The following is a 111,828-nucleotide window of genomic DNA, read 5'->3' as shown; positions in this document are numbered from 1 at the left end:
GCAGATTAAGCAGCTCAGTGTTCAGCTCTTCAACGCTTTTTTCACGCAGCTCAGTTGCTTTCATTACATCACCGTCTTAGTTACAAAGGTGGTTTTGATAGGCAGTTTTGCTGCTGCCAGCTTGAATGCTTCACGGGCCAGCTCTTCTGGTACGCCGTCCATTTCATACAGGACTTTACCAGGCTGGATCAGGGCAACCCAATACTCTACGTTACCCTTACCTTTACCCATACGCACTTCCAGCGGCTTCTCGGTGATCGGTTTGTCCGGGAATACTCGGATCCAGATCTTACCTTGACGCTTAACTGCACGGGTCATAGCACGACGTGCTGCTTCGATCTGACGAGCAGTCAGACGACCACGGCCAACAGCTTTCAGACCGAAAGTACCGAAGCTGACATCCGTACCCGCAGCCAGACCGCGGTTACGGCCTTTGTGCACTTTACGGAATTTCGTACGCTTTGGTTGTAACATCAGCGACTCTCCTTACTTACGGCCTTTACGCTGCTGCTTTTTAGGTTGAGCAGCCGGTTCCGGTTGTTCAACAGCAGCCATACCACCCAGGATCTCACCTTTGAAGATCCATACCTTAACGCCGATTACACCATAAGTGGTGTGCGCTTCAGAGGTGTTGTAGTCAATGTCAGCACGCAGTGTGTGCAATGGCACGCGACCTTCACGATACCATTCGGTACGTGCGATCTCGGCGCCACCCAGACGGCCGCTAACTTCGACTTTAATACCCTTCGCGCCAAGACGCATGGCGTTCTGAACTGCACGCTTCATAGCACGACGGAACATCACACGACGCTCCAGCTGTGAAGTGATGCTGTCAGCTACCAGTTTCGCGTCCAGTTCCGGCTTGCGGACTTCGGCGATATTAATCTGTGCAGGAACGCCAGCGATATTCGCGACGACCGTGCGCAGTTTTTCTACATCTTCGCCTTTCTTACCGATAACGATGCCCGGACGAGCGGTGTGAATAGTCACACGGATGCTCTTCGCTGGACGCTCGATAACGATACGAGAGACAGATGCTTTAGCCAGTTCTTTAGTCAAAAACTGACGTACTTTAAAATCGCTGTCCAGGTTGTCAGCGAATTCTTTGGTGTTCGCAAACCAGGTAGAGTTCCATGGTTTTACAATACCCAGGCGAATACCATTAGGATGTACTTTCTGACCCATTGCTAGTCTCCAGAGTCTCAGCGATCGGACACAACCACAGTAATGTGGCTGGTGCGCTTCAGGATGCGATCTGCACGACCTTTGGCACGCGGCATAATGCGTTTCATGGTCGGACCTTCATCAACGAAAATTTTCGTGATTTTCAGATCGTCGATATCAGCGCCATCGTTGTGTTCGGCGTTAGCAATGGCAGATTCCAGAACTTTTTTGACCAGTACAGCCGCTTTCTTATTGGTGTAGGTCAAAATGTCCAGTGCCTGCGACACTTTCTTACCGCGAATCAGGTCAGCAACAAGGCGAACCTTCTGAGCAGAAGAACGAGCGTGGCGATGTTGAGCTAAAGTTTCCATCTCTTCCTCCTACTTATTTCTTCTTGGCTTTTTTATCAGCCGCGTGACCGCGATAAGTACGTGTCGGCGCGAATTCACCCAGTTTGTGACCAACCATTTCGTCGGAAACAAAGACAGGAACGTGCTGACGACCATTATGGACAGCGATGGTCAAACCGATCATGTTAGGAAAGATCGTTGAACGACGGGACCAAGTGCGCAAAGGCTTCTTGTCACCGCTTTCCACCGCTTTCTCTACCTTCTTCAGCAAGTGCAGGTCAATAAAAGGACCTTTCTTGAGAGAACGTGGCATGGCTTATCCTCTAATATTATTTGCTACGGCGACGTACGATAAACTTATCGGTACGCTTGTTGCTACGGGTCTTCTTACCTTTGGTCTGAACGCCCCACGGAGTTACCGGGTGCTTACCAAAGTTACGACCTTCACCACCACCGTGCGGGTGATCAACTGGGTTCATCGCGGTACCACGAACGGTAGGACGAACACCACGCCAACGGGCTGCACCAGCTTTACCCAGAACGCGCAGCATATGCTCAGCGTTGCCGACTTCGCCCAGTGTTGCGCGGCAGTCAGACTCGACTTTACGCATTTCACCTGAACGCAGACGCAGGGTAACGTAAGAACCTTCACGCGCAACGATCTGCACGTAAGCACCGGCTGAGCGAGCAATCTGACCGCCTTTGCCTGGTTTCATTTCTACGTTATGCACGGTTGAACCCACCGGGATGTTACGCATCGGCAGAGTGTTACCTGCTTTAATCGCAGCATCAACGCCAGATTGGATCTGGTCGCCGGCTTTCAGGCCTTTAGGGGCCAGGATGTAACGGCGCTCGCCGTCTTTGTACAGAACCAGTGCGATGTTCGCAGAGCGGTTCGGATCGTACTCAAGACGTTCAACAACTGCCGGGATACCGTCTTTGTTGCGTTTGAAGTCAACAATACGATAAGCCTGCTTGTGACCACCACCGATATGACGGGTAGTGATACGACCATTGTTGTTACGGCCACCGGATTTGCTGTTTTTTTCTACCAGCGGGGCAAATGGTTTGCCCTTGTGCAGCTCCGCGTTTACCACTTTAACTACATGGCGACGACCCGGAGATGTCGGTTTACATTTAACAACTGCCATTGTCTTTCTCCTCCGACTTACTCAGCGCCGCCAGCGAAGTCCAGATTCTGGCCTTCTTTCAGGGTGACGTAAGCTTTTTTCCAGTCGCTACGACGACCGATACGCTGTCCTTGACGCTTAACTTTGCCCTTAACTACCAGGGTGTTTACGTCTTTAACTTCTACTTCGAACAGTTTCTCAACAGCAGCAACGATCTCTGCTTTGGTCGCGTCATTAGCAACTTTGAGAACGATGGTATTGGTTTTTTCCATCGCGCTAGATGCTTTTTCAGATACGTGCGGCGCGCGCAGTACTTTCAGCAGACGTTCTTCACGGATCATGCCAGCATCTCCTCAACTTGCTTAACTGCATCAGCAGTCATAACGACTTTGTCGAAGGCGATCAGGCTAACTGGGTCGATACCGGATGCATCACGTACGTCAACCTTGTACAGGTTGCGCGCAGCCAGGAACAGATTCTCATCCAGTTCACCGGTGATGATCAGCACGTCTTCCAGAGCCATGTCTTTCAGTTTCTGTACCAGCAGCTTGGTTTTCGGTGCTTCTACAGCAAATGATTCGACAACGATCAGACGATCTTGACGTACCAGTTCGGACAGGATGCTTTTCAGCGCGCCGCGGTACATCTTTTTGTTAACTTTTTGACTGTGGTCCTGCGGCTTCGCAGCAAAGGTCACACCACCTGAACGCCAGATTGGGCTCTTTACAGAACCTGCACGCGCACGGCCGGTGCCTTTTTGACGCCATGGCTTTTTGCCTGAACCGGTTACTTCGGCGCGAGTTTTCTGCGCGCGAGTACCCTGGCGGGCGCCAGATGCGTAAGCAACAACAACCTGGTGAACCAGCGCTTCGTTGAAATCACGACCGAAGGTAGTTTCGGAAACAGTCAGCGCGCTCTGCGCGTCTTTCAATACTAATTCCATTGCTATCCCCTTACGCCTTCACAGCTGGTTTAACGATCAGGTCGCTACCGGTAGCACCGGGAACTGCACCTTTAACCAGCAGCAGGTTGCGCTCAGCGTCAACACGTACTACGTCCAGACTCTGAACGGTTACGCGCTCATTACCCAGCTGACCTGCCATTTTCTTGCCTTTGAACACTTTGCCCGGAGTCTGGTTCTGACCGATAGAACCCGGAACGCGGTGAGACAAGGAGTTACCGTGAGTAGCGTCCTGGGTACGGAAGTTCCAGCGCTTAACGGTACCGGCGAAACCTTTACCTTTAGAGGTACCGGTTACGTCAACTTTCTTAACTTCAGCGAAAATCTCAACGCTGATGCTCTGACCTACAGAGTATTCTTCACCTTCAGCGGTGCGGAATTCCCACAGGCCACGGCCAGCTTCAACGCCAGCTTTAGCAAAATGACCAGCTTCAGGTTTGGTCACACGGTTTGCTTTTTTAGCACCGGTGGTAACCTGAATTGCCTGGTAACCATCGTTTTCCAGGCCTTTGACCTGAGTAACGCGGTTCGCTTCAACTTCGATTACGGTGACGGGGATAGAAACGCCATCTTCAGTGAAGATGCGGGTCATGCCCACTTTTTTACCGACTAAACCAATCATTGTTTCAACCTCTCAATCGCTCGATGACCTGATTAACCCAGGCTGATCTGCACGTCAACACCGGCAGCCAGATCCAGACGCATCAGAGCATCAACGGTTTTTTCAGTTGGCTCAACGATGTCTACCAGACGCTTGTGAGTGCGGATTTCGTACTGATCACGCGCATCTTTGTTAACGTGCGGAGAGATCAGAACAGTAAAACGCTCTTTGCGGGTTGGCAGCGGGATTGGACCACGAACCTGCGCACCAGTGCGCTTGGCGGTCTCAACGATTTCCGCGGTTGATTGATCGATCAGACGATGATCAAACGCTTTAAGACGGATACGGATTCTTTGGTTCTGCATGAGACCAGAGCTCCAAACTTTTTATAGACGAAAAAAATTACTACTCGAGCCCATTACGATTGATGGGAGAGTGTAATCGTTCAGCATATAACTCCACAATTGGGAGTATTGTCAGGCGGCCTAAATTTCAGCCGTCTGCGATTCTGCTCGAATCGCGCCTGCAATATCTGCAGGCCCGCGCATTATACGTAAATCTGTTCAGGAAGCAACCCGTGTTGAGGTTTTACCCATTAAATTGTGGCCGGTTCGTGAAGCGTGCGTCGCATTGCACTGCCGTAACGCTGATAAATCAGTTATTCAGTTGTGAGTCTGTTTCCGCCCTTCTTCATTCATAGGTGACACAGAACCCGTTGCCCACGAGAGTGCATCTAACCTTTCGTCCGGAGCATAATCATGTCGCCCACTCTGATAACTCACATTGCTGCACTCGCAGGCGGAGGTGCATTGGGAAGCTTTCTTTCGCTGACCAGCCAGCGCTTCACCCCCGCCCTCTCACCCGCTCAATGGTTTGCCCTACTCTGCTTTCCGGGTTCGCACTGTAATCATTGCCAGCAGCGCCTGCTGTGGCGAGATGCGCTGCCGTTAATAAGCTGGCCTGGCTTAAAAGGGCGGTGTCGCTTCTGTCATCGCGCGTTCGGCGCAGAAAGCGTTGTCATTGAATGGCTGTTTGCCCTTCTGTGCCTGCTGGTGCTGCAGAGTTTTGACCACTCTGCGGAGGCTATTTTTATTATTACTGCCTCCGGCCTCTTGCTGCTCGTGGCTGCCATCGATCGTCGCCACTTCTGTATACCTGACCCGCTCAATTATCTGCTGATCTGGTCTGGATTATTCCATGCCACGCTGTCCGGAACCGAAACAACGGCGATATGGGGTGCTGTGGCGGGCTACTGTGCGTTGTGGCTGCTCGCCTGGAGCTATCGGCAGATGCGGGGGTACGAGGGATTAGGTTATGGCGATATCAAGCTCTTCGCAGCGTTAGGTGCCTGCTGTGGCTGGCAGGCATTACCCTGGATTGCGTTGGGTGCCACCGTTATGGCGCTGACGTCGATCGTGATGCTGCAACTGCGGGGTTTTATTCAGGGGGACAGCCCGCTGCCGTTTGGCCCTTTCCTGGCCATTGCGGGCTGGGTAGCGATAGTACTGCAGACCCGATTCACTCTTGTTTGATTTGAGCCTGCAGATAGTTCTGGATGCCCATCTTCTGGATTAACTCAAGTTCCGTCTCAATCCAGTCGATGTGATGTTCCTCATCAGCCAGGATTTCAATCATCATGTCACGGCTGACATAGTCATGCACTTTGTCAGCATAGGAGATAGCTTCACGAAGGTCTTTCGCGCCCTCCAGCTCCAGATTCAGGTCTGAACTCAGCATCTCTTCAACATCTTCACCGATACGGAGCCGTCCCAGATCCTGAAGATTTGGGATCCCTTCAAGGAAAAGAATACGCTCAATATATTTATCGGCATGTTTCATCTCATCGATTGATTCATGGTATTCCACATCATTGAGGCGCGTCAGACCCCAGTTTTTGAACATGCGCGCATGAAGAAAGTACTGATTGATAGCAACCAGTTCATTTCCAAGCAGTTTGTTGAGATGACTGATAACTTTGATATCGCCCTTCATTGTTAACCCTCCGCGTCTGGTTTATTAGAGCGTAGATGCGGTTAAAAAGAAGTCAAAAAAACGCGACAGATATTGTGGGTATTCACGCACCGATCGTCGGTCAGGCTATCTCTTTGTAGAGTGGTGCATGCTGCATCTCTTCATCCATAATTTCACGCGCAGCACGAATACATTTGCCGCATTGCTTGCCGACCGGCACAAGCTGGCGCAGTTGCTGAATAGATTTGGGCTGATAGCGACGCACGACTTCACGAAGGGTTTTATCACTGATGGCATTACACAGGCAGACGTACATTGATTCATCACTCGGGTACATTTTCTGTACACAGTGTAAATGCGAATAGTTTTTATTTCAAACCCACCCTTTGCAGGGTTATGGCGTTTTCAGAGCAAAAAAAAGAGCACCGAAGTGCTCTTTTTACTGTGTTGCAGTGGCCATTTACACAGCCACAGCAGATATCACAATTAAGCGATAACTTTAGCAACAACACCCGCGCCAACGGTACGGCCGCCTTCGCGGATTGCGAAGCGCAGACCTTCGTCCATTGCGATTGGGTGGATCAGGGTAACAACCATTTTGATGTTGTCGCCTGGCATTACCATTTCAACGCCTTCTGGCAGCTCTACTGAGCCGGTTACGTCAGTTGTACGGAAGTAGAACTGTGGACGATAGCCTTTGAAGAACGGAGTATGGCGACCACCTTCGTCTTTAGACAGAACGTAAACTTCTGACTCGAACTGGGTGTGCGGCTTGATTGAGCCTGGCTTAGCCAGAACCTGGCCACGCTGGATGTCTTCACGCTTGATACCGCGCAGCAGAACACCACAGTTTTCGCCTGCCTGACCCTGGTCCAGCAGCTTACGGAACATCTCAACACCGGTACAGGTTGATTTCACAGTATCTTTGATACCCACGATTTCAACTTCGTCGCCGACTTTAACGATGCCGCGCTCAACACGACCGGTAACAACGGTACCACGGCCAGAGATTGAGAATACGTCTTCGATTGGCAGCAGGAACGGCATGTCGATCGCACGCTGTGGCTCTGGGATGTAGTTGTCCAGATGCTCAGCCAGTTCGATGATTTTCGCTTCCCACTCTGGGTTGCCTTCCAGCGCTTTCAGAGCAGAACCACGAACGATTGGAGTGTCGTCGCCTGGGAAGTCATATGCTGACAGCAGGTCACGAACTTCCATCTCTACCAGTTCCAGCAGCTCTTCATCATCAACCATGTCACACTTGTTCAGGAACACGATGATGTAAGGAACGCCAACCTGACGACCCAGCAGGATGTGCTCACGGGTCTGTGGCATTGGGCCATCAGTCGCAGCAACAACCAGGATCGCGCCGTCCATCTGCGCAGCACCGGTGATCATGTTTTTCACATAGTCGGCGTGGCCTGGGCAGTCAACGTGCGCATAGTGGCGAGTCGGGGTTTCATACTCAACGTGTGAAGTGTTGATGGTGATACCACGTGCTTTCTCTTCTGGTGCGTTATCGATCTGATCGAATGCACGAGCCTGGCCGCCGTAAGTTTTAGACAGTACGGTGGTGATAGCTGCAGTCAGGGTGGTTTTACCGTGGTCGACGTGACCGATGGTACCCACGTTTACGTGCAGTTTGTTACGCTGAAATTGCTCTTTCGCCATGGCGATAATTCCTTACGTTGTGCCTTCACCATCTGGGTGAAGGCATCAGTTCAAATTTAAACCGTAGCTTATTTGCTACGAGCTTCAATAACGGCCTGCGCTACGTTGTTTGGCGCATCGTCATACTTCAGGAACTCCATGGAGTAAGAAGCACGACCTTTGGTCAGAGAACGCAGCTGAGTTGCGTATCCGAACATCTCAGACAACGGAACTTCAGCGTGAATCTGAACGCCAGTAGCGTTAGATTCCTGCCCTTTGAGCATACCACGACGACGGCTAAGGTCACCGATGACATCACCCGTGTTCTCTTCTGGCGTTTCAACTTCAACCTTCATGATAGGCTCAAGCAGAACAGGTGTCGCTTGTTTAAAGCCTTGTTTGAAGGCAAGAGACGCGGCCAGTTTAAACGCCAGTTCTGAGGAGTCGACATCGTGGTAAGAACCGAAGTGCAGACGCACGCCCAGATCCACAACCGGGTAACCAGCCAGAGGGCCTGATTTCAGCTGCTCCTGGATACCTTTGTCAACCGCAGGGATGTATTCACCAGGAATCACACCACCTTTGATGTCGTTGACAAATTCGTAGCCTTTCGGGTTCGAACCTGGCTCCAGTGGGTACATGTCGATAACAACATGGCCATACTGACCACGACCACCAGACTGCTTGGCGTGTTTACCTTCAACATCGGTAACTTTGTTGCGAATCGCTTCACGGTAAGCAACCTGTGGTTTACCCACGTTTGCTTCAACGTTGAACTCACGCTTCATACGGTCAACGATGATGTCGAGGTGCAATTCACCCATACCGGCGATGATGGTCTGGTTAGATTCTTCATCAGTCCATACGCGGAATGATGGGTCTTCTTTTGCCAGACGGCCCAGAGCCAGACCCATTTTTTCCTGGTCAGCTTTGGTTTTTGGCTCAACGGCGATAGAGATTACCGGCTCCGGGAACTCCATGCGCTCAAGGATGATGACGTTATCTGGGTCACACAGGGTGTCACCAGTGGTCACATCTTTCAGGCCGATCGCAGCTGCGATATCACCCGCACGAACTTCTTTAATCTCTTCACGCTTGTTAGCGTGCATCTGAACGATACGGCCCAGACGCTCACGGTTTGACTTAACCGGGTTGAACACGGTGTCACCCGTGTTAACAACACCAGAGTAAACGCGGAAGAAGGTTAAGTTACCCACGAACGGGTCGGTAGCGATTTTGAACGCCAGTGCAGCAAACGGCTCGTTGTCATCAGAGTGACGAACAGCCGGCGTGTCTTTACCGTCGTCCAGCATACCGTTGATCGCGGTAACGTCAGTCGGTGCTGGCAGATATTCAACAACTGCATCCAGCATCGCCTGAACACCTTTGTTCTTAAATGCAGAACCACAGGTTACCAGGATAATTTCGTTGTTCAGAACACGCTTACGCAGAGATGTTTTGATCTCTTCTTCAGTCAGTTCTTCACCACCGAAGAATTTCTCCATCAGCTCATCAGAGCCTTCAGCAGCGGCTTCAACCAGCTTCGCATGCCATTCTTCAGCCAGTTCCTGCATATCAGCTGGAATATCTTCGTAGACGAAGGTTACACCCTGGTCTGCGTCGTTCCAGTTGATTGCTTTCATTTTCACCAGGTCAACAACACCGGTGAATTTCTCTTCTGCGCCGATAGCCAGTTGCAGAGGAACTGGAGTTGCGCCCAGACGAACTTCCATCTGTTTAACAACTTTCAGGAAGTTAGCACCCATGCGGTCCATTTTGTTAACGAACGCAATGCGTGGAACTTTATATTTGTTAGCCTGACGCCATACGGTCTCAGACTGTGGCTGAACGCCACCAACTGCACAGTAAACCATTACCGCGCCATCAAGCACACGCATAGAACGTTCAACTTCGATGGTGAAGTCAACGTGTCCTGGGGTGTCGATAATGTTTACGTGGTGTGGTTCAAACTGCTTGGCCATACCAGACCAGTAACAGGTGGTCGCAGCGGAGGTGATGGTAATACCACGTTCCTGTTCCTGCTCCATCCAGTCCATGGTTGCTGCGCCGTCATGTACTTCACCGATTTTGTGGTTTACACCGGTGTAGAACAGAACGCGTTCGGTAGTGGTAGTCTTACCGGCGTCGATGTGCGCACTGATACCGATATTACGGTAGCGGGCAATGGGTGTTTTACGAGCCATTTGATTCCTCTGATTCTCGGACGTTCAAGGTAAGTCGACCCCAGCGGGTTGGCTGATTGAGCGCCCGCTGGTTTAACAACTACGTGGTGATTACCAACGGTAGTGTGCGAACGCCTTGTTGGCTTCTGCCATGCGGTGAACGTCTTCACGTTTCTTAACTGCTGTACCTTTGTTCTCTGCAGCATCAGAAAGTTCGTTCGCCAGGCGAAGAGCCATTGATTTATCACCGCGTTTACGAGCAGCATCTACGATCCAGCGCATTGCCAGAGCATTACGACGAACCGGACGGACTTCTACTGGTACCTGATAAGTAGAACCACCAACGCGACGTGACTTAACTTCGACAGTCGGACGCACGTTTTCCAGGGCTACTTCAAAAGATTCCAGCGCGTTTTTACCTGAACGCTGAGCCAGGGTCTCAAGCGCGGTATAAACGATTGATTCTGCGGTAGATTTTTTACCATCTACCATCAGGATATTTACAAATTTGGCCAGCAGCTCTGATCCGAACTTAGGATCTGGCAGAATTTTACGCTGACCAATGACGCGACGACGTGGCATGGAAATACTCCGTTGTTAATTCAGGATTGTCCAAAACTCGATGAGTTTATTTTGACATTTAATTTAAAACGTTTGGCCTTACTTAACGGAGAACCATTAAGCCTTTGGCTTCTTCACGCCGTACTTGGAGCGAGCCTGCTTACGGTCTTTAACACCTGAGCAGTCAAGCGCGCCACGAACGGTGTGGTAACGCACACCTGGCAGGTCTTTTACACGACCGCCACGGATCAGGATCACGGAGTGTTCCTGCAGGTTATGACCTTCACCACCAATGTAGGAGGTAACTTCAAAACCGTTGGTCAAACGCACACGGCAGACTTTACGCAGTGCGGAGTTTGGTTTCTTAGGAGTGGTGGTGTACACACGAGTACAAACGCCACGTTTTTGCGGGCAAGCTTCCAGCGCCGGCACGTTGCTCTTTGCAACTTTGCGGACGCGTGGTTTGCGAACCAGCTGGTTAACTGTTGCCATTAAATAGCTCCTGGATTTGCTTTTGCTTCGTAAACACGTAATAAATCGCCTCGTAGAATTACGAGGAGGCAGAATTTTAGGGCTGAGTCAAAGGGGTGTCAAGAAATAACCAGGTTTTAGCCGATTACCAGACCATTTGTTGCTGATGCCTGATCGTTAGCGTGACAAACCCAGTATAGTCTACTGACTGCACACGGGTCGAAATTTGTCCAGCGAGACCGCGAGCCTGGACATCTTCGTCCAGCACCCAGAGCGTCGCTTCGCTCTCTGACAGTCGCATCAATGCGTGGCTGCCAGCTAAAGCGGCCAGCACGCCATCCTGCAACAGCAGCAGGTCATCACCCGCACCCGCCATTAAAAGCAGGCTCTCAAGGTCACAGTGTGCCGGTGAGTGCAGTAACGTATGCAGCATTAACGTCTCTTAAAAAGTAAGAATGCGATCGTAGCTGGCCAGCGTCTGTCGCAGCGCCGGCGCGTCCAGTAGCGTAACATCCAGCAACCGGTCAGCGTCAACCTCTAATCCACGCGCTATCAGCGATGTCCGGCAGAGATAGCAGTGTTCAATCTCATACAGTGCCAGCACGCCAAAGGTCGCGGCATAGTGACGGCTCTTAATCGTCTCAGGTTGCTGGTGCAGATTAAGCTGCAGCACGCCATCACCGATAAAAAACAGGCCGATATCCTCACTGAGCGCGCCCGTGGCCAGCGCGGCATCCAGCCCCTCACGTCCTGCGCTGCTGCCGTGCGGCGCCCGGGTAAAGACAAATGCGACCCGATTCATCAGAACTGCACCATGCGTTCACAGCTCAGCGCCGCTTCTGCCAGCGCGCCCAGCCCACTCAGGGTAAAGCCCGGCTGCAGGTTACTGCCCGCCAGCTGGAGTCGTGCCGCTTCCTGCTGGTCGCTGACGCCACGACGCAGCGCGGCCGCCACACAAATATTCAGTGCCACACCCTGCTCCTGATGCAATGTCTGCCACGCGCGCACCAGATCAAACTCATCACTGGCGGGCGACGTCAGTTGGTTAGCGTTCAGCACCCCTTCGCGATAGAAGAAAACGCTGTCAAGCTGATGGCCTGCCGTCAGCAGTGCGCGGGCAAACAGCCAGGCACTGGTCGCCTGTTGCGTACCGTAAGCCGGGCCGGTGACCAGCAGGGTGTAACGCATTACCGCTCCTGCCCCTGGAAGTCGCCATTTTTAAACTGACGGATATAGAGATAGACGGTGTGTTTGGAAATATTCAGCCGATCGGCCACCTGGTTGATGGCATCCTTGATGTCGAAGATCCCCTTCTCATACAGGTTCAGCACAATCTGACGATTCTTGGCGTTGTTCGATACATTACGGTCAGCACTCACCTCTTCAATGGTGAACTCCAGCGTCTGCATCACCAGATCGTCTACCGAACTGGCGAAGTTGACGTTGGAGTCAACCTGCTGCATCTCGGGCGGCATAAAGGTCGACATGATCTGTGAGAACGGCACATCAAGGTTCATGTTGATGCAGAGCAAGCCAATGACCCGTTGCTGACGGTTACGAATTGCAATCGTGACCGATTTCATCAGCACGCCGCTTTTGGCACGTGTGAAGTAAGCACGGGAGACATTACTGTCCGCGCCATGCATATCATGCAGCATACGCAGGGCTAAATCGGTAATAGGCGAACCGACTTTACGTCCAGTGTGTTCACCATTAGCGATACGCACGGCCGAACACTTAAGATCTTCAAGCGAATGCAGGACAATTTCACAATGCGAACCGATCAACATCGCCAGGCCATCCACGACAGCCTCGTACGATTTCAGAATATCGTAATCACTTTGTTCGAACGGGCGCTGCTCCAGAAGATCGAAGTCGCTCAGTTCACCCGGATTGAATGGATTAGACATTGAAGAGTATCACCCTGAATGGCTGGAGCCTGTCACAGCGGCTTATGGGCAGACTCGATATTGGGATAATTAGGCAGGCATTAGTCTGGCAAATGTCGTCGGCTTATGCCAGAGGTTTGTCGTGAAGCCGAAATGAAACCGCCGCCCGGAGGCGGCGGTCAGCAGATTACTGCGCTTTTTCTGCAGCAGCAGGCGCTGGAGCCTGTGCTTTTTCATCTGCCTTTGGCGCGGGTTTGATATCAAGCAGCTCGACATCAAACACCAGGGTGGAGTTAGCCGGGATGCCCGGAACGCCATTTTTGCCGTAAGCCAGATTTGGTGGGATAACCAGCTTGATCTTGCCGCCTTTCTTCACGTGCTTCAGACCTTCAGTCCAGCCAGGGATGACACCATCCAGACGGAATGAAAGTGGCTCGCCACGGGTATAAGAGTTGTCGAATTCAGTACCGTCAATCAGCGTACCTTTGTAGTTTACCACTACAGTGTCGCTGTCTTTAGGTGCGTCGCCGGTACCCTCTTTCTCAACTTTATACAGCAGGCCGCTTTCGGTTTTCTTCACGCCGCTCTCTTTAGCAAATTTGGTTGCGTAAGCTTCGCCCTTTTCAGAGTTCTCTTTCGCATCTTTTTCCATTTTCGCTGAGGCTGCGCCTTTCACGCGGCCTTCAAAGGATTGCAGCGTCTGCTCAATCTCTTCATCAGAGAGTTTGCTCTTGCCACCAAATGCATCCTGAACACCAGCGATCAGCTGCTGCTTATCCAGTTTGATGCCCAGTTTTTCCTGCTCCTTCAGGGAGTTGTCCATGTAGCGACCCAGTGAAGCACCCAGCGCGTAGGCAGACTGCTGGTCTTCATCTTTGAAGGCAGCATTTTTCGGTGCCTGAGGCGCAGACTGTGGCGCGGCGGCTGGTGCAGCCTGTGGCGCCGCAGCGGTATCTGCCGCCATTGCCAGCGGAGCATTCAGCGCAACAGCCATGGTGGTAGCTAACAATGTGACTTTAAACAGTGATTTCATCCATTCTCCAAAACCGAAGCGTCTAACCTCGGGAAACATTGCGGACTTCAGGGTCCACACTATAACTTTACGTGGCAGTGTCGAACACTCCCACAATGTAATTACCCGGTTAACCTCCGACCTTTATAACATCGGGAAGTTTCATCAGAGATGATGCCGCGCTGCCTTTTTTCAAGCGCAACGCCTCCGGGCGTGAAAAAAACAGGTGATTCCTGGCATTCAGATCGTAGAATCACGCCCCGAGTCGCACCTTAACAGAGGAACAGGTCATGCAACAATTTGAGTGGGAACAGCGTCTGGAGACGCTGGAGAGCAAACTGGCCTTTCAGGAGATGACTATCGATCAGCTGAACAGCGCGGTCGTTCAGCACGAGCTGGAGATGAATAAGATGCGTGAGCAGATGCGCATTTTAACCGACAAGCTCAAAGCGAATGCGCCATCGATCGTCGCCTCACAATCTGAAGAGACGCCACCACCGCACTACTGATCGCGGGCTATCTGGCCCCGGCTTACCCGGGCAGAACCAGAATACGCGCCAAAAGAAAGGCCACCCGAGGGTGGCCTTGAAAGGTCTGTTGAGACTTAGTGGCTGCAGCCGCAGCCGCCAGTGCCACAACCGCCTTTACCCTGATCGTGGTCGTGGTCGTGGTCGTGGTCATGGCCGTGATCGTGGTCATGATGATGGCCATCTGCACCGTGAACGTGGCCATGAGCCAGTTCTTCCGGCGTGGCTTCGCGGATAGCAACCACTTCAACGTTGAAGTTCAGGTTCTGACCCGCCAGCATGTGGTTACCATCAACCACGACGTGATCATCTTCCACTTCGGTGATTTCTACCGGTACCGGGCCCTGATCGGTTTCTGCCAGGAAGCGCATGCCAACCTGCAGTTCGTCAACGCCCATGAAGACGTCTTTAGGAACGCGCTGCACCAGGTTATCGTCATACTGACCGTAGGCATCGTTTGCCGGGATATGCACGTCAAACTTGTCGCCGGCAATGTGGTTTTCCAGCGCATTTTCCAGACCAGAAATCAGGGAACCATGACCGTGCAGGTAGTCTAACGGTGCACTCACCGGTGACTCGTCAACTAACACGCCGTCTTCTGTACGTACCTGATAGGCCAGGCTTACCACCAGGTCTTTTGCTACTTTCATGATATCTCCTAACCGTTGAGAGCTGAGATCCCGTCTCATTGGTCTATTCTTTCGTGCAATAACACCAACCAGAAAGGTTCGGGGCTGAGTACAAGAGGGTTTTCACTTTCTCTTGCGACTACAGCGTTAATGGCGACAATTGTAACGGAATTCAATCCCGCTGTAAGTCCAGGCGTAAAAAAAGCTGCGCCATTCCGCTACTCAGGATGAAAAATACCGATAACCTGCTCATTAGTGCGAACCTGATCGCGCGCCTGCTTATCGGCCTCACGCATCTGGTGACCACACTTCACGCACTCCACCACATCGACATTATTTTCACGCCACATTGCCAGCGTGTCCTTCTCCTGGCAGTGCGGGCATGTCGCACCAGCAATAAAACGTTTACGCATTAGCTTCTGCCTGTTTAAAGAGGTTATTCATCATCGTCCCAGCCGTCGATCTGCCGCTTTTCGCGCTGCATTTCGCGCTGGAAGATATCTTCCAGTTCACGCCGCGCTTCACGGACGCGCGAAGCCTGCGCGCTTTCAGAGAGATTGGGCATCAGCTCGCGCAGCATCCGCATATCAAGATGGCGGAAATACTGCTGGGCGCGGTGCGCCTGATGCGGATGCATCCCCAGCGTCATCAGCGTTTTACGTCCCAGCTCCAGCGCACTGGAGAAGGTCTCACGCGAGAACTGCGTGACGCCCGCCTGAAGCAGTTCATGCGCTTCTACACGGCCCCGGGCGCGCGCCTGAATCTGCAACTGCGGAAAATGCTGCTGGCACAGATGTACAATCGTCATCACATCTTCGGGCTCGTTACAGGTGATCACAATCGCCTGAGCGCTGGCCGCACCGGCTGCCCGCAGCAACTCCAGTTCAGTAGCATCGCCGTAATAGACCTTATAGCCATATTTCCGCATCAGACTGACTGCACTGATGTCGCGCTCAAGCACGGTGATGCGTTTGTTATTCGCCATCAGCAAACGCCCCACGACCTGCCCGAAGCGACCAAAGCCCACCACAATCACCTGCGGCTGATCGTCTTCGACAAAGTGTTTCTCTGCCTCGTCATCCGGCTCATTGAAGCGGCGTGCCAGCAGACGATCGATTCCCTTCATCAACAGCGGCGTGGTCATCATCGACAGGGTTACCGTCACCAGCAGCATCGGCAGTTGATCGCCAGAGAACAGCTTTGCCGAGGAGGCCGCGGAAAAGAGCACAAAGGCGAACTCGCCCCCCTGACTCAGTACGCCAGCGAACTGCTGCCGCTCAGAGCTGCGCAAGCCATAAATGCGCGCCAGCAGATAGAGCACCAGCGTTTTCACCGCCACCAGCGTCACGACACCCAGCAGGATGGTCACAATATGGGTATAGAGCACACCGAGGTTGAGCGCCATGCCAACCGAAATAAAGAACAGGCCCAGCAGTAAACCTTTAAACGGGTCGATGGCGACTTCCAGCTCATGCCGGTACTCGCTCTCCGCCAGCAGGATCCCGGCAATAAAGGTCCCCAGCGCCATCGACAGACCCAGCGCATCCATAAACAGCGCGGAGCCCAGCACCAGCAGCAGCGAAGCGGCGGTAAAGACTTCGCGCACGCCCGACGCAGCGATGTAACGGAAGATAGGCCGCAGCAGATAGCGTCCGCCTACCAGCATGCCGGCAAACGCCAGTACTTTCATGCCGACCTTCATCCAGTCGATATGACCGCTGTCGGTTCCGGCCAGCAGCGGGATCAGCGCCAGGGCTGGGATCACCGCGATATCCTGAAACAGCAACACCGAAAAGCCCAGTTGCCCCGCTTCGCTGCGGTTCATGCCTTTATCCATCATCAGCTGCAGGGCCATAGCGGTCGAGGACATCGCCAGACCAATCCCGCCAATGATCGCCGCCTGCCAGCTAAAGTTGGTCAGCCATAATAAGCCGCCCAGAATCGCCGCTGAGAAGATCACCTGCGCCGCGCCGACGCCAAAAATGGAGCGGCGCAGCGCCCACAGCTTTGCCGGGTTCAGCTCCAGCCCGATAATAAACATCAGGAACACCACGCCGAGCTCAGAGAAGTGCAGAATCTCGTCGACGTCGCTGATAAAGCCTAATCCCCACGGGCCGATAGCGATACCCGCCACCAGATAGCCCAGAACTGCACCAATACCGAGGCGAGCCGCCACCGGTACAATCAATACCGCCGCGACCAGATAAATCACCCCGGCGGTCAGCAGCGTTTGCCCTTCCATCTATACCCCTCCATTCGGCAGCGGTGCCGCCAGCCAGTCGCCATAGGCGCGGGCGTAATTTTTCATTAATTCAGGACTCTGACGACGCGCCCAGTAGACGATCATCGGCGGCATCCAGTGCATACGGCACATCTGCGCGGTCAGCTCAAAAGGACGCATAATGTCATTGAGCGAATAGCGGTTCAGACCCTGATGTCTGAAGGCACTTTCCGGTTCTCCGGTGGTGACGACGCTGCGCCAGTACTTTCCTTCCAGCGCATTGCCATCCACGCCATTGGCGAAACCGCGCGACAGAACTCTGTCCAGCCACTCTTTCAGCAGCGCCGGACAGCTATAGGTATAGAGCGGATGCTGAAAAATGATGACATCATGTTCACGCAGCAGCTGTTGTTCATGGTGAATATCGATAAAAAAATCCGGATAGGTTGCGTACAGATCGTGCACGGTAACGTGTTCCAGTGCCTGAGCCGGCTGCAGCAGAATCCGATTGGCGATCGAATCCTGTGATTCCGGATGAGCATAAAGCAGCAAAACCCTGGGTGGCTGCGACATCCTTTCCCTCCAAAGCGTCGTCATTGGTGCGGTTTTCCGCTACCATGCACGACGCAGCAAAATCTCATTATGTTGCCAGTAAATTAACATATTCTGACGATACGGCGCTTACATGATTGTCTTCTCAGCCTTACAAATTCGCCGCGGCATCCGCGTCCTGCTCGACAATGCCACCGCCACCATTAATCCCGGCCAGAAGGTCGGGCTGGTGGGTAAAAACGGCTGTGGAAAATCCACGCTGCTGTCGCTGTTAAAAGGTGAAATCACCAGCGATGCCGGTACCGTCACTTTCCCCACTCACTGGGCGCTGGCCTGGGTGAATCAGGAAACCCCTGCGCTGGATAAAGCCGCGCTGGAGTACGTGATTGATGGCGATCGCCAGTTTCGCCAGCTTGAAGCAGAACTGGCGGACGCCAATCTGCGTGACGATGGCAATGCCATCGCGCTGCTGCATGGCAAGCTGGACGCGGTGCAGGCGTGGAGCATCCATGCGCGCGCCTCAAGCCTGCTGCATGGTCTGGGCTTCAGTCAGGAACAGCTGCAACGCCCGGTCAGCGACTTCTCGGGTGGCTGGCGCATGCGCCTCAACCTGGCACAGGCGCTGATTTGCCGTTCCGATCTGCTGCTGCTGGATGAACCGACCAACCACCTCGATCTCGATGCGGTGATCTGGCTGGAGCGCTGGCTGAAGAGTTATGAAGGCACGCTGATTCTGATTTCGCACGATCGTGACTTCCTCGATCCCGTCATCGACAAAATTATTCATATCGAACAGGAGTCGATGTTCGAATATACCGGCAACTACAGCTCCTTTGAGCGGCAGCGCGTCGCCAAACTGGCTCAGCAGCAGTCGCTGTATGAGAGCCAGCAGGAGAAAGTGGCGCACCTGCACAGCTACATTGATCGCTTCCGTGCCCAGGCCACCAAGGCGAAGCAGGCGCAGAGCCGCATCAAGATGCTGGAGCGCATGGAGATGATTGCGCCCGCCCATGTCGATAATCCATTCAGCTTCACTTTCCGCAAGCCGGAGAACCTGCCTAATCCACTGATGAAGATGGAGAAGGTCACCGCGGGTTATGGCGATCGTATTATTCTCGACGCCATCAAGCTCAACCTGGTCCCCGGCTCGCGCATCGGCCTGCTGGGACGTAACGGTGCCGGTAAATCGACCCTGATTAAGCTGCTGGCGGGTGAGCTGGAGGCGATGGACGGCAAGATGGGTCTGGCGAAAGGGATCAAGCTCGGTTACTTCGCCCAGCATCAGCTGGAGTACCTGCGGGCCGATGAGTCACCGTTGCAGCATCTGTCGCGTATTGCGCCTGAGGTGCTGGAACAGCAGCTGCGCGACTATCTGGGCGGCTTCGATTTCCGCGGCGATAAAGTCACTGAAATCACTGAGCGCTTCTCCGGCGGAGAGAAAGCGCGACTGGTGCTGGCGCTGATTGTCTGGCAGCGCCCTAACCTGCTGCTGCTGGATGAACCCACCAACCACCTCGATCTCGATATGCGCCAGGCGCTGACCGAAGCGTTGATCGACTTCGAAGGTGCGCTGGTCGTGGTATCGCACGACCGACATCTGCTGCGCGCGACCACCGACGATCTCTATCTGGTGCATGATGGCAAAGTGGATGTGTTTGAAGGCGATCTCGAAGATTATCAGAAGTGGCTGAGCGATCTGCAGAAGCAGCAGGCGCAACAGGATGCCGCGCCGAAGCAGGATAACGGCAACAGTGCCCAGGCGCGTAAAGACCAGAAGCGTCGTGATGCTGAACTGCGCACCCAGACGCAGCCGCTGCGCAAAGAGATAGAGAAGCTGGAAAAGCAGATGAGCAAATGGCAGAGCCAGCTGGCCGAAGCCGAAGCTCAGCTCTCAGACAGCGCTATCTATGAACAGAGCCGTAAAGCGGACCTGACCACCGCGCTGCAGCGTCAGGCGGAGAGCAAATCTGCGCTGGAAGAGGTGGAGATGGCGTGGCTGGAAGCGCAGGAACAGCTCGAACAGATTATGGCCTCATAAAAAAATCTCCCCGCGAGCGGGGAGATTCTCTTTTAACGGGGTTTATCGCCCAGCACCGTTGCCCGCTGCATGATGCGCCGGGCAGGATAGTAATCAGCATTGGCATAATGCTGCGTGACCCGATTATCCCAGATAGCCAGATCGTCTGGCTGCCAGCGCCAGCGCACCTGAAACTCCGGTTTGGTGGCGTGCGCAAACAGAAAGCCCAGCACCGCATCACTCTCTTTCTCGCTTAAATCGACGATCCGCGAGGTAAAGCCCTCATTCACAAACAGCGCTTTTTTGCCGCTGACCGGATGGGTGCGGATGACCGGATGCTGCACCGGCGGATGTTTTGCTACCGCCTGCTGCCAGCGCTGATGCTCCTCCTCGGTTTTGCGGTACTTATACTCCTGGAATGACTTTTTGAAATCATGCTCGGCATGGAGACCTGCCAGCAGCTGCTTAAAGGGTTCAGAGAGCGCTTCGTAAGCCGCAATCCCGCTGGTCCAGAGCGTGTCACCCCCCGACTCCGGTAATACCTTCGAGGCCAGCAAGGCGATCGCTGGCGGCGTATCAATAAAGGTGACATCGGTATGCCAGTTGTCATTATCCGGCGGATTATCCTGATGGGTATCCAGCACGATAATCTCCTCGACGCCTTCCGCATGCGGATAGACCGGATGGATGTGCAGATCGCCAAAGCGGATTGCCAGCGCGCGGTGCTGTTCCGGCGTTATTTTCTGGTCACGCAGAAACAGCACCTGATGACGCAGCAGGCCATGATAAAGCTGCTCAAACTGAGCATCACTCAATGGGCGAGACACATCCAGGTTTGAGACCTGCGCGCCAATGTACGGGCCAAGCGGGGTAAAACTGAGACGTTCGTTCATGATTGTTCTCCACTCCAGGGCGTCAGACGGCGCTGCAACGCGCGGAGCCCGAGTTCTAAGCTAAAAGCAATAAAGGCGATTACCGCGATACCCGCCAGCACCACATCGGTGGCGAGGAATTCTCCTGCTGACTGCACCATAAAACCCAGACCCCGCGTGGCGGCAATCAGCTCAGCGGCCACCAGCGTTGACCAGCCAACCCCCAGACCGATGCGCAGACCGGTGAGGATCTCCGGCAACGCGCCTGGCAGAATCACCCAGCGCAGCAGTTGCCAGCGGTTAGCCCCCAGCGAGCGCGCCGCACGCAGTCGGACCTGCTGCGTGTTACGCACACCGGCCAGGGTGGAAAGCGTCACCGGCGCGAAAATCGCCAGATAGATCAGCAGGATTTTCGAGGTCTCACCAATGCCGAACCAGATCACCATCAATGGCAGATAGGCGAGTGGCGGAATCGGGCGATAGAGTTCAATCAGAGGATCGAGCAACCCGCGAGCGACCGGGCTGAGGCCCATCAGGATCCCTACAGGAATACCGATGGCGGCAGCGGCAGTCAGCGCAATCAGCATTCGTGTCAGGCTGGCGGCCAGATGCTGCCACAGCGTGGCATCCATAAAGCCCTGCGCGCTGGCAATCAGCAGCAGCTTGCTTAACACCTGCTGCGGCGACGGCAGGAACAGCGGGGCAATCAGGCCCAGCGCGGTCACGCCCCACCAGAGCAGCAACAGCAGAGAGAGACTCAGCATGCTCAGCGTAAAGGTGGTTGAAAACGGCCAGCGCAAACGACGGCGCACCGGCAGAGACTTGTCATTGATGAGTGCACTCATGCAAACGCCTCCCGCTGATCAAAGACCCGGCTCAGCACATACTCGCGCTGGGCGATAAACTGCGGATCGGATTTGATGCTGCGGCACGACTCTCCCGCGGCAAAGCGCTGACCAAAGCCAGGACGCAGCCGCTCTACGATGCGGCCCGGTCCTGGCGACAGCAGAATCAGTTCGCTGGCCAGGAAAATCGCCTCTTCTATGTCGTGCGTAATCAACAGAATCTGTTTACCGCTGTCGCGCCACAGCGTCAGCAGCAGGGTTTGCATCTGCTCGCGGGTAAAGGCATCCAGTGCGCCGAAAGGCTCATCCAGCAACAGCAGTTGTGGATCCGTGGCCAGCGCGCGCGCAATGCCCACCCGCTGACGCTGACCGCCGGACAACTGCCAGATGGCGCGCTTTTCCGCACCTTCAAGCCCCACCTGCCTGATTAACCGGCGGGCAATCGCGTCGCGATCCGGGCGTGACATCCCCGCCAGCTGCAGGCCAAAGGCGACGTTATCCAGCACGTTGCGCCACGGCAGTAATCCTTCATGCTGAAACACCACGCCGCGCTCCGCACCAGGCCCGGTCACCGGCTGGTTATCCAGCGTGATGCTGCCCGACTCCACCGGCAGGAAACCGGCAACCAGATTGAGCAGTGTGGTTTTGCCGCAGCCGGAGGGGCCGAGCACCACCAGCAGTTCATGGCTATCCAGCTGCAGATTGATATCCTGCAACACCGGCTGTCCGGCATAACGGGCATTAAGGTGAGCGATGCGCAGCATAGTGCCTCCTTAAGGTTTAACTAATGGCTCGACGAAACGGGAGGTCACATAGCTGCTGTAGTCGTTATCCGCCTGCGGCACCCGGCCCTGTGCTTTCAGAAACTGCGCGGTATCGACGATCGCTTTATTGACCGGTTTGCCCAGTTGCTCAACCTGCTGCTGCGCCGTGAGATAGGTATTGCCCTTCACCAGACCGGGCACCTGTGCTTCCGGCACACCGCTGAGGCGAGAGAGTTTGCTGAGGTTATCGGACTGCTTCAGCCAGCTGTCAGGGCTGTTCAGGTAGGCCTGCTGCGCGTCAAGCGCGCTGCGGGCAAAAGCAGTCACGATCTCCGGATGCTGCTGAGCAAAATCTTTGCGTACCACCCAGACATCCAGCGTCGGCGATCCCCAGCTTCCCACTTCCGCAGAGTCGGTTAACACCTTGCCCTCTTTTTCCAGCTCATTAACCGCCGGTGCCCAGACGTAAGCGCCATCAATGTCGCCACGCTGCCAGGCAGCAATAATCGCTGGCGGCTGCAGATTGACCAGCTGTACCTGTGACGGTTTGATGCCCCAGTGTTTAAGCGCAGCCAGCAGGCTGTAGTGGGTGGTAGAGATGAACGGCACCGCGATGCGTTTGCCAATTAAATCTTTGGGCGTAGTGATGTTCTTCTTCACCACCAGCGCTTCAGAGTTGCCCAGCTGAGAGGCGAGTAAAAAGGCTTCAATCGGCAGCTTCTGCGCCGCCGCGACCGCTAACGGGCTGGAACCGATATTGCCAATCTGGACGTCACCGGACGCCATCGCACGTAATACCCCGGCGCCGCTGTCAAACTTGCGCCAGTCAACGCTGGCCCCGCTCTCTTTCGCAAAGCTGTTGTCAGCCTGCGCCACTTTCGCCGGCTCAGCCGAGGTCTGGTAAGCCACGGTGACATTGACCGCATCAGCCCGAAACGCCAGCAGCGCCAGCGCTGCGGCTAAAAAAGTTAAACGTGTTGCTGCCATGATCACTACCCCACCGTTTTTATAGTGGAGGCAGTGTCTCTGCGCGCTATAGTTTCATAAAGGAATTAAAAATTATCCCTAATAGAAATAAGTTCTTAGATCACTATCTGCAAAACTAAGTTAAAAATCGCAAATGCTGAAAATAGCTAAAGTAAGCAAAAATGTCAGGCGCTCACATTGTCCCTGTGCTATTCATATGCGTTCCCAATTATTGCCTGTTAAGGTTTCAGAATCCGATGTCGATCGAGAAAGTCGCTCAGCTGGCTGGCGTCTCCAAAGCCACGGTATCGCGGGTTCTCAACGCGCATCCCGGCGTGAAGCCCGATACGCGTGAGAAAGTTCTGGCGGCAATCTCTGCCTGCGACTATCAGCCCAACTTACTGGCGCGTCAGCTGCGTACGTCGCAAAGCAACATGCTGCTGGTGCTGATCTCGGATATCACCAATCCCTTCTGTTCACGCGTGGTTCAGGGCATCGAGGCCGAAGCGGAACTGCACGGCTATCACATCCTGCTCTGTAACTCCGCCTCACAGCTCCAGCGTGAAGCCGCCTATCTCTCCCTGCTGACCGGAAAAGTGGTCGATGGCGTGATTACGATGGATGCGGCCTCCGGTTTACAGGATTTGCAGGCGCTCATCGCCGGTGCGCCGTGGGTACAGTGCTGCGAATTTGATCCGGATATCCCCGCCTCCTCGGTCAGCATTGATCACCTTGAAGCCGCGCGCGACACCGTCCACTACCTTGCCGGTAAAGGGCGTAAACGCATCGGGCTGATCAATGGCGACATGCGTTACCTTTACTCACATCATCGTGAAAAGGGCTACCGGCAGGCGATTGAGGAGCTGGGGTATGCGTGGTCCGGCGTCTCCTACACTTACGAAATCTCCTGTGAGGCGGGCAGTCAGGGGCTAAGGGAGTTGATGGCGCTGCCGGAACCGCCGGATGCGGTGTTTGCGGTTTCAGATGTGCTGGCGGTAGGCGTGGTGCATGCGGCGCTGGAAGCGGGTCTGCGCGTGCCGGAAGATCTGGCGGTGGTCGGGTTTGATGGCGTGTCGTTTACCCGCAGCCTGAATCCACCGCTGACGACCATCGAGCAGCCGATGAACCAGCTGGGCGCGCGTAGCGTGCAATTGCTGCTGCAGAAGATCCGCAACGCTAATGCGCCAGTCATCCGCGAGGTGCTGCCCTGGACGCGCGTTGAACGCGCATCCAGCTAATTTAGTGCCAGATTAACAGCACGCAGGCGGCGGTCAGCAGCCCCATGGCGAGGTTAAAGATTTTCCAGGCGCGACGGCTGCGCAGAATGCGGCCGATCATCGCACCAAATCCCATCCAGATAACACCCGACACCAGATTAACCAGAAACATGCCGATGCTTATCGCCATCACTGAATGGCGATACGCGTCACCGGCCAGGCTGAAGCTGGCGACCGCGCCCAGCGCCATCAGCCAGGCCTTGGGATTGATCAACTGCAACAATCCGCCCTGCCAGAAGGGCATCGGCGCATCCGGCGCCTGATCGGTTTCCAGCTTCTCATAACTGGCGGTAGCGATTTTCCACGCCAGCCAGAGCAGATAGAGGCTACCGGCGATTTTCAGCACCAGGTGCAGCGAAGGATAGAGCAGGATCAGCCCGCCGACGCCAAAGGCCACCATCAGCAGCATCACCTGCATTCCGATCATGATGCCAATCATCAGCGGAATGGTGCGCATAAAGCCAAAATTAGCGCCCGAGGCGGTGAGTAACATATTATTAGGCCCGGGCGTAATGGCCGCGACCCAAAGAAATCCCAACATTGATAAGAAAAGACTCAGTTCCATGGCAATCGGGTACTCCTTACCCTGCAAGAAAAAACTTATCGAAGCTAACAGTGTGATATGGAACAGACAAGCTTTTACCACATGAAATTTACCGGACCGGAAAACGAGCACTTCACGCCTCCTGAGAGTCTGCGTAATGCGCACCTGCAGACCCTGCTGCCGCGCCTGCTACGTCGTCGTATCACGGGCGCTCCCCACTGGCAGCGTCTCGACCTGCCGGATGGCGACTTCGTCGATCTCGCCTGGAGTGAAGATCCGCAGTTTGCGCAGCATAAACCGCGCGTGGTGCTGTTTCATGGGCTGGAGGGCAGTTTTCATAGCCCCTATATTCATGGACTGATGGCGATATGCCGCGCGCGCGGTTGGCTGGCGGTGGTGATGCATTTTCGCGGCTGCAGCGGCGAACCGAATCGGCTCAACCGCATCTATCACTCTGGCGAAACCGAAGATGCCCGCTTTTTTCTGCACTGGCTGCGCACCCGCTGGGGCCGCGTACCCACCGCCGCGGTCGGTTTCTCGCTGGGCGGTAACATGCTGGGCTGCCTGCTGGGCCAGCAGGGCGCAGCCGCTGAGGTAGACGCGGGGGTCATTGTCTCCGCTCCGCTGCTGCTGGAGCCCTGTAGCGTAAAACTGGAACGCGGCTTCTCACGCGTCTATCAATACTATTTGCTGGCGCAGCTCAAGAAAAATGCCCGCCGCAAACTGCACGCCTGGCCGGATACGCTGCCGGTCAATCTGGCGCAGCTGAAAGCGCTACGTCGACTGCGCGATTTTGATGATGCCATTACCGCCCGCGCCCACGGTTTTCTGGATGCGGCCGATTACTATCATCGTGCCAGCGCCATGCCCTGGCTGAAGCACGCAGAGAAACCGCTGCTGATCATTCACGCCAAAGATGATCCTTTTATGAGTGATGAGGTGATCCCGCACAGCAGCCAATTATCTGCCACTATTACTTATCAACTGACACCACACGGCGGCCATGTAGGTTTTGTTGGTGGGACATTACGCCAGCCTGAAATGTGGCTGGAACAGCGTATCCCCCAGTGGATCGCCCCTTTTCTGGATAACTGATCTCGTGATTATTCCCTGGCAACAGGTCTCACCTGAGACCCTTGAAAATCTGATTGAAACCTTTGTGCTGCGCGAAGGCACGGACTATGGCGAGCAGGAACGCAGCCTGATCGACAAGGTGGCCGATGTGCGACGTCAGCTGGAAACGGGTGAAGTGGTACTGGTGTGGTCGGAACTGCACGAATCGGTCAATATCATGCCGCGCAAAGAATTTCGTGGCTGATGCACCCAACGGCATTTCGTGTTAACAATGCCTATTGCCCGACCTCACAGGGAGCTTTTCTATGTCTGCACGTCATCCCATTATCGCGGTGACTGGTTCCAGCGGCGCAGGGACCACCACCACCAGCGTGGCGTTTCGCAAAATCTTTCAGCAGCTCGATCTTCATGCGGCGGAGCTGGAAGGTGACAGTTTTCACCGTTTTACCCGCCCTGAAATGGATATGGCGATTCGTAAGGCGCGCGATTTAGGACGTCATGTCAGCTACTTCGGCCCGGAAGCCAATGACTTTGGCCTGCTGGAGCAGAGCTTTAAAGAGTATGGTCAGAGCGGACAGGGCCAGTCGCGTAAATATCTGCATACCTACGATGAAGCGGTGCCGTGGAATCAGGTGCCCGGCACCTTTACGCCGTGGCAACCGCTGCCGCAGAACACCGATATTCTCTTCTACGAAGGGCTGCACGGCGGTGTGGTGACGGCGCAGCACAACGTAGCAGAACAGGTTGATCTGCTGGTTGGCGTGGTGCCGATTGTGAACCTGGAGTGGATTCAGAAGCTGGTGCGCGACACCGGCGAGCGCGGCCATTCACGTGAAGCGGTCATGGATTCGGTGGTGCGCTCGATGGAAGATTACATCAACTTCATCACACCACAGTTCTCACGCACTCACCTCAACTTTCAGCGCGTCCCGACGGTCGATACCTCAAACCCGTTCGCTGCCCGCGCTATTCCGTCACTGGATGAGAGCTTTGTGGTGATCCACTTCCAGGCGCTGGAAGATATCGACCTCCCCTACCTGCTGGCGATGCTGCAGGGCTCGTTTATCTCGCACATCAATACGCTGGTGGTGCCTGGCGGCAAAATGGGTCTGGCGATGGAGTTGATCATGGGTCCGCTGGTGAAGCGGCTGATGGAAGGTAAGCGAATAGAGTAAGAGGCCAGCAAAAACCGCTCTGAGAGCAGATGTCTTTCATAAAGATGGTAAAACTGGCTTTCCTGCGGCTAAAGACTTACCGCTGAGCAGGCTTCAGGGAGCATAAACCTTTCGCAAAGACGCAAAACCGCCATCCCTGGCAGGCTCAGCGCGGGCCATCCCTGGCCCGCGATGCTTTGCTACAGGTATATGCTCCCTTCGCTTCACGTCCGGCAACCGCATCCGGTTTCAGGAAGGTCGCTACAGACAACGCCTGGGCAGAAAGAATCTGGCAGCAATAGATAAGTTCAACACGCTGGGAACCGGGTCAGAAGAGGAAAGCGTCCCGCGCCTGGGACGGCGCGGGCCGAGCGGCCAGGGATTGGCTTAAGCGACTTTCCGATCTGACCCGGTTCCCAGCGCAGGCACAGTCTGACAGCAGAGCACGACAGATTTTGCCCGCGACCTTAAAAGATCCCTGCGGGTACTAAAGTTCGATCACTTCATAGCTATGCGTAATGTTGACGCCTTTACCCAGCATGATGGCCACAGAGCAATATTTTTCAGCAGAAAGATCCACAGCGCGTGAGACCGCTTTATCCTGGAGGGCTTTGCCACTCACGATAAAATGCAGGTTGATGTGCGTAAAGATTCGCGGCGCCTCTTCACGACGTTCTGAGGTCAGTTTTACTTCACAATCAGCCACATCGTTTCGGCCTTTTTGCAGAATTGATACCACGTCAATCGCGCTGCATCCGCCCGCCGCCATCAGCACCATCTCCATTGGGCTGGGCGCTTTATCACCCGAATTTCCATCCATCAGTATCTGATGGCCGGATGAGGATTCTCCGAGGAATGTCAGCCCTTCTACCCATTTCACTCTTGCCTGCATGATTTTTGCTCCGGAATACGCTGTTTTGTCGCCAGAGTACGCTTTCGCCTGGTAAACAGCAATCCAGAGAAATCCGCCCGTAGCTGAAGCGAGACAACAGAAGACAGTCGGCAAAAGCTGTGCTACAAACAGTGCTGAAAATATTTTTCGTCACCCGATGACGAAGCCGGGAAGGATGATGCGCACTGCGCCTGATGCGGCCCGAATAATTTCCTGAAATGGAAACGCTTGAAGCTTTCACCGCCTGACAGGGAAAACTGCCCCCTGTATTTTGGGCACGATTACAACAGAGGATAATAGCGAATGGTTCTCGGCAAACCGCAAACAGACCCTACACTCGAATGGTTCCTGTCCCATTGCCATATTCACAAGTATCCATCCAAAAGTACGCTGATTCACCAAGGTGAAAAAGCAGAAACGCTTTACTACATCGTGAAAGGTTCCGTTGCGGTTCTGATTAAAGATGAAGAAGGCAAAGAGATGATTCTTTCCTACCTGAATCAGGGCGATTTTATTGGTGAACTTGGCCTGTTCGAAGAAGGCCAGGAGCGCAGCGCCTGGGTACGTGCGAAAAGCGCGTGCGAAGTGGCGGAGATTTCTTACAAGAAATTCCGTCAGCTGATCCAGGTTAACCCTGACATCCTGATGCGACTCTCATCGCAGATGGCGCGTCGCCTGCAGGTGACGTCTGAAAAAGTGGGTAACCTCGCTTTCCTCGACGTAACCGGACGCATTGCACAGACCCTGCTCAACCTGGCGAAGCAGCCAGATGCCATGACGCATCCCGACGGCATGCAAATTAAAATCACTCGTCAGGAAATTGGCCAGATTGTTGGTTGTTCACGTGAAACCGTGGGCCGTATTTTGAAGATGCTGGAAGATCAGAACCTGATCTCCGCACACGGCAAAACCATCGTCGTTTACGGCACCCGCTAATTCCTGTCACCCACGGCGTGATGGCAACATCACGCCGTTATTGTTTGTGTTGGGCCGATGTGGCGTCGAATTATTTACCATCCTGAAGTCAATTATGCCTTGCGGCAAACGCTGGTGCTCTGTCTGCCAGTGGCGCTGGGCTGGCTGGCTGGCGACCTGCAAAAAGGTCTGCTGTTCTCATTAGTGCCCGCCTGCTGCAACATCGCCGGTCTGGATACCCCGCATAAACGCTTCTTCAAACGCCTGATTGTTGGCGGCAGCCTGTTTGCCCTCGGCAGCTTTCTGATGCAGTGGCTTACCCTCCATGCTATTCCGCTGCCGCTGATCCTGTTTGCTATGCCCTTATTGCTCGGCGTTACCGGGGAGATCAGCCCGCTGCATGGCCGTCTGCTGCCCGGCACCCTGATTGCCGCCATCTTTACCCTGAGCCTGATTGGCCGCATGCCAATCTATGTTCCCCCGCTGCTCTATATCGGCGGCACGCTGTGGTACGGGCTGTTTAACTGGTTCTGGTTCTGGCTGTGGAAAGAGCAGCCGATGCGCGAAAGCCTGAGCCTTATCTACCGCGAGCTGGCTAACTACTGCGACGCAAAATATACCCTGCTGACGCAGCTGACCGATCCGGAAAAGGCGCTGCCGCCGCTGCTGGCTCGCCAGCAGAAAGTGGTCGATCTGATTAACACCTGTTATCAGCAGATGCATATGCTGTCGGCAAGCCGCGATCACAGCCATAAACGGCTGACGCGCGCCTTTCAGGTGGCGCTGGATCTGCAGGAACATATCTCGGTCAGCCTGCATCGGCCGGAAGAGGTGCAGAAGCTGGTCGAACAGAGCCACGCCGAAGCGGTGATCCGCTGGAATGCCAAAACCATCTCGGCCCGGTTGCGGGTGCTGGCGGATAACATTCTCTATCACCAGCTACCCGATCGCTTTGCGATGGATAAACAGCTCGGCGCGCTGGAGAAAATCGCCCATCAGCATCCCGACAATCCGGTGGGTAACTTCTGCCTTTACCACTTCAACCGCATCGCGCGGGTCCTGCGCACCCAGAAACCCCTTTATCAGCGCGATCTGATGGCTGACCGCCAGCGCCGTCTGCCGCTGTTACCGGCGCTGCGCAGTTATCTCTCTTTTCGTTCATCGGCCCTGCGCACTGCCGGCCGCTTTGCGGTGATGCTGATGCTGGGCAGCGCGCTGGCGCTGTTCTTCAACATCCCCAAACCCTACTGGATCCTGATGACCATCATGTTCGTCAGCCAGAACGGCTACAGCGCTACCCGTGTCCGCATTCAGCACCGGGCGCTGGGCACTTTTGCCGGTCTGGTGATCGCGGCCGCCACGCTGCGCATGGCGGTGCCGGAGTCGCTGGTGCTGCTGATCATGCTGGCGATTACCTTTATCAGCTATCGCTTTACCCGCCAGTTTTATGGCTGGTCGATGATTGGCTTTACGGTCACGGCGGTTTACTCGCTGCAGTTGCTGTCGCTGAATGGCGCGCAGTTTCTGCTGCCGCGACTCATGGATACGCTGATGGGTTGTCTGATCGCCTTTGGCGGGATGCTCTGGCTGTGGCCGCAGTGGCAGAGCGGCTTGCTGCGGCAGAACGCCCACGACGCACTGGAAACCTATCAGGATGCGCTGCGGCTGTTGCTGGGTGACGAACAGTCACCAGAGAAACTGGCTTATCAGCGGGTGAAGGTCAATCAGGCACACAATGCGCTGTTTAACTCACTGAATCAGGCGATGCAGGAACCCGCGTTCAACTCCCGCTATCTGAGTGATATGCGGCTCTGGGTCACGCACAGCCAGTTTATCGTCGAGCATATCAACGCCATGACGATTCTGGCGCGTGAGCACACCATGCTCACTGCCTCGCTGGCTGAGCGTTACCTGCAATCCTGTGAAATCGCGCTGCAGCGGTGTCAGCAGCGGCTGGAATATGATGGTGAAAGCTCACAGGTTAACCTGCTGGATGAGCTGGAGAACATCAGTGAGGGACCGATCACGGTGGTGGAGCAGCATGTGCGGCGCATTCTCGATCATCTGAGCGTGATGTACACCATTTCATCGCTGGCGTGGAACCAGCGGCCGCAACATGGCCGCTGGCTGATCAGACGCTTACGTAAAAACTAAGCTAGCCGTTGAGCACGTTGCCGACGGCCGTGGCGAAGCGGCTCATGCCCTCTTCGATATCGGCAGGCTCAATGATCAGTGACGGGGCAAAACGCATCACGTCGGTGCCGGCAACCAGCACCATCACGCCTTCTGCGGCCGCGGCATTCAGGATGTCGCGTGCTTTACCGGCATGCTGCGGTTTCAGCGCCGCGCCAATCAGCAGACCCTTGCCGCGAATATCGCTGAAGAGATCATACTTCGCATCGATGGCCTGCAGCGCCGTGACAAAGTGCTGACGACGCGTCTCAACGCCTGCCAGCACCTCCGGCGTATTGATAATATCTAGCGCGGTTTCGGCGATGGCGCAGGCGAGTGGATTGCCGCCATAGGTGGTGCCATGCACGCCCGGCGCCATGGTCGAGGCGATCTCGTTAGTGGTCAGCATGGCGCTGACCGGGAAACCGCCGCCCAGCGCTTTGGCTGAGGTCAGAATATCGGGCTGGATACCATAATGCTCATAGGCGAACAGCTTGCCGCTGCGCCCCATGCCGCTCTGCACTTCATCCAGCACCAGCAGCGCCTGATGCTGATCGCACAGCTCACGCAGTCCCTGCATAAATTCCTGCGTTGCGGGCACGACGCCACCCTCCCCCTGAATCGGTTCAACCACAATGGCGCAGGTGTGATCGTCAATCACCGCTTTCACTGCGTTCAGATCATTGAACGGCACATGGACGATATCCGCCGGTTTAGGCCCGAACCCATCAGAATATTTTGGCTGTCCGCCGACCGTGACGGTAAACAGCGTCCGGCCATGAAAGGCGTTATGAAAGGCGATAATCTTACTTTTGAATGGGCTGTGACGTTTGCAGGCGTAGTAGCGCGCCAGCTTAAAGGCGGCCTCGTTGGCTTCGGCCCCGGAGTTAGCGAAGAAGACCCGCTCGGCAAAGGTCGCCTGAATTAACTTACTGGCAAGACGCAGCGCCGGTTCGTTGGTGAAGACGTTGCTGGTGTGCCACAGCGTCTCGCCCTGACTTTTTAGCGTCTCTACCAGCGCAGGATGGCAGTGTCCAAGTGCGGTGACGGCGATACCACCTGAGAAATCGATATACTCTTTGCCCTGCTGATCCCATACACGACTGCCCTTGCCTTTTACCGGCACGAACTGCGCAGGTGCATAAACAGGCAAAATAACGTTATCGAACGTCTCCCGCGTGACCGCAATTTTTTCCGCTGCCATTGATGACCCCATTTAGATGATTGACGTGCAACTTTGAAATAATAATCACAAAATATGCATAAAAAATCACTCAAAGGCAACTTATTGCTCAAGGAAATTGCGCAGCAGCTGATGTCCCTGCTCGCTGAGAATGCTTTCGGGATGGAACTGCACGCCTTCCAGCGCCAGGGTTTTATGGCGGAATCCCATAATTTCGTCAGGCTCGCCGTCACGCACCGTCCAGGCAGTCACCTCGAAGGCATCTGGCAGGGAGTCGCGCTGTACAATCAGCGAATGGTAGCGGGTCACGATCAGTGGATTATTCAGAGTGCGGAACACGCCCTGTCCGGTGTGCTGAATCGCAGAGGTTTTGCCGTGCATCACCTGACGCGCGCGCACGACCTGCGCGCCATACGCCTGCGCAATCGCCTGATGACCCAGGCAGACGCCCAGCACCGGCAGCTGACCGGCGAAATGCCGGATCGCCGCCAGCGAAATGCCTGACTCCGACGGCGTGCAGGGACCAGGCGAGATCACCAGATGAGTCAGCGGTAATGCCGCCATCTGCTCCAGCGTGATGGCATCATTGCGCACCACCTGAACCTGCGCGCCCAGCTCGCAGAAATATTGATAAAGATTCCAGGTAAAGGAGTCGTAATTGTCGATAAGCAGCAGCATGGCCAGTCCAGAATAATTACCCGCGCCGCTATTCTACGCGGTTAAGCCGCCTCGCTCACCACTTTCGCAAATACCTGCTCCAGCAAAGTCAGGTCTCCGGCCACACCGGCCTGATTCGCCGCTTTCCAGCTTTCAGCGTCAGTCTCTTCCCAGGAGAGCAGATAACCGGCATGCAGCGCCAGCTGTTCAAAGAAAATCCGCTGCGCACGACCATTGCCGTGGCGGAAAGGATGCAACATATTGATTTCGCAGTAGTAGTGGGCAACGCGCTCAATAAACGCGTCACGCGGCAGGTCAGCAAGGCCCTTCTCCTCCTCCAGCGCGGCCATCAGGGCGTTACCTTCCTTTTCAATATATTCGAAATGACAGAACGGCGTCTCATCGCGCCAGATATCGATAGTGCGCAGTTCACCAGCCCAGCTGTAGACGTCCTGAAACAGCGTACGGTGGATCTGGCGCAGGTAAGGCAGTCCAGGATTACGTGGGCCCAGCTCCAGCGTGGCGGCACGCGCCGCACTAAAACTCAGCTCCGCCTTACGCAGCTGCGCTGCATCGTGGATATCGGGCAGGTTTTTCAGCACATTGTCATGCTGCCACAGGTAAGGATCCTGGCTGACGGCGGTATTAGAGTCCATATTGCCTCCTCAGTGACGCCAGACGTGCGGCCGCATCATCGCTGTTTACGCTGGTTTCATTTGTCGAGAAGCCTTCCAGCCGACAGCTGGCCTGATAGCTGGCGCTACGCCGCTGTCGCCACAGGGTGACCTTCTGTTTTTCGGTGAGTTTGTTCGCCATGCCGCCTCCTGCTCAGGTTTTTGCCCTAAGTATAAGAGCAAATTCTGGCTTTGCCGGATGCGGCAGGCGGTCGCCATCCGCAGATGGCGACGAACGGACTTAAGGCAGGACTTTGGCGGAGAGGATAACTACCGGTTTGGATGGAACATTCTGGTAAGGACCCACATCTTTGGTCGGTACCTGAGAAATTTTTTCAACCACATCCTGACCTTTCACAATCTTACCAAATACGGCATAGCCAAAATCGCGCTGTCCGTGATCGAGGAATGCATTATCCGCGACGTTGAGGAAGAACTGGCTGGTCGCACTGTCTTTATCGGCGGTACGCGCCATGGAAATCGTGCCACGCAGGTTACGCAGGCCGTTATCCGCTTCATTCTTGATCGGCGCGTTGGTCTGCTTCTGCTGCATGTCCGTAGTGAAGCCCCCACCCTGCACCATAAAGCCCGGGATCACGCGGTGAAAAATGGTGTTGTTGTAAAAACCGTTGTTGACGTAATCAACGAAGTTTTTCACAGAAACCGGCGCTTTCTGGTTATTCAGTTCGAGTTCGATATTGCCGGCGGAGGTGGTGAGCAGAACGTGGGTGTCACCTTTTGCAGCCAGCGCCTGGGCGGAAACGGAAGAGAGCGCTAACAGGGTGATGGCCGCTGTTAAAGTACGTTTAAACATGAAAGATTCCTTACCTGGGAGAGCGGGCACAAAAACGTGATTGATTGTAAAGAGACTCTATTCCAGGAGCCAGCGTTTTACCTATATTTACGCTGTGGCAGCAAATGGGGGGAGCAAACGTTAAACCCCGGCAATTACGTGATTAAAATCACACAACACATGAAATATGGATCTCTGGTTTCACTGGTTGTTTATTAAGATCACGGTTCCGTTTACACTTTCTGACACTTTTTGGCACCCGGTTCTCAACAGGTTCAGAACATGACAAACCGTAATCGTATTGGCCTCACCTGGATAAGCTTCTTCTCCTACGCGCTTACCGGCGCGCTGGTGATTGTTACCGGCATGGTAATGGGCGATATCGCAAAAGATTTCCAGATCCCCATCTCCAGCATGAGTAATACCTTCACCTTCCTCAACAGCGGCATCCTGGCGGCGGTTTTCCTGAACGCCTGGCTGATGGTGATTGTGCCACTGAAGCGTCAGCTGATTTTCGGCTTCGTCCTGATGGTACTGGCGATAATCGGGTTGATGACCAGCCGCGATCTGACCGTCTTCTCGCTCTGTATGTTTGTGCTGGGCGTGGTCAGCGGCATTACTATGTCGATCGGCACCTTCCTGATCACCCATATGTATGAAGGCCGCCAGCGCGGTTCGCGCCTGCTGTTTACCGACTCCTTCTTCAGCATGGCGGGCACGCTGTTTCCGGTGCTGGCGGGGATTCTGCTGGCGCGTCAGCTGCCGTGGTACTGGGTCTACGTCTGCATCGGCTTTATCTACGTCGCGATCTTCATCATGACGCTGTTTGTCGAGTTCCCGGTGCTGCGTAAGCCCGAAAACAGCCCGACAGTTGAGAAAGAAAAATGGGGTGTGGGCGTGCTGCTGCTGGCAGTGGCGGCGCTCTGCTACATTCTGGGCCAGCTTGGCTTTATCTCCTGGGTGCCGGAATATGCCACCAAAGTCATGGGCATGAATATTAATGATGCCGGACAACTGGTGGGCAGCTTCTGGACCGCGTATATGGTGGGGATGTGGGCCTTCAGCTTCCTGCTGCGCTTCTTCGATCTGCAACGCATTCTGATGGTGCTGGCGGGACTGGCTACCGTGCTGATGTACTGGTTCGTCAGCAGCCAGGATGCCAGCATGCTGAAGTGGATCATTATGGTGTTGGGCTTCAGCTCCAGCGCGATTTACACCACTATCATCACGCTCGGTTCGCTGCAGACCAAAGTGGCGTCACCGAAGCTGGTGAACTTCATTCTGACCTGCGGTACCGTCGGCACCATGCTGACCTTCGTGGTGACCGCGCCGATTGTTGAGAAGAGCGGCGTGCACACGGCGCTGGCCACCGCCAACGGCCTCTACGCGGTGGTGTTTGTGATGTGTGTCCTGCTGGGGCTGGTCACTAAACATCGCTCGCACGGTCACGTTACGCATTAATCATTCAGGGCGGCGATTGATCGCCGCCCTGCTTTAACGCCGGAAGTCTATCCGCTCCCGCTCCCGCCAGTAAATCTCGCTTTCTGCGGGCTTTGTCTCTGCCACCACAGTGCCGCGACGCAGCGAGTAGCGCACCGGAACCTGTCTTCTTACTGCATCAAAACCACTCTCTGCCGGCAGAATAATCAGGCTGGCATCGTTGCCGGTCTGAATGCCATAGCCTGACAGCTGCAGCGTCTTCGCGCTGTTATGCGTAATCAGATCCAGACCCGCATCAATCTGCTCATAGCCCATCAACTGACAGACGTGTAAGCCCATATGCAACACCTGCAGCATGCTGGCGGTGCCCAGCGGATACCAGGGATCGAACACATCGTCGTGGCCGAAACAGACGTTAATCTCCGCCTCCAGCATCTCTTTCACCCGCGTAATGCCGCGCCGCTTAGGGTAGGTATCAAAGCGGCCCTGCAGGTGAATATTGACCAGCGGATTCGCGACAAAATTAATGCCCGACAGCTTAAGCAATCGAAACAGTCGTGAGGTATACGCGCCATTATAAGAGTGCATCGCGGTGGTATGACTGGCCGTCACGCGCACGCCGTTGCCATCGCGATGCGCCAGCGCCGCCACAGTTTCCACAAAGCGCGACTGTTCATCATCGATCTCATCGCAGTGAACATCGATCAACCGATCATAGCGGTTAGCCAGCGCAAAAGTTTTATGCAGCGACTCAACACCATATTCACGGGTGAATTCGTAATGCGGGATCGCGCCGACCACATCCGCGCCCAGCCGCAATGCCTCCTCCAGCAGCGCTTCACCGTTGGGATAAGAGAGAATACCCTCCTGGGGAAAAGCAACAATCTGGATAGTGATCCACGGCGCCATCTCCGCCTTCAACTCCAGCATCGCTTTAAGCGCCGTCAGTGACGGGTCAGAAACGTCAACATGAGTACGGACAAACTGAATGCCGTTGGCAATCTGCCACTTCAGCGTCTGCATCGCCCGCCGCTTAACATCTTCATGACTGAGCATGGCTTTGCGTTCAGCCCAGCGCTCAATGCCTTCAAACAGCGTCCCGGACTGGTTCCACGCGGGTTCGCCAGCGGTCTGGGTGGTATCCAGATGAATATGCGGCTCAATAAAAGGCGCGCAGGCTAAGCCACCCTCGCCGTCCAGCGATTCATCCGCCGGTGAAGCGTGCTGCGGCTGGGCTGAGAGCCGGGCAATTTTGCCATCGGCGATGGCGATCTGCCATAACCCATCCCGCCAGGGTAAACGCACGTTATTGATCCACTTAGGTGACATCATTGCCGACTCCTTTTCCGGTTTTGTATTTTAAAACTAACACGATTCAGGTGACCCGCCGCAAGCCCGAATAATCAGCGGGTTATCCGCACCAGAAAAAATTATTTCAAATCAACCATATACCTCTTAATGGGTATATGGCGTCGTGGTTGATGTATATCAATAAGTGCCAGAAACGGCGCGCTATTGTAGCCGCAGATATCGCAAATTTGAGGCAAAAATGAGCAAGCACAATGTCGTCGTTATCGGTAACGGCATGGTCGGCCACCGCTTCATAGAAGAATTACTAGAGAAAGCGGAACCTGACCAGTTTTCGCTGACCGTCTTTTGTGAAGAACCCCGCGTCGCCTATGATCGTGTCCACCTGTCCGCCTACTTTTCCCATCACACCGCTGAAGAATTGTCGCTGGTTCGTGAAGGCTATTACGACAAACATCAGGTCAATCTGCTGCTGGGTGAACGCGCCATCACCATTAATCGTGATGAGAAACTCATCCACTCCAGTACCGGTCGCGCAGTGCATTACGATACGCTGATTTTTGCCACCGGCTCTTATCCGTGGATCCCGCCAATTAACGGTGCTGAAGGCAGCGACTGCTTTGTCTATCGCACCATCGAAGATCTCAACGCCATCGAAGCCTGTTCGCGCCGCAGCAAACGCGGCGCGGTGATTGGCGGCGGCCTGCTGGGGCTGGAAGCGGCGGGCGCACTGAAAAATCTGGGCATTGAAACCCACGTCATTGAATTTGCGCCGGTGCTGATGGCGGAGCAGTTAGATCAGCAAGGCGGTGAGCAGCTACGTCGCAAGATTGAGCAGATGGGCGTGCGGGTCCACACCGGTAAAAACACCCATCAGATTGTGCATCACGAGCACGGCGGCAAAACGCTGCAGTTTGCTGATGGCAGCGCGCTGGAGGTCGATTTCATCGTCTTCTCCACCGGCATTCGCCCGCAGGACAAACTGGCGAAACAGTGTGGATTAACCCTGGGTCCGCGCGGCGGCATCGCCATTGATGACCAGTGCCGGACCAGCGATCCCACCATCTACGCTATCGGTGAGTGCGCTGCCTGGCAGAATCGCGTCTATGGCCTGGTGGCGCCGGGTTACAAAATGGCCCAGGTCGCCAGCGACCATCTGCTGGGCCGCGACAATGCGTTTACCGGCGCGGACATGAGCGCAAAACTGAAGCTGCTGGGTGTTGATGTTGGCGGCATTGGCGATGCGCGCGGCACCACGCCAGGCGCTCGCAGCGTGGTCTGGCTGGATGAGAGCAAATCGATCTACAAGCGCCTGATTATCAGCGAAGATCAGAAAACCCTGCTGGGTGCCGTCCTGGTGGGCGACACCAGCGATTATGGCAACCTGCTGCAGCTGGTGCTGAATGGTATTCCGCTGCCTGCTAATCCGGAAGCGCTGATTCTGCCAGCCGGCAGCGGGGATAAACCGGCCATCGGCGTCGATTCTCTGCCTGATACCGCACAAATCTGCTCCTGCTTTGACGTCAGTAAAGGCGACATCATTAAGGCGGTACAGGGTGGCTGTCATACCGTGGCAGCACTGAAAAGCAGCACCCGTGCCGGCACCGGTTGCGGCGGCTGTATCCCACTGATCACCCAGGTTCTCAACAGTGAACTCAGCCGTCAGGGCATTGAGGTCAATAACCATCTTTGCGCCCACTTCGCCTGGTCACGTCAGGAGCTTTATCACCTGATTCAGGTAGAGGAGATTAAAACCTTTGACGAACTGCTGGCCCGCTATGGTCAGGGTTACGGCTGTGAAGTGTGCAAGCCGGTGGTTGGCTCACTGCTCGCCTCCTGCTGGAATGAGTATGTGCTCAAACCCCAGCACGCGCCGTTACAGGACAGCAACGACCTCTATCTTGGCAACATCCAGAAAGATGGCACCTACTCGGTGATCCCGCGCTCGCCCGGCGGTGAAATCACGCCTCAGGGACTGAAAGTGATTGGCGAGATCGCCGAGCGCTATCAGCTCTATACCAAAATTACCGGCTCTCAGCGTATCGGTCTGTTTGGCGCGCAGAAAGACGATCTGCCCGCTATCTGGTCACAGCTGATCGACGCCGGATTTGAAACCGGCCAGGCCTACGCCAAGGCGCTGCGGATGGCGAAAACCTGCGTTGGCAGCGCCTGGTGCCGTTATGGCGTGGGTGACAGCCTCGGCTTCGGCGTGATGCTGGAGAACCGCTACAAAGGCATCCGTACGCCGCACAAGATGAAGTTTGGCGTCTCTGGCTGCACCCGTGAATGTGCAGAAGCACAGGGCAAAGATGTCGGCATTATCGCGACGGAAAAAGGGTGGAACCTCTACGTCTGCGGCAACGGCGGCATGAAGCCGCGCCATGGCGATCTGCTGGCGGCCGATCTCGATCAGCAGACGCTGGTCACCTATCTCGACCGTTTAATGATGTTCTATATCCGCACTGCCGACAAACTGCAGCGCACCTCGCTGTGGCTGGAGAGTCTGGAAGGCGGCATCGACTATCTGCGTAAGGTGATCGTGGATGACAAACTTGGCCTCAACAGCCAGATGGAGCAGCAGCTGGCCGCCCTGCGTACCAGCGTCAGCTGCGAATGGAAAGCGACGCTGGAAGATAAGGATCACCTGACGCGCTTTGCCCACTTTATCAACTCGCCGCAACGCGATCCTGGCGTGCAGCGGGTCGCGGAGCGCGACCAGCACCGCCCGGCACGCGCCGATGAACGCATTGCCGTGACCCTGATTGAGGAGACCGAATCATGAGCCAGTGGAATCCGGTGTGCCCGCTGACGCAGATCCTGCCCGCCACGGGCGTCTGCGCGCTGGTCAAAGGCCAGCAGGTTGCTATCTTCCGTCCCCGCAACGATGAGCAGCTCTATGCCATCAGCAATATCGATCCCTTTGCCGATGCCAGCGTGCTGTCACGCGGCATTATTGCTGAACATCAGGATGCGCTCTGGGTTGCCAGCCCGCTGAAAAAGCAGCGTTTCCGTCTTAGCGATGGCTACTGCATGGAGGATGAAACGCGCTCCGTGGCGGCCTGGCCGGTGCGGGTCAATGCCGGACAGGTTGAAGTCTGCCTGTAACTCCCGTCAACAGCCCGCCTCCGCGGGCTTTTTTAAGGACGTCTGATGGACTACTTCCCCTTGTTCTGCCGCCTGCAGGGCCGACGCTGCCTGCTGGTCGGCGCAGGTGGCGTGGCTGAGCGGAAAGCCCGCCTGCTGCTGGAGGCCGGCGCCGAGCTGCTGGTCGGTGCCCTTGATTTCTCCCCCGCCTTCCGGCAATGGGCGCAGCAGGAAACCATCACGCTGCTGCCAGGGGCGTTTGATCCGCACTGGCTCACCGGCTGCTGGCTGGTGGTCGCCGCGACCAGCGATGATGCGGTTAATCAGCAGGTGGCTGAAGCCGCCGAAAAACAGCAGATCTTCTGCAATCTGGTGGATGCGCCGCAGCAGGCCAGCGCCATTATGCCGTCGATTATCGATCGTTCCCCGCTGATGGTCGCCGTCTCTTCCGGTGGACGCGCGCCGGTACTGGCGCGCCTGTTGCGGGAGAAGCTGGAGCCGATGCTGCCGCAACACCTTGGCCAGCTGGCTCAGCTGGCAGGCACTCTGCGCGCGCGGGTGAAACAGCAGTTCAGCTCTGTCAGTGCCCGCCGCCACTTCTGGGAACGCTTCTTTAACAGCGAGCGGCTGGCCCAGACGCTGGCCAACGGCGACAGTGAACGCGCGGAGCAGATTACCGACCAGCTCTTTAACGCTGACCTTCGCCAACAGGGTGAAGTGGCGCTGGTCGGTGCCGGTCCGGGTGATGCCGGATTACTGACCCTTAAAGGCTTACAGCTGATCCAGCAGGCAGACGTCATCGTCTATGACCGGCTGGTCTCCGATGAGATCCTGAATCTGGTGCGCCGCGATGCCGAGCGCATTTTTGTCGGGAAACGCGCCGGACATCACTGCGTACCGCAGGATGAGATCAACCAGCTGCTCTGCGAACAGGCGCAGCGTGGAAAACGGGTCGTGCGGCTGAAAGGCGGCGATCCCTTTATCTTTGGTCGCGGCGGTGAAGAGCTGGAAGCGCTGGCGCAGCGGCAGATTCCGTTCAGCGTGGTGCCGGGGATCACCGCCGCATCGGGCTGTGCGGCTTACAGCGGTATTCCCCTGACCCACCGCGATCATGCGCAGAGCGTCAGACTGGTTACCGGACATCTGCAGAAAGAGGGCTCGCTCGCCTGGCAGACGCTGGCGGCGGAACAGCAGACGCTGGTCTTTTATATGGGGCTCACGCAGGCCGGAGAGATTCAGCAGCAGCTGATAAAGCACGGTATGCGCAGCGATATGCCGGTGGCGCTGGTGGAAAACGGCACCACTACGCGTCAACGCGTGGTCACCGGGACACTGAGCGAGCTGGAAGCGTTAGCCGGTCAGGTGACCAGTCCCAGCCTGATGATCATCGGCAGCGTGGTAAGTCTGCGTGACAGCCTGCGCTGGTTCTGAGTCCGGCAAATAAAAACGGCGGGCACAATGCCCGCCGTCCTGGTTGTCTGCTCAGCCATTACGGCATCGCGACAAAGCCTACCGCCTGATACACCTTCTTCAGCGTTTCCTGCGCCTGTGCGCGTGCTTTGGCCGCGCCATCACGCATCACCTGCTCCAGCAGTGCTTCATCGTTGCGGAAGCTGTGATAACGCTCCTGCAGCTCAGAGAGCATACCCGACACAGCATCGGCTACTGCGCCCTTCAGGTGACCATACATCTTGCCTTCGAACTCCTGCTCCAGCTCGGCGATAGTTTTACCGGTCACGCCCGACAGAATATCCAGCAGGTTAGAGACGCCCGCTTTCTCTTTGATGTCGTAGCGCACCACTGGCGGCTCTTCAGAATCGGTGACGGCGCGTTTAATCTTCTTCACGACCGCTTTCGGATCTTCCAGCAGGCCGATCACGTTATTGCGGTTATCGTCAGACTTGGACATCTTCTTCGTCGGTTCCAGCAGCGACATCACGCGCGCGCCAGACTTCGGAATCAACGGCTCTGGTACTTTGAAGATATCGCCGTAGATCGCATTGAAGCGGTGCGCGATATCGCGGCTCAGCTCCAGATGCTGCTTCTGATCTTCACCCACCGGCACCTGATGGGTCTGATAGAGCAGAATGTCAGCCGCCATCAGCACCGGATAGTCGAACAGACCGGCGTTAATGTTCTCTTCGTAACGCGCTGATTTATCCTTAAACTGCGTCATGCGGCTCAGTTCACCGAAGTAGGCATAGCAATTCAGGATCCAGCTCAGCTGCGTGTGCTCTGGCACATGCGACTGAACGAAGATGGTGCTTTTTTGCGGGTCTATACCACAGGCCAGATAGAGCGCCAGCGTGTCCAGCGTCGCTTTACGCAGTGCAACAGGATCCTGACGCACGGTGATCGCGTGCAGATCAACGATGCAATAAATGCAGTGGAAATCATCCTGCATCTGCACCCACTGACGCAGCGCTCCCATATAGTTGCCAATGGTCAGTTCGCCGGACGGCTGTGCGCCGCTGAAAACGATGGGTTTCATACTTATGTCCTGATATTTACAGCCCCAGAGCGGGCAAAAGTTCGTCGAAAGAGTCGAGGGTTAAATCGGGCTGGCTGGTGGCAATCGGCTCGCCATAGTTATAGCCAAAGGTCATGCCGATATTGGGTACGCCCGCCGCCTGTGCCGCCTGGATATCATTGCGTGAGTCGCCGACAAACAGCAACTCATTCGGCAACACACCAAAGGTGCCCAGCACCATAAAAATTGCCGCAGGATGCGGTTTTTTAACCGGCACATCGTCGCCACCGATAATCAGCGAAAACGCATCAGCAATGCCAAGCGACTCCAGCAGCGGTGCCACAAACGGCGTCGGCTTGTTGGTGACTATCGCCATCGGCAGCCCGGCGGCCTTTAAGGCGGCCAGCGTCTGCTTTACCTGTGGAAACAGCGTACTGCCCGCATCCACGGTATCGGCATAATGTCGGTCAAACAGCGCCCGCGCATCACGCTGCTCTTCCGGCTGCGGCTCACGGCCCAGCGCGAAGGTCAGCGCGCGGGCCATCATGATATCCGCGCCGTTGCCAATCCAGGTTGAGACACGCTCAAGGCCCGCCTGCGGCAGACGGAGGTCATTCAGCGTGCGGTCAATCGCATCGGCCAGGCCGGGTGCGCTATCCACCAGTGTCCCATCGAGATCAAACGCCAGCGCACGAATATCAGTGAAATGAGCCATTGGCCTTCTCCAGTTCGTTGCGCATATCATCGATCACTTTTTTATAGTCAGGGTGACCGAAGATCGCGGAACCGGCGACAAACATGTCGGCACCGGCGGCAGCGATCTGGCCAATATTGTCGATCTTCACGCCGCCATCCACTTCAAGGCGAATGCTGTAACCGCTCTGATCGATACGCCTGCGCGCTTCACGCAGTTTATCCAGTGTACCAGGAATAAATGACTGACCGCCAAAGCCAGGGTTCACTGACATCAGCAGAATGATATCCAGCTTATCCATGACGTAATCGAGGTAGCTCAGCGGGGTCGCCGGGTTAAACACCAGACCCGCTTTGCAGCCATGCTCTTTGATGATTTGCAGGGTGCGGTCAACGTGTTCGCTGGCTTCGGGATGAAAGGTGATGTAGGTGGCACCCGCTTTGGCGAAATCAGGGATTAGCGCATCTACCGGCTTCACCATCAGATGCACATCGATGGGGGCAGTGATGCCATAGTCGCGCAGTGCTTTCAGCACCATCGGACCCATGGTCAGATTAGGCACGTAGTGGTTGTCCATCACGTCGAAGTGAACCACGTCACCTCCGGCCGCCAGCGCTTTGGCTGTGTCTTCGCCCAGGCGAGCAAAGTCCGCCGAAAGGATTGAAGGGGCCAGCAAATATTGTTTCATCCGATTCTCCCACTGTTGTGCGCCAGCACGCAGGCTGGCGTAATGCGTTGGTCGCGGACGAAACAGACTAGCTATAAAGTGCCAGCAGTTCGTCGACCTTGGTGCGACCCGTTATGCTTCGGCTGATAGAACGCCGGGCTTTGACCACATGTAACTCTGCATCCTGATACCATAAACGCGTCAGTGCAGTGTCGTGGTTAGAAATCAGTACCGGAATCCGGTCCTCCGACGAAGCCAGCTTTGCCGCTAACGCCGCCAGGTTCTCCTGCTCACGCAGGCTGAAGCTGTTGGTGTGATAAGCCGTGAAATTGGCCGTTGCCGACAGCGGCGCATAAGGCGGATCGCAATAGACTACCGAGCCTTTACCGGCATTGGTCAGGGTAACATCGTACGATTCACAGACAAACGTCGCTTTTTGCGCACGCTCGGCAAACCATAACAGTTCTGCTTCAGGAAAGTAGGGTTTGCGATAGCGGCCAAACGGCACGTTGAACTCGCCACGCAGGTTATAGCGACAGAGGCCGTTGTAACAGTGACGGTTCAGATAGAGGAACAACAGCGCGCGCAGGTAGGCGTCGGTGCTGGTGTTAAATTCGGTGCGACGCTGGTAATAACAGATCTCGTTGTTACTTTCCGGCGTAAACAGCAGCTGCGCGTCACGGATGAAATCCGCCGTGCGCGTTTTAACAATGTTATAGAGATTAATCAGGTCACTGTTGATATCAGCCAGATGGTAGCGATCAAATTCAGTGTTCAGAAACACCGAACCCGCGCCAACAAAGGGTTCTACCAGACAGTCGCCTTGCGGCAGATGGCGATGGATCTCTTCTACTAAGGGAAATTTTCCCCCTGCCCATTTCAGGAAAGCGCGATTTTTTTTCATGCTGTCGTGGTTATTACATCTTATTGTGAGGCTGTGGCTGGACCGACAGCAGATCTGCGCTTAAAACGGGGCCAGAAACTGGCCCCACATCCGCTATTGGCTGGCTTCTTTCTTCACCTGGCTTACTGGTTTAACCCACGGGTTCTTCGCACGCACTTCGGCAGGCAGTGAAGCTACCGCGCGTTTGGCATCAGCCGGTGTGGCATAGGAACCACTCACCAGCACGTACCACGACTGACCGTTACGGGTGGTTTTGTAGACGTGATACCCACTCAGATTCTGCTGCTTAGCCCAGGCATTCAGGCTTTCCGCCTTCGATGCACCGCTCAGCTGCAGGGTATAGCTGCCGCCTGGTAATGATTTGCTGGCTGAACTGCTGCCTGCCGCCGCAGCAGAAGGGGCTGGCGTACGTGCTGGCGTGGTATGTGTTTTGCTGTCACGGGTTGCAGGCTTCGAAGCAGTTTTATGCGATGAATCGTGCGCCGGACGGGCAGAAGCGTTTGATTTGTTTGGCGTCTGACGGCCTGCAGGGGCCGTAACCGGATTCGCAGCCGTTCCGGCATTGCCGCTGACCGTGGCAGGCGCTGTTGGCAGTGAACTGCCACCCTGCGTGCCCATCGCGGCACTGTCGACCTGCTGCTGCTGATTACTCAGCGCGCTGTTCAGATCGCCCGGCAGCGTGACACGCTGCTGATTTGCTGGCGTCTCAACAGGGGCAGCCTGCGTAGGCGTTGAAGCCACAGGCGGCATTGAGACGTCGCGCTGCGGGTCAGACGCAGCATTACCGCTGGTCGCCGCGTTATTTTCGCTGGTAGCTGGCGTGCTCTGCCCGCCATTCGGCGTCGTCTGTCCACCTGACATAGAAGAGGAGCCAGCCAGGTCGATGTTCTTCTCGCTGCCGGAACCGCCGCCAGCGGCAGGCGTATTGCCCGCAGTAGCAGGTTTTTTCTCATCCGGGCCATTCAGCGCCGAACCAATACCCAGTACCAGTAACAAAAGAACCAGGATCCCGACACCCATCATGATGCGCTGGCGCGAAACCGGTATTTTGGCTGCGGGAGACGACTTACGAGGGCGCGAGGGACGGCGATCGCTGGCGTCAGGTTTTAACTCATCTTCCGGTTTAAACTCATCCATTTTGCCTCCTCCGTAAAGCGGCATTCCGCACTGCGCACCCTGCGCGCCGCGTCACCACTCAACTGCTTAATCTCAGGATTGCTGACAATCATTAATTGCAGCCAGCACCATATCATGTGCCACGCCACCACGCACTTCAGAGCGGCCAATCGACAGCGGGAGTACCAGCCGCAATTCGCCCGCCAGAACTTTCTTATCGCGCATCATGTGCGGCAGATACATCTCCGCACTCATCGCCTCCGGCCCATGTACCGGCAAACCGGCACGCAGGAACAGAGCAATAATGCGGTCCGTCTCCTGTGCCTGGAACTGCCCCAGGCGTTCAGCCGTGCGTGCCGCCATCACCATGCCCGCTGCAATCGCTTCACCGTGCAGCCAGTTGCCATAGCCCATGTGTGCTTCAATCGCATGACCAAAAGTATGGCCCAGATTCAGCAACGCCCGCTGACCGTTTTCACGTTCATCGGCGGCCACGACTTCGGCTTTCAGTTCACAGCAGCGACGAATGCAGTACGCCAGCGCCTGTTCATCCAGCGCCAGCAGGGCATCAAGATTCTGCTCCAGCCACTGGAAAAACGCACCGTCGAGGATGATGCCGTACTTAATCACTTCCGCCAGACCCGACGCCAGTTCACGCGCGGGCAGCGTCTGCAGACAGGCAGTATCAATCACCACTGACGCGGGTTGATAAAACGCGCCGATCATGTTTTTGCCCAGCGGATGGTTAACGGCCGTTTTGCCGCCAACCGAAGAGTCGACCTGCGACAGTAAGGTGGTCGGTACCTGAATAAAGCGTACGCCACGCTGATAACTGGCCGCAGCAAAACCGGTAAGATCGCCAATGACGCCGCCGCCTAAGGCGATAAGCGTCGTATCACGACCGTGCGGCTTTTGCAGGAGCGCGGTAAAAACCTGATCCATCACGGCCAGCGTCTTATATTGCTCGCCGTCGGGTAAGATCACCTGATCCACTTTTACACCTGCCGCCGTCAGCAGCGCCGTCAGCTGGTCAAGATAAAGCGGAGCCAGCGTCTGGTTTGTCACCACCATGGCGTTTTCGCCCGCGGTTAGCGGCCAAAAAGAAGCCGGATCGTTAAACAGTCCGGCAGCGATAGTGATGGGGTAACTGCGTTCCCCCAGTGAGACGGTGATCTTCTCCATGATGCCCGATACCTGTTAAGGAGCCTTCGAACGTTGGATCAACTTTTTTCCAACATGTGGATAATCTGATTCGCCACCACTTTCGCACTCTGATCATCTGTGCGAATGGTTACATCGGCGATCTCTTCGTAGAGCGGGTTACGTTCGCCAGCCAGCGCTTCGAGCACTTCACGCGGCGGTGAATCCACCTGCAGCAACGGACGTTTTTTGTCACGTTGGGTGCGCGCCAGTTGCTTCTCGATGGTGGTTTCAAGATAAACCACAACACCGCGGGCGGAGAGACGATTACGCGTTTCCCGGGATTTGACGGAACCACCGCCTGTCGCCAGGACGATGCCTTGCTTCTCGGTCAGTTCGTTAATGATTTTTTCTTCGCGATCGCGAAAGCCAGCTTCGCCTTCGACATCAAAAACCCAGCCCACATCCGCTCCGGTGCGTCGCTCAATTTCCTGATCGGAATCGAAGAACTCCATGTTGAGTTGCTGAGCCAACTGACGGCCAATAGTGCTTTTGCCGGCACCCATCGGCCCAACCAGAAAGATATTGCGTTTCTCTGCCATTTTGTCGGTATTACTAAGAATTCGTTAATGATACCCCGCGTTCAGCATTTGCTGGCGGGACAGGAACTGAGACCTCATGAGCGTTAGCAAGAGTCAGATGAAAAATTATCTCAACACTCAAGGCTGTTTGGCAACCGATTATATTGCCTTCAGCACATCCATTTCTGAATTGGCCTGTGTTCGCGAAACTGTAACGCGCCAGCGCTGCGTCTTTACAACGCTGCGTACAGAGGAGTTTTCTGATCTGTTTGCCGGGATTTACCCAGCATAGACGGTTACACCGTATTGAAAATCGCTAAACCTTGTAAGCTAATTCCTCTCCTGCGTCAACGCAGATGGCCTTAAGGGACGCATTTTCCGTTTTATCCAGCCGTAAGCGCTGCTTCCCTGACCAATCGCGGCGTAATGAAGATCACCAGCTCTCTTTTTTTGCGCTGATCAGATTGCTGGCGAAACAACCCGCCAATCAGCGGCACATTTCCCAGTAGCGGCACCTGATTCTGTCCGCGGGTGCGCTGCTGCTGAAAGATACCGCCTAACGCCAGTGTTTGCCCGTCACTGACCGTGACCTGAGTCTCAATTTCCTGTTTATCGATGGATAATATGTCGCTATCGCCGGTTCTGATGCTGCGACCCGGCATATTCTGACTGATATGGATCTTCAGCTGGATGCGGCCATTGCCGGAAATCGTCGGTGTCACCTCCATACCCAGTACCGCTTCTTTAAACTCAATACTGGTGGCCCCGCTGTTTCCTGCCGACACTTCATAAGGAATTTCTGTGCCCTGCTTAATCGAAGCGGTCTGCTGATGTGAGGTAAAGAGGCGCGGACTGGCGATGATTTCAATCTGGTTCTCCTGCTCCAGCGCACTTAACTCCAGATCCAGAAGCTGCCCCCCGATGCGCGCCAGCGCCATACCCACGCTGATGCCGGGTGAACTCACCGCAAGCGGAACATCCAGCCGGGGATGATGCAGAATATCCGTTACGGCGGCGTCCCCCGCCTGCAATCCCCACTTCACGCCCAGCTCCTGCAGATGCTCCTCGCTGATAGTGACGATGTGGGCTGACAGTTCAATCTGTTCCAGTGGCAGATCCAGCGCCCGTATCCAGCGCTCCGTCTCTTTTAAAGCCGCCGCACTATCGCGCAGTAACAATGCGTTGGTGCGTTTGTCGACCGTCACGCTACCGCGCGGTGTCATCAGCGATTGACGCTCACTCAGCAGGCTGGCATATACCTCGCTGGCGCTGGCATAACGCAATATCACAGCGCGCTGTTGCAAAGGAACCTGCTGCAACTGCGACTGCTTCTCAGCCTCACGTGCCTGCTGCTGAGCCTGCTGCCAGCTTTCCGGATAGACCAGCAGGACATTATCCTGTTCAACCAGCGTCAGCTTTGCCATTCGCGCCACCAGGTCCAGCGCCTGATGCCAGGGCAGGTTATCCAGCCGCAGCGATAACGAACCTTCAACCTCTGGCGCAATCATCAGATTGATCTGCTGATAGTCAGCCAGCGCCTGCAAAATACGCTCTACCGGGGCGTTATCAAAAGTCAGACTGAGAGGTTCCTCATCAGCGGCGTGAACCGGCGGCAGGCAGCTTAGTAGCAGCAGCAGAGTGGTTATCCTTATCATGCGAACGTCCTTTTAAATAAAATACGGCCTGTTGTGCGTTGCAGCTATTAGGCACCGCTAAGGTAAGGCTGCGGCGGGTCATCTCCGCCAGTTGCCAGGGTGCGAATGGAAATGGCTTACCGGTGCGGGCCGTAATACTCTCTCCCTGCGGGGTCAGCAGCCAGGCATGGAAATGCGCCTCCCGGCCAATGATCCCCTGCAGACGCCAGCCGGTGAGCGGTTCCACTGACGCCTCACAGACGGAACCGGCTACAGGCCGGAACGGATCGCGCGCCAGTACGCCGCCACAGCACAACAGTAAAATCAGCAGACTATGGCGCATCGTCAGGTTCCAGCCAGAGTTGAGCCACCAGGTACTGCGGCTGCGCCAGCAGCTGGAAATGCACCGGAAACGGTGCGGAGGCCTGGGCAAGCTCGGCAAAAAGCGACTGGAACGCCGGCCACTGCAGATGCAGCGTCAGCATGCGTGAGGGGGCGTCCGGCTGCCACTCTTCAAGCTGGCTACGGCGTGCCGCCAGGATCTCTTCCACTGCACGGCCCGATGCAGATGCTGATCTCGCGATCTGCATCGACTGCAGCTGCGCCTGCAACTGCGCATTATCAGGGTTCTGACGCCACTGGTGCTGGCGCAGCTGCAGAGTGCGGGTCAACTGCAACAGCGTCTGCTGTTCAGCAATGAGCGCCTGCTGCTGTGGCCGTAACCACAGGATCCAGAAGAGCAGCAGCAGACCGGATAAGAGTGCGGCGAGCAAGCCATAGCGCGCAATAGCGGCCATCTGCCACCAGCGCTCCCACCATTCACTCACTGTTCACCTCCTGCATCTCTGCCCGCAGTGAAAACCGATAATGGCCATCAGCCTGACGCTTAACCCCGCCCTGCTTCACCAGACCAAACAGGGCCACAGTGGTTAATTGCTGGCGGAACTGTCGGACTGCCGCCATATCCTGTGCCTGCCCCTCCAGTGTCAGACGGTTGTCGCGCTTTTCCAGCCGGGTCAGCCAGGCGGTGTCGGGCAGCAACGCGGGTAAATCGAGCCAGAACTGCTGCCAGGCGGCCAGTTGTGCAGCCTGCTGGCGATGCTTCGCCTGCTGTTTTTGCACGACTGCGAGCTGCTCCAGTAACTGCTTCTGTTGCGCTAACTGCTGCCCAAGGCTTTCCAGCGCCTGCTGCTGCGTCCTGCTCGCCTGCGCCACCTGCTGACGCGTCTGCTGTATCCGCCAGGTTTGCTGCATCACCACCAGTAACAGGGCGCCAGTCGCCAGTGACAGCACGACCAGGCTCTGTCGCCGCTGCTGTTGCCGACGGCGCTGCCGCCAGGGCAGCAGATTAACCGCGACCATCACTCATCTCCGTCGCGCAGCGCCAGCCCGGCCGCCAGCGCAAAAGCGCCCGGATTCTCCGGCAAAGGTGGCTGCTTATAACGAAACAGATCAAAAGGGGAAAACGCGCTAACGTCTGCGGGCAACGGCGTCTGCTCTGCGGTACACCAGGCGACAGAACGCGCCCCGGGAAAGGCCTGCCGTTGCAGTGCCTCCAGCGTGGCGGCTTCGCCTGTGTCAGCAGCGGTGTGCGCATCGCTCCAGAGCCAGCGGTTATCCTGCTGCAGAACCAGTACCGCATCGTCCTGCAGCGCTGCCTGCCGGGCTAACCGCTTCAGCGCCTCGGTGGTCAGTTCGAACACCTGCGGCTTTAAACCCGCCTGCAACAGGGGTGCCGCCCACTGGTCGATAATCTCCAGCCGCGCTGCCGTGACGCAGAGCTGCCCGCTCTGCTCATCCGGCCGGTAATCCAGCGCCAGCGCAGCGGGCTCCAGCGGAAAGAGACGGCGCGCGGCCGCCTGCACGTAGTGCCCCAGCGCGGGCTCCTTCAGCGACTGCGCAGGCAGGGGAAGCTGGCGCTGCAGCACCAGCTGGGCAGGCAATCCGACCCGCAGCGAATAACGGCGTGGCAACCGCTGACGCCAGGCCGTTAAGGCCGCCAGTAATTCAGGCGAAGATTGCAGCACGCCGTTTCTTAACGTATCTTGCGGCAGCCGCTGCTGCCACCAGTGGCGTAGCTGCCAGCCATCACGACGAGGCTGGAGGGCCAGGGCGCAAATCTGCCTATTCTGAATATCCAGCCCAATTTGCCAGGTATGAAAAGCCATACGCGCGATCTCCTTATCGTCCGGGAAAATGGACATATCAAAGCGTCTGGCTTGCCTTTATACTACCGCGCGGTTGTTTATAAACTGCTCAAACGACAACAGATGGGAAATTCCAGGTGAAGTTCGTAAAGTATTTATTGATCCTTGCAGTGTGTTGCATCCTGTTGGGAGCTGGCTCGATTTATGGTTTATACAAATACATAGAGCCACAGCTGCCCGACGTAAACACGCTGAAAGATGTGCGTCTGCAAACCCCTATGCAGGTTTACAGCGCCGATGGCGATCTGATCGCCCAGTATGGCGAAATGCGCCGTATTCCTTTGACTCTGCAGCAAGTGCCACCTGTGATGGTGAAAGCGTTTATTGCGACCGAAGATAGCCGTTTTTATGAGCACCATGGTGTTGATCCGGTGGGTATTTTCCGTGCGGCCAGCGTTGCGCTGGTCTCCGGTCACGCCTCACAGGGTGCCAGTACTATCACTCAGCAGCTGGCCCGTAACTTCTTCCTGAGTCCGGAACGCACCCTGATGCGTAAAATAAAGGAAGCGTTCCTGGCGATCCGCATTGAGCAGTTGCTGAACAAAGATGAAATACTTGAGCTCTACCTGAATAAGATCTACCTCGGCTACCGTGCTTATGGCGTTGGCGCAGCCTCACAGGTCTATTTTGGTAAGCCGGTTGACCAGCTGTCGCTGAGTGAGATGGCGATGATTGCCGGTCTGCCGAAAGCCCCTTCCACCTTTAACCCGCTTTACTCGCCGAGTCGTGCCCTGTCGCGCCGCAACGTGGTGCTGGCGCGTATGCTGGATCAGCATTACATCACGCAGCAGCAGTATGATGAGGCGCGTAATACGCCGCTGGTCGCGAAGTATCACGGCCCGGAAATCGCTTTCTCTGCCCCCTATCTCAGCGAGATGGTGCGTCAGGAGATGGTGAAACGCTACGGCGAGAATGCCTACACCGACGGTTACAAGGTCTACACCACCGTGACCCGTCGCCTGCAGGAAGCCGCGCAGACCTCAGTTCGCAATAACGTCATGGCCTACGATATGCGTCATGGCTATCGCGGCCCGACCAGCGTGCTGTGGAAAGTGGGTGAACCGGCCTGGGATCAGACGAAGATTGAGAAAGCGCTGAAGACGCTGCCGGTCTATGGTCCGCTCAATCCGGCAGTCGTAACGGAAGCGCGCAGCGATGAAGCGACGGTGATGCTGAAAGATGGCAGCAATGTGTCGCTGGCATTAGCCGGTGTGCGCTGGGCGCGTCCTTATAAGTCTGACACCGTGCAGGGCCCGACGCCGAAAAGCGTGACGCAGGTATTGCAGGCAGGCCAGCAGATCTGGGTGCGCAAAGTGGGTGATGAGTGGTGGCTGGGCCAGGTGCCGGATGTGAACTCGGCGCTGGTCTCGCTGGATCCGAATGATGGTGCGGTGCGCGCGCTGGTAGGCGGCTTTGCCTTTAACCAGAGCATGTTTAACCGTGCGACCCAGGCGCTGCGTCAGGTCGGCTCTAACATCAAGCCTTTCCTCTATACCGCCGCAATGGATCGCGGGCTGACGCTCGCCTCAATCCTTAACGATGTGCCGATTTCACGCTGGGATGCGGGTGCGGGTGCTGACTGGCGTCCCAAGAACTCACCGCCAACTTACGATGGTCCGATTCGTCTGCGTCAGGGTTTAGGCCAGTCGAAAAACGTGGTGATGGTGCGTGCGATGCGTGCGATGGGCGTGGATTACGCTGCTGAGTATCTGCAGCGCTTTGGTTTCCCGGCTCAGAACATTGTTCATACCGAATCGCTGGCATTAGGTGCGGCCTCGTTTACCCCGTTACAGGTGGTGCGCGGCTACTCCGTGATGGCGAATGGCGGCTTCCTGGTCGATCCTTACTTCATCACCCGGATTGAGAACGAACAGGGCGGCCTCGTATTTGAAGAGAAACCGAAGATCGCCTGCCCGCAGTGCAATCTGCCGGTGATCTACGGCGAGACCAAAAAAGCGCTGGCCCTGAATGAAGAGAGCGTCGAGAACGTTGCAGCCTCTAATAACAACCAGAATCAGGCCGTTCCTCAGCCTGAACTGGAGCAGGTTCCCGCTCAGGCACAACAGGGTGAGCAGCAATATGCGCCGCACGTGATCAACACCCCACTCACCTTCCTGATCAAGAGCGCGCTAAACACTAACATCTTTGGCGAACCGGGCTGGATGGGAACAGGCTGGCGTGCCGGGCGTGACCTTAAGCGTAATGATATCGGCGGTAAAACCGGTACCACTAACAGCTCGAAAGATGCCTGGTTCTCGGGTTACGGCCCTGGCGTGGTCACCTCAGTCTGGATCGGCTTTGATGATGCGCGCCGCAATCTGGGCCGCAGCACGCTCTCCGGCGCCATTCCCGATCAGATTTCGGGCTATGAAGGCGGTGCGAAGAGCGCGCAACCGGCATGGGATGAGTACATGAAGAGTGCGCTGGATGGCGTACCGGTGCAGCCGTTAACGCCGCCGGATGGTGTGGTCACGGTGACGATCGATCGCAGCACCGGCAAGCTGGCAAATGGAGGGGGTAACACCCGTCAGGAGTACTTCATCAATGGCACCCAGCCAACCGAATATTCGGTTCATGATGTGGGTACCACCATTATGGATAACGGTGAAAGTCACGAGCTGTTCTGATGTGATATCTGCAATGTGAAATATCTGAGGCTGGTCACCTGAAGTGATCAGCCTTTTTTATTGGCCCGCTTATCCTGATGAAACACGCGATGCTTTTCGTGCCTGAGCGACTCAGTCAACTGGGATGGAAAAAAAGTAAGGTAAAAGCCGGAGAGAGATCATCATCTGTTGCTGAGGAAAATGCCGATCACCCTGAGCGATCGGCATTAAATCAGTCAGATAATATAAAGCAATGTGTATGAAGCGATTCAGAAAGTGAACCTAAAAAAGAATATAGTTATTATATCGCTATGATTAGCTTAGTCTTCCCTGGTGCCAGCAAAGATAGTTATTGGCATATCAGCTGAACAACGACAACCATCTTAATATTAATTGCGCCTAATAACAGGAGGGATATTAACTCTTGCGCATCGCTTATCATCATGATAAGAATAGAAAGCCCGATATCCTCTATTTTGATTTAATCACCTATGGATACTTTTATATATGGAAATTAAAGTGTGTCATACGCAAGACCCCAAAACTGAAGAGTATATTATTCAGCGACTCTGGCAGCATAATGGACGCTTTGCTGACATCAATATGAAAACGCTGAATGTTATCCTGTATGACGACCAGAAAAATATCCAGGGTGGCCTGTTAGCCCATACCTGGTGTGGCACGCTGGATATTCATTATTTATGGATAGAGGATGCCTGGCGCCTGCATGGCACAGGACGTCAGCTTATGCATGCAGCGGAAGAAGAAGCGCGCAATCGAGGCTGCCATATGTCCATCGTTGACACGTTAAGTTTCCAGGCTCGTGGTTTTTACGAAAAACTGGGTTATCGCGTCTATGGCGAACAGGATGGATATGCGCAGCGCTACGCACGTTATTATCTGGCAAAAAGATTATAATCTGAATGCTTTCAGCGAGGGGCCATGGACAGCCCATACCGTAGTATTGATGATTTCATTTCTGCATTCGCCACCACCATGGATTTATTACCGACACCCTGGGGTTTTAAGAATGCCGCATCGCAGCATCTTTATATGAATGAAGCTGCAAAAATGTATACTGCTACGCCTAAAAGTTATTTATTTGAGGGAAAAAGAGACAGTGAGTTCCCCACGCGCTGGAGTGATTGCGCCGATGAATTCTGCGAGCATGATCAACAGGTAAAATTGAATAACAGTAGCGTGGCCGTGATTGAAACCCACTACTGGTATGGCAACAATTATCTCACTCCTTTTATCAGCGAGAAATACCCTGTTTTCGACAACCGAAATCAGTGGCTGGGCTGCATCTGGAATGCACGTCCGGTGGATAACCTTACGGCAATGAGCTTTATCGATCCCAAAAAATCTTCTGTACTGACGACGCGTCTTGAGCACCCCCTTTTTACCCCCGCCGAGCTGGATGTCATTTTCCTGTTGCTACGGCGATTCAGCGCGAAAGAGATTGCCCGCATCTACAACCTCAGCGTAAAAACTATCGGTAACCGCATCACCACGCTTTATCAAAAAGCGGGGGTGCATTCGCTACAACAATTTGAGAGCTACTGTCGTGCGGAGTCACTGGAGAATTATCTGCCAGAGAGGTTTCTCAGCACAGGCGTTATTTATATATAAACCGGTAAGGAAACCATATTTTGAGTAAATTTGATGATTATCCACTGAGCCCTGTACCTGCAAATAAAAGGCTCTCACTGCTTAGCGTCGCTATTGTGCATATGGGCATGCTGACTGCGCTGGATCAGTTTATGCTTGGCGCGGTTCTGGGCAACAGTATGACGCCGGGCGAGGCGTTTACCGCAATCACTCTGGCCAGCCTGCTATTTGGCGTGCTGACCTTCGCGCTCGGCTATGCAGGGATGCGCGAGGGATTGCCGGGCAGTCTGCTGGCTCGCTGGTGTGGTTTTGGTCGCCACGGCTCAGTGTTCATTGGTCTGCTGGTCGCGGTCAGCCTGCTGGGCTGGTTCGGCATTCAGAATGCCGTTTTCGCCCGATCGCTGAGCTATGCCCTGAACGGCAAACTTAGCTTTGCAGAGTCGGCAGCGCTTTCAGGAGCCGTGTTGACTTTACTAGTTACCTTTGGCTTTAAGGCGCTGCGCTTTACCGCACGCATTGCGGTTCCGCTCTTCATCATGCTGGTCGGCTGGATTTTCTGACACGCTTTCCACGGCCAGTCTGGCCAGATGACGCCGCCGGTTATTGCGAGCGAAACCATTACCGTGAGCGCCGCCATTACCATGGTAATTGGCGGTGCAATCCTGGCCAGTCTGATGACTCCCGACCTGACGCGTTTCTCACGTAACGGTAAAGATGTCTTCGCCATTACGCTGCTGACCATTCTGGCGGGAGAATATGGGATTAATGGGCTGGCAATTCTGATTGCCAGAGAACTGAAGACCTCAGACATCATCGCGATTATTACTCAAACTACCAGCTCACTGGGTTTGCTGGTTGTGGTCTTTTCTACCCTGCGCATTAACGACCTGAATCTCTATTCGTCAACGCTGGGCATCGCCAATGCGATTGAAGGCTTAACCGGCTATAAACCGCGTTATCCTGTGATTACGCTGCTGCTCGGTATGCTCGGCACACTCTGTTCAATTCTTGGGATTCTTGATCGTTTTGTCGATTTTCTGGAACTTCTGGGGGTCATCTTCCCGCCGGTACTGGGCGTGATGATCATTGACTACTATGTGCTGAAAACTGACCGCCAGACGCTGGCGCTGAGCCGCAACAGCAATTCCTTACCGGCAACGTCTCAGCTTATCGGCTGGCCCGCGCTGATAGCCAGTGCAGCGGGCGGAGCTACCGGACTGTTGGTTGAGCGCGGCGTACCGGTACTTAATTCGATTCTCGTGGCATGCGTGGTTTATCTGTTGACCGCCCCACTGTTGAAGCCTGCATCAGCCATACAGGAAAATGCAAGAGCAGAATAAAATCGAAACGCGCCTGCTGACCAGGCTCGTTTCCTTACTTATGCGCTCGCTCAGTAACTCAGCCGCCCCTGCTTCACCAGCCATTCGCGCGCCATAAACAGCGCACTGACATTACGTGCCTCGCGGAAATCGGGCTCATCCAGCAGCGACATCATATCGCTCAGCGGCCAGCGGTGGACAATCAGCGGCTCCGGCTCATCGCCTTCCAGCTTTTCAGCGTAGAGACCTTCCGCCACCACAATGTTCATTTTGCTGGAAAAGTAGGAGGGCGCCATGGTGAGTTTGCCCAGCGTTGTCAGCTGATCGGCACCAAAACCGACCTCTTCTTTCAGTTCGCGAACTGCCGCTTCATTCACGGTTTCACCTGAATCGATCAGCCCCTTGGGGAAACCAAGCTCATAGGTTTCCAGTCCGACGGCATACTCCTGAATCAGGATCAGATGGTCATCAATAATCGGCACAATCATCACCGCTTCACGCTCTGAGGGCTTCATCCGCTCATAAACGCGATGCGCACCATTGCTGAAAGTCAGATCGACCGATTCAATGGTGAATAACCGTGAACGTGCCACGGCGGTGATATTGAGGATGTCAGGTTTTTTTGGAATTTTCATATCAGCCTCAAATTATTTTGCGCCGGCTATCTGGAGCGAATTAGCATACCTAACCACAGGCAATTGTGCGACAGTCAGACAATCACGTTATCGTTACACAGATTACATCGATTGAATAACAGCCTTTGGTTATCACTTAAGACTAAATTTGCATTAGTCAATATGCTGCGATAAGTTTCAGATAATACCGATATTTAATCCAGTCTGAGCCGGTTACCATTCGGACAAGGCAGGGTTTAACAAATGCTAATCAGATATACGCTGGCACTATTTCATCGGGTGTCTGACTCCTCAGGGTTATATAATCTTCCGGAATGCCTCTTTTATAGTGAGCATAACCGAAAGCGAAAGTTTAAAGTGAAGGCAGCATTTTGGCTGAATTGAGCAGAGCATGAGCACAATCTTGATGATCCTGGCCATAGTGCTGACCTGTTCAATCCTGGCAGGCATTGGGTTCTGGTACGCTATGCGGCATCGTCCGCCGTTGGCGAAACCTCTGCCATTTATCAGTCCGCCCTGCCGTAAACTCTCTGCTCAGGAGCGTGAGGCGGTTGATAAGTATGTCGCCGCGCTGGAAAAGCAGCCCCGTACCACGGTGACGACCGATAAGCGCAGCGCGTCCGAACGTCTGACGCTGACGGCACAAAGCAACAATGTCTACCCCGTTACCCGTGCGATTACCCGCTATGGACTCTCTACGGATGATCCCCATAAATGGCGCTACTACCTTGATGAAGTTGAAGTTCATCTGCCGCCGCTGTGGGAGCAGTACATCGCCGACGAAAACTACGTTGAGTTAATCCGCACCCAATCTATTCCGCTGGTGATCTCGCTGAACGGCCACTCGCTGGTGGATTACGCCGTGGATCAGCAATCGCTGCCGACGCTGATGCGTCCGGTGTCGACCAACGCCTCTATCCGCAAAGCGGAAACGGAAAACGTCGAACTGCTGCAGGTGCGCAAAGAGACGCCGGAAGAGTATCGTCTGTCGCGACCAGATGGCACGCGTGAAGCGGTGCTCATCTCTCTTGCCTTCTTACTCTTCTTCTTCAGCCTGTTAGTCCCCGCAACGCTGATGATCTGGCTGGTGCTGACGGGTGCAGTCATGATTGCCGCCAGCCTGTGGCTGCTCTACCGCATTCCGGGTGAGCGCGGCCTGCGTGACATACACTGCCTGCGCGGCGCGCCAAAGCGCTGGGGCCTGTTCAGCGAATCGAACCAGGAGCAGAGCAATATCACACTGGGGATTATTGACCTCGCCTATCCACCACACTGGCAGCCTTATGTCGCGCACGATCTCGGACAGGTGACGGATGTGGAGATCTACCTTAACCGTCAGGTGGTGCGTCAGGGTCGCTTCCTGTCGCTGCAGGATGAAGTCAAAAACTTCCCTATTCAGCGCTGGCGGAAAAACGTGGTGCTGGCCTGTGGTTCACTGATGGTGCTGACCATGCTGGTCACCTGGATCCCGCTCGGCATGCCGATCAAGCTCAGTCTGGCCTGGGCCAGGGGCACCGACAGCCTGGAGGTCAGCAGCGTCGATAAACTCAGCAGCGTGCCCCTGAATATTGGCGACAACCTCAAAGTGAGCGGTACCGGCATGTGTTCGGTGCCGGACAACTATCAGAGCAACCGAAGTTACGCCTTCATGCCGTTCGACTGCTCGGCGGTCTACTGGAATAACGCCACGCCGTTGCCGCAGCCACAATCGGACATTATTGATAAAGCCGCTGCTCTGCTGGAGACCACCACAAAGCAGCTGCATCCGGAAACCAATACCGATCCTAAACTGAATCCGCAGCTGGCCTCCGCGATTCAGAAGTCCGGCATGATCCTGCTGGATGACTTCTCCGATCTGGTGATGAAAACGCAGGATCTCTGTAATCAGCCACAGGATTGTATGCGCCTGAAAAATGCGCTGGTGAACCTGGGCAATGCCAAAGACTGGGAAGCGCTGATGCGTCGCGCAGATTCCGGCCAGCTAAACGGCATGAATGTGCTGCTGCGGCCGGTCAGTGCCGAAGCCCTGGAAAACCTGGTCAATACCGCCACCTCGACCTTCTTTTTCCGCGAAACCCGTCGTGCGGCAGAAAATCTTAACAGCCCGCCGCCAGGGGGGTTCCTGATCGTCAGCGACGAGGGTCGCCAGCTGGTGAATCAGCCTCAGCCAACCGTGTCGCTGTTTGACCTCGATCCGCCCTCTCAGTGGCGCGAACTGCAACGTATCTCCGCCATGCTGCTGCATACGCCTTTCAGCGCCAGCGGCATCATCACCAGCATTTCAACGGATGCCAACGGCACGCGTCACATTGTGCTGCACAATGAACCGGATGCCATGGCGCAATGGCGCTATCTCGGCACCGTATTGCTGCTGCTGGTGCTGTTAACCTGCGGTGTGATCAATGGGTTACTGGCGCTGCGCCGTATGCACCTCAATCGCCAGCGCATGATCGATATCCAGCACTACTACGACAAGTGTTTCAATCATAACCTCGGCACTTTGCAGAGCGTGCGCCCGATATTCTGAGCCCTGCCCTTCTGTGCTACCCTGTCGCCCGGTTTTTTTACAGGGTGAAACATCCGCATGCTCAACTGGTCTGAGATTGATACCGTGCTGCTCGACATGGATGGCACGCTGCTGGATTTGGCATTTGATCGCCACTTCTGGCTGGAGCATGTGCCTGAACAACTCAGTCAGCAACGCGGCATCACCCGGGCGGAAGCCGAAGCGATCATCGCGGAAAAGTATCAGGCCGTCGCCCATACGCTAAACTGGTATTGTCTGGATTACTGGGCAGAAGCGCTGGCGCTGGACATCCGTGCCATGACCTGGGCGATGCGCAGCCGGATTGCGCTGCGTGACGATACGCTGCCTTTTTTGCAGGCTCTGCGCCGTGCCGGCAAGTCCACTATCCTGCTGACCAACGCGCATCCTTACAATCTGGACGTCAAACTGGCGCAGACAGGTTTAGCGCCGCACCTTGATTTATTACTTTCCACCCATACCTTTGGGTATCCGAAAGAAGACCAACGTTTATGGCAGGCGGTACAACAGCACACCGGCATTTCTGCGCCGCGCACGCTGTTTATCGATGATAGCGAAGTGATTCTGGATGCTGCGACGTCATGGGGCATCGGCGAGTGCTTAGGCGTAAAGAACCCCGATTCGGGTCGCCCTGAGCAAATCTTTCAGCGTCATCGCGCCACCGGCGACTACCGGACGCTGATCTGAGTCAGGAGCAGCAATGAAGAAAGAGAAAAGCAGCGAAGAGGTACGCCTCGACAAGTGGCTGTGGGCCGCGCGCTTTTACAAAACCCGGGCGATTGCGCGGGAGATGATTGAAGGCGGCAAAGTGCATTACAACGGCCAGCGCAGCAAACCCGGCAAGGTGGTAGAGCTGAATGCGGAACTGACACTGCGTCAGGGCAACGATGAACGCACCGTGGTGGTGGCGGACATCAGCGCTCAGCGCCGTCCCGCCAGCGAGGCCCAGCAGCTCTATCGCGAAACCGATGCCAGCATTGAAAAACGCGAAAAAATGGCGCAGGCGCGCAAAATGAATGCGCTGACTATGCCCCATCCCGATCGGCGACCTGACAAAAAAGAGCGTCGCGATTTGATGAAGTTTAAATTATCGGGCGATGAATAACGCCGTCTTAGCTGACGCGCCATCGCCCCGTACCAGTGAGAGAAAAAATATGTCAGCCCAGGATCAACTGCACCGTTATCTGTTTGAAAATGCCGCCGTGCGCGGCGAGCTGGTGAACGTCTCTGACACCTGGCGTGAAACCGTAAAGAACCATGATTATCCGGCACCGGTTAAAACGCTGCTGGGTGAGATGCTGGTCGCCACCAGCCTGCTGACTGCCACGCTGAAGTTTGATGGCGAAATCACCGTGCAATTGCAGGGTGACGGTCCGCTGTCGCTGGCGGTGATCAACGGTAACAACAACCAGGAACTGCGCGGCGTAGCGCGCATCAAAGGCGACATCCCGGACGACAGTACCCTGAAAAGCATGGTGGGCAATGGCTATCTGGTGATCACCATTTCCCCTGAAAAGGGCGAACGTTATCAGGGTGTGGTGGGACTGGAAGGTGAAACCCTGGCGGAGTGCCTGGAAGATTACTTCATGCGCTCAGAGCAGCTGCCAACGCGGCTGTTTATCCGCACCAGCGACAAAGGCGCCGCAGGTATTCTGCTGCAGGTGATGCCGGCGCAGGATACGGAGAAAGAGGTTTTCGACCATCTGGCAACGCTGACCGAAACCATTAAAACGGAAGAGCTGATCGATCTGCCTGCGAATGAAGCGCTGTGGCGTCTCTACCATCAGGAAGAGGTCACCCTCTACGATCCGCAGCCGGTGATCTACAAATGCACCTGCTCGCGTGAGCGCTGTGGCGAAGTACTGACCACGCTGCCGCAGGAAGAGGTGGATGAGATCATCGCGGAAGATGGCAAAATCGACATGCACTGCGACTATTGCGGCTCAAACTACGTGTTTGACGCCGTCGATATCGCCGGTATTCGCAGCCACTCCCTTGAGAATAATAACCAGCTTCACTGATTTATCGGGCGGCTTCTGCCGCCCCTTCCCCGCCGCCCATGCCTATCCCCATAATTTTTCAGACAAATTATCTTTTTTTACTTTCATAACATCTTTTAAACGTTCGAAACATAGCCTTAACGCGCCCTGAGTCGCATTTTTAGATCACTGCCCTTTTTCCCTTAACGCAGAAGAGTAAACTGCGCGCGATCGTGCAAACGCCCGGAAGTCAGAGGCAGATGCCCTGAATTGCCCGGTGATCTTTGCAGGCTGTCGTGACGAAGCGCAGTCGACTGTCAGTGATTTGCCGCACCCGATACAACAGCCGGTGGCACGATCCCAACCTATCTCTGCTTTGCAGAACAGACACCGATTTAAGGAGCAGTAAAATGCGCGTTAACGGCCTGACCTCGCAAGACCTTGCCGCTTTGGGCATCGTGGATACCACGGAAGTGGTTTACAACCCTGATTACGACACGCTTTTTCAGGAAGAGACGCGCCCGGACCTCGAAGGTTTTGCTCGTGGCACCCTGACGCAGAGCGGCGCGATTGCAGTAGACACCGGGATTTTCACCGGGCGATCGCCAAAGGATAAGTACATTGTGCGTGACGACACCACGCGCGATACCCTGTGGTGGAACGACCAGGGCACCGGCAAAAACGACAATCAGCCCCTGTCGCAGGAGACCTGGAACGCGCTGAAAAGCTGCGTCACCCGCCAGCTTTCCGGCAAGCGCCTGTTTGTGGTGGATGCGTTCTGTGGTGCCAATGCCGATTCCCGTCTGAGCGTACGTTTTGTCACCGAAGTGGCCTGGCAGGCACACTTCGTGAAAAACATGTTCATCCAGCCTGACGACGCTGAACTGGCCGAATTCACTCCCGACTTTGTGGTGATGAACGGCGCCAAATGCACCAATCCAGACTGGCAGGCGCAGGGTCTTCACTCTGAAAACTTTGTCGCCTTCAATCTGACTGAACGCATGCAGCTGATTGGCGGAACCTGGTACGGCGGCGAGATGAAGAAAGGTCTGTTCGCCATCATGAACTACCTGCTGCCGCTGAAAGGCATCGCCTCAATGCACTGCTCAGCAAACGTGGGTAAAGCGGGCGATGTGGCGGTCTTCTTTGGCCTCTCGGGCACCGGTAAAACCACACTCTCTACCGATCCTGACCGCCAGCTGATCGGTGACGATGAGCACGGCTGGGACGATGATGGCGTGTTTAACTTCGAGGGCGGTTGTTACGCCAAAACCATCAACCTCTCTGAGCAGGCTGAGCCGGAGATCTACCGCGCCATTCGCCGCAATGCGCTGCTGGAAAATGTGGTGGTCCGCGAAGATGGCAGCGTCGATTACGACGACGGCAGCAAAACCGAAAACACCCGCGTCTCCTATCCGATCAATCACATCGACAATATCGTGCAGCCGGTCTCAAAAGCGGGCCACGCGAAGAAAGTGATTTTCCTGACCGCCGATGCGTTTGGCGTGCTGCCACCGGTTTCACGTCTGACACCGGAGCAGACGCAGTATCATTTCCTGTCAGGTTTCACCGCCAAACTGGCGGGGACCGAGCGTGGCGTCACTGAGCCGACCCCCACCTTCTCCGCCTGTTTCGGCGCGGCGTTCCTGATGCTGCATCCGACGCAGTATGCGGAAGTGCTGGTGAAACGGATGGGGGCGTCCGGTGCGCAGGCTTATCTGGTCAATACCGGCTGGAACGGCAGCGGCAAACGCATCTCACTGAAGAATACCCGCGCCATTATCAATGCCATTCTGGCGGGTGAGCTGGATAATGCGCCGATGGAAACGCTGCCGATCTTTAATCTGCAGATGCCGGTTACGCTGGGCGAACTGGATAGTGATACGCTCGATCCGCGTCGTAGCTGGGAGAGTGAGGAGAAGTGGACCGCCGCCGCCGAAGGTCTGGCGCAGCGCTTTATTGATAACTTCGACAAGTACACGGATAACGCCGCAGGTGCTGCGCTGGTGAAAGCTGGCCCGCAACGCTAAAAGAAGCGGCGCGGCAATGAAACTGCCGCGCCGTTTTTATCATCCCGACACGCTGTTGCTGCCGTTGTTGTGGCTCAGCGCCATGCTTTCCACTAACGGCAACCAGGCACGAATGCGTAAACCGCCGCGTTCGCTCTCGCCAATCTCCAGCGAGCCCTGATGAGCATCAATAATACGCTGCACGATCGCCAGGCCCAGACCGGTACCGCTGGTGCTGCGGGCGCTGTCGCCGCGCACAAAGGGCTGGAACAGATGCGCCAGCTGATCCGGCTTGATGCCAGGTCCATCATCTTCCACCTGGAACCAGGCACGATGCAGTTCCCGTCCGCTGCTGACCCTGATCCAGCCATTACCATATCGCGCGGCATTGACCACCAGGTTAGCCAGTGCCCGTTTAATCGACAGCGGGTTGATATCCAGCATTAACTCTTCCGGCATCACCGCATTTTCGATCTCACGTTCATAGCCGCTTTCAGCGGCCACCACTTCGCCCAGCACACTGTTAAGGTCGGCGCGCTCAGTCTGCATCTCCTGACCGGTACGCAGGTAGTCGATGAACTGTTCGATAATGGCGTTGCACTCTTCGATATCTTTATTAATCGATTCGGCCAGGTAGCCATCCTGCTCGCTCATCATCTCGGTGGCGAGACGAATACGGGTCAGCGGCGTTCGCAAATCATGGCTGACGCCCGCCATTAACAGCGTGCGGTCATCTGCCAGTTGCTTCACCCCGGCCGCCATCTGGTTAAAGGCGCGGGTCACCGATCGCACTTCTGACGCGCCATACTCGCGCAGCGGCGGCGGAATAATCCCGCGCCCGACCTGCAGGGCGGCGTGCTCCAGATCCACCAGCGGGCGGTTCTGGATGCGGATAAACAGCCAGGCACCGCCAATCGCCAGCAGCATAATCGCCAGGGTGTAGCGGAACAGCGGCGAGAAGTCGCCCTGATGAATCTCAGTCAGCGGCACCCGCACCCAGATATCGGGCGACAGCCAGGTTTTCAGCCAGACGACGGGCGAGTTTTTGTTAACCTCAACCCGCACATCGGTGGGACCGCCAAGCTGCTGGCCCATCTGCTCGCTCAGGAATTCATAGTGCTGCGCCCATCGTAATCCGCTCTCCTCTGCTGCTGCATTGGTGTAGAGCGAGATCCCCAGTTCGCGGTAGATTTCCCGGCGAAACGCCGGTGGAACTTCCAGCTGCGTGCCATCTTCCAGCTGCAACCGATCGGTCATCAGCATACGAACTTCGTAAGCGAGCACCTTATTGAACTGTTGCAGGCTGGGAAGAATGGCGAAGTTCAGCACCACCAGATAGGTCGTTACCAGGCTGACAAACAGCAGGGTAACGATCAGCAGAAGGGTGCGGGCAAACGAACTGCGAGGCGAGAAGCGCAGTCGCTTCATGCTTTACTGCCGTCCGGCACAAAGACGTAGCCCAGACCCCAGACGGTCTGGATATAACGCGGATGCGCAGGATCCTCTTCCACCATGCGACGCAGGCGGGAGATCTGGACGTCAATCGAACGTTCCATGGCGCTGTATTCACGGCCACGCGCCAGGTTCATCAGCTTATCGCGAGACAGCGGCTCACGTGGATGGCTGACCAGTGCTTTCAGCACCGCAAACTCACCGCTGGTCAGCGGCATCGGCTCATCTTCACGGAACATCTCGCGGGTGCCGAGGTTAAGTTTGAACTTACCAAAGGCGATGATCGCCTCTTCCTGCGAAGGCGCGCCTGGCAGTTCATTAGCCTGACGGCGCAGCACCGCACGGATGCGCGCCAGCAGCTCACGCGGGTTAAAGGGTTTAGGAATATAGTCGTCAGCGCCGATCTCCAGCCCCACGATACGATCCACCTCTTCGCCCTTGGCGGTCACCATAATAATCGGCATCGGGTTGCTCTGACTGCGCAGACGACGGCAGATAGAGAGACCATCCTCGCCTGGCAACATCAGGTCGAGCACCATCAGATGAAAGGATTCACGGGTTAACAGACGATCCATCTGCTCGGCATTAGCGACACTGCGCACCTGAAAGCCCTGCTCGGTGAGATAGCGTTCAAGCAGTGCACGCAGACGCATATCATCATCGACGACCAGAATTTTGTAGTTCTCTTGCATTTTCAACTCCCAAAGGCGCTATTGCCTGAGCCAACATTGTTAAAAAAAGATGCCTTATAGTGACAGTCATTAATGGTTTATATTCTAGCCAAAATTGTTACAAAGCATATTAAACAGGAGCTTATATTTGATTTAAGGCGATTTCGGGTCAGTTTTAACGCGTCTGGCGCTGCCCGGCCCCTGTTACGGCAAATCTGAAAAAACGGCTCTGTTTCTCTGAATCGCTGGCGTCAGAAGCGGGCCAGTTTTTATTCGATGAACGAATTCAGCAAGTTAGCAGACAATTTGACTTAATGATCAGCCATCACTTTGGATAAGCTCCAGATAATCTACCTCAACAGCAGTCAGGCAGCATAATATTCCAGCAAACCTGCGTAACGCCCCACTCTCCTCTCGGATTAGTTTCAGCGGTTCCACCAGCAAGACCAGTTGAAATTAAAGTCCGTTAAATCAATCAGTAAAGCCAACTTTTCGCCTTCTCCGTTTTCAACCAGACTGCTCAGGCAACATTCGATGTCTCAACGGGGATTACACACAATGAAAAAAACAATTTTACTGCTGAGCGCGCTGGCATTAAGCAGCGTCACTCCAGCTTATGCTGCCACAGCCACCGGTGAAGCAGCTGGCGCAGCGGCAACCACCACAGCACAAGGTAACTCTAACGCTATCGGTGTTGGCGCAGTCGCAGCCCTGCTGGGCGTTGCGCTGGCCACCATGGGCGGCGGCGGCGGTGACGGTCACAGCACCGGTACATCGACCACCACGGCGACTCACGCCGGTAAATAAGTATCACGACTTCTTTTACAGCTTCAGATTACTGGCTTCAGATTGTTGTTCAGCACCAACCCTTTCGCCGCCGGGGAAGTCAACGTGGGTTTTTAGCCTTTAAAAACCCTTTCCCCGCCCTTTTTTGCCGCGCCCCCTTTGTCTTACACTGTTCTTCTTTGGATCTCTCTGGCCGGTATAGCATGAAAACCCGACTCATTACCCGCGAAGGCTTCGATAAGCTGAAAGCAGAACTCGACTATCTCTGGCGTGAAGAGCGACCGGAAGTGACAAAAAAAGTCACCTGGGCTGCAAGTCTTGGCGATCGCAGTGAAAATGCCGATTATCAGTACAACAAAAAACGGCTGCGTGAAATCGACCGTCGCGTTCGCTATCTGACCAAAAGTCTTGAACAGCTGCGTATCGTTGACTATTCACCCCAGCAGGATGGCAAAGTCTTCTTTGGCGCCTGGGTGGAAATTGAAAACGATGAGGGCGACCTAAAACGCTTCCGCATTGTGGGCTACGATGAGATTTTTGGCCGCAAAGATTACATCTCCATCGACTCGCCCATGGCGCGGGCGCTGCTGAAAAAAGAGGTCGGCGATGCCGCCACCGTCGAGACGCCAGTGGGGCCGGCACTGTGGTATATCAACGCGATTGACTACCCGCAATAACCCTTCAGATTATCGCTGAAAGCCGCCCGCGTCTCTGGCAATTTTAACCATCAATCCGTATAACTGTCGGCTATTTCTCAACCCGGAAAGCAAGACAATCCTGATGATGAAAGTTCTGAGCCAGATAATTGCCAGTGAGCTCCAGGCGCGTCCAGAGCAAGTTGACGCCGCCGTTCGCCTGCTGGATGAAGGGAATACCGTGCCGTTTATCGCACGCTATCGTAAAGAGGTCACCGGCGGGCTGGATGATACCCAGTTGCGCCAGCTGGAAACCCGCCTCAGCTATCTGCGTGAACTTGAAGAGCGACGCCAGTCGATTCTGAAGTCGATTGACGATCAGGGGAAACTCACTGACGACCTCGCCCGCGCGATCAACACCACCCTCAGCAAAACCGAGCTTGAAGACCTCTACCTGCCCTACAAACAGAAACGCCGGACGCGTGGACAGATCGCTATCGAAGCGGGTCTGGAGCCGCTGGCGGAGACGCTGTGGCAGGAGCCGTCTCACATTCCTGAGCAGCTTGCCGAACAGTATGTCGATGCCGACAAAGGCGTCGCCGACGTCCGTGCCGCGCTGGATGGTGCCCGCTACATTCTGATGGAGCGTTTCGCTGAAGATGCCGCGCTGCTGGCGAAGGTGCGTAATTACCTGTGGAAAAATGCCCATCTGGTGTCACGCGTGGTGGAAGGCAAAGAGGAAGCGGGCGCGAAGTTCCGCGACTACTTTGATCACCACGAAGCGCTCAGCGGCGTGCCGTCGCACCGTGCGCTGGCGATGCTGCGTGGCCGCAACGAAGGCGTGCTGCAACTGTCGCTGAATGCCGATCCGCAGTTTGATGAAGCACCGCGTGAGAGCCACGGCGAAACGCTGATTGCTGAGCACCTGAACCTGCGCCTGAATAACGCTCCTGCCGACAGCTGGCGTAAAGCGGTGGTGAGTTGGACGTGGCGCATCAAGGTGATGCTGCATCTGGAAACGGAGCTGATGGGCACGGTGCGCGAACGCGCAGAAGATGAAGCGATTAACGTCTTTGCCCGCAACCTGCACGATCTGCTGATGGCCGCTCCCGCCGGTATGCGCGCCACCATGGGGCTGGATCCGGGCCTGCGCACCGGCGTCAAAGTGGCGGTGGTCGATGCCACCGGCAAGGTCGTCGCGACCGATACCGTCTATCCGCATACCGGCCAGACCGCGAAAGCCGCGGCCGCCGTAGCGGCACTCTGCATTAAGCATCAGGTTGAGCTGGTGGCAATTGGCAACGGCACCGCTTCACGTGAAACTGAGCGCTTCTTCCTGGATCTGCAGCAGCAGTTCCCGCAGGTCACGGCGCAAAAAGTGATTGTCAGTGAAGCTGGCGCATCTGTCTATTCGGCCTCTGAACTGGCGGCGCTGGAGTTCCCGGATCTCGATGTTTCGCTGCGCGGCGCGGTGTCGATTGCCCGACGTTTGCAGGATCCGCTGGCAGAGCTGGTGAAAATCGACCCGAAATCGATCGGTGTGGGTCAGTATCAGCATGACGTCAGTCAGAGCCAGCTGGCGAAGAAACTCGACGCGGTAGTGGAAGATTGCGTGAATGCCGTCGGCGTTGACCTCAACACCGCCTCGGTGCCGCTGCTGACCCGTGTGGCGGGCCTGACGCGCATGATGGCGCAGAATATTGTCGGCTGGCGTGATGAGCATGGCCGCTTCCAGAACCGTCAGCAGTTGCTGAAAGTGAGCCGCCTTGGGCCAAAAGCCTTTGAGCAGTGTGCGGGCTTCCTGCGCATCAACCATGGCGATAACCCGCTGGATGCCTCAACTGTGCATCCGGAAGCCTATCCGGTGGTGGAGCGCATCCTGGCCGCCACCGAGCAGGCACTGAGCGATCTGATGGGCAACGCAGGTAGCCTGCGTAATCTCAGCGCCCGCGATTTCATTGATGAACGTTTTGGTCTGCCGACCGTCACCGACATCATGAAAGAGCTGGAGAAGCCAGGCCGCGATCCGCGTCCTGAGTTTAAAACCGCACAGTTCGCTGAAGGCGTAGAGACGCTGAACGATCTGACGCCGGGCATGATCCTCGAAGGTGCCGTCACTAACGTGACCAACTTCGGTGCATTTGTGGATATCGGCGTGCATCAGGATGGCCTGGTGCATATCTCTTCGCTCTCCGATCGCTTCGTGGAAGATCCGCATCAGGTGGTGAAAGCGGGCGATATCGTCAAAGTGAAAGTGATGGAGGTCGATCTCCAGCGCAAGCGTATTGCTCTGACCATGCGTCTTGATGAGCAGCCAGGCGAAGGCAATGCCCGTGGTGGCGCGAAAAACGCTGCCCCGCGCGAGGAGAAACGTCAGAACACCGCGAAAGGTCGTCCGCGTCCGGTCAGCTCGTCAGCAGGTAACAGTGCGATGGGTGATGCGCTGGCTGCGGCTTTCGGTAAAAAACGCTAAGCTTTTCAGGGGGCCACTGCCTGGCCCCCTCTTCACACCCTTCTCCCCGGTTGAAAATCCCCGCCATCACGCTACGCTAAAAAGACGCCTGTCATAAAAACAACACCTGCTGTGGCACCCAATTCACGATGGAAACGATCACCGATCTGATTGATAAGATTTATGCTGGCACATTTCCGGAGGCAACCTTTGCGCGCCTGCTGGCTGACATCGCCACCGCCCGCGAGGCCATTAAGCTGCCGCGCAAGGCACACTGGGATGAGCAGGATGTGGTGCTGATCACCTATGCCGATCAGTTTCGCGAAGCCGATAAACCCACGCTCAGCACCTTTTCCCGGTTCTATCAGCAGCACCTGCAATCCACGTTTCCGCTGGTTCACCTGCTGCCCTTTTTCCCCTGGTCGTCCGATGACGGCTTTTCGGTGATTGATTACCATCAGGTCGATCCGCTGTGCGGCGACTGGCAGAATATCGCGCGGCTGCATCAGGAAACCCGGCTGATGTTCGACTTTGTCTGCAACCATATGTCGGCACACAGCGCCTGGTTCAGCCACTTCCTGGCGCAGGATCCCGGCTGGGACGATTTCTTTATCAGTATGCCGCCCGCCACCGATCTCAGCGCCGTGACGCGTCCGCGCACCTCGCCGCTGCTGACGCCGTTTAAAATGGCGGATGGCGATACCCGCTTTATCTGGACCACTTTCAGCGCCGACCAGATCGACCTCAACTTTGCCAATCCTGAGGTGCTGCTGCGCATGGTCAATGTGCTGCTCGACTACCTGAAACGCGGCGCTGACTATGTGCGTCTCGATGCGGTCGGCTACATGTGGAAAACGCCCGGCACGCGCTGTATTCATCTGGAAAAGACTCATCAGCTGGTGAAGCTGTTTCGCGCTATTGCCGACCAGGTTGCGCCTGGCACGGTGATTATCACCGAGACTAACGTGCCGCATCAGGACAACATCAGCTATCTGGGCAACGGGCACGATGAGGCGCAGATGGTCTATCAGTTTTCACTGCCGCCGCTGGTACTGCATGCGATTCACACCGGCTCGGCGCGCGCACTGCGGCAGTGGGCGAGCGCTCTGGATCTCAGCAGCAACGACACCACCTTTTTCAACTTCCTGGCGTCACACGACGGCATCGGCCTTAATCCGGCACGCGGCATTTTGTCTGAAGTGGAGATTGTCGCGCTGGTGCGCGATCTGGCGCTGGAAGGCGCGCTGGTCTCCTATAAAAACAACCCTGACGGCACCACCAGCCCCTATGAAATCAACGTCACCTATCTGGATGCGCTCAACCGTGAAGACGACGACGACGCCACGCGGCTGAAACGTTTTTTGCTGGCCCATGCGATTCTGCTGGTCTTTCCCGGCGTGCCTGCCATCTATATCCAGAGCATTCTGGGTGGTCGTAACCATTACGATGGCGTGCGCGCCGCCGGACACAACCGGGCGATTAATCGGCAGAAGTATGATTTACAGCAGATTGAGGCAGATCTTGCGGGCGGTAACTGGCTGCGCCAGCAGGTCTATACCCGGCTCGGACAACTGATTCAGCTGCGTCGTCGCCAGCCTGCGTTTCACCCGGATAATCCGATGACGCTTTATGAGAGCGAAAACGCCGTGCTGGTGCTCAGACGTCATCAGCCAGAAAGCGGCGACGGGCTGCTGTGCGTGTTTAATCTCAGTGGACGGTCAGTGGAGACGCAATTGCCGGTGGCGCATACGTTGCAGGATGTGGTGAGCGGAGAGAAAATTGATGGCACCCAGCCGGTTAAGCTGGATGCCTGGCAGTTCATGTGGCTACGTTAATTACTTGTAGACTTCAGCCGTTGCGCTGAATTTGCCGTGTTCGCGACCGGCGATCACCAGGTAATATTTACCGCCTTTTTCGTCAGCGAGCTGCGACAGCACTTTTTTAGCATCCATTGGCGAGGTGGTTTCCGCCGTGGTGTTAACGGTGCCGATCTTCTGCAGGTTCATTGTCTTAACTTCTTCTTTGGTGACTTCTTTCGCTGCCATCGCAGAAAATGAAATCGCGCCCATCATCATTGAAGCCACAACCCATTTAAAAACCTTCATTATGTTTACCCTCATTCATGATCCATTGTGAGATGTAAGCAGCCGCTAAACGCGTAAGGCAGTATGGAACGGCATAGTCATTTCCATGACTAATCACATAAAATTGCAACGGCCTCGCTCACAGAGAGAAGTATTGCTGCTGTCTGCGATTTTGCCAGTTCAAAGCGTCATTATCACGGCAGATTACTGATAAAATTAACAATATGCTGGCAAAAGCGCTCAGGATGGGAAATAAAAGGCGCATGTGCGGCTTTCTCGATAACCACTGAGGGCGATGCTGGCAACATTTCATCTATCTCCGCCGCAATCCGGCGCGGCACCAGTCCATCTAACGCGCCATAGAGTCGCAGGAACGGCAGCGTAATTTGCGGTAACGCGTCGCGCAGATCGACCTGGCGCAGAATCTCCAGCCCGCCATCCAGCACCGCCACCTCCGGCATCGGCTGCGACAGCACCACCTCTTTCAGCTGCCGCGCATCGGCGCGAGCCGTTTCGGTACCCAGCGTCTGCAGCGCCAGAAAGCGCTCCACCGTGCGCTGGAAATCGTTGCTGAGCATCTGCTGAAAGTTCTGCAGCGTCTCCGGTTTAATGCCGGGCCAGCTCTCTGTGGCGGTGAAACAGGGCGACGAGGCAACGGTGATCAATGCAGCCAGTTTTTCTGGCGCACTCAGCGCCAGCTGCGTCGCCACCAGTCCGCCCAGCGACCAGCCCACCACAATCGACTGCGGTGGCAGCGCAGGCAGCAATTGCGCTGCCATCTGCTCCAGCGTCAGCGCACCGAAATGCTGGCTGCGGCCATAGCCGGGCAGATCGACCAGATGCAGGCGATAGTGCGCGCTGAGTCGCGGAATGATGCTTTGCCAGACTTCGGCATTCAGTCCCCATCCGTGCAGCAGCACAAGATCGCGTTTTCCTTCTCCGCAGGTGTGCCAGTAGAGCGACGTCATCAGTTACTATCCCGAAAATGATAAGGAGGTCGCTATGCTAGCAATGCCCGCCCTGTGTTGGCTATGCCGGATGCCGTTGCGGATAGCCCGGCACGGCATCTGCAGCTTATGTCTGCGCGGATTACCGCCGTTACCGCTGCTCTGTCCACGCTGCGGATTGCCGGCAGGTTCAGCAAAGGTCGCCTGCGGCCGCTGCCAGCTTAAACCGCCCGCCTGGCAGGCGCTGGTCTGCGTCAATGACTATTGTCCGCCGTTCAGCCAGTGGGTTAACCAGCTTAAATTTTCTCACATAACCGCACTCAGGGTGATGCTGGCGCGGCTGCTTTTGCTAAGCTGGCTTAATGTTTACCGGCGTGGCAGTGTGCCGCGTCCCGATCTGCTGCTGCCGGTTCCGCTGCATCGGCGACGACGCTGGCAGCGCGGCTTTAATCAGACGGTACTGCTGGCCGCACCGCTGGCGCACTGGCTGGGATGTGAATGGCGCGAAGGTCTTTCCCGCAAGCGCGGTGGCGCATTACAGCATCAGCTCAGCGCCCGCCAGCGCCGCACCAACTTACGGGGTGCTTTCTGCCTTGAAATGGTGGTGCAGGGACGCCATATCGCTCTGCTGGATGACGTCATTACCACCGGCAGTACGGTAGATGAAATCAGCCGCCTGTTAATGGCCCAGGGTGCCGCCAGCGTGCAGGTCTGGTGCCTGTGCCGTACCTTGTAGAGCGTCTTTGATGGGCGTATTATAACCAACTAAATTAGTCAACTATTGAGCAATCGACATGATCCGAATTACTGACTCTGCCCAGGAACATTTTTCTAAACTGCTATCCAAACAAGAAGATGGCACCCAGATTCGCGTATTCGTGATTAACCCGGGTACGCCAACAGCCGAGTGTGGCGTCTCTTACTGTCCGCCCGATGCCGTTGAAGCTACTGACACCGAACTGAAGTTCGAAAAGCTCTCTGCTTACGTTGATGAACTGAGCAAGCCTTATCTGGAAGATGCTGAAATTGACTTCGTTACCGACAATCTTGGTTCACAGCTGACGCTGAAAGCGCCGAATGCCAAAATGCGTAAAGTCTCTGATGATGCGCCAATGGTTGAGCGCGTTGAGTATCTGCTTCAGGCGCAGATCAACCCACAGCTGGCTGGCCATGGCGGTCGTGTGTCGCTGATGGAGATCACCGATGAGGGCTACGCCATTCTGCAGTTTGGCGGCGGCTGTAACGGCTGTTCGATGATCGACGTGACCCTGAAAGATGGTATCGAGAAAGAGCTGCTGGCCGCCTTCCCGGAACTCAAAGGCGTGCGGGATATTACTGAGCATCAGCGCGGTGAACACTCGTTCTACTGATGAATAAGCGGGGTTTGCAGTCAGAATCTGCCCTCTCCGCTGAGAGATCGAGCCTGCTCAGGGAACGCGGTCAGATCGGAAAGACGCAAAATCCGTCATCCCTGACACGCTCGGCCCGCGCGATTACGCACCTCATCCCTGAGGTGCGCCCGTTGCCGGGCCAACGCTTTGCGTTGTTCAAAAACGCTCCCGGCGTTTTTGTCCCTGACGCGGGACGCTTTCCTCCTCTGCCCGCGCTCCCTGCGTGTTGAGTTGAGCAGTTGCTGCCAGATTTATTCTGATCAAGTTTTATCATCGGTCAGAAACGGCAGCCTGGCTGCCGCGCTTCTGTTATTGCCCTTTCTCTCCTGACTGACGCTGCTGGCTGACCACTTTCAGCAGTGCATTCACTTCTTTGTCCGCAAAGATCTCCTCCAGCGTTTTGCTCAGCTTGCGTCGCCAGTTAGGGTACTGATCCACCGTGCCCGGGACGTTGACCGGCGTGGTCATGCCAAGCCAGTCCTCAGGCTGCAGGCCAAGCAGCGCACTGTCGGTATCCGCCAGGAAGCGATGTATTGCCCGATTCAGCGCAGGCGTCATGGTGAGCTTCTCTGCCTTCTTCTGGCTGCGTGCCGGTAAGGCGCCCGCCTGATGAAGCGCATCCAGCAGCGCCTGCTTCTGCGCGGCGCGCTGCTGATGTAACGCTTTCACCGCATCGCCCGGATAGAGGCCAATCTTCTCACCCAGGGCCAGGTCGCCCTGCTCCCAGAAGCCGGTCAGCGTAGGCAGATCGTGCGTGCTGGCGCTGGCGATAGACTGGCGCGGATAGTCCTGCGGCGCGCGATAGCGCTCATCCTTCTCCTGCTCAAACCAGAGCACCTTCCATGAAAAGACGCCACTTTTACGCAGCAGGCTGACAATCTCCTGGGGCACAGTGCCAAGGTCTTCACCAATCACCATACAGCGCAGCCGGTGGCTCTCCAGCGCCAGGATGCCCAGCAGATCGTTGACCGGATAGGCCACATAGGCGCCTTTATCCGCCGTCTCCCCGGCAGGCACCCACCACAGACGCAGCAGTGACATCACGTGATCGATGCGCAACGCGCCGCAGTCGCGCATGTTGGCGCGCAGCATGTCGATAAATGGCTGGTAGCCGCGCGCCTTCATTACATGCGGATCCATCGGCGGTAAGCCCCAGTTTTGTCCCAGCGGACCGAGACGGTCAGGCGGCGCACCCACCGAGGCCTTGAGGCGGTAAAGCTCCGGGTCGTGCCAGGTTTCCGCGCTGCCTTCCGCCACGCCCACAGCCAGGTCACGATAGAGTCCGACGCTCATGCCCAGCGCCTGACTGTGCGTCCAGCAGCCAGAGAACTGCTGCTGCGCCAGCCATTGCAGCCACTGCCAGAAAGCGATCTCCTCTTCATGCTGTGCACACCACTGCTGCACCTCCGGCAACTGGCTGTTGCGCCACCCTTCTGGCCACGCAGGCCAGCCGCCCTGCTGCGCCTTATCTGCCCGCCGCTCCAGCTGTATGCCGTCGTAGGCGGCCTGATAACGCAGGCTGTCGCCGCCTTCACGCACAAAGGCCGCCCAGGATTGATGCTCTTCGCTCTGGCTGTCTCGCGTCTGAAAGTGTGCCCAGGCGTGCCGCAGCGCAGCGAGCTTAAGCGCCATTACGGCCTCGTAGTCAACCAGCTCCGCCTCACGCGCTTCGGTCAGCGCCTTCCGGGTTCTGGCGCTTTTCCACCACTTCTGTGCCGCCGCGCTTTGCTGAAAATCGGCCACCTGACTGACGTCGATATAGATTACGTTCAGCCAGCGGCGCGACGACGGGCTATACGGACTGGCGAAACCGGCGCTGGCAGGATAGAGCGCATGCAGCGGATTCAGCCCGACGAAATCGCCACCGCGCTCAGCCAGCTGCACCAGCAGCTGGTCGAGATCGCCGAAGTCGCCGATGCCCCAGTTCTGTTCAGAGCGCACGGTGTAGAGCTGCACCAGCGCACCCCAGCGTTTTTCCCCCGCTTCCAGCGCCGGAGGCAGATAGCAGCGGCGCGGCGCGACGATAAGCCGCGTCTGCCAGCTTTTTTTGCCCTTACTGAGTGTGAGCTGGTGGTACCCCTGCGCCAGCGGGCCAGGCAGCGTAAAAGGCTCACCGGCGGTTAACTCGCCGCTGTGCTGTTTGCCGTTTTCAGTCTGCAACTGCCAGCGGTAAACGCCGCTGCCCTGTGGCGTCAGCTGTCGCTTGCCACTGCCGCTGAACACCGCGACCGGCGGCAGCGGCGATTTTTTTGCGTCCTGCGGATCGTCCATCACCGCCAGCAGCGCCTGCAGGGTCTCATCGCTGATCGCCTCTTTCTCGCCATTGACGTTGATGTAGTCCAGTGAAATTCCCGCGGCACGGGCGGCCTGATCGAGTGAATGTTGCTTCATTGCTGCTCCTTAGCGCGGTGCCTGCCAGATACGTTGCTGATAGTCACGAATTGACCGGTCCGAACTGAACATGCCGGTTCGTGCCGTATTGAGGATGGCGGCGCGGGTCCAGCCTTCCGGGTCGCGCCACAGGGCTTCCACCCGTTGCTGCGCCTCGATGTAGGCCTGGAAATCGGCCAGCACCAGCCAGGGATCGCCATGTTTCGTCAGGCTCTCCAGCATCAGGTCAAACGCATGTTTATCCCCGTTGCTGAATTTGCCCTTCTCCAGCGATTTCAGTAGATCGTCCAGCGGCTTGTTCTGCTTACGCACCTTTTTCGGGTTATAGCCTTTCGCCTTAAGCGCTTTGACCTCATCCACGGTGTGACCGAAGATAAAGATATTCTCCTCACCCACCTGTTCGGCAATCTCGACATTGGCGCCATCCAGCGTGCCAATCGTCAGCGCACCGTTCAATGCCAGCTTCATGTTGCCGGTGCCGGAGGCTTCATACCCGGCGGTGGAGATCTGCTCTGAGAGATCGGCCGCCGGGATCATCAGTTCGGCCACGGTGATGCGGTAGTCCGGGATAAACACCACTTTAAGTCGGTCGCCGACCCGTGGATCGTTGTTCACCACCTCCGCCACCTTGTTAATGGCGTAAATGATATTTTTGGCGAGGTAATAACCCGGCGCGGCTTTGGCCCCGAACAGGAACACCCGTGGCGTAAAGGTGACATCCTCCGGGTTATGACAGAGCTTCTGATAGCAGTAGAGGATATGCAGCAGGCTGAGGTGCTGGCGCTTGTACTCATGCAGCCGTTTGATCTGCACATCGAACAGCGCGGCCGGGTTCACGATAATCCCCGTGTGGCGGGCGATATACTCTGTGAGCTGCGCTTTATTCTGCTGTTTGATGCTGCGATAGCGCTGACGAAACCCCTGATCGTCGGCATAGGCCTCCAGACCGCTTAACGCCTCAAGGTTATTGGCCCACTCGGTTTTCAGCGTCTCATCAATCAGCCCGGCCAGCGCCGGATTACACTGCTTCAGCCAGCGGCGTGGCGTGATGCCGTTGGTGACGTTGTGGAATTTCTGCGGCCAGAGCTGGTGATATTCCGGGAAAAGATCGCTGACCACCAGGCTTGAGTGCAGCGCCGCCACGCCGTTGACCGCAAACCCGCTGACGACGCAGAGATTCGCCATCCGCACCTGACCGTCAGCGACCACCGCCAGCTTGTGCCACATCGCTTTGTCATCCGGCCAGCGCTGCTTCACCTGCTTTTTCAGCCGCTGGTTGATCTCTTTGATGATCAGCATATGGCGCGGCAGCAGACTGCGCATCAGCTTCTCATCCCAGCGCTCCAGCGCCTCCGGCATCAGCGTGTGATTGGTGTAAGCAAACAACCGGCTGGTGATCTGCCACGCCTCATCCCAGCTCAGCTGATGCTCATCCAGCAGCACGCGCAGCATCTCCGGGATGGCGATGGTGGGATGTGTATCGTTAAGCTGAATCACTTCGAAGTCAGGCAGGCTGTGAATACTGCGTCCCGCCAGATGGTGACGACGCAGGATATCCGCCACCGCACAGGCGCACTGGAAATATTGCTGCATCAGGCGCAGCCGCTTGCCGGCCTGATGGTTGTCATTGGGATAGAGCACTTTGGTCAGTTTTGCCGCCTCGATGCCCGGCTGCTCCGCCTGCAGAAAATTGCCGTCATTAAACGCCGTGAGATCAAAAGGATGCGCACTCACGGCCTGCCACAGACGCAGCGGCAGCGTCACGCCGTTGCGGTAGCCGGTCACCGGCAAATCCCAGGCCTCGCCGCGCAGCGTAAAATCGGGCAGCCAGCGTACGCCGCCGTTTTCCTGCTTTTCTACCCGGCCCCCCATCGCGACTTCCACATCCAGCGCCGCGTTGTGGCGGAACCAGGGATAGCGCTCACGCTGCCAGTCATCGGGCGCTTCAATCTGCTGACCATCATCGAAAGACTGGCGGAACAGGCCATACTGGTAGTTCAGTCCGTGGCCGGTGGCGGACTGCCCCACCGTTGCCATCGAATCCATGTAGCAGGCGGCCAGTCGTCCCAGCCCGCCGTTGCCCAGCGCCGGATCGACCTCCTGCTCCAGCAGTTCCGTTAAATCGAACTCGTGCTCAGCCAGCGCCGCTTTGACGTCGTTATACCAGCCGAGATTGAGCAGGTTGTTGCCGGTCAGACGGCCAATCAGAAACTCCATCGAAAGGTAATTAACGTGACGCTGCTGCACAGCCGGACGCGGTGCCGGTTGTGCGTCCAGTAGCTCCGCCAGCGCCGCGCTGACCGCCTGCCACGCCTGGTGCGGGGTCATCTGCTGGGCGGAACGGAGACTTAACTGTTGCCACTGGCGGGTAAAGGCGGCATTAAAACGGGCTTTATTAAATTTTTGCTGCGGCATATCACTCCCTTCTGTTACGCAATGAGGTGAAGCAAAAATAGAAAGCGCACGGGCTGGCAACCGGGTGCCAGCAACCGTTAAGTAAAGACGGGAGTGAGGAAAAAAGCGACAGCAATCAAAGAAAAACGCCAGCCGGGAGGCTGGCGTGGCAGGAATCAGCAGAGTTCGAGGTGAACCTCATGCTGCTCAATCACCTTCATTACGCTGGCAGGCGGCGTTTTGTCCGTGTAGAGGTAGTCAAGCAGACTCATGTTGCCGAGGTTGACCATCGCGTTACGGCCAAACTTCGAGTGATCCACCACCAGCATCACGCAGCGTGAATTTTCAATGATGGCGCGCTTGGTGCGGACTTCGTGATAGTCAAACTCCAGCAGCGAACCATCCATATCGATGCCGCTGATCCCCAGAATGCCGTAGTCGAGACGGAACTGAGAAATAAAGTCGAGCGTCGCTTCACCCATTACCGCGCCATCACGGGTCCGCACTTCACCGCCCGCGATAATGACCCGGAAATCGGGTTTATCCATCAGCAGCATGGCGACGTTAAGGTTATTGGTGACCACGCGCAAATCGCTGTGGTTGAGCAGCGCATGCGCCACCGCTTCCGGCGTGGTGCCGATATCGATAAACAGCGTGGCACCATCCGGGATCTGGCTGGCCACGCGCTGGGCAATCCGCGCTTTTTCCGCTGACCACATCATTTTACGGTCGTGCCAGGCGGTATTCTCAGAGCTGGAGGGAAGCGCCGCGCCGCCGTGGTGACGCTGAATTTTGTTCTGATCGGCCAGATCGTTGAGATCGCGACGAATGGTTTGCGGGCTGACCTCAAAATGATCCACCAGCTCCTCAGTACTGACATATCCCTGACGACGGACTAAATCGATAATCGCGTCATGACGTTGCGTCTGCTTCACGTTCCTCTCCTGTTAACCCGCATAATCCTGTCTAACGACGCGTGACTTTACGCGTATCCACCAGCGCCATCGCCAGTCCGACCACCAGACCGGCGACGTGCGCCGCGTTGGCAATAGCCAGACCAAAGACGCCAAACCAGCCAATCACCAGCCAGACCAGCGCAAAACCGATCAATCCCCGTTCAAGATAGACGCCGCTGTCGGGATCGCGCTCCCCGCGCAGCCAGCAGTAACCCATCAGGGCATAGACCACGCCCGACAGGCCACCAAACCAGATGCCGCTGAACTTCGCCTGCAGCCAGCCGCTGAGCAGAGCCGAAATCAGCAGGATGACAAAGAGTTTGCCGCTGCCAAGTCGCTTCTCAACCGCGCCGCCCAGATACCACCACCACATCAGATTAAACAGAATGTGCAGCAGTGAAAAGTGCAGCAGCGCATGGCTGAACCAGCGCCAGACCTGAAGATGCTGATCGGCATCCGGCCAGGAGAGCCAGGCCATCACGGTGCGATCGCCCATGACCTGCATCAGAATAAATATCGCGATACAGAGCACCATCAGCGTCATGGTCAGCGGACCGGCACGCTCACGGATATTCGCCCAGATATTGCTGCGCTCATAGCGCAGGCCACTGTCGGTTTTTCCGCTGTGCCAGCTGGCGGCCTGATAACGCGGATGGTTAGGGTCGTGCAAAAACTGCTGAAGTTCGTTTTCGACCAGTGAAATCTTGCTCTCATCATCCAGCATGATGACGTAGTGATTTTCATGCTCAATACGCAGCGTGATGCCCCGCGTCGCCATGTAGTCAACAAAGGCCTGCGCCATGCGGGGCTGATTAAATTGAGTAATGCGCATCAGTAACTCTCCATGTGACGAGCGGCAATCTATTCGCTGCCGAGGGCAACCTGCTGAGGAAAGGCAGCACGCCAGGCATCAAAGCCGCCATCAATGCTGTACGCCGCGCTGAAGCCCTGTCCCAGCAGATACTGTGCCGCGCTTTTGCTGCTGTTGCCGTGATAGCACATCACCAGCACCGGCAGGCTGAGATCGGCGCCGCTGACAAAATCGCTGAGGTTGCTGTTGGTCAGATGCAACGCACCGGCCGCATGACCCAGGGCATAACTTTGCGGATCGCGGATATCTACCAGCAGCGCACCCTGCGCCAGACGCGCCTGCGCCTGCTGCACATCAATACATTCGAACGTTTCCATGGGATCTCTCATAACAGCGTCACAATAGCGCGTAGTGTAACCCGAGAATCCACGCCGATAACCTGACAATCGTTACGGCTATCGGTTTTTTTGGTGGGCAGAATGTTAGCTATATCACGCAAAAATGTTTTTACCTGGTTAAAAGCTGGCGTCAATGTTGGTTTGCGATTATGATTATGCTCGAAAACGAACATTAGTGAACTATTCCGAACATCGGAGGAGATGACGTGGAAACCAAAGACCTGATCGTGATCGGCGGCGGCATCAACGGTGCCGGCATTGCAGCAGACGCTGCAGGACGCGGACTGTCGGTGTTAATGCTGGAGGCGCGGGATCTGGCTTGCGCGACCTCCTCTGCCAGTTCAAAACTGATTCACGGCGGCTTGCGCTACCTTGAACATTACGAATTCCGTCTGGTCAGTGAAGCACTGGCCGAGCGTGAAGTGCTGCTGAAAATGGCTCCTCATCTGGCGTTCCCTATGCGCTTCCGTCTGCCGCACCGTCCGCATCTGCGTCCGGCGTGGATGATCCGTACCGGCCTGTTTATGTATGACCATCTTGGCAAGCGTACCAGTCTGCCAGGCAGTAAAAGTTTGCGATTTGGCGCGGATTCGGCCCTGAAGCCGGAAATTACGCGCGGATTCGAATATTCTGACTGCTGGGTCGATGATGCCCGCATGGTGGTACTGAACGCACAGGAAGTCGTGAAGCGTGGCGGCGAAGTCCGTACCCGCACCCGCGTGACCCGTGCCTGGCGTGAAGGCGGCCTGTGGAAGGTCGAAGCGGAAGATGTCGACAGCGGTAAAACCTTTACCTGGCAGGCGAAAGGCCTGGTCAATGCTGCCGGCCCGTGGGTCAAACAGCTGTTCGACGACAGCCTGAAGCTGAAATCACCTTACGGTATTCGCCTGATCAAGGGCAGCCACATCGTGGTGCCACGCGTCCATACCGAAAAGCAGGCTTACATTCTGCAGAACGAAGATAACCGCATCGTGTTTGTCATCCCGTGGATGGATGAGTTCTCTATCATCGGTACCACCGACGTCGAGTACAAAGGCGATCCGAAAAACGTCAATATTGATGACAGCGAGACCGACTATCTGCTGAAAGTGTTCAACGGACACTTTAAAAAGCAGCTGACCGCTGACGATATCGTCTGGTCCTATTCCGGTGTCCGTCCGCTGTGTGATGACGAATCCGATTCGCCACAGGCGATCACCCGTGATTACACCCTGGATGTGCGCGACGATAATGGTCAGGCTCCGCTGCTGTCGGTATTTGGCGGCAAGCTGACCACCTACCGTAAGCTGGCAGAACATGCGCTGGAGAAACTGGCGAAGTACTACCCGAACGCGGGCCCGGCATGGACGAAGAACTGCGTGTTGCCAGGCGGAAATATCTCCGGCACCCGTGAAGATTATGCGGCCAGCCTGCGTCGTCGCTATCCGTTTATCAGTGAAAATATGGCGCGCCACTTCTCGCGCACCTACGGCAGCAGCACTGAAACCCTGCTGGCTGGCGCGAAAAGCCTGGACGATCTGGGCGAGAACTTCGGTCACGAGTTTTACGAAGCAGAATTACGCTACCTGGTGCAGCATGAGTGGGTTCGTGAGCTGGATGATGCTATCTGGCGTCGTACCAAACAGGGCATGTGGCTGACCAAAGAGCAGCAGGCGCGAGTCACCGAGTGGCTGGCAGCGAAAGCTAAACCCGCCCTGTCGCTGGCATCATAAACGGACAGTAACTAACTAAAGAATCAGAAAGCAGGCTTCGGCCTGCTTTTTTTATGTCTGCGATAGCGGGTCGGTGAATCCGGGTGCTGATCCGACAGGTTGCGCTTTTCAGCGTGTAGCAGAGTTTATTTTTGTACGACGAACTTTTTATTAAAAATGCCAGGCTCAAACCATTTTTTATACAGAAATCCGTTTATGCGATCACATTTTTGGTCAGCGCCTAAACTCAACTCTTTCTGCTTCGCATATCAAAACGTTCACATCCTATTGTTACTGTAAATATAACGTTCAGGCTTTTTGCTTAATTGAACGACGTCATCAGAAAGCACAAACTTTCCTCAGTAAAAACGAAACAACCGTTATTTTAATCAGGAGGTTGAAATGAACACAGGCCAAACGCCTGCCCGGGAATGGAACACACGCCGCAGTGAAAAAGCGCGTCGTCTGGCATCCTTCCCTGTTGATGGCAAAGTCATTCCTACTGAAAGAGCTGTAGAAGCATTTGAAAAACTGATTGCACCGGGCGACCGGGTGGTACTGGAAGGGAATAACCAGAAGCAGGCCGATTTTTTATCACGTACCCTGGCTGAGGTTAATCCGGCGATAGTACACGACCTGCATATGATTATGCCGAGCGTGGGTCGCAGTGAGCATCTGGATATTTTCGAAAAAGGCATTGCGCGTAAACTCGACTTCTCTTTTTCCGGTCCGCAAAGTCTGCGTATTTCTCAGTTGTTAGAAGATGGTCAGCTGGAAATAGGCGCAATCCACACCTATATCGAACTCTATTCCCGCCTTTATGTCGATCTGAGTCCAAACGTCGCGCTGATTGCCGGTTATAAAGCTGACCGCAAAGGCAACCTTTACACCGGCCCGAGTACTGAAGATACGCCTGCCCTGGTGGAAGCCGCCGCGTTCCGTGACGGTATCGTGATTGCCCAGGTAAATGAGCTGGTCGATGACGAGACCGACCTGCCCCGCGTCGATATTCCCGGCTCCTGGATCGATTACATCGTCGTAGCCGATAAACCTTTCTTTATCGAACCGCTGTTTACCCGCGATCCGCGCCTGATTAAGCAGGAACATATCCTGATGGCGATGATGGCGATTAAAGGCATTTACGCCGAACATCAGGTGCAGTCACTTAACCACGGTATCGGTTTTAATACCGCCGCGATCGAACTGCTGCTGCCTACCTACGGCGAACAACTCGGCCTGAAAGGCAAAATCTGTAAGCACTGGACCCTTAACCCGCATCCGACGCTGATCCCGGCGATTGAGAGCGGCTGGGTTGAGAGCGTGCACTGCTTCGGTGGCGAGCTGGGCATGGAAGAGTACATTCGCGCCCGTCCCGATATCTTCTTCACCGGCAGCGACGGCTCTATGCGCTCTAACCGCGCCTTCTGTCAGCTGGCAGGTCAGTATGCGGTGGATATGTTTATCGGTGCCACCCTGCAGGTCGATGGCCTGGCAAACTCCTCAACCGTGACCCGCGGTCGCCTTTCCGGGTTCGGCGGTGCGCCTAACATGGGCCACGATCCGCACGGCCGACGCCATGCCACGCCTGCATGGCTCAATATGATCACCGAACCGGACCCGATGCAGCGCGGTAAAAAACTGGTGGTTCAGATGGTGGAAACCTTCCAGGCCGGTGCCAAACCGACCTTTGTTGAAACGCTTGATGCCGTTGAAGTGGCGAAATCGACCGGTATGCCGCTGGCACCCGTGATGATCTATGGCGATGACGTCACCCACGTGCTGACCGAAGAGGGTATTGCCTATCTCTATCGCGCGGAAAGCCTTGAAGAGCGCCGTGCGATGGTCGCTGCGGTAGCCGGCATCACCGATATCGGCCTTGGCGTCGATGCGGCGCGCGTGGCGGCCCTGCGTAAAAGCGGCAAAGTGGTCTATCCGGAAGATATGGGCATTCGTCGTTCAGATGCGACCCGCTCACTGCTCGCCGCCAGCAGCGTCTCTGACCTGGTGGAATGGTCGGGTGGTCTTTATAACCCACCGGCAAAATTCCGGAGCTGGTAATGAAACTTCTGTCGCAGACTCAAACCGAGGCGCAGGCCAGCCAGCTGGCGATGATTGCGCGCGATTGTCTGACCGATGAAGCGCGGCTAAGCCCCAAGCCGGGTCTGGTAGACAGTCGGGGAAACGGCGCGCATCAGGACCTGACGCTGGCGCTGATGGAGCGTTCCGCTCACAGCCTTGTGCCGACCTTTCTGGCGCTGGCCCGTCAATGCTGGCTGCGTCCTGCTGATATTGCCCTGCGTGAAACGGTGGGTCGGCTGGGCCGTGACGGTGAACAGCAAATGATGGCGGCAACCGGCGGCGTCAACACCCATCGGGGTGCGATCTGGGCGCTGGGACTGCTGGTCAGTGCTGCAGCCATGCACGGTGGCGCGGCCAGTGCCGACCAGCTGACCCGCACAGCAGCCGCGCTGGCCAGCCTGCCCGACCGCGCCGCACCAAAACTGTTCAGCAAAGGGTTAAAAGCGACGCATCGCTATCGGGTGCCCGGCGCACGCGAAGAGGCGCAACAGGCGTTTCCTCACGTGATGAAGCTGGCGCTGCCACAACTGCTGACAAGTCGTGCAACAGGTGCCAGTGAAAATGAAGCCCGCCTTGATGCGCTGATGGCGATCATGACCTCGCTCAGCGATACCTGCGTGCTGTCACGGGCCGGTATGACCGGACTGCAAGCGATGCAGCAGGGAGCACGCGCCGTGCTGCTGTCTGGCGGCTGTCGCACAGCAGGCGGTCAGAAGGCGCTGGTGCAGCTCGACCAGCGCATGCTGTCGCTCAACGCTTCGCCTGGCGGGGCCGCCGATTTGCTGGCCGCGACGCTGTTTATTGATCGGGTCTGTTCACCTGAACATTCTTATTTCTAGAGGCCATTATGGAACACATCACATTATCTTTACCTGCTAACCGCTCACTCAGCGGTAAAGCTCTGGCAGGGGTCGTTGGTTCCGGTGATATGGAAGTGCTGTACACCGCAACTGAAGGACAAACGCTTAGCATTGATATCACCACCTCACTGGATAACAGCGACGCCCGCTGGAAGGCGCTGTTTGACCGCCTGAATTTAACCAACGGTCTGCCTGCCGGAAAGCTGATTATTTACGATTTCGGCGCGACACCCGGCGTGGCGCGTATCCGTATTGAACAGGTTTTTGAGGAGGTGAGCCATGCGTAACGATGCCAGTTTTATTGAATTACGCGCCCGTGAGCGCGCCCGTGCACTGCTGGACGACGGCAGCTATCGCGAACTGCTGGATCCTTTCGAAGGCATCATGTCGCCGTGGCTGGCCCCGCAGGGTGTGGTGCCGCAGTCAGATGACGGCATGGTGGTGGCACGCGGCACGCTGAACGGGCAGCCTGCGGTCGTTATCGCCATTGAAGGCACCTTCCAGGGTGGCAGCATGGGCGAAGTCTCCGGTGCCAAAATGGCGGCGGCGCTGGAACTGGCAGCCGAAGACAACCGCAACGGAATACCCACTCAGGCGGTGCTCTGCCTGGAAACCGGCGGCGTGCGTTTACAGGAAGCCAATCTGGGGCTGGCGGCGATTGCCGATATTCATGCCGCGATTGTCGATCTGCGCCGCTATACCCCGGTTATCGGCATTATTGCCGGTACCGTCGGCTGCTTTGGCGGGATGTCCATCGCCGCTGCGCTGTGCAGCTACCTGATTGTGACGCGTGAAGCGCGCCTGGGGCTGAACGGTCCACAGGTGATTGAGCAGGAAGCGGGCATTGAAGAGTATGACTCGCGCGATCGTCCGTTTATCTGGAGCATGACCGGCGGTGAAATCCGCTACGCCAGCGGCCTGGTCGATGCGCTGGTCGGTGATGGCGTCAATGCGGTTAAGAGTGCGATGAATGACTTCATCGCTAAAGGTGTTCCGGCGCAGCACCGCAGCGATAAATATGCCGATTTCCTGCCACGTCTGACGCAGTTCGACACCCGTCAGCAGGCGGACACGGCGCAGATTAAACAGCTTTTCGCCCGGGAGGATAAATAATGACCCAGACAAACAGCCGCGGTGCAATCTGGCTGGAAAAACTTGCACCTGATGCGCAGCGCCTCAGCGGCCTGTGTGCCTCTGTCCAGGTGGCGGACGGTGAACTTAATGGTGAAAGCGTGCGCTTTATCGCCGTGGTGCCCGATGCACAAAACCACTATCCGCGTGCCGCGAGGGGCGAAGTCGGTCTGCTGGAAGGCTGGACGCTGGCGAAAGTGGTGAATGAAACGCTGGAAGAGGACAAGAACAGCGACGTAAAACGCCCGATTGTGGCGGTGATCGACGTACCGAGTCAGGCCTATGGCCGTCGCGAAGAGGCGTTCGGTATTCATCAGGCGCTGGCGGGGGCTGCGGGCGCTTATGCCAAAGCACGCCTTGCGGGTCATCCGGTGATTGGGCTGATTGTTGGCAAAGCGATGTCTGGTGCCTTCCTGGCGCACGGTTATCAGGCCAACCGCCTGATTGCGCTCAACGATCAGGGTGTGCTGGTGCACGCCATGGGTAAAGAGTCCGCCGCGCGTATCACGCTGCGTTCGGTGGAGGCGCTGGAGAAACTGGCGGCGACCATTCCGCCGATGGCCTATGACGTGAATAACTTCGCCACGCTGGGTCTGCTCTCCGATCTGCTGAACGTGGCCAATCCCGATGCGCCTTCTGACGCCGATGTGGCGATGGTCGAGATCGCCTTGCAGAAAGCCATTAGCGATGCGCGTCAGGATCCGAGCCTGAAAAACCGGCTGGGCGCATCCAATCGCCACAGCTCCTCCCTGGTTCGCGAGCGGATGCGCGCAACCTGGTAATTAAATAAAAAAATAAACCTGCCGAAACCGGTCTGACGGGGCGCATTGCTAAGTGCGCCCCGGGGCAGTGGCCGTGTTCAGAATTATAAACATCGCTGTTAACAGAAAATTCTTTCTTAAATACAGGTGATTTATGATTTATATAATTGTTCATGCCCTTGCTCCGATTTTTGTCATCATGCTTCTGGGTTTCTGGGCCGGTAAGGCCGGAATGGTCAACAACAAAGACGTCTCTCTGCTGAATATTTTCGTCATGGATTTTGCGCTGCCCGCCGCGCTGTTCAGTGCCACTGTACAAACGCCCTGGCCGGGCATCGTGGCGCAATGGCCGCTGATTGTGGTTATTACCGGCGCAATGTGGATTACCTATGGAGCTGTCTATTTCGCGGCTACAAAAGTTTTCAAAAAGTCACCGCAGGATGCGGCTGTGCTGACACTGACGGTGGCGCTGCCAAATTACGCCGCGCTGGGCCTGCCCATTCTGGCCAGCGTGCTGGGTGAAAATGGTGCCACTTCGCTCTCGGTAGCGGTCTCCATCGCCTGTGGTTCAGTGCTGCTTACACCGCTTTGCCTGCTGATTCTGGAACGTGAAAAAGCGTTTGCCGATGGCACCGAACACGGTTCAACCCTGACCATGCTACCGATTCTGATGTGGCGTTCAGTGAAAAAACCGATCGTACTGGGACCGTTGATTGGCGTGGTGTTATCAGCGCTGGGCGTTAAAATGCCTGATCTGGTGCTGGCCGCCATCAAACCGCTGGGTCTGGCTGCCACCGCCGCTGCACTCTTCCTGACCGGTGTCATCCTGTCGGCACGCAAACTGAAACTCAACGCGGTGGTGGGCGTCGGCACGGTAACTAAACTGCTGATTCAGCCCTTTATCGCCTGGGGTCTGGTGCTGGCATTGGGTCTCAGCGGTCCGGTGGCCATTACCGCCATTCTGATGATTGCGCTCTCCGCCGGTTTCTTCGGGGTGGTGTTTGGCAACCGCTTTGGCGTGCAGTCGCCGGATGCAGAGGCTGTGCTGCTGCTCAGCTCTATTCTCTGTATTTTGTCATTACCGCTGTTCATTACGCTGACATCAGGAATGTAATATGAGCTCTGTACCGCGCCCCCACGATCTGCTCTGGCTGCGAGACGGCAACGCCTTAGCCGCCATCAGTGAGAGCTGGGTCAGTCAGTTCTGGCATCCCGGCCTTCCGGTCGTGGTGCGGCGCGACCGGAGCGAAACCGGGCTGATACCGGTGGGTGTGCGCGGCGAGCGCCGCGAACAGCGCGCCGCCGGATGGGTCAATACAGCGGATATCGTTCGCGTTGTCACGCCGGAGATGCTGACGGCGCGTGCGCAGTTGCTTGCCTCGCCGTTTACCGCTTATGCGCCGGTCGGCGCGGCGATTGCCCTCAGTGAGCACGACTGGCCGTGGCGCTGGGGCATTACCGGCAGTACCGGTTACGCACTGGCAACTCAGCAACCCACACTGCATGCCGCCAGCGATCTTGATTTAGTTATTCGCGCGCCAGAGCCGCTGGCGCGCGATGCGCTGCAACGCTGGCAGGCGCAAACCGACACGCTGGCCTGTCGGGTCGATACGCAGATAGAAACGCCGTCCGGCGCGTTTGCCCTCAGCGAGTGGCTGCGTGAAGGCCGCGCGCTGGTTAAAACCGTTACCGGGCCGATACTGACCGCTTCACCCTGGAGCAGGGAGCTACAATGAAAATACTCTTTACCTTTCCCGGCCAGGGCACTCAGCGTGCCGGGATGTTACAGCACCTTCCCGACGGCGACGCCCTGTTAAACAGCGTGCGTGCAGTTCTGGGCAACGAGACTGACCAGCTCGACAGTGCCGATGCACTGCGCCACACGCGCGCCGTGCAGCTCAGTCTGCTGATTTGCGGTGTCGCCTGGGCGCGCGAGCTGATCCGCCGTGGGGTGAAACCCGATATCGTCAGCGGTCTGTCGATTGGTGCGTTTCCTGCTGCGGTGATTTCCGGCGCATTGGATTTCAGTGATGCTCTGCGGCTGGTGGCACTGCGCGGCGATCTGATGGAGCAGGCTTATCCGGAGGGATATGGCCTGACCGCCATCACCGGCCTGACGCTGAGTCGTCTGGAGAAACTGCTGCCCGGCAGCAACACCTATATCGCCAACCTGAATGCGGAAACGCAGATTGTGATTGCTGGCCGCGACGAGGATATGGCGGTAGTCGCGCAGAAAGCGCTGGATGCCGGTGCCAGCAAAGCGATTAAACTCGCGGTGAGCGTGCCGTCGCACTGCGCGCTGCTGGATAAGCCCGCTGCAGAACTGGCGCGCGCGTTCGGGTCCGTCAGCCTTTCCCGTCCCCATTGCGCTTACCTCAGCGGTTCAACCGGACGCGTGATTTGGGAGCCGGAGAAGATTGCCGACGATCTTGCCTTTAATATGGCGCGTACGGTGCAGTGGAATGATGCGATGGTTTCAGCCAATCAGCGCGATGCCCGACTGGCGATTGAGATGCCGCCTGGCAATGTGCTGACCGGCCTGACGCTTCAGGCAGGCTGGCAGGGCGACGCGATTTGTCTGGAGCGCAACAGCGTTGAGGTTGCACTCCATCTGGTTAAACGGCTAAGTCAGTAAGGCTGCGGGCGTACATCCGCCCTTCTGCCGCCAGTGCCAGCAGGTCATTATCCCGTTCGCGGCGATGTGAGTAGACAATCGAGATCTGCTGACGCATCTGGTAAGGCTCAGCGAGCGTCAGCAGCTGAATGTTGTTTTCATACACCTTCTTCATCCGTCCCGGGATCAGTGCCAGGCCGACGCCCGCCTGCACCAGGCTTATCATCGAGAAGATGTCATTCACCTGGGTGACCATGCGCGGTTCAAATCCGGCTATCTGGAACGCCTCCTGCGAACCGGCATAGGTTGCAAACCCTTCAGCCAGCGAGACAAAATCACGGTCGGCATAATCACGCAGATCCACCGGACCAGCTCCGTCCCGCGTCTCACCGGCCGGTGTGGCCAGAAAGATCCTGTCCTCAAACAGCGGAATCACATCAAAATGCGCGTCGCTGAGTTCGCCGTCATCGGTGGCGATCAGAATCGCATCCAGCGCATCATCTTCCAGCATATTCAGCAGCATTTGATTGGAACCCATGGTCAGATCGAGCTCCAGCGTGGGCCGACGCAGCTTCATGCCCATGATCAGCCGGGGAATGGTCTCCAGCGTCAGGGAGTAGAGCGTGCCAAGTCGCAGACGCCCTCCGCCGATGCCTGCGACTTTGCGCGCCTCTTCAATGCCTTTGCCCATCAGGGTGGTCACATCGCGACAGTAGTCCAGCAGCGTCCAGGCGGCAGGTAGCGGCACCAGGTTGCGGCCCTTGTGGATAAACAGCGGGCAGTCGATGCCCTCTTCCAGCGTATGCAGTGCGCGATGCACGCTGACGCTGCTCAGCTCCAGCGCTTCCGCCGTACGGGCGATATTGCCCTTGCTCATAAACATCATGAAGACGCTGAGTTTACGGAAGGTAATTTCCTGGTTGATGTTGTCACTCATTGCTGCTGTTGCCTGTAGGGTCATTTTGCTTTCCCGCATAGTAGCGATTCTCAGCCAGGGTGTAATGATCTGGCTCGCACAAGAGGCACTTACGGACGCAGAGGCGATAAGAGGCTGAACCTTCTGAAAGAGGAGCGGGATAGACGGTGAACAAAGAGTGCAAAGGAGAGTGCGGCCGATCCCTCGGCCGCAAAGAAAGTCAGAAACCTTACTGCACGCGCCTTACAACCTTACTGGCGAGATATTCCAGATCTCATCAGCGTACTCCTGAATCGTACGGTCCGACGAGAAGTAGCCCATTCCGGCGATGTTTTTAGCCGCGCGGCGTTGCCACTCATCCGGTTTACGGTAGAGCGCATCCACTTTATCCTGGGTATCCACATAGCTGCGATAATCCGCCAGCAATTGGTAGTGATCGCCGAAGTTGACCAGTGAATCGAACAGATTGCGGTAGCGGCCCGGATCCTGCGGACTGAACAGACCGGAAGCAATCTGAGTCAGCACCTGATGCAGCTCTTCATCCTTTTCATAATAGTCACGCGGGTTATAGCCCCCTTTACGCAGGGCTTCGACCTGCGGCGTGGTATTACCAAAAATGAAGATGTTCTCTTCACCGACGTGATCCAGCATTTCAACGTTGGCCCCATCCAGCGTACCGATGGTCAGCGCGCCATTCAGCGCAAACTTCATATTACTGGTGCCGGACGCTTCCGTCCCTGCGGTAGAGATCTGCTCAGAGAGATCGGCCGCCGGAATAATGATCTGCGCCAGGCTCACGCTGTAGTTCGGGATGAAGACCACCTTCAGTTTGTTCTTCACCTGCGGATCGTTGTTGATCACATTGGCGACATCGTTGATCAGATGAATGATGTGCTTGGCAACGTAATAGGCCGACGCCGCTTTACCGGCAAAGATATTGACGCGTGGCACCCAATCCGCCTGCGGATCAGCCTTGATACGGTTGTATCGGGTGATCACATGCAGCACGTTGAGCAACTGGCGTTTGTACTCGTGAATACGCTTGATCTGCACATCAAACAGCGCGTTCGGGTCGAGCACCACGTCCAGATTCTTCGCCACCCAGTCGGCCAGCCGACGCTTGTTCTGATACTTGGCGACCGCCACTTTTTCAATAAACGCCGGATAGTCGATCTGCGCCTTCAGCTCGCCCAGCTGGCTGAGATCGGTGCGCCAGTTGCGGCCAATCTCCTCATCCAGCACCTCTGACAGCGCCGGATTAGCCAGCGCCAGCCAGCGACGCGGAGTGACGCCATTAGTTTTGTTACAGAAGCGACCAGGGAACAGGCGGGAGAAATCGGCAAACAGCGACTGTACCATCAGGTTGGAGTGCAGCTCCGAAACGCCGTTTACTTTGTGGCTGACCACCACCGCCAGCCAGCCCATGCGTATCCGGCGGCCATCGTTTTCGTCGATGATCGAAATGCGCGACAGCAGATCCAGGTCATCGGGATAGTGATCCTGAATGGTCTTAAGGAAGAAGTCGTTAATTTCAAAAATAATGCTGAGGTGACGCGGCAGGATCTTGCCGATCATATCGACCGGCCAGGTTTCCAGCGCTTCGGTCATCAACGTATGGTTGGTATAGGAGAAGACCTGACAGCAGACGTCAAAAGCGTTGTCCCAGCTGAATTTATGATCGTCGATAAGCAGGCGCATCAGTTCGGGGATCGCCAGCACCGGATGGGTATCATTCAGGTGAATAGCGATTTTATCCGCCAGGTTGTCCCAGGTCTGATGCATCCGCCAGTGACGATTCAGAATGTCCTGCACCGTCGCGGAGACCAGGAAATATTCCTGACGCAGGCGCAGTTCACGGCCTGAGTAGGTCGAGTCATCCGGATAGAGCACGCGTGACACGTTCTCGGAGTGGTTTTTATCTTCCACCGCCGCAAAGTAGTCGCCCTGGTTGAATTTGCCGAGGTTGATTTCGTTGCTGGCCTGCGCGCCCCACAGCCGTAAGGTGTTGGTAGCGTCGGTGTCAAAGCCCGGAATGATCTGGTCATAGGCCATCGCCAGGATCTCTTCGGTCTCCAGCCAGCGCACTTTCGCGCCTTCGTGCTGGACGCGGCCACCAAAGCGCACTTTGTAACGGGTATTGAAACGCTGGAATTCCCACGGATTACCATATTCAAGCCAGTAATCCGGCGACTCTTTCTGCTCACCTTCCACAATGTTCTGTTTGAACATGCCGTAGTCATACCGGATGCCATAGCCACGGCCCGGCATGCCCAGCGTCGCCAGCGAGTCGAGGAAACAGGCCGCCAGGCGACCCAGACCACCGTTGCCCAGCCCCGGATCGTTCTCCTCTTCCATCAGCTCGGCCAGATCCAGACCCATCTCATCCAGCGCCTGGTTGAGATCGTCATAAATCCCCATCGCCAGCAGCGCATTGCCCAGCGTGCGGCCCATCAGGAACTCCATCGACAGGTAATAGACCTGCCGGACATCCTGCGACAGCTGAGCACGGCTGGAACGCAGCCAGCGCTCTACCATCCGGTCGCGCACCGCCAGCAGTGAGGCGTTAAGCCACTCATGCTTATTGGCGATAGAGGGATCTTTGCCGATGGTAAACATCAATTTATAGGCAATCGAATGCTTTAAGGCATCAACCGTCAACGTTGGTGAGGCGTAAGTGAAAGGTGCATTCATATCCAGTTTTCCCAATCCGTTACATCAAACGTTGGTAGAGATCACGGTAGGCTTGTGCTGCCACCTGCCAGCTAAAGTCCATCGCCATTGCCTGGCGCTGAACATAGCGCCAGAGCGAAGGACGGGACCACAACACAAACGCGCGGCGGATAGCCCGAAGCAGTGACCAGGCGTTGGCATCTTCAAAACTGAATCCACTGGCGATGCCGTCGGCCAGATTCTCCAGTGAGCTGTCATTCACGGTATCGGCCAGCCCGCCGGTGCGGCGTACTAACGGCAACGTACCATACTTGAGGCCATAGAGTTGTGTCAGACCGCAGGGCTCAAAGCGACTCGGCACCACAATCACGTCTGCGCCGCCGACAATGCGGTGTGAGAACGCTTCGTGATAGCCGATCTGCACGCCGACGCTGCCTGGATGCTCTGCTGCCGCCGCCAGGAAGCCCTGCTGCAGTTCAGCATCGCCCTGGCCCAGCAGCACCAGTTGACCGCCCTGCGCCAGCAAGCCGGGCAGCGCCTCCAGCACCAGGTCCAGCCCTTTCTGTTTGGTCAGACGGCTGATCACGCAGAACACCGGCGCTTTATCATCTACCTTCAGACCCATCGCCACCTGCAGCTGGCGTTTGTTCTCCGCTTTCGCTTCCAGCGTGTCGCGGTTATAACGCGCGCTGAGCAGCAGATCGTGCGCCGGATCCCAGATAGAGGGATCAACGCCGTTGAGAATGCCGCTAAGACGGCCTTCACGCATCCGCTGTGCCAGCAGGGTTTCCATGCCGTAAGCATATTCGGCAGAGGTAATTTCATGGGCGTAAGTCGGGCTGACCGCCGTGATATGGTCGGCGTAAAAAAGTCCCGCTTTCAGGAAGGAGATCTGACCGAAGAACTCCAGCCCGTGCATGTTAAAGAATGACCATGGCAGGCCAATCTCTTCCATGTGGTGCGCCATGAACAGACCCTGATACGCCAGGTTGTGCACGGTGAAGACCGATTTAGCCGGACGACCACGCGCTTCCAGATAGGCGCAGGTCAGGCCTGCATGCCAGTCATGGGCATGAACAATATCGGGACGCCACATCGCGTCCATGCCGCACGCCAGTTCACAGCCAACCCAGCCCAGCAGCGCAAAGCGCAGATAGTTGTCGACATACGCAAACTGCGATTCGTCATGGTAGGGACTACCCGGACGATCGTAGAGGCCGGGAGCATCAATCAAGTAGATGCCCACACCGTTAAATTCACCAAATAGCAGACGTACATGACCGGCAAATGTTTCTCGCTCTGTCACGACCTGGAGATCAGGTATGCCTTTGCGCAATGCGGGAAAAGCGGGCAGTAGTACCCGCGTATCCGTGCCGCCCGCAATTTGTGCCTGAGGTAATGCCCCGACTACATCAGCCAGTCCGCCCGTTTTTAGCAGCGGGAAAAGTTCCGAACAGACATGTAAAACCTGCATCCTCGACCTCATTAAGTTATCCGACACGCTCCGCGTGCCGATTGCGTAAGTTTCGCTTATCGCTTACAGCCCCGCTTTGGCCAGCCTGGCCAGCATGGCGCGGGTTACCAGTACGATGCCTTCATCCGAACGGTGAAACCGGCGACTGTCTTCATCCGGGTTTTCGCCAATGACCATGCCTTCCGGTAACTCGCAGGCACGATCAATGACGCAGCGACGCAGACGACACGATCGGCCCACTACCACATCAGGCAGCAGTACAGTTGAATCTATATTGCAAAAAGAGTTAACGCGTACCCGCGGGAACAGCACCGAATTGACCACCACTGAACCGGAGATGATGCAGCCCCCCGAGACCAGCGAGTTCATAGTCATCCCGTGACTGCCGGAACGATCCTGAACAAATTTGGCAGGCGGCAGCGGCTCCATGTGGGTACGAATCGGCCAGGTGACGTCATACATATCGAGTTCAGGCATCACCGATGCCAGGTCGAGATTGGCGCGCCAGTAGGCTTCCAGCGTCCCGACGTCGCGCCAGTAAGGCGGCGCATTGTCATCGTTCTGTACGCAGGAGAGCGCGAAGGAGTGCGCATAGCCTTCGCCGCTTGCCACGATTTTCGGCAGGATATCTTTGCCGAAGTCGTGGTTAGAGCCTGGCGTCTGCAGATCCTCTTCCAGCAGTTCATAGAGATAGTCTGCGTTGAAAACGTAGATCCCCATGCTGGCGAGCGCCTGGGTGTCATCACCCGGCATGGTGGGCGGTTTCGCGGGTTTCTCCACGAAGTCGATCACCATATTCTCTTCGTCCACCGCCATCACGCCAAACGCCGTGGCTTCATGCACCGGCACCGGTAAACAGGCAATGGTACATTTCGCCTCGTTGACCACGTGATCCAGCAGCATGCGTGAATAATCCATCTTATAAATGTGGTCCCCGGCAAGGATCACGATGTACTGCGCCTGATAGCGGCGAATCACATCAAGGTTTTGCGTCACGGCATCGGCCGTCCCGCGATACCACTGTTCGGTCGAAAATCGCTGCTGCGCTGGCAGCAAATCGACAAACTCATTCATCTCTTCATTGAAGATCGACCAGCCACGCTGGATGTGCTGAGTCAGGGTATGAGACTGATACTGAGTAATCACGCCAATCCGTCGGATACCGGAGTTGACGCAGTTGGAGAGGGCAAAGTCGATAATGCGGAACTTGCCGCCGAAATGCACCGCCGGTTTGGCACGTTTGGCCGTTAAATCGACCAGGCGCGTGCCGCGTCCGCCGGCGAGGATCAGAGCAACCGTCTGTGTAGGGAGCTGGCGGGCCAGCATCAGGTGATCTGTTCTATCTAACTTAACCATGTCTGACTCCTTATGATTGCTTTTGGAACACGCACACACCGTGTGCGGGACCATGCCAGACAGTTAGCAGGATGGGGTTGTCGTCCCCGGCGAAAGGAGGAAGGGCGCGCCATTCTCCGTCTGGTAACACGATGTCATTCACCGTATCCGTGGCGTTTATTGTTATTAACCAGCGGCCGGACAGCAGGATCTGCAATCTGTGCATCCCCTGTGCCCATTCATCGTGTTGCAGTGGCTGGCCACCGGCATTGAGCCACTGCACATTGCCGTCACCGTCCTGCCACCAGCGATCTGCGGTCAGCGCCGGAATGCGCTGGCGCAGCTCGATCAGTGCAGCGGTGAATCCGACTAATCCCTTCTCATCCGCCTGCCAGTCAAGCCAGCTCAGGGCGTTGTCCTGACAGTAAGCGTTGTTATTGCCACGCTGGGTGTGGCCGCGCTCATCGCCTGCCAGCAGCATCGGCGTGCCCTGTGACAGCAGCAGCGTCGTCAGCAGTGCCCGCACGCTGCGACGGCGACGTTCAATCACGTCGAAGCTGACGTTCAGCCCCTCTTTGCCGTGGTTGTGGCTGTAGTTATCGCCGTGACCATCACGGTTATCTTCCCCGTTCGCTTCGTTGTGTTTACGTTCGAAGCTCACCACATCCCACAGCGTAAAGCCGTCGTGGGCGGTGATCAGGTTAACCGTGGCGTGTGGCGACCGGTCATCATGCTGGTAGAGATCGCTGGAGGCGGCAAAGCGACGGACGAACTCGCCGTTGCTTATGTCGCCGTGCAGCCAGTAACGTCGCGCGGTGTCGCGAAACTGATCGTTCCATTCGGCAAACGGCGGCGGAAAACGGCCAACCTGATAGCCGTCAGGGCCGATATCCCAGGGTTCAGCAATCAGCTTGACCTGAGAGAGCAGCGGACAGGCGCGTATCGCCTCAAAAAATGGCGCATCACGCTGGTAATCCGGTGTGCGGCCCAGCACTGGCGCGAGGTCAAAGCGGAAGCCGTCGACGTGGCAGACACGCACCCAGTAGCGCAGCGCCTCTAAAGCCCACGTCATCACCTGCGGATGATGGATATTCAGCGTGTTGCCGCAGCCGGTCCAGTTCTGATAATCGCCCTGCTCATCGAGCCAGTAGTAGCTGGCGTTGTCGATGCCGCGCATGGAGATTGTCGGGCCAATCTCATCCAGTTCAGCGGTGTGGTTGAACACCACATCCAGCAGCACTTCGATACCCGCGGCGTGCAGGTTTTTGACCGCCTGCTGAAACTCCTGCAACGGCGTCACGTCCGGCTGACCGGAGGCGTAACGGGGATCCACCGCCCAGAGCGCAAAGGGGTTATAGCCCCAGTAGTTGCTGAGGCCGAGCTGCAGCAGTCGCGGCTCGCTGGCGAAGTGCGCCACCGGCAGCAGCTCAAGGGTGGTAATCCCCAGACTGCGCAGGTAATTCACCATAACAGGATGACCGAGCGCCGCGTAAGTCCCGCGCAGCGTTTCCGGAATTTCCGGATGCTGCTGCGTCAGGCCGCGCACGTGGGCTTCGTAAATCACCGTGTTACCCCAGGGAATACCCGGTGCGACGTCGTCCTGCCAGTCAAAATCCTCCGCGACTACCCGTGACTTCGGCGCAATCGCCGCGTTGTCATGCGGATCGGGCTGCGCCTCGCCGCCATGAAACAGCGGGTCATCCGGTACATCGCCCTCAACCGCGCGGGCGCAGGGATCAACCAACAGCTTCGCCGGATTAAAACGGTGTCCCTGCTGCGGGGCCCAGGGACCATGCACCCGGTAGCCGTAGCGCTGTCCTGGCTTCAACGCCGGAACATAACCATGCCAGATATCCCCGCTGCGGCCAGGCAGGTCAAGACGCTGTTCTGCGCCCTGCTCATCAAACAGGCAGAGCTCTACGCGCCCGGCATGCTGTGAGAACAGGGTGAAGTTAACGCCTTTGCCATCGTAACTGGCACCCAGCGGTTCGGGATCTCCGGCAGTGATGGTCATTCAGCCTCCCGCACCAGCCATACCGTTGCCAGCGGCGGCAGATTGAGGCTCAGCGACTGCGGTCGCCCGTGGCTCTCCTGCTCATCGGTATGCACCCGATGGTTGCGCACGTCGCTGCCGTGATACTCATGCTGATCGGTGTTCAGCACTTCACGCCAGTAGCCAGGCTGGTTAACGCCAAAGCGATAGCCCGGACGCGGCACCGGCGTAAAGTTACTGACGACGATCACTTCGTTGCCTTCACGGTCACGACGGACAAAGGCGAAGACGGAGTGTTCCGCATCGTTTACCACCAGCCACTCAAAGCCTGCCGGATCGAAGTCGAGCTGATGCAGCGGCGTGTAGTACTGATAGGTGTGGTTGAGATCGCGCACCAGACGGTGAACGCCGTGGTGCCAGTTGTCGTCCCCTTCCAGCAGATGCCAGTCAAGGCTGACGTCGTGGTTCCACTCGCGACCCTGGGCAAATTCATTGCCCATAAACAGCAGTTTCTTGCCGGGGAAGCCCCACATCCAGCCGTAGTAAGCACGCAGGTTGGCGAACTTCTGCCATGCATCGCCCGGCATACGATCGAGAATCGAGCGCTTACCGTGCACCACTTCGTCATGCGACAGCGGCAGCACAAAGTTTTCGGTGTAGTTGTACATCATGCCGAAGCTCATCAGATCGTGATGGTGCTTACGGTAGATGGGATCGACCTTCATGTAGTCGAGGGTGTCGTGCATCCAGCCCAGATTCCATTTGAACCAGAAGCCCAGCCCGCCGTCTTCGGTGGGACGCGTCACGCCAGGATAGTCTGTCGACTCTTCGGCCATGGTCACCGAACCGGATGCCACGGTGCCGAGCGTACGGTTGGTGTGACGCAGAAACTCAATCGCTTCCAGGTTTTCACGGCCGCCATACTGATTCGGTACCCATTCCCCTTCGCTGCGGCTGTAGTCGCGGTAGATCATCGACGCCACCGCATCCACACGCAGGCCATCAATGCCAAAGCGCTCCGTCCAGTAGAGCGCGTTGCCCGACAGGTAGTTGCTCACTTCCCGGCGACCAAAGTTGTAGATCAGGGTATTCCAGTCCTGGTGAAAGCCTTCACGTGGGTCACTGTGCTCATAGAGCTCGGTGCCGTCGTATCTTGCCAGACCGAAATCGTCGCTGGGGAAGTGGCCCGGCACCCAGTCGAGCAGCACGTTGAGGCCCGCTTCATGGGCGGCATCAATGAAGGCGCGGAACTCGTCACGGGTACCAAAACGTCGGGTCGGCGCATACATGCCCAGCGGCTGATAGCCCCAGCTGCCATCAAACGGATGTTCGTTGATCGGCAGCAGTTCGATATGGGTAAAGCCCATCTCTTTGACGTAGGGCACCAGCTGTTCAGCCAGCTCTTTGTAGCTCAGCCAGAAGTTGTTGTCGGTGTGACGACGCCAGGAGCCCAGATGCACTTCATAGATGGAGATCGGCGCGTCAAAGGCGTTGGCCGCCTTGCGCTCTGCTTTCATCTCAACCGGCTCTGGCAGACCACAGATCATCGACGCAGTTTGCGGACGCATCTGCGCCTCAAACGCGTACGGGTCCGCTTTGATGCGCAGTTCGCCATTGGCGTCGATGATTTCATACTTGTAGAGCTGGCCGTTGACCGCGCCCGGTACAAACAGCTCCCAGATGCCCAGTTCCTGACGCAGACGCATCGGATGACGGCGGCCATCCCAGAAGTTGAAATCGCCAACCACTGACACGCGACGGGCGTTGGGTGCCCAGACGCAGAAGCGGGTGCCGAAGACGCCATCGATGACGTCGCCGTGCGCGCCCAGCGTCTCATAAGGGCGCAGGTGTGTCCCTTCCGCCAGCAGCCACAGATCCATCTCCTGCAGCAGCGGGCCAAAGCGATAGGCATCGTCTATCAGGTTTTGCTGGCCGTGCCAGTTCACCGCCAGCTGATAGCGGAACGGGTTTTTGCGGCGTGGAATAACGCCACTGAAAAAGCCACGTGCATCTTCACACACCAGCTGAGCCAGTTTGCGCCCGGTGGAGGTTTCAATGACCCACACTTCAAGCGCTTCGGGGAGCAATGCCCTGACTTCAAGGCCTTGCTGAGTTCGGTGCATCCCTAGTAACGAAAAAGGGTCGGCATAATTACCCGCAAACAGGGCATTGATCGCATCGCGATCGGGAAGCTCTGACATGACTTTCTTCCTGTGATAATTGGCAGCCGAAATGAACGCGACACAGCCTGTCGCGGTTCACCTGCGCTGCTCTTCATTGAGCCATACGTACAACGACAAAGAAGTCAGGCCATTCCGTGGGAAAAGTGTTTTTGCCGTGTACCACAACCATTTAATCCGGAAAGCACAAGAGTTACCTGTGGCACATCATGGTTAAATCATAGCTTGGTCACGGCACTTGCCATGGACTAAAGCAAAATAATCTTTACCGACCGGCAAAAAAGGGAAGTTGATCACTGAGTAAGCGAAACGGCAGATTGTTTCGTGTACGACAAAAACAAAAAAGGCCGGATAAACTGATGATTATGGTCATTTATGTTGCCTGGAGCGCCCCGACTGATGAAGCTGCATTTTTCACCGGAATGAAACAGAGCCTCTGCCACCGCCAAATCTCAGAGTTCAGGATCGCTGGGTGCAGAGGACGATTGAGAAAAGCTACCTGATAATGTGTTGTAAAGCGATGGTTAGCAGTATGTTTCTGACATGAAATGGATTGAGTCATAAAAAAGTTGAGAATTGAATCTGCTTCACGATCCTAAATTTTGCCCAAAATAGCCGTACATCTGTTTTTTACTTTGAATTAGCATGTAAATTCAAAAATTTTAGAAGTAAAGGACTGCTATGTCTTTACAAGGAAAGTTTGTCATAAACAATGCTGATTACTCTCCTCTGATTTTTCCGGGCTTAGGCACTTTTTTAGCGTTTTCTGGTAATGATATTTACCGTAATAAGGGTGGCTGCGGGATGATAATAAACAAAGGGCCATTACCTGCCGGACACTACTACATAGTCGACAGACCTTCTGGTAGTTGGGTCAATAGCGTCAGAGCATGGGCAATTGACGAAATAAAAAGTGCATTCAAATATCATGTTGATCATTCAGAATGGTTTGCCCTTTTCCGCGTTGATGGGATGATCGACGATAGCACCTTTTTTCGAGGAGTAACGCGAGGAGGCTTCAGGCTTCATCCCGGTCAGGTTTCAGAGGGCTGTATTACGCTGGCCTGGCAATCAGACTTCAACATGCTGAGAAATGCTCTATTAAGAACATCTAAAATCTCGGTTCCTGGCACAGACTTAAAAGCCTATGGCACCATTGAGGTAATCACTTATGGCGACACTTGCCCGTAGATTAGGAAAATTAGCCTTCTTCCTTCTTCTTTTACTTATCGTTGGTCGGGCTATGGGTGAGCCTTATAACTGGATTAATTATGATTTCGCTTTAAAGCTAGGCCATATTTTATATGGCTCCGGTGAAATTGGCGCAGAGGCAATAGATGATATGTATTTCTATATGAGTTTCCTCACTAATATAGTTATCACTGCGGCAATTTTTTTCATAACAATGAAGTTGATCAGAAAAGTAAGGTGATAATAGGATGCCAATTCCTGCTTACATGTGGCTCAAAGATGATGGCGGTGCTCATATTAAAGGTTCTGTTGATGTATGGGATCGTGATGGCAGCATTGAGATTGTTGGTTTCAGTCATGGACTGAACATTCCTGTAGATAGTGCTAACGGCAAGATAACCGGCAAGCGTTCACACTCACCGATGATGATTGAAAAGGAGTTTGATAGCTCCAGTCCATATCTTTATAAGGCGGTTGCTACGGGCCAGACGCTGCAAAGTGCGGAAATCCGCTGGTATAAAATCAATCATGCCGGGCAGGAAGAGTGTTACTTTGTCATGACTATTGAGGGGGTAAAGATCACTGGCGTGAATCCTGGCATGCCAAACGCTAAAATGTCCGGTAATGCGCAAATCAACCATATGGAATCAATATCCATGATGTATGACAAAATCACATGGCGTTATGTTGATGGAAATGTCCAGTATACCGATGACTGGAATATACGAGCATAGAACATCGGATAGAAATGCTTCCCTGAAGGGCATGAATGTGTAAATAAACGAATAAAAATATAATAGCCTGAATTTATACTGACTACTACAACTCTAAAATGGCGTACCAGCATCATCGTACAGGTATTTTCTTCCAGAACGAGATTCGCATACATTACTTTCATTCTAAACATTTCCGAATGTAATGGCGCAACTATTTTTTTACGTCATTAACTCTGCAAGCACAGAGGGTTAACATACTAAAGAATGAATAAGTCATTCAATTTTGAACATTGTCACATTTCGAAAATGAAGCGGTAAAAGTTAGCAAAACATGATTGAAAACCAGACAAGTTAGTCGTATTAAAAAAAAGACATCAATTAAGATATCTATGTGAATAAGGAAATTAACAATGGCAAAACATTGGTCAGGGCAACCATGCCCTAAGACTGGAACTTATGGCCAGTATCACGATACTGACAATTCATACGCAGGAACTGCATATGATCGCCATGTGAAAAAAGATGATCCATTTCCGCCAAGCAAAAACAATCATCACTTCAAAGAAAAGTGATACTGAATAGAAAAAGCCCCTCGGGGCTTTTTCTTTTTTACCACCGTATTACATCCTTATTGACCACCGTACCACCATTCCCATCCCGTCATTTAAAATGCATTAGCGTCTAAAAAAGCCTGCATTGCGCATGCCTGATAAATGATGATTTTTGGGCGGTTAGGACCTTAATGAAAAGTGTTTGCAGATTCAGTCTGACGAACACAATTTCTAAGACACTATGTACTCCATTGAGCAGCGACAGAATGTGCATATTGCTGTGATGCAAGTCTCTGCCCAAAGCCATCCATCAAGCTCAAAAAACACACCATAAAACGCAAAGAATTTTTTGGCTGAAGTCAAAATTATCCATAGACTGGACTAACAACAAAAAGCCCGTAACCATCAACAATGATTACGGGCTTTCATATAGCTATCAGACAGTTAATCGATCATCTTTGCCTAATCTGATCGGCATTGATCATAAATCCGGCCTTTGGCGATGTTTTCTGTTTAGCTGGTTAACAACCGCAGCATGCGACGTAGCGGTTCGGCTGCGCCCCATAACAGCTGGTCGCCCACCGTGAAGGCAGAGAGATATTCCGGCCCCATATTCAGTTTACGCAACCGGCCAACCGGCGTGGTCAGCGTACCGGTGACAGCGGCAGGCGTCAGTTCACGCATCGTCAGTTCGCGGTCATTCGGCACCACTTTGACCCACTCATTGTGAGAGGCCAGCAGCTGCTCAATTTCAGCCAGCGGCAGGTCGCGTTTCAGCTTCAGCGTAAAGGCCTGGCTGTGGCAGCGCAGTGCCCCGACGCGCACGCACAATCCATCAACGGGGATGACGTTACGGGTGGCGAGGATCTTGTTGGTCTCAGCCTGGCCTTTCCACTCTTCGCGGCTCTGACCGTTTTCCAGCTGTTTGTCGATCCACGGAATCAGGCTGCCCGCCAGCGGCACGCCGAAGTTATCGGTCGGCAGGGTACCGGAACGGGTGAAGTCGGTCACGCTACGCTCGATGTCGAGGATGGCGGAGGCCGGGTTCTGCAGCGCAGGCGCAACGTGATCGTGCAGCATGCCCATCTGGGTCAGCAGTTCACGCATGTGGCGCGCGCCGCCGCCAGAGGCCGCCTGATAGGTGGCAACCGAAGCCCACTCCACCAGGTCCTGAGCAAACAGGCCGCCCAGCGACATCAGCATCAGGCTGACGGTACAGTTACCGCCGACAAAGGTTTTGATCCCACTGTCGATGCCCTGGCGAATCACCGCATGGTTGACCGGATCGAGGATGATGATGGCATCATCTTTCATGCGAAGCGTGGAGGCCGCATCAATCCAGTATCCCTGCCAGCCGCTGGCGCGCAGCTTTGGATAGACGTCACTGGTGTAGTCGCCACCCTGGCAGGTAATAATGATATCCAGCGCCCGCAGCGCCTCAATATCAAACGCATCCTGCAGTGTGCCCTGCTGTTTGCCCGCAAATGCGGGTGCCGCCTGACCATGCTGCGACGTCGAGAAGAAGACCGGATTGATTGCATCAAAATCACGCTCTTCACTCATGCGGGACATCAGCACGGAGCCGACCATACCGCGCCAACCAACAAAACCTACATTCTTCATGTCGTGTCCGTCTAAGGCAGTTACACCTGCTTTTCATTTCAGAGGAGAGAGCGGCGTGCTATTTTCACGCCGCTCTGCGTAATAATAAGATTTACCTGTGTCCCTTCACTCTACAAAATGCAGGCCGGGTAGCAAGTGAATTAATTCGATTACGCTAACTTTTTCAGCAGCGTAACTAATAACTCCGCTTTTTCGTGAACAACATGGCGTAAAACCGATGACTGAAATGATTTCAGCGACAATATTATTGTTGTTAATTATGGATCCGCTGGGCAATCTGCCGATTTTTATGTCGGTTTTAAAGCATCTGGAGCCGAAACGGCGGCGAGTGGTGCTGATCCGTGAAATGTTGATTGCCCTGATCATCATGCTGCTGTTCCTGTTTACCGGTGAACGCATCCTGGCATTTTTGAATCTGCGTACTGAAACGGTGTCGATTTCCGGCGGGATAATCCTGTTTCTTATCGCCATTAAAATGATTTTCCCGTCGGCGGAAAGCAGCAGTTCTGGTTTACCGGCGGGTGAAGAGCCCTTCCTGGTGCCGCTGGCGATCCCACTGGTAGCCGGGCCATCGCTGCTGGCGACGCTGATGCTGCTGTCGCATCAATATCCGCATCAGATGTCGCACCTGGTCGGCGCGCTGCTGATCGCCTGGGGCGTGACGGTGGGTATTCTGCTGATGTCAGGTCTGTTCCTGCGTCTGCTGGGTGATAAAGGCGTGAATGCGCTGGAGCGGCTGATGGGATTAATACTGATTATGCTGGCCACACAGATGTTCCTGGACGGCATTCGGGCTTATCTGAAGTTATAAGCGCACCTTTGTCCTTTTGCCCTGACAGGCTGGCAGGCAGCCGCATTAATTCAGCCTGTTTATCACAAAGTTACGGCATTGAAATGAACAATATTATTTATATAATGAGGTTGTTATTGCCCTTTTTTTTCGGTGCGCTCTATCTGATAACAGGTTACGTCTCCCTTCAGGAAGTGCTGCAGTATGCCAACAGCGGCCATTCAGGGGTGATCACAGATATGCGCAGTTATCTGGTTGCCCCGCTACTCTGCGCGTTGCTCTGGCTGCTGGTTTATCTGGTAGCCTGGTGGGGTTTCAGAAAAATTGCCTTTCTGTCCGCGGCTAAAGAAACAGCCTTTCAGGCACTATTCTTTCTGGCAAATATACTCTGTTTGGCTGGACTGACCGTATTATCCGTCTCGGGCCGGAAAGCGGCATTGAATGACGTGCAGCTGATACAAGTTGACGTCACTGATTTTGCCTGGGTTTACTTACTTGCCGCCGCCATTACGCTGGTTGTTTTTGCTGTGATAAGAAGAAAATGGGCATGAACAGGCTGCTGCAGATTATCAAAAGCTGTCTGCTGAGCACGTTTAACTATGAGGGGCGTGAAGGAAGGACGAACTATTTTATTTTCCTGCTGTTTCAGCTGGTCTGGTTCTGCAGTTATCTGCAATGGTTTACCGGGCCACAACATGAAATAGGCTTAATCGCGCTGCTGCTGTTTATTTTGCCTGTTTTTTCCTGTGGGGTGAGGAGAATAAATGACTCTGGCTATTCACGCGGCATCATTGTTCTTTTGGTAGTGGCGCCTTATCTGCTGTTCCCTTTTTTACTCTTCCCCCGCTCGCGGGAAAAAAACCTGACGGGCCGATAGCCCGTCGGGTTGGTCAGGAAAGCAGTTCGAAAGCAATCATACCTACGATAGCCCCGGTAGTACCGAGAATGGTTTCCATCAGTGTCCAGGTCTTCAGCGTTTCCGCTTCGCTGGCCCCGGTGAAGCGACCAAACAGCCAGAACCCGGCATCGTTCACATGGCTGATAATGATTGAGCCACCGCCGATGCAGATCGACAGCGCCGCCAGCTGAGCGCCGCTGTAGTGCAGCGGTTCAATCACCGGCATGATTAAGCCCACAGTGGTCAGACAGGCGACCGTCGCCGATCCCTGAATCACCCGCACCGCACCTGACAGGATAAAGCAGGCCAGCGCAATCGGCAGTCCTGCGCCGGTCAGCGCATTGCCCAGCACCGGACCCACGCCGGAGTCCACCAGCACCTGCTTAAACACGCCGCCCGCGCCAATCACCAGCAGGATAATCCCGGCCGGTTGCAGCGCGCTGCCACACACCTGCATTACCCGCTCTTTATCCATACCCTGACGGTAAGCCAGGCCATAAATCGCCACCAGCAGCGCCAGCAGGATTGCGGTGAAAGGATGGCCGATAAATTCCAGCCACTCATACAGGGTGGTGCCTTCGGTCGTGAAGCGTGCGCCGATGGTTTTCAGGCCAACCAGCACCAGCGGAAACAGAATCAGTGAGAGGCTGAAGCCAAACGACGGCAGCTTGCTCTCATCGACATCCGGTTGATGATCTTCCGGCGGCGCGCTGAACGAGACGTGGTTGCCAATGAAGTTGCCAAACAGGGGCCCGGCAATCAGCATGCCCGGGATCGCCGCACAGAGACCCAGCAGGATCATCCAGCCAAAATCTGCGTGCATCTGCGAAGCCAGCAGCATCGGCGCCGGTCCGGGCAGCAGGAACGCCGCCGCTGCGGCCACACCGGCAAACAGCGGGATCACCAGCTTCACCAGATTGCCGCCGGTACGCCGTGCCACCGCAAAAGCGATACTGATCAACAGCACGACTGCCACCTCAAAAAAGAGCGGCAGCGCGCAGATCAGACCGGCAATGCCCATCGCATAATGGGCGCGGCTCTGACCAAAGGTTTTCAGCATCCGGATGGCGATCTGATCAACAGCGCCGGTTTCATGCAGGATCTTGCCGAACATCGCGCCCAGCGCGACCACAATCGCGAGGAAGCCGAGCGTGCCGCCCATCCCCTTCTGCATGGTTTCAGCGATCTGATTCAGTGGCATGCCGGAGAACAGCCCGGCACCGATGGACACTAACATCAATGCGACGAAGGCGTGCATACGGGCCTTCATCACCAGGAAAAGCAGCAGCAGGACGGAGCCTGCTGCGGTCAAAACGAGTGTTGCGGTATTCATCTCTAACCCTGGCTAATAGCGTCCTGGATAGTCGCAACCGTAGCCGCCACCACATCGTCCAGTGAATGCGCGATATCCACCACCAGTACATCCGGCTCGTCCCGCCCTGGCTCTTCCAGCGTCGCAAACTGCGTTACCAGCATCTGCGGCTTGAAGAAGTGGCCTTTACGCGCTTTCAGGCGAGCTTCGATGGTATCGAAGTCGCCCTTCAGGTAGACGAAACGCAGATTGTCATTTCCCTGACGCAGGATGTCGCGATAACTTTTCTTCAGGGCTGAACAGACAATGATGGAAATCGCCTGGGTGCGCTGCATGGCAAACGCGGCGTCGTTCAGTGCCTGTAACCACGGCTGGCGATCGTTGTCATCCAGCGGATGACCATCGGCCATCTTCAGGATGTTGGCGCGGGGGTGGAGAAAATCACCGTCAAGAAAGGCTGTATTCAGCTGGTGAGAGACCTGATTGGCGACGGCAGACTTTCCGCTGCCTGAAACGCCCATCAGGATAAAAACGTGATGCGACGGGGATTGCGTTGTCATTTTTCTGCTCCGGCAGGTGAGAATTTGCCAATGTTACCGATAACAATGTCGTTTCTCATTCTCCTGGCCGCTTAACAGCCTGGCAACCTTTTTACCAGGAAATGCATGAAAGTGTGAGCTGACTCATAAAAACGCCACAATCAGATGCTGCCACCTTCACTGATCTCAAAACCGACATCCAGCGGCTGGCAGGTGCTGGTTTCTCCGGCAATGCGCGCCAGCAGCAGCGCCGCAGCTTCACGCCCCATGCGGTCGCGTGGCGTCAGCACTGTTGCCAGTTGTGGCGTGACAACCTGACTGATGTCATGGCCGTGGAAACCGGCTATCGCCATCTGAGAGGGCACCTGCAATCCCTGGCGCTGGCACTCAAACATCGCGCCGACCGCCAGATCGTCATTGGTACAGAACAGGCTATCTGTTTCGGGGTAAAGGCGCTGCGCCTCACGCAGCAGATCACAACCGGCGCTGAATGAAGAGGCATCTTCCATCATCACACTGCGTGGCGTCAGCCCCGCTTCGCGCATCGCGATTTCGTAACCGCGCTGCTTCTGCAGCGTACGTTCATCCAGGCGTGCGCCGAGGTAGACGGTATGACGATGACCTTTGCTGAGGATTGCCTGCGTCATCTGCCGGGCCGCTTCAACGTTATCGAAGCCTACCGCCATATCCAGGCAGGGCGTGACGCTGTCCATCACCTCAATCACCGGGATACCGGCCACTTCCAGCATGCGCAGCGTGCCTGGTGTATGGGTGCGTTCGGTGAGGATAACCCCATCAATATTCCAGCCCAGCAGCGAGCGCAGTTGCAGCTCCTCTTTTTGCGGGTTGTAACCAAAGTGGGCGACCAGCGTCTGATAGTTGGCTTCGTCGGTGACGGCTTCGATGCCGCGCAATACGTCAGCAAAAACCTGGTTTGTGAGTGACGGCAGCAGTACGCCAATGGCGCGGCTGGTGGCGTTAGAAAGCATATCGGGGGCGCGATTGGGGATATAACCCAGCTCATCCAGTGCCACCGCAATCTTATCCCGCAGGGCAACGGAGACCTGCTCTGGATTACGCAGGTAACGGCTGACGGTCATTTTAGTAATGCCGACGCGATCGGCAACGTCCTGTAATACCGGTCTTTTCTTCTTCATCGTAGCGCCTGGGATCGCCCTTAAAGCTAAAGTACGATGAGTCTATCACTTTTCTGTCACAAAATTGCCAACCGGGCGCGACGATGCGCGCCCGTTATCTGCTTAGACCGGTGGCAGATCAAACAGCAGGACTTCTGCAGCCGAGCTGGCTTCAATGGTCAGCGCGCTTTCGTCCCAGATCGCCAGGGCGTCGCTGGTGGTGATCGCGTTGCCGTTAACGGTAACATCACCTTTCACCACCTGAATCCAGATACGACGTCCCGCATCAATCGCGACATTGTCCTGTTCGCCGGCAGCCATTACCCAGCGCGATAAGGTCATGTCCTGAAAGACTTTCAGCGATCCTTCACGGGCATCCGGGCTTAACACCAGCTGACGCCCCTGCACATCCGGGAAGCGGCGCTGATCGTAGCGTGGTTCGATACCGGTACGCTCAGGAATGATCCAGATCTGATAAAGGTGCAGCGGCTCGCTTTCGCTGGCGTTGTACTCAGAGTGACGTACGCCGGTGCCGGCGCTCATAATCTGGAACTCCCCTGCCGGGATCTGCTCTTTGTTGCCCATGCTGTCCTGATGCTCAACCGTACCGGAGAGCACGTAGGTCAGGATTTCCATATCTTTGTGAGGATGGGTACCAAACCCCTGGCCGCCATCAATCACATCTTCGTTGATGACCCGCAGCGCGGAGAAACCCATAAAGTTCGCATCGTGATAGCTGGCGAAAGAGAAAGTGTGCCAGCTATCCAGCCAGCCATGGTTTGCGTGACCGCGTTCTTCAGCTTTGCGTACATAAATCATGTTCAAATCTCCTCAATGTTTTTTATAGTCTGTCCCTGAGGCGGTCTGATTGATAGCTGAAAAACTTCACGCCTCTGTTCAAAATAGTTGAATGAGCATTGAGCAGTGGCTGAAAAGCACTGAAGAAGGGCAGGCAAAAAAAAAGCCAGCGGATAAGCTGGCTAAATAATACTGGAAGCAATGTGAGCAATGTCGTGCTTTCTCAGGCTGTCGGGCGACCTCCCGAGAACGCATGACAATAATAATCATTATCATTCGCGTCTGTAAAGTCATTTTCATACTTTTTGCTCTGATTAGCGCGGTGAATACCTTGATGTTTAAAGGGTTTTAATGCTGTGGCGGGTTTTAAATCGCGTCACAGCGTATTTTAACTCTGATCCCCTGAATGCAAAAAAGGCCCCTTCCGGGGTAATGCTAGTCAGTTAAGATTAGATTTGTAAAGGCTGTCACGGTCAAACGTGGCAGCTTTTTTTCCGGGCGAGCCAGCCGCAGTGCGGGCCAGCGCACCTCTGCTGCTGCCGGGCCGTCCTCGCGCCGCTCACGCGGTACCTTCGGCTTTGA

General features: G+C 55.7%; 114 protein-coding genes and 1 pseudogene (1 of these 115 only partly in view). 45 read left to right on the top strand and 70 right to left on the bottom strand.

Going from position 1 to position 111,828, the window contains the following annotated elements:
* The 10 genes in view from rpmC to rpsJ are tightly spaced (at most 32 nt apart) and all read right to left on the bottom strand, a layout consistent with a single transcriptional unit that may run on beyond the window.
* On the bottom strand, nucleotides 1–64 hold the 5' end (the start) of the coding sequence (gene rpmC, locus NR201_RS18655; protein ID WP_003850146.1) for a 50S ribosomal protein L29. The gene continues 128 nt to the left of window position 1, outside the view; the window shows 64 of its 192 coding nt (coding positions 1–64); the start codon lies at nucleotides 62–64; its stop codon lies beyond the left edge, outside the window.
* A complete protein-coding gene (gene rplP, locus NR201_RS18650; RefSeq protein ID WP_008927134.1) occupies nucleotides 64–474 on the bottom strand; it encodes a 50S ribosomal protein L16 in 411 nt (136 codons plus the stop codon). The genes rpmC and rplP overlap by 1 nt, the downstream gene beginning before the upstream one ends.
* A gap of 12 nt (nucleotides 475–486) precedes the next feature.
* Nucleotides 487–1,185 carry a 30S ribosomal protein S3 gene (rpsC, locus tag NR201_RS18645; protein ID WP_009087585.1) on the bottom strand — a complete coding sequence of 233 codons (699 nt, stop codon included), beginning with the start codon at nucleotides 1,183–1,185 and terminating at the stop codon, nucleotides 487–489.
* Between the two features lie 17 nt (nucleotides 1,186–1,202).
* Nucleotides 1,203–1,535, bottom strand: a complete 333-nt coding sequence (rplV, locus tag NR201_RS18640) for a 50S ribosomal protein L22 (RefSeq protein ID WP_008927136.1) — start codon at nucleotides 1,533–1,535, stop codon at nucleotides 1,203–1,205.
* Nucleotides 1,536–1,548: 13 nt separating this feature from the next.
* Entirely contained in the window at nucleotides 1,549–1,827 is a 279-nt protein-coding gene (rpsS, locus tag NR201_RS18635; RefSeq protein WP_001138115.1) for a 30S ribosomal protein S19, read from the bottom strand.
* A 16-nt stretch (nucleotides 1,828–1,843) separates the two neighbouring features.
* On the bottom strand, nucleotides 1,844–2,665 hold the full coding sequence (rplB, locus tag NR201_RS18630) for a 50S ribosomal protein L2 (protein WP_008927137.1): 822 nt from the start codon (nucleotides 2,663–2,665) through the stop codon (nucleotides 1,844–1,846).
* Between the two features lie 17 nt (nucleotides 2,666–2,682).
* The gene (rplW, locus tag NR201_RS18625; RefSeq protein WP_003850708.1) at nucleotides 2,683–2,985 is read right to left on the bottom strand and encodes a 50S ribosomal protein L23; all 303 of its coding nucleotides are present in this window, start codon (nucleotides 2,983–2,985) and stop codon (nucleotides 2,683–2,685) included.
* Complete coding sequence (rplD, locus tag NR201_RS18620; protein WP_003850711.1) at nucleotides 2,982–3,587, bottom strand: 50S ribosomal protein L4; 606 nt, start codon at nucleotides 3,585–3,587, stop codon at nucleotides 2,982–2,984. The genes rplW and rplD overlap by 4 nt, the downstream gene beginning before the upstream one ends.
* 10 nt (nucleotides 3,588–3,597) lie before the next feature.
* The gene (gene rplC / locus NR201_RS18615) at nucleotides 3,598–4,227 is read right to left on the bottom strand and encodes a 50S ribosomal protein L3 (RefSeq protein WP_003850712.1); all 630 of its coding nucleotides are present in this window, start codon (nucleotides 4,225–4,227) and stop codon (nucleotides 3,598–3,600) included.
* Nucleotides 4,228–4,259: 32 nt separating this feature from the next.
* A complete protein-coding gene (gene rpsJ, locus NR201_RS18610) occupies nucleotides 4,260–4,571 on the bottom strand; it encodes a 30S ribosomal protein S10 (protein ID WP_001181005.1) in 312 nt (103 codons plus the stop codon).
* A gap of 393 nt (nucleotides 4,572–4,964) precedes the next feature.
* Between rpsJ and NR201_RS18605 the strand changes: the two genes are divergently transcribed.
* Entirely contained in the window at nucleotides 4,965–5,738 is a 774-nt protein-coding gene (locus NR201_RS18605) for an A24 family peptidase (RefSeq protein ID WP_163799524.1), read from the top strand.
* Here the strand turns inward: NR201_RS18605 and bfr are convergent.
* The 11 genes from bfr to fkpA all read right to left on the bottom strand — a co-directional run bounded on the left by bfr (nucleotide 5,725) and on the right by fkpA (nucleotide 13,964).
* On the bottom strand, nucleotides 5,725–6,198 hold the full coding sequence (bfr, locus tag NR201_RS18600) for a bacterioferritin (protein ID WP_010253012.1): 474 nt from the start codon (nucleotides 6,196–6,198) through the stop codon (nucleotides 5,725–5,727). The two genes, NR201_RS18605 and bfr, sit on opposite strands and share 14 nt — an antisense overlap.
* A gap of 100 nt (nucleotides 6,199–6,298) precedes the next feature.
* Nucleotides 6,299–6,493 (bottom strand): bacterioferritin-associated ferredoxin, encoded by a 195-nt coding sequence (gene bfd, locus NR201_RS18595; RefSeq protein WP_010671585.1) that lies wholly within the window; start codon nucleotides 6,491–6,493, stop codon nucleotides 6,299–6,301.
* Nucleotides 6,494–6,663: 170 nt separating this feature from the next.
* Complete coding sequence (gene tuf / locus NR201_RS18590; RefSeq protein WP_010253018.1) at nucleotides 6,664–7,848, bottom strand: elongation factor Tu; 1,185 nt, start codon at nucleotides 7,846–7,848, stop codon at nucleotides 6,664–6,666.
* Between the two features lie 68 nt (nucleotides 7,849–7,916).
* Nucleotides 7,917–10,031, bottom strand: coding sequence for an elongation factor G (fusA, locus tag NR201_RS18585; protein ID WP_010253020.1), 2,115 nt, complete (start codon nucleotides 10,029–10,031; stop codon nucleotides 7,917–7,919).
* Nucleotides 10,032–10,121: 90 nt separating this feature from the next.
* Nucleotides 10,122–10,592, bottom strand: a complete 471-nt coding sequence (gene rpsG / locus NR201_RS18580) for a 30S ribosomal protein S7 (protein WP_003852909.1) — start codon at nucleotides 10,590–10,592, stop codon at nucleotides 10,122–10,124.
* 96 nt (nucleotides 10,593–10,688) lie between these two features.
* Entirely contained in the window at nucleotides 10,689–11,063 is a 375-nt protein-coding gene (gene rpsL, locus NR201_RS18575; RefSeq protein WP_003852912.1) for a 30S ribosomal protein S12, read from the bottom strand.
* A 124-nt stretch (nucleotides 11,064–11,187) separates the two neighbouring features.
* Complete coding sequence (gene tusB / locus NR201_RS18570) at nucleotides 11,188–11,475, bottom strand: sulfurtransferase complex subunit TusB (RefSeq protein ID WP_010253026.1); 288 nt, start codon at nucleotides 11,473–11,475, stop codon at nucleotides 11,188–11,190.
* Nucleotides 11,476–11,484: 9 nt separating this feature from the next.
* Nucleotides 11,485–11,844 (bottom strand): sulfurtransferase complex subunit TusC, encoded by a 360-nt coding sequence (tusC, locus tag NR201_RS18565; protein WP_010253027.1) that lies wholly within the window; start codon nucleotides 11,842–11,844, stop codon nucleotides 11,485–11,487.
* A complete protein-coding gene (gene tusD, locus NR201_RS18560) occupies nucleotides 11,844–12,230 on the bottom strand; it encodes a sulfurtransferase complex subunit TusD (protein ID WP_010253028.1) in 387 nt (128 codons plus the stop codon). Before tusD ends, tusC begins: the two co-directional genes overlap by 1 nt.
* The gene (locus NR201_RS18555) at nucleotides 12,230–12,952 is read right to left on the bottom strand and encodes a transcriptional regulator (RefSeq protein WP_010253029.1); all 723 of its coding nucleotides are present in this window, start codon (nucleotides 12,950–12,952) and stop codon (nucleotides 12,230–12,232) included. Before NR201_RS18555 ends, tusD begins: the two co-directional genes overlap by 1 nt.
* A gap of 166 nt (nucleotides 12,953–13,118) precedes the next feature.
* Nucleotides 13,119–13,964 (bottom strand): FKBP-type peptidyl-prolyl cis-trans isomerase, encoded by an 846-nt coding sequence (fkpA, locus tag NR201_RS18550; protein ID WP_010253030.1) that lies wholly within the window; start codon nucleotides 13,962–13,964, stop codon nucleotides 13,119–13,121.
* Nucleotides 13,965–14,233: 269 nt separating this feature from the next.
* Here fkpA and NR201_RS18545 point away from each other — a divergent pair, with 269 nt between their 5' ends.
* Nucleotides 14,234–14,452, top strand: coding sequence for a SlyX family protein (locus tag NR201_RS18545; protein ID WP_172608221.1), 219 nt, complete (start codon nucleotides 14,234–14,236; stop codon nucleotides 14,450–14,452).
* Nucleotides 14,453–14,547: 95 nt separating this feature from the next.
* Here the strand turns inward: NR201_RS18545 and slyD are convergent, their stop codons facing one another.
* From slyD to kefG, 4 genes are all read right to left on the bottom strand, one after another.
* Nucleotides 14,548–15,120: a peptidylprolyl isomerase gene (gene slyD / locus NR201_RS18540; protein ID WP_163793758.1), complete on the bottom strand. Its 573-nt coding sequence runs from the start codon at nucleotides 15,118–15,120 to the stop codon at nucleotides 14,548–14,550.
* 197 nt (nucleotides 15,121–15,317) lie between these two features.
* Nucleotides 15,318–15,512, bottom strand: a complete 195-nt coding sequence (locus NR201_RS18535) for a YheV family putative zinc ribbon protein (RefSeq protein WP_010253033.1) — start codon at nucleotides 15,510–15,512, stop codon at nucleotides 15,318–15,320.
* Between the two features lie 23 nt (nucleotides 15,513–15,535).
* Nucleotides 15,536–17,341, bottom strand: a complete 1,806-nt coding sequence (kefB, locus tag NR201_RS18530) for a glutathione-regulated potassium-efflux system protein KefB (RefSeq protein WP_010253035.1) — start codon at nucleotides 17,339–17,341, stop codon at nucleotides 15,536–15,538.
* Complete coding sequence (gene kefG, locus NR201_RS18525; RefSeq protein ID WP_010253037.1) at nucleotides 17,342–17,893, bottom strand: glutathione-regulated potassium-efflux system ancillary protein KefG; 552 nt, start codon at nucleotides 17,891–17,893, stop codon at nucleotides 17,342–17,344.
* A 112-nt stretch (nucleotides 17,894–18,005) separates the two neighbouring features.
* Between kefG and NR201_RS18520 the strand changes: the two genes are divergently transcribed.
* Nucleotides 18,006–19,910, top strand: a complete 1,905-nt coding sequence (locus tag NR201_RS18520) for an ABC transporter ATP-binding protein (protein WP_010671582.1) — start codon at nucleotides 18,006–18,008, stop codon at nucleotides 19,908–19,910.
* 32 nt (nucleotides 19,911–19,942) lie between these two features.
* Here the strand turns inward: NR201_RS18520 and tauD are convergent, their stop codons facing one another.
* From tauD to tauA, 4 genes are read right to left on the bottom strand one after another with little or no spacing between them, the layout of a single operon-like run.
* Nucleotides 19,943–20,782, bottom strand: coding sequence for a taurine dioxygenase (gene tauD, locus NR201_RS18515; RefSeq protein ID WP_033758967.1), 840 nt, complete (start codon nucleotides 20,780–20,782; stop codon nucleotides 19,943–19,945).
* On the bottom strand, nucleotides 20,779–21,606 hold the full coding sequence (gene tauC, locus NR201_RS18510; protein WP_172608220.1) for a taurine ABC transporter permease TauC: 828 nt from the start codon (nucleotides 21,604–21,606) through the stop codon (nucleotides 20,779–20,781). The genes tauD and tauC overlap by 4 nt, the downstream gene beginning before the upstream one ends.
* The gene (gene tauB, locus NR201_RS18505) at nucleotides 21,603–22,370 is read right to left on the bottom strand and encodes a taurine ABC transporter ATP-binding subunit (protein ID WP_010671580.1); all 768 of its coding nucleotides are present in this window, start codon (nucleotides 22,368–22,370) and stop codon (nucleotides 21,603–21,605) included. Before tauB ends, tauC begins: the two co-directional genes overlap by 4 nt.
* A 9-nt stretch (nucleotides 22,371–22,379) precedes the next feature.
* Complete coding sequence (gene tauA / locus NR201_RS18500) at nucleotides 22,380–23,357, bottom strand: taurine ABC transporter substrate-binding protein (protein ID WP_010253052.1); 978 nt, start codon at nucleotides 23,355–23,357, stop codon at nucleotides 22,380–22,382.
* Between the two features lie 236 nt (nucleotides 23,358–23,593).
* Between tauA and NR201_RS18495 the strand changes: the two genes are divergently transcribed.
* Nucleotides 23,594–24,574 (top strand): LacI family DNA-binding transcriptional regulator, encoded by a 981-nt coding sequence (locus NR201_RS18495; RefSeq protein WP_031593718.1) that lies wholly within the window; start codon nucleotides 23,594–23,596, stop codon nucleotides 24,572–24,574.
* Nucleotide 24,575: 1 nt separating this feature from the next.
* On the opposite strand, the gene NR201_RS18490 is transcribed toward NR201_RS18495, so the two are convergent.
* The gene (locus NR201_RS18490) at nucleotides 24,576–25,178 is read right to left on the bottom strand and encodes a LysE family translocator (RefSeq protein ID WP_010671578.1); all 603 of its coding nucleotides are present in this window, start codon (nucleotides 25,176–25,178) and stop codon (nucleotides 24,576–24,578) included.
* A gap of 57 nt (nucleotides 25,179–25,235) precedes the next feature.
* On the opposite strand from NR201_RS18490, the gene NR201_RS18485 reads away from it, so the two are divergent.
* The 3 genes from NR201_RS18485 to NR201_RS18475 all read left to right on the top strand — a co-directional run bounded on the left by NR201_RS18485 (nucleotide 25,236) and on the right by NR201_RS18475 (nucleotide 27,406).
* Nucleotides 25,236–26,252 carry a hydrolase gene (locus NR201_RS18485; protein ID WP_033758974.1) on the top strand — a complete coding sequence of 339 codons (1,017 nt, stop codon included), beginning with the start codon at nucleotides 25,236–25,238 and terminating at the stop codon, nucleotides 26,250–26,252.
* Between the two features lie 4 nt (nucleotides 26,253–26,256).
* Nucleotides 26,257–26,475 (top strand): YheU family protein, encoded by a 219-nt coding sequence (locus tag NR201_RS18480; RefSeq protein ID WP_010253066.1) that lies wholly within the window; start codon nucleotides 26,257–26,259, stop codon nucleotides 26,473–26,475.
* 61 nt (nucleotides 26,476–26,536) lie between these two features.
* Nucleotides 26,537–27,406 carry a phosphoribulokinase gene (locus tag NR201_RS18475; protein ID WP_010253068.1) on the top strand — a complete coding sequence of 290 codons (870 nt, stop codon included), beginning with the start codon at nucleotides 26,537–26,539 and terminating at the stop codon, nucleotides 27,404–27,406.
* A 466-nt stretch (nucleotides 27,407–27,872) separates the two neighbouring features.
* Here NR201_RS18475 and NR201_RS18470 read toward each other — a convergent pair whose 3' ends face one another.
* Nucleotides 27,873–28,277, bottom strand: coding sequence for an OsmC family protein (locus NR201_RS18470; RefSeq protein ID WP_010253071.1), 405 nt, complete (start codon nucleotides 28,275–28,277; stop codon nucleotides 27,873–27,875).
* A 303-nt stretch (nucleotides 28,278–28,580) separates the two neighbouring features.
* Here NR201_RS18470 and crp point away from each other — a divergent pair, with 303 nt between their 5' ends.
* Nucleotides 28,581–29,213, top strand: a complete 633-nt coding sequence (gene crp, locus NR201_RS18465) for a cAMP-activated global transcriptional regulator CRP (protein ID WP_003852956.1) — start codon at nucleotides 28,581–28,583, stop codon at nucleotides 29,211–29,213.
* A 57-nt stretch (nucleotides 29,214–29,270) separates the two neighbouring features.
* Entirely contained in the window at nucleotides 29,271–31,346 is a 2,076-nt protein-coding gene (locus tag NR201_RS18460; protein ID WP_010253083.1) for a YccS/YhfK family putative transporter, read from the top strand.
* Nucleotide 31,347: 1 nt separating this feature from the next.
* Here NR201_RS18460 and NR201_RS18455 read toward each other — a convergent pair whose 3' ends face one another.
* The 5 genes from NR201_RS18455 to ppiA all read right to left on the bottom strand — a co-directional run bounded on the left by NR201_RS18455 (nucleotide 31,348) and on the right by ppiA (nucleotide 34,692).
* A complete protein-coding gene (locus NR201_RS18455; RefSeq protein WP_022624054.1) occupies nucleotides 31,348–32,568 on the bottom strand; it encodes an aspartate aminotransferase family protein in 1,221 nt (406 codons plus the stop codon).
* A gap of 81 nt (nucleotides 32,569–32,649) precedes the next feature.
* A complete protein-coding gene (locus NR201_RS18450; protein WP_187492179.1) occupies nucleotides 32,650–33,225 on the bottom strand; it encodes an aminodeoxychorismate/anthranilate synthase component II in 576 nt (191 codons plus the stop codon).
* Between the two features lie 41 nt (nucleotides 33,226–33,266).
* Nucleotides 33,267–33,860, bottom strand: coding sequence for a putative adenosine monophosphate-protein transferase Fic (locus NR201_RS18445; RefSeq protein ID WP_022624052.1), 594 nt, complete (start codon nucleotides 33,858–33,860; stop codon nucleotides 33,267–33,269).
* Entirely contained in the window at nucleotides 33,850–34,020 is a 171-nt protein-coding gene (locus NR201_RS18440) for a YhfG family protein (protein WP_256850066.1), read from the bottom strand. Before NR201_RS18440 ends, NR201_RS18445 begins: the two co-directional genes overlap by 11 nt.
* 99 nt (nucleotides 34,021–34,119) lie before the next feature.
* A complete protein-coding gene (gene ppiA / locus NR201_RS18435) occupies nucleotides 34,120–34,692 on the bottom strand; it encodes a peptidylprolyl isomerase A (RefSeq protein ID WP_003852970.1) in 573 nt (190 codons plus the stop codon).
* Nucleotides 34,693–34,953: 261 nt separating this feature from the next.
* Between ppiA and tsgA the strand changes: the two genes are divergently transcribed.
* Complete coding sequence (gene tsgA / locus NR201_RS18430) at nucleotides 34,954–36,132, top strand: MFS transporter TsgA (RefSeq protein WP_031593897.1); 1,179 nt, start codon at nucleotides 34,954–34,956, stop codon at nucleotides 36,130–36,132.
* Between the two features lie 33 nt (nucleotides 36,133–36,165).
* On the opposite strand, the gene NR201_RS18425 is transcribed toward tsgA, so the two are convergent.
* Nucleotides 36,166–37,443 carry a cytosine deaminase gene (locus NR201_RS18425; RefSeq protein WP_187495017.1) on the bottom strand — a complete coding sequence of 426 codons (1,278 nt, stop codon included), beginning with the start codon at nucleotides 37,441–37,443 and terminating at the stop codon, nucleotides 36,166–36,168.
* A 217-nt stretch (nucleotides 37,444–37,660) separates the two neighbouring features.
* Between NR201_RS18425 and nirB the strand changes: the two genes are divergently transcribed.
* The 3 genes from nirB to cysG are packed head-to-tail and all read left to right on the top strand — an operon-like array spanning nucleotide 37,661 to nucleotide 41,934.
* Nucleotides 37,661–40,201 (top strand): nitrite reductase large subunit NirB, encoded by a 2,541-nt coding sequence (gene nirB / locus NR201_RS18420; protein ID WP_256850065.1) that lies wholly within the window; start codon nucleotides 37,661–37,663, stop codon nucleotides 40,199–40,201.
* Nucleotides 40,198–40,524, top strand: a complete 327-nt coding sequence (gene nirD, locus NR201_RS18415) for a nitrite reductase small subunit NirD (RefSeq protein ID WP_010253107.1) — start codon at nucleotides 40,198–40,200, stop codon at nucleotides 40,522–40,524. The genes nirB and nirD overlap by 4 nt, the downstream gene beginning before the upstream one ends.
* Nucleotides 40,525–40,569: 45 nt before the next feature.
* Nucleotides 40,570–41,934, top strand: coding sequence for a siroheme synthase CysG (gene cysG, locus NR201_RS18410; protein WP_256850064.1), 1,365 nt, complete (start codon nucleotides 40,570–40,572; stop codon nucleotides 41,932–41,934).
* Between the two features lie 58 nt (nucleotides 41,935–41,992).
* On the opposite strand, the gene trpS is transcribed toward cysG, so the two are convergent.
* The 7 genes from trpS to aroK form a co-directional block, all read right to left on the bottom strand.
* Nucleotides 41,993–42,994, bottom strand: coding sequence for a tryptophan--tRNA ligase (gene trpS / locus NR201_RS18405; RefSeq protein ID WP_010253111.1), 1,002 nt, complete (start codon nucleotides 42,992–42,994; stop codon nucleotides 41,993–41,995).
* A gap of 16 nt (nucleotides 42,995–43,010) precedes the next feature.
* A complete protein-coding gene (locus tag NR201_RS18400) occupies nucleotides 43,011–43,688 on the bottom strand; it encodes a phosphoglycolate phosphatase (protein ID WP_010253114.1) in 678 nt (225 codons plus the stop codon).
* Nucleotides 43,672–44,355 (bottom strand): ribulose-phosphate 3-epimerase, encoded by a 684-nt coding sequence (gene rpe, locus NR201_RS18395; RefSeq protein ID WP_010253116.1) that lies wholly within the window; start codon nucleotides 44,353–44,355, stop codon nucleotides 43,672–43,674. Before rpe ends, NR201_RS18400 begins: the two co-directional genes overlap by 17 nt.
* A 67-nt stretch (nucleotides 44,356–44,422) precedes the next feature.
* Nucleotides 44,423–45,238, bottom strand: coding sequence for an adenine-specific DNA-methyltransferase (gene dam, locus NR201_RS18390; protein ID WP_010671570.1), 816 nt, complete (start codon nucleotides 45,236–45,238; stop codon nucleotides 44,423–44,425).
* 93 nt (nucleotides 45,239–45,331) lie between these two features.
* Nucleotides 45,332–46,375, bottom strand: a complete 1,044-nt coding sequence (locus NR201_RS18385) for an SPOR domain-containing protein (RefSeq protein ID WP_256850063.1) — start codon at nucleotides 46,373–46,375, stop codon at nucleotides 45,332–45,334.
* Nucleotides 46,376–46,447: 72 nt separating this feature from the next.
* A complete protein-coding gene (gene aroB / locus NR201_RS18380) occupies nucleotides 46,448–47,536 on the bottom strand; it encodes a 3-dehydroquinate synthase (protein ID WP_010253124.1) in 1,089 nt (362 codons plus the stop codon).
* Nucleotides 47,537–47,574: 38 nt separating this feature from the next.
* Nucleotides 47,575–48,096 (bottom strand): shikimate kinase AroK, encoded by a 522-nt coding sequence (gene aroK / locus NR201_RS18375; RefSeq protein ID WP_003852989.1) that lies wholly within the window; start codon nucleotides 48,094–48,096, stop codon nucleotides 47,575–47,577.
* Between the two features lie 97 nt (nucleotides 48,097–48,193).
* Here aroK and NR201_RS18370 point away from each other — a divergent pair, with 97 nt between their 5' ends.
* The gene (locus NR201_RS18370) at nucleotides 48,194–48,367 is read left to right on the top strand and encodes a hypothetical protein (protein WP_223265993.1); all 174 of its coding nucleotides are present in this window, start codon (nucleotides 48,194–48,196) and stop codon (nucleotides 48,365–48,367) included.
* Between the two features lie 91 nt (nucleotides 48,368–48,458).
* On the opposite strand, the gene hofQ is transcribed toward NR201_RS18370, so the two are convergent.
* From hofQ to pilM, 5 genes are read right to left on the bottom strand one after another with little or no spacing between them, the layout of a single operon-like run.
* Nucleotides 48,459–49,730 carry a DNA uptake porin HofQ gene (gene hofQ / locus NR201_RS18365; protein ID WP_256850062.1) on the bottom strand — a complete coding sequence of 424 codons (1,272 nt, stop codon included), beginning with the start codon at nucleotides 49,728–49,730 and terminating at the stop codon, nucleotides 48,459–48,461.
* Nucleotides 49,669–50,052, bottom strand: coding sequence for a HofP DNA utilization family protein (locus NR201_RS18360; RefSeq protein WP_045139563.1), 384 nt, complete (start codon nucleotides 50,050–50,052; stop codon nucleotides 49,669–49,671). Before NR201_RS18360 ends, hofQ begins: the two co-directional genes overlap by 62 nt.
* On the bottom strand, nucleotides 50,042–50,536 hold the full coding sequence (locus NR201_RS18355) for a hypothetical protein (RefSeq protein WP_022624043.1): 495 nt from the start codon (nucleotides 50,534–50,536) through the stop codon (nucleotides 50,042–50,044). Before NR201_RS18355 ends, NR201_RS18360 begins: the two co-directional genes overlap by 11 nt.
* Entirely contained in the window at nucleotides 50,529–51,071 is a 543-nt protein-coding gene (locus NR201_RS18350; protein WP_050680350.1) for a PilN domain-containing protein, read from the bottom strand. The genes NR201_RS18355 and NR201_RS18350 overlap by 8 nt, the downstream gene beginning before the upstream one ends.
* The gene (gene pilM / locus NR201_RS18345) at nucleotides 51,071–51,877 is read right to left on the bottom strand and encodes a type IV pilus biogenesis protein PilM (RefSeq protein WP_256850061.1); all 807 of its coding nucleotides are present in this window, start codon (nucleotides 51,875–51,877) and stop codon (nucleotides 51,071–51,073) included. Before pilM ends, NR201_RS18350 begins: the two co-directional genes overlap by 1 nt.
* 116 nt (nucleotides 51,878–51,993) lie before the next feature.
* Between pilM and mrcA the strand changes: the two genes are divergently transcribed.
* From mrcA to NR201_RS18325, 4 genes and pseudogenes are all read left to right on the top strand, one after another.
* Nucleotides 51,994–54,543 carry a peptidoglycan glycosyltransferase/peptidoglycan DD-transpeptidase MrcA gene (mrcA, locus tag NR201_RS18340; RefSeq protein ID WP_010671563.1) on the top strand — a complete coding sequence of 850 codons (2,550 nt, stop codon included), beginning with the start codon at nucleotides 51,994–51,996 and terminating at the stop codon, nucleotides 54,541–54,543.
* Between the two features lie 486 nt (nucleotides 54,544–55,029).
* Nucleotides 55,030–55,440: an N-acetyltransferase gene (locus NR201_RS18335; RefSeq protein WP_052270788.1), complete on the top strand. Its 411-nt coding sequence runs from the start codon at nucleotides 55,030–55,032 to the stop codon at nucleotides 55,438–55,440.
* A 24-nt stretch (nucleotides 55,441–55,464) separates the two neighbouring features.
* On the top strand, nucleotides 55,465–56,154 hold the full coding sequence (locus NR201_RS18330) for a helix-turn-helix transcriptional regulator (RefSeq protein ID WP_022624038.1): 690 nt from the start codon (nucleotides 55,465–55,467) through the stop codon (nucleotides 56,152–56,154).
* A 20-nt stretch (nucleotides 56,155–56,174) separates the two neighbouring features.
* A pseudogene (locus NR201_RS18325) lies at nucleotides 56,175–57,473 on the top strand (cytosine permease).
* 50 nt (nucleotides 57,474–57,523) lie between these two features.
* On the opposite strand, the gene nudE reads toward NR201_RS18325, so the two are convergent.
* On the bottom strand, nucleotides 57,524–58,087 hold the full coding sequence (nudE, locus tag NR201_RS18320; protein ID WP_010253151.1) for an ADP compounds hydrolase NudE: 564 nt from the start codon (nucleotides 58,085–58,087) through the stop codon (nucleotides 57,524–57,526).
* Between the two features lie 391 nt (nucleotides 58,088–58,478).
* Here nudE and NR201_RS18315 point away from each other — a divergent pair, with 391 nt between their 5' ends.
* The 5 genes from NR201_RS18315 (at nucleotide 58,479) to pckA (ending at nucleotide 64,641) form a co-directional block, all read left to right on the top strand.
* Nucleotides 58,479–60,614 (top strand): intracellular growth attenuator family protein, encoded by a 2,136-nt coding sequence (locus tag NR201_RS18315; protein ID WP_010253154.1) that lies wholly within the window; start codon nucleotides 58,479–58,481, stop codon nucleotides 60,612–60,614.
* 57 nt (nucleotides 60,615–60,671) lie between these two features.
* Nucleotides 60,672–61,319 carry a GMP/IMP nucleotidase gene (yrfG, locus tag NR201_RS18310; protein WP_033780987.1) on the top strand — a complete coding sequence of 216 codons (648 nt, stop codon included), beginning with the start codon at nucleotides 60,672–60,674 and terminating at the stop codon, nucleotides 61,317–61,319.
* A gap of 13 nt (nucleotides 61,320–61,332) precedes the next feature.
* Nucleotides 61,333–61,737 carry a ribosome-associated heat shock protein Hsp15 gene (gene hslR / locus NR201_RS18305; RefSeq protein ID WP_010253159.1) on the top strand — a complete coding sequence of 135 codons (405 nt, stop codon included), beginning with the start codon at nucleotides 61,333–61,335 and terminating at the stop codon, nucleotides 61,735–61,737.
* Between the two features lie 49 nt (nucleotides 61,738–61,786).
* Nucleotides 61,787–62,653: an Hsp33 family molecular chaperone HslO gene (hslO, locus tag NR201_RS18300; protein ID WP_010671560.1), complete on the top strand. Its 867-nt coding sequence runs from the start codon at nucleotides 61,787–61,789 to the stop codon at nucleotides 62,651–62,653.
* Between the two features lie 368 nt (nucleotides 62,654–63,021).
* Nucleotides 63,022–64,641, top strand: a complete 1,620-nt coding sequence (gene pckA / locus NR201_RS18295; protein ID WP_256850060.1) for a phosphoenolpyruvate carboxykinase (ATP) — start codon at nucleotides 63,022–63,024, stop codon at nucleotides 64,639–64,641.
* Between the two features lie 39 nt (nucleotides 64,642–64,680).
* On the opposite strand, the gene envZ is transcribed toward pckA, so the two are convergent.
* Together envZ and ompR are read right to left on the bottom strand one after the other, a co-directional pair.
* Nucleotides 64,681–66,048, bottom strand: a complete 1,368-nt coding sequence (gene envZ, locus NR201_RS18290) for a two-component system sensor histidine kinase EnvZ (RefSeq protein WP_010253168.1) — start codon at nucleotides 66,046–66,048, stop codon at nucleotides 64,681–64,683.
* Complete coding sequence (gene ompR, locus NR201_RS18285; RefSeq protein WP_003853014.1) at nucleotides 66,045–66,764, bottom strand: two-component system response regulator OmpR; 720 nt, start codon at nucleotides 66,762–66,764, stop codon at nucleotides 66,045–66,047. Before ompR ends, envZ begins: the two co-directional genes overlap by 4 nt.
* A gap of 537 nt (nucleotides 66,765–67,301) precedes the next feature.
* Here ompR and yjbE point away from each other — a divergent pair.
* The 4 genes from yjbE to NR201_RS18265 all read left to right on the top strand — a co-directional run bounded on the left by yjbE (nucleotide 67,302) and on the right by NR201_RS18265 (nucleotide 72,451).
* The gene (gene yjbE / locus NR201_RS18280) at nucleotides 67,302–67,550 is read left to right on the top strand and encodes an exopolysaccharide production protein YjbE (RefSeq protein ID WP_010253177.1); all 249 of its coding nucleotides are present in this window, start codon (nucleotides 67,302–67,304) and stop codon (nucleotides 67,548–67,550) included.
* A gap of 182 nt (nucleotides 67,551–67,732) precedes the next feature.
* Nucleotides 67,733–68,206, top strand: a complete 474-nt coding sequence (greB, locus tag NR201_RS18275) for a transcription elongation factor GreB (protein WP_010253180.1) — start codon at nucleotides 67,733–67,735, stop codon at nucleotides 68,204–68,206.
* A gap of 103 nt (nucleotides 68,207–68,309) precedes the next feature.
* Nucleotides 68,310–70,637, top strand: a complete 2,328-nt coding sequence (locus NR201_RS18270; protein ID WP_033759014.1) for a Tex family protein — start codon at nucleotides 68,310–68,312, stop codon at nucleotides 70,635–70,637.
* Nucleotides 70,638–70,765: 128 nt separating this feature from the next.
* Nucleotides 70,766–72,451, top strand: coding sequence for an alpha-amylase family glycosyl hydrolase (locus tag NR201_RS18265; RefSeq protein ID WP_256850059.1), 1,686 nt, complete (start codon nucleotides 70,766–70,768; stop codon nucleotides 72,449–72,451).
* On the opposite strand, the gene NR201_RS18260 is transcribed toward NR201_RS18265, so the two are convergent.
* Both NR201_RS18260 and bioH read right to left on the bottom strand, forming a co-directional pair.
* Nucleotides 72,452–72,721 (bottom strand): YdgH/BhsA/McbA-like domain containing protein, encoded by a 270-nt coding sequence (locus NR201_RS18260; protein WP_010253187.1) that lies wholly within the window; start codon nucleotides 72,719–72,721, stop codon nucleotides 72,452–72,454.
* A gap of 173 nt (nucleotides 72,722–72,894) precedes the next feature.
* Entirely contained in the window at nucleotides 72,895–73,668 is a 774-nt protein-coding gene (gene bioH / locus NR201_RS18255; RefSeq protein ID WP_033768069.1) for a pimeloyl-ACP methyl ester esterase BioH, read from the bottom strand.
* Between the two features lie 34 nt (nucleotides 73,669–73,702).
* Here bioH and gntX point away from each other — a divergent pair, with 34 nt between their 5' ends.
* Nucleotides 73,703–74,383 (top strand): DNA utilization protein GntX, encoded by a 681-nt coding sequence (gene gntX / locus NR201_RS18250; RefSeq protein WP_022624032.1) that lies wholly within the window; start codon nucleotides 73,703–73,705, stop codon nucleotides 74,381–74,383.
* Between the two features lie 58 nt (nucleotides 74,384–74,441).
* A complete protein-coding gene (gene nfuA / locus NR201_RS18245) occupies nucleotides 74,442–75,017 on the top strand; it encodes a Fe-S biogenesis protein NfuA (protein WP_010253194.1) in 576 nt (191 codons plus the stop codon).
* A gap of 330 nt (nucleotides 75,018–75,347) precedes the next feature.
* Here nfuA and malQ read toward each other — a convergent pair whose 3' ends face one another.
* The 5 genes from malQ to glpE all read right to left on the bottom strand — a co-directional run bounded on the left by malQ (nucleotide 75,348) and on the right by glpE (nucleotide 81,967).
* Nucleotides 75,348–77,429 (bottom strand): 4-alpha-glucanotransferase, encoded by a 2,082-nt coding sequence (gene malQ / locus NR201_RS18240; protein ID WP_256850058.1) that lies wholly within the window; start codon nucleotides 77,427–77,429, stop codon nucleotides 75,348–75,350.
* 9 nt (nucleotides 77,430–77,438) lie between these two features.
* Nucleotides 77,439–79,844, bottom strand: a complete 2,406-nt coding sequence (gene malP, locus NR201_RS18235; protein WP_256850057.1) for a maltodextrin phosphorylase — start codon at nucleotides 79,842–79,844, stop codon at nucleotides 77,439–77,441.
* A gap of 155 nt (nucleotides 79,845–79,999) precedes the next feature.
* Nucleotides 80,000–80,758 (bottom strand): DeoR/GlpR family transcriptional regulator, encoded by a 759-nt coding sequence (locus NR201_RS18230; protein ID WP_010253201.1) that lies wholly within the window; start codon nucleotides 80,756–80,758, stop codon nucleotides 80,000–80,002.
* Nucleotides 80,759–80,789: 31 nt separating this feature from the next.
* Nucleotides 80,790–81,611, bottom strand: a complete 822-nt coding sequence (gene glpG, locus NR201_RS18225) for a rhomboid family intramembrane serine protease GlpG (protein WP_010671549.1) — start codon at nucleotides 81,609–81,611, stop codon at nucleotides 80,790–80,792.
* Between the two features lie 29 nt (nucleotides 81,612–81,640).
* Complete coding sequence (gene glpE / locus NR201_RS18220) at nucleotides 81,641–81,967, bottom strand: thiosulfate sulfurtransferase GlpE (RefSeq protein ID WP_256850056.1); 327 nt, start codon at nucleotides 81,965–81,967, stop codon at nucleotides 81,641–81,643.
* Between the two features lie 227 nt (nucleotides 81,968–82,194).
* On the opposite strand from glpE, the gene glpD reads away from it, so the two are divergent.
* The 9 genes from glpD (at nucleotide 82,195) to mdcH (ending at nucleotide 91,145) form a co-directional block, all read left to right on the top strand.
* Complete coding sequence (glpD, locus tag NR201_RS18215; protein ID WP_010671548.1) at nucleotides 82,195–83,700, top strand: glycerol-3-phosphate dehydrogenase; 1,506 nt, start codon at nucleotides 82,195–82,197, stop codon at nucleotides 83,698–83,700.
* Between the two features lie 381 nt (nucleotides 83,701–84,081).
* Nucleotides 84,082–85,737: a malonate decarboxylase subunit alpha gene (gene mdcA / locus NR201_RS18210; RefSeq protein WP_010253213.1), complete on the top strand. Its 1,656-nt coding sequence runs from the start codon at nucleotides 84,082–84,084 to the stop codon at nucleotides 85,735–85,737.
* The gene (locus NR201_RS18205) at nucleotides 85,737–86,597 is read left to right on the top strand and encodes a triphosphoribosyl-dephospho-CoA synthase (protein ID WP_256850055.1); all 861 of its coding nucleotides are present in this window, start codon (nucleotides 85,737–85,739) and stop codon (nucleotides 86,595–86,597) included. Before mdcA ends, NR201_RS18205 begins: the two co-directional genes overlap by 1 nt.
* 8 nt (nucleotides 86,598–86,605) lie before the next feature.
* Nucleotides 86,606–86,905 (top strand): malonate decarboxylase acyl carrier protein, encoded by a 300-nt coding sequence (gene mdcC, locus NR201_RS18200; protein WP_256850054.1) that lies wholly within the window; start codon nucleotides 86,606–86,608, stop codon nucleotides 86,903–86,905.
* Nucleotides 86,898–87,731, top strand: coding sequence for a biotin-independent malonate decarboxylase subunit beta (locus NR201_RS18195; protein ID WP_010253223.1), 834 nt, complete (start codon nucleotides 86,898–86,900; stop codon nucleotides 87,729–87,731). Before mdcC ends, NR201_RS18195 begins: the two co-directional genes overlap by 8 nt.
* Nucleotides 87,731–88,531: a biotin-independent malonate decarboxylase subunit gamma gene (gene mdcE / locus NR201_RS18190; RefSeq protein ID WP_033768059.1), complete on the top strand. Its 801-nt coding sequence runs from the start codon at nucleotides 87,731–87,733 to the stop codon at nucleotides 88,529–88,531. The genes NR201_RS18195 and mdcE overlap by 1 nt, the downstream gene beginning before the upstream one ends.
* Nucleotides 88,532–88,664: 133 nt before the next feature.
* The gene (locus NR201_RS18185; protein WP_010253228.1) at nucleotides 88,665–89,624 is read left to right on the top strand and encodes an AEC family transporter; all 960 of its coding nucleotides are present in this window, start codon (nucleotides 88,665–88,667) and stop codon (nucleotides 89,622–89,624) included.
* Nucleotide 89,625: 1 nt separating this feature from the next.
* Complete coding sequence (locus tag NR201_RS18180; RefSeq protein WP_154210751.1) at nucleotides 89,626–90,246, top strand: malonate decarboxylase holo-ACP synthase; 621 nt, start codon at nucleotides 89,626–89,628, stop codon at nucleotides 90,244–90,246.
* The gene (mdcH, locus tag NR201_RS18175) at nucleotides 90,243–91,145 is read left to right on the top strand and encodes a malonate decarboxylase subunit epsilon (RefSeq protein ID WP_256850053.1); all 903 of its coding nucleotides are present in this window, start codon (nucleotides 90,243–90,245) and stop codon (nucleotides 91,143–91,145) included. Before NR201_RS18180 ends, mdcH begins: the two co-directional genes overlap by 4 nt.
* Here the strand turns inward: mdcH and NR201_RS18170 are convergent.
* From NR201_RS18170 to glgB, 6 genes are all read right to left on the bottom strand, one after another.
* Nucleotides 91,126–92,061: a LysR family transcriptional regulator gene (locus NR201_RS18170; protein WP_083070490.1), complete on the bottom strand. Its 936-nt coding sequence runs from the start codon at nucleotides 92,059–92,061 to the stop codon at nucleotides 91,126–91,128. The two genes, mdcH and NR201_RS18170, sit on opposite strands and share 20 nt — an antisense overlap.
* A gap of 222 nt (nucleotides 92,062–92,283) precedes the next feature.
* Nucleotides 92,284–94,731 carry a glycogen phosphorylase gene (gene glgP, locus NR201_RS18165; protein WP_010253240.1) on the bottom strand — a complete coding sequence of 816 codons (2,448 nt, stop codon included), beginning with the start codon at nucleotides 94,729–94,731 and terminating at the stop codon, nucleotides 92,284–92,286.
* Between the two features lie 19 nt (nucleotides 94,732–94,750).
* Nucleotides 94,751–96,184, bottom strand: coding sequence for a glycogen synthase GlgA (glgA, locus tag NR201_RS18160; protein ID WP_010253243.1), 1,434 nt, complete (start codon nucleotides 96,182–96,184; stop codon nucleotides 94,751–94,753).
* A 63-nt stretch (nucleotides 96,185–96,247) separates the two neighbouring features.
* The gene (gene glgC, locus NR201_RS18155; RefSeq protein WP_010253246.1) at nucleotides 96,248–97,540 is read right to left on the bottom strand and encodes a glucose-1-phosphate adenylyltransferase; all 1,293 of its coding nucleotides are present in this window, start codon (nucleotides 97,538–97,540) and stop codon (nucleotides 96,248–96,250) included.
* A gap of 10 nt (nucleotides 97,541–97,550) precedes the next feature.
* Nucleotides 97,551–99,533, bottom strand: a complete 1,983-nt coding sequence (glgX, locus tag NR201_RS18150; RefSeq protein ID WP_050680528.1) for a glycogen debranching protein GlgX — start codon at nucleotides 99,531–99,533, stop codon at nucleotides 97,551–97,553.
* Entirely contained in the window at nucleotides 99,530–101,713 is a 2,184-nt protein-coding gene (glgB, locus tag NR201_RS18145; protein ID WP_033780976.1) for a 1,4-alpha-glucan branching enzyme, read from the bottom strand. Before glgB ends, glgX begins: the two co-directional genes overlap by 4 nt.
* A gap of 660 nt (nucleotides 101,714–102,373) precedes the next feature.
* Here glgB and NR201_RS18140 point away from each other — a divergent pair.
* The 4 genes from NR201_RS18140 to NR201_RS18125 all read left to right on the top strand — a co-directional run bounded on the left by NR201_RS18140 (nucleotide 102,374) and on the right by NR201_RS18125 (nucleotide 104,171).
* Nucleotides 102,374–102,883 carry a DUF2778 domain-containing protein gene (locus NR201_RS18140; protein WP_010253255.1) on the top strand — a complete coding sequence of 170 codons (510 nt, stop codon included), beginning with the start codon at nucleotides 102,374–102,376 and terminating at the stop codon, nucleotides 102,881–102,883.
* Nucleotides 102,864–103,124 carry a hypothetical protein gene (locus tag NR201_RS18135; protein ID WP_256850052.1) on the top strand — a complete coding sequence of 87 codons (261 nt, stop codon included), beginning with the start codon at nucleotides 102,864–102,866 and terminating at the stop codon, nucleotides 103,122–103,124. The genes NR201_RS18140 and NR201_RS18135 overlap by 20 nt, the downstream gene beginning before the upstream one ends.
* A 7-nt stretch (nucleotides 103,125–103,131) precedes the next feature.
* Complete coding sequence (locus NR201_RS18130) at nucleotides 103,132–103,617, top strand: type VI secretion system tube protein TssD (RefSeq protein WP_010253261.1); 486 nt, start codon at nucleotides 103,132–103,134, stop codon at nucleotides 103,615–103,617.
* Nucleotides 103,618–104,009: 392 nt separating this feature from the next.
* Nucleotides 104,010–104,171 (top strand): hypothetical protein, encoded by a 162-nt coding sequence (locus tag NR201_RS18125; protein WP_164501699.1) that lies wholly within the window; start codon nucleotides 104,010–104,012, stop codon nucleotides 104,169–104,171.
* A 492-nt stretch (nucleotides 104,172–104,663) separates the two neighbouring features.
* Here the strand turns inward: NR201_RS18125 and asd are convergent, their stop codons facing one another.
* A complete protein-coding gene (gene asd, locus NR201_RS18120; RefSeq protein ID WP_010671542.1) occupies nucleotides 104,664–105,773 on the bottom strand; it encodes an aspartate-semialdehyde dehydrogenase in 1,110 nt (369 codons plus the stop codon).
* A 217-nt stretch (nucleotides 105,774–105,990) separates the two neighbouring features.
* Between asd and NR201_RS18115 the strand changes: the two genes are divergently transcribed.
* The 3 genes from NR201_RS18115 (at nucleotide 105,991) to NR201_RS18105 (ending at nucleotide 107,440) form a co-directional block, all read left to right on the top strand.
* Nucleotides 105,991–106,584, top strand: a complete 594-nt coding sequence (locus NR201_RS18115; protein WP_003853054.1) for a YhgN family NAAT transporter — start codon at nucleotides 105,991–105,993, stop codon at nucleotides 106,582–106,584.
* A gap of 83 nt (nucleotides 106,585–106,667) precedes the next feature.
* Nucleotides 106,668–107,114 carry a hypothetical protein gene (locus NR201_RS18110; protein WP_256850051.1) on the top strand — a complete coding sequence of 149 codons (447 nt, stop codon included), beginning with the start codon at nucleotides 106,668–106,670 and terminating at the stop codon, nucleotides 107,112–107,114.
* On the top strand, nucleotides 107,105–107,440 hold the full coding sequence (locus tag NR201_RS18105; RefSeq protein WP_306281464.1) for a DUF805 domain-containing protein: 336 nt from the start codon (nucleotides 107,105–107,107) through the stop codon (nucleotides 107,438–107,440). The genes NR201_RS18110 and NR201_RS18105 overlap by 10 nt, the downstream gene beginning before the upstream one ends.
* Nucleotides 107,441–107,453: 13 nt before the next feature.
* Here the strand turns inward: NR201_RS18105 and gntU are convergent, their stop codons facing one another.
* The 4 genes from gntU to NR201_RS18085 form a co-directional block, all read right to left on the bottom strand.
* Nucleotides 107,454–108,794 carry a gluconate transporter gene (gntU, locus tag NR201_RS18100; protein WP_010671538.1) on the bottom strand — a complete coding sequence of 447 codons (1,341 nt, stop codon included), beginning with the start codon at nucleotides 108,792–108,794 and terminating at the stop codon, nucleotides 107,454–107,456.
* Between the two features lie 2 nt (nucleotides 108,795–108,796).
* Nucleotides 108,797–109,333, bottom strand: a complete 537-nt coding sequence (gene gntK, locus NR201_RS18095; RefSeq protein WP_022624019.1) for a gluconokinase — start codon at nucleotides 109,331–109,333, stop codon at nucleotides 108,797–108,799.
* Nucleotides 109,334–109,473: 140 nt separating this feature from the next.
* Nucleotides 109,474–110,469 carry a gluconate operon transcriptional repressor GntR gene (gene gntR / locus NR201_RS18090; protein WP_010253274.1) on the bottom strand — a complete coding sequence of 332 codons (996 nt, stop codon included), beginning with the start codon at nucleotides 110,467–110,469 and terminating at the stop codon, nucleotides 109,474–109,476.
* 102 nt (nucleotides 110,470–110,571) lie between these two features.
* Nucleotides 110,572–111,267, bottom strand: coding sequence for a pirin family protein (locus NR201_RS18085; protein WP_010671535.1), 696 nt, complete (start codon nucleotides 111,265–111,267; stop codon nucleotides 110,572–110,574).
* Nucleotides 111,268–111,828: the final 561 nt, after the last annotated feature.

Origin of the sequence: Pantoea sp. Fr-CA_6 (assembly GCF_024520895.1) — a bacterium.
Classification (GTDB): domain Bacteria; phylum Pseudomonadota; class Gammaproteobacteria; order Enterobacterales; family Enterobacteriaceae; genus Pantoea; species Pantoea agglomerans.
The sequence above is the reverse complement of the archived record's forward strand: the minus strand, read 5'-3'. Positions and strand labels throughout refer to the sequence as shown.

What these genes read in the sequence shown, in the direction of transcription:
- NR201_RS18195 (WP_010253223.1), top strand. Translation starts at nt 86,898, where the DNA reads ATGCGTAACGATGCCAGTTTTATTGAATTACGCGCCCGTGAGCGCGCC.
- yrfG (WP_033780987.1), top strand. Translation starts at nt 60,672, where the DNA reads ATGCTCAACTGGTCTGAGATTGATACCGTGCTGCTCGACATGGATGGC.
- glgA (WP_010253243.1), bottom strand. Translation starts at nt 96,184, where the DNA reads ATGCAGGTTTTACATGTCTGTTCGGAACTTTTCCCGCTGCTAAAAACG.
- rpsC (WP_009087585.1), bottom strand. Translation starts at nt 1,185, where the DNA reads ATGGGTCAGAAAGTACATCCTAATGGTATTCGCCTGGGTATTGTAAAA.
- NR201_RS18470 (WP_010253071.1), bottom strand. Translation starts at nt 28,277, where the DNA reads ATGCAGGCAAGAGTGAAATGGGTAGAAGGGCTGACATTCCTCGGAGAA.
- NR201_RS18110 (WP_256850051.1), top strand. Translation starts at nt 106,668, where the DNA reads ATGAACAATATTATTTATATAATGAGGTTGTTATTGCCCTTTTTTTTC.
- rplD (WP_003850711.1), bottom strand. Translation starts at nt 3,587, where the DNA reads ATGGAATTAGTATTGAAAGACGCGCAGAGCGCGCTGACTGTTTCCGAA.
- glpE (WP_256850056.1), bottom strand. Translation starts at nt 81,967, where the DNA reads ATGGAAACGTTCGAATGTATTGATGTGCAGCAGGCGCAGGCGCGTCTG.
- rpsJ (WP_001181005.1), bottom strand. Translation starts at nt 4,571, where the DNA reads ATGCAGAACCAAAGAATCCGTATCCGTCTTAAAGCGTTTGATCATCGT.
- NR201_RS18205 (WP_256850055.1), top strand. Translation starts at nt 85,737, where the DNA reads ATGAAACTTCTGTCGCAGACTCAAACCGAGGCGCAGGCCAGCCAGCTG.
- NR201_RS18535 (WP_010253033.1), bottom strand. Translation starts at nt 15,512, where the DNA reads ATGCGTAAACGTTTTATTGCTGGTGCGACATGCCCGCACTGCCAGGAG.
- NR201_RS18450 (WP_187492179.1), bottom strand. Translation starts at nt 33,225, where the DNA reads ATGCTGCTGCTTATCGACAATTACGACTCCTTTACCTGGAATCTTTAT.
- fkpA (WP_010253030.1), bottom strand. Translation starts at nt 13,964, where the DNA reads ATGAAATCACTGTTTAAAGTCACATTGTTAGCTACCACCATGGCTGTT.
- crp (WP_003852956.1), top strand. Translation starts at nt 28,581, where the DNA reads ATGGTTCTCGGCAAACCGCAAACAGACCCTACACTCGAATGGTTCCTG.
- NR201_RS18315 (WP_010253154.1), top strand. Translation starts at nt 58,479, where the DNA reads ATGAGCACAATCTTGATGATCCTGGCCATAGTGCTGACCTGTTCAATC.
- slyD (WP_163793758.1), bottom strand. Translation starts at nt 15,120, where the DNA reads ATGAAAGTAGCAAAAGACCTGGTGGTAAGCCTGGCCTATCAGGTACGT.
- NR201_RS18260 (WP_010253187.1), bottom strand. Translation starts at nt 72,721, where the DNA reads ATGAAGGTTTTTAAATGGGTTGTGGCTTCAATGATGATGGGCGCGATT.
- yjbE (WP_010253177.1), top strand. Translation starts at nt 67,302, where the DNA reads ATGAAAAAAACAATTTTACTGCTGAGCGCGCTGGCATTAAGCAGCGTC.
- NR201_RS18605 (WP_163799524.1), top strand. Translation starts at nt 4,965, where the DNA reads ATGTCGCCCACTCTGATAACTCACATTGCTGCACTCGCAGGCGGAGGT.
- mdcH (WP_256850053.1), top strand. Translation starts at nt 90,243, where the DNA reads ATGAAAATACTCTTTACCTTTCCCGGCCAGGGCACTCAGCGTGCCGGG.
- gntR (WP_010253274.1), bottom strand. Translation starts at nt 110,469, where the DNA reads ATGAAGAAGAAAAGACCGGTATTACAGGACGTTGCCGATCGCGTCGGC.
- NR201_RS18335 (WP_052270788.1), top strand. Translation starts at nt 55,030, where the DNA reads ATGGAAATTAAAGTGTGTCATACGCAAGACCCCAAAACTGAAGAGTAT.
- NR201_RS18185 (WP_010253228.1), top strand. Translation starts at nt 88,665, where the DNA reads ATGATTTATATAATTGTTCATGCCCTTGCTCCGATTTTTGTCATCATG.
- tusB (WP_010253026.1), bottom strand. Translation starts at nt 11,475, where the DNA reads ATGCTGCATACGTTACTGCACTCACCGGCACACTGTGACCTTGAGAGC.
- gntU (WP_010671538.1), bottom strand. Translation starts at nt 108,794, where the DNA reads ATGAATACCGCAACACTCGTTTTGACCGCAGCAGGCTCCGTCCTGCTG.
- tusD (WP_010253028.1), bottom strand. Translation starts at nt 12,230, where the DNA reads ATGCGTTACACCCTGCTGGTCACCGGCCCGGCTTACGGTACGCAACAG.
- ompR (WP_003853014.1), bottom strand. Translation starts at nt 66,764, where the DNA reads ATGCAAGAGAACTACAAAATTCTGGTCGTCGATGATGATATGCGTCTG.
- NR201_RS18445 (WP_022624052.1), bottom strand. Translation starts at nt 33,860, where the DNA reads ATGGACTCTAATACCGCCGTCAGCCAGGATCCTTACCTGTGGCAGCAT.
- NR201_RS18105 (WP_306281464.1), top strand. Translation starts at nt 107,105, where the DNA reads ATGGGCATGAACAGGCTGCTGCAGATTATCAAAAGCTGTCTGCTGAGC.
- rplB (WP_008927137.1), bottom strand. Translation starts at nt 2,665, where the DNA reads ATGGCAGTTGTTAAATGTAAACCGACATCTCCGGGTCGTCGCCATGTA.
- nudE (WP_010253151.1), bottom strand. Translation starts at nt 58,087, where the DNA reads ATGAAAATTCCAAAAAAACCTGACATCCTCAATATCACCGCCGTGGCA.
- trpS (WP_010253111.1), bottom strand. Translation starts at nt 42,994, where the DNA reads ATGAAACCCATCGTTTTCAGCGGCGCACAGCCGTCCGGCGAACTGACC.
- aroK (WP_003852989.1), bottom strand. Translation starts at nt 48,096, where the DNA reads ATGGCAGAGAAACGCAATATCTTTCTGGTTGGGCCGATGGGTGCCGGC.
- malQ (WP_256850058.1), bottom strand. Translation starts at nt 77,429, where the DNA reads ATGAAGCAACATTCACTCGATCAGGCCGCCCGTGCCGCGGGAATTTCA.
- NR201_RS18490 (WP_010671578.1), bottom strand. Translation starts at nt 25,178, where the DNA reads ATGGAACTGAGTCTTTTCTTATCAATGTTGGGATTTCTTTGGGTCGCG.
- NR201_RS18270 (WP_033759014.1), top strand. Translation starts at nt 68,310, where the DNA reads ATGATGAAAGTTCTGAGCCAGATAATTGCCAGTGAGCTCCAGGCGCGT.
- glgC (WP_010253246.1), bottom strand. Translation starts at nt 97,540, where the DNA reads ATGGTTAAGTTAGATAGAACAGATCACCTGATGCTGGCCCGCCAGCTC.
- rplP (WP_008927134.1), bottom strand. Translation starts at nt 474, where the DNA reads ATGTTACAACCAAAGCGTACGAAATTCCGTAAAGTGCACAAAGGCCGT.
- gntK (WP_022624019.1), bottom strand. Translation starts at nt 109,333, where the DNA reads ATGACAACGCAATCCCCGTCGCATCACGTTTTTATCCTGATGGGCGTT.
- gntX (WP_022624032.1), top strand. Translation starts at nt 73,703, where the DNA reads ATGCTAGCAATGCCCGCCCTGTGTTGGCTATGCCGGATGCCGTTGCGG.
- rplC (WP_003850712.1), bottom strand. Translation starts at nt 4,227, where the DNA reads ATGATTGGTTTAGTCGGTAAAAAAGTGGGCATGACCCGCATCTTCACT.
- pilM (WP_256850061.1), bottom strand. Translation starts at nt 51,877, where the DNA reads ATGGCTTTTCATACCTGGCAAATTGGGCTGGATATTCAGAATAGGCAG.
- NR201_RS18520 (WP_010671582.1), top strand. Translation starts at nt 18,006, where the DNA reads ATGATTGTCTTCTCAGCCTTACAAATTCGCCGCGGCATCCGCGTCCTG.
- asd (WP_010671542.1), bottom strand. Translation starts at nt 105,773, where the DNA reads ATGAAGAATGTAGGTTTTGTTGGTTGGCGCGGTATGGTCGGCTCCGTG.
- tsgA (WP_031593897.1), top strand. Translation starts at nt 34,954, where the DNA reads ATGACAAACCGTAATCGTATTGGCCTCACCTGGATAAGCTTCTTCTCC.
- NR201_RS18085 (WP_010671535.1), bottom strand. Translation starts at nt 111,267, where the DNA reads ATGATTTATGTACGCAAAGCTGAAGAACGCGGTCACGCAAACCATGGC.
- glgB (WP_033780976.1), bottom strand. Translation starts at nt 101,713, where the DNA reads ATGTCAGAGCTTCCCGATCGCGATGCGATCAATGCCCTGTTTGCGGGT.
- rplV (WP_008927136.1), bottom strand. Translation starts at nt 1,535, where the DNA reads ATGGAAACTTTAGCTCAACATCGCCACGCTCGTTCTTCTGCTCAGAAG.
- malP (WP_256850057.1), bottom strand. Translation starts at nt 79,844, where the DNA reads ATGCCGCAGCAAAAATTTAATAAAGCCCGTTTTAATGCCGCCTTTACC.
- greB (WP_010253180.1), top strand. Translation starts at nt 67,733, where the DNA reads ATGAAAACCCGACTCATTACCCGCGAAGGCTTCGATAAGCTGAAAGCA.
- bfd (WP_010671585.1), bottom strand. Translation starts at nt 6,493, where the DNA reads ATGTACGTCTGCCTGTGTAATGCCATCAGTGATAAAACCCTTCGTGAA.
- rplW (WP_003850708.1), bottom strand. Translation starts at nt 2,985, where the DNA reads ATGATCCGTGAAGAACGTCTGCTGAAAGTACTGCGCGCGCCGCACGTA.
- hofQ (WP_256850062.1), bottom strand. Translation starts at nt 49,730, where the DNA reads ATGATAAGGATAACCACTCTGCTGCTGCTACTAAGCTGCCTGCCGCCG.
- pckA (WP_256850060.1), top strand. Translation starts at nt 63,022, where the DNA reads ATGCGCGTTAACGGCCTGACCTCGCAAGACCTTGCCGCTTTGGGCATC.
- tuf (WP_010253018.1), bottom strand. Translation starts at nt 7,848, where the DNA reads ATGGCGAAAGAGCAATTTCAGCGTAACAAACTGCACGTAAACGTGGGT.
- NR201_RS18330 (WP_022624038.1), top strand. Translation starts at nt 55,465, where the DNA reads ATGGACAGCCCATACCGTAGTATTGATGATTTCATTTCTGCATTCGCC.
- mdcC (WP_256850054.1), top strand. Translation starts at nt 86,606, where the DNA reads ATGGAACACATCACATTATCTTTACCTGCTAACCGCTCACTCAGCGGT.
- nirB (WP_256850065.1), top strand. Translation starts at nt 37,661, where the DNA reads ATGAGCAAGCACAATGTCGTCGTTATCGGTAACGGCATGGTCGGCCAC.
- mdcE (WP_033768059.1), top strand. Translation starts at nt 87,731, where the DNA reads ATGACCCAGACAAACAGCCGCGGTGCAATCTGGCTGGAAAAACTTGCA.
- aroB (WP_010253124.1), bottom strand. Translation starts at nt 47,536, where the DNA reads ATGGAGAAGATCACCGTCTCACTGGGGGAACGCAGTTACCCCATCACT.
- mdcA (WP_010253213.1), top strand. Translation starts at nt 84,082, where the DNA reads ATGAACACAGGCCAAACGCCTGCCCGGGAATGGAACACACGCCGCAGT.
- dam (WP_010671570.1), bottom strand. Translation starts at nt 45,238, where the DNA reads ATGAAAAAAAATCGCGCTTTCCTGAAATGGGCAGGGGGAAAATTTCCC.
- NR201_RS18545 (WP_172608221.1), top strand. Translation starts at nt 14,234, where the DNA reads ATGCAACAATTTGAGTGGGAACAGCGTCTGGAGACGCTGGAGAGCAAA.
- tauA (WP_010253052.1), bottom strand. Translation starts at nt 23,357, where the DNA reads ATGGCAGCAACACGTTTAACTTTTTTAGCCGCAGCGCTGGCGCTGCTG.
- rpsS (WP_001138115.1), bottom strand. Translation starts at nt 1,827, where the DNA reads ATGCCACGTTCTCTCAAGAAAGGTCCTTTTATTGACCTGCACTTGCTG.
- NR201_RS18140 (WP_010253255.1), top strand. Translation starts at nt 102,374, where the DNA reads ATGTCTTTACAAGGAAAGTTTGTCATAAACAATGCTGATTACTCTCCT.
- glpG (WP_010671549.1), bottom strand. Translation starts at nt 81,611, where the DNA reads ATGCGCATTACTCAATTTAATCAGCCCCGCATGGCGCAGGCCTTTGTT.
- NR201_RS18135 (WP_256850052.1), top strand. Translation starts at nt 102,864, where the DNA reads ATGGCGACACTTGCCCGTAGATTAGGAAAATTAGCCTTCTTCCTTCTT.
- kefG (WP_010253037.1), bottom strand. Translation starts at nt 17,893, where the DNA reads ATGTCGCAGCCACCCAGGGTTTTGCTGCTTTATGCTCATCCGGAATCA.
- bioH (WP_033768069.1), bottom strand. Translation starts at nt 73,668, where the DNA reads ATGACGTCGCTCTACTGGCACACCTGCGGAGAAGGAAAACGCGATCTT.
- rpe (WP_010253116.1), bottom strand. Translation starts at nt 44,355, where the DNA reads ATGAAACAATATTTGCTGGCCCCTTCAATCCTTTCGGCGGACTTTGCT.
- hslO (WP_010671560.1), top strand. Translation starts at nt 61,787, where the DNA reads ATGTCAGCCCAGGATCAACTGCACCGTTATCTGTTTGAAAATGCCGCC.
- NR201_RS18485 (WP_033758974.1), top strand. Translation starts at nt 25,236, where the DNA reads ATGGAACAGACAAGCTTTTACCACATGAAATTTACCGGACCGGAAAAC.
- ppiA (WP_003852970.1), bottom strand. Translation starts at nt 34,692, where the DNA reads ATGTTTAAACGTACTTTAACAGCGGCCATCACCCTGTTAGCGCTCTCT.
- NR201_RS18385 (WP_256850063.1), bottom strand. Translation starts at nt 46,375, where the DNA reads ATGGATGAGTTTAAACCGGAAGATGAGTTAAAACCTGACGCCAGCGAT.
- fusA (WP_010253020.1), bottom strand. Translation starts at nt 10,031, where the DNA reads ATGGCTCGTAAAACACCCATTGCCCGCTACCGTAATATCGGTATCAGT.
- tauB (WP_010671580.1), bottom strand. Translation starts at nt 22,370, where the DNA reads ATGCTGCGCATCGCTCACCTTAATGCCCGTTATGCCGGACAGCCGGTG.
- tusC (WP_010253027.1), bottom strand. Translation starts at nt 11,844, where the DNA reads ATGAATCGGGTCGCATTTGTCTTTACCCGGGCGCCGCACGGCAGCAGC.
- NR201_RS18125 (WP_164501699.1), top strand. Translation starts at nt 104,010, where the DNA reads ATGGCAAAACATTGGTCAGGGCAACCATGCCCTAAGACTGGAACTTAT.
- rpsL (WP_003852912.1), bottom strand. Translation starts at nt 11,063, where the DNA reads ATGGCAACAGTTAACCAGCTGGTTCGCAAACCACGCGTCCGCAAAGTT.
- tauD (WP_033758967.1), bottom strand. Translation starts at nt 20,782, where the DNA reads ATGAACGAACGTCTCAGTTTTACCCCGCTTGGCCCGTACATTGGCGCG.
- NR201_RS18115 (WP_003853054.1), top strand. Translation starts at nt 105,991, where the DNA reads ATGACTGAAATGATTTCAGCGACAATATTATTGTTGTTAATTATGGAT.
- NR201_RS18170 (WP_083070490.1), bottom strand. Translation starts at nt 92,061, where the DNA reads ATGAGTGACAACATCAACCAGGAAATTACCTTCCGTAAACTCAGCGTC.
- envZ (WP_010253168.1), bottom strand. Translation starts at nt 66,048, where the DNA reads ATGAAGCGACTGCGCTTCTCGCCTCGCAGTTCGTTTGCCCGCACCCTT.
- kefB (WP_010253035.1), bottom strand. Translation starts at nt 17,341, where the DNA reads ATGGAAGGGCAAACGCTGCTGACCGCCGGGGTGATTTATCTGGTCGCG.
- NR201_RS18555 (WP_010253029.1), bottom strand. Translation starts at nt 12,952, where the DNA reads ATGTCTAATCCATTCAATCCGGGTGAACTGAGCGACTTCGATCTTCTG.
- NR201_RS18360 (WP_045139563.1), bottom strand. Translation starts at nt 50,052, where the DNA reads ATGCGCCATAGTCTGCTGATTTTACTGTTGTGCTGTGGCGGCGTACTG.
- NR201_RS18495 (WP_031593718.1), top strand. Translation starts at nt 23,594, where the DNA reads ATGTCGATCGAGAAAGTCGCTCAGCTGGCTGGCGTCTCCAAAGCCACG.
- NR201_RS18180 (WP_154210751.1), top strand. Translation starts at nt 89,626, where the DNA reads ATGAGCTCTGTACCGCGCCCCCACGATCTGCTCTGGCTGCGAGACGGC.
- nfuA (WP_010253194.1), top strand. Translation starts at nt 74,442, where the DNA reads ATGATCCGAATTACTGACTCTGCCCAGGAACATTTTTCTAAACTGCTA.
- glgP (WP_010253240.1), bottom strand. Translation starts at nt 94,731, where the DNA reads ATGAATGCACCTTTCACTTACGCCTCACCAACGTTGACGGTTGATGCC.
- NR201_RS18425 (WP_187495017.1), bottom strand. Translation starts at nt 37,443, where the DNA reads ATGATGTCACCTAAGTGGATCAATAACGTGCGTTTACCCTGGCGGGAT.
- bfr (WP_010253012.1), bottom strand. Translation starts at nt 6,198, where the DNA reads ATGAAGGGCGATATCAAAGTTATCAGTCATCTCAACAAACTGCTTGGA.
- NR201_RS18460 (WP_010253083.1), top strand. Translation starts at nt 29,271, where the DNA reads ATGTGGCGTCGAATTATTTACCATCCTGAAGTCAATTATGCCTTGCGG.
- NR201_RS18455 (WP_022624054.1), bottom strand. Translation starts at nt 32,568, where the DNA reads ATGGCAGCGGAAAAAATTGCGGTCACGCGGGAGACGTTCGATAACGTT.
- cysG (WP_256850064.1), top strand. Translation starts at nt 40,570, where the DNA reads ATGGACTACTTCCCCTTGTTCTGCCGCCTGCAGGGCCGACGCTGCCTG.
- NR201_RS18400 (WP_010253114.1), bottom strand. Translation starts at nt 43,688, where the DNA reads ATGGCTCATTTCACTGATATTCGTGCGCTGGCGTTTGATCTCGATGGG.
- rpsG (WP_003852909.1), bottom strand. Translation starts at nt 10,592, where the DNA reads ATGCCACGTCGTCGCGTCATTGGTCAGCGTAAAATTCTGCCAGATCCT.
- NR201_RS18440 (WP_256850066.1), bottom strand. Translation starts at nt 34,020, where the DNA reads ATGGCGAACAAACTCACCGAAAAACAGAAGGTCACCCTGTGGCGACAG.
- NR201_RS18265 (WP_256850059.1), top strand. Translation starts at nt 70,766, where the DNA reads ATGGAAACGATCACCGATCTGATTGATAAGATTTATGCTGGCACATTT.
- hslR (WP_010253159.1), top strand. Translation starts at nt 61,333, where the DNA reads ATGAAGAAAGAGAAAAGCAGCGAAGAGGTACGCCTCGACAAGTGGCTG.
- NR201_RS18130 (WP_010253261.1), top strand. Translation starts at nt 103,132, where the DNA reads ATGCCAATTCCTGCTTACATGTGGCTCAAAGATGATGGCGGTGCTCAT.
- tauC (WP_172608220.1), bottom strand. Translation starts at nt 21,606, where the DNA reads ATGAGTGCACTCATCAATGACAAGTCTCTGCCGGTGCGCCGTCGTTTG.
- NR201_RS18475 (WP_010253068.1), top strand. Translation starts at nt 26,537, where the DNA reads ATGTCTGCACGTCATCCCATTATCGCGGTGACTGGTTCCAGCGGCGCA.
- NR201_RS18370 (WP_223265993.1), top strand. Translation starts at nt 48,194, where the DNA reads ATGAAAAATTATCTCAACACTCAAGGCTGTTTGGCAACCGATTATATT.
- NR201_RS18350 (WP_050680350.1), bottom strand. Translation starts at nt 51,071, where the DNA reads ATGGTCGCGGTTAATCTGCTGCCCTGGCGGCAGCGCCGTCGGCAACAG.
- glgX (WP_050680528.1), bottom strand. Translation starts at nt 99,533, where the DNA reads ATGACCATCACTGCCGGAGATCCCGAACCGCTGGGTGCCAGTTACGAT.
- nirD (WP_010253107.1), top strand. Translation starts at nt 40,198, where the DNA reads ATGAGCCAGTGGAATCCGGTGTGCCCGCTGACGCAGATCCTGCCCGCC.